The sequence below is a fragment of the Bacillus sp. F19 genome (genome assembly GCA_023823795.1).
Lineage (GTDB): Bacteria > Bacillota > Bacilli > Bacillales > Bacillaceae > Bacillus_P.
On record CP085710.1, the window covers coordinates 3517000 to 3632342 of the forward strand.

The 115343-nt window shown below is 36.6% G+C and carries 133 protein-coding genes, 1 tRNA gene, 3 pseudogenes and 2 riboswitches (2 of these 139 only partly in view); of the genes and pseudogenes, 31 read left to right on the top strand and 106 right to left on the bottom strand.

From position 1 onward, the window contains the following. The 23 genes from spo0A to LIT25_18140 all read right to left on the bottom strand — a co-directional run. A protein-coding gene (gene spo0A / locus LIT25_18030; GenBank protein ID USK32486.1) for a sporulation transcription factor Spo0A crosses the window boundary here: on the bottom strand, nucleotides 1-67 show its 5' end (the start). 725 nt of this gene lie to the left of the window's left edge; the window shows 67 of its 792 coding nt (coding positions 1-67); it begins with the start codon at nucleotides 65-67; the stop codon falls past the left edge of the window. A 301-nt stretch (nucleotides 68-368) separates the two neighbouring features. Next, the gene (gene spoIVB, locus LIT25_18035) at nucleotides 369-1658 is read right to left on the bottom strand and encodes a SpoIVB peptidase (protein ID USK32487.1); all 1290 of its coding nucleotides are present in this window, start codon (nucleotides 1656-1658) and stop codon (nucleotides 369-371) included. A gap of 225 nt (nucleotides 1659-1883) precedes the next feature. Further along, nucleotides 1884-3608 (bottom strand): DNA repair protein RecN, encoded by a 1725-nt coding sequence (recN, locus tag LIT25_18040; protein ID USK32488.1) that lies wholly within the window; start codon nucleotides 3606-3608, stop codon nucleotides 1884-1886. Between the two features lie 31 nt (nucleotides 3609-3639). Next, nucleotides 3640-4089, bottom strand: coding sequence for a transcriptional regulator ArgR (gene argR / locus LIT25_18045; GenBank protein ID USK32489.1), 450 nt, complete (start codon nucleotides 4087-4089; stop codon nucleotides 3640-3642). A 127-nt stretch (nucleotides 4090-4216) separates the two neighbouring features. Further along, nucleotides 4217-5059, bottom strand: a complete 843-nt coding sequence (locus LIT25_18050) for a TlyA family RNA methyltransferase (protein ID USK32490.1) — start codon at nucleotides 5057-5059, stop codon at nucleotides 4217-4219. 3 nt (nucleotides 5060-5062) lie between these two features. Then, entirely contained in the window at nucleotides 5063-6955 is a 1893-nt protein-coding gene (gene dxs, locus LIT25_18055) for a 1-deoxy-D-xylulose-5-phosphate synthase (GenBank protein USK32491.1), read from the bottom strand. A gap of 306 nt (nucleotides 6956-7261) precedes the next feature. Further along, the gene (locus LIT25_18060; protein USK32492.1) at nucleotides 7262-8146 is read right to left on the bottom strand and encodes a polyprenyl synthetase family protein; all 885 of its coding nucleotides are present in this window, start codon (nucleotides 8144-8146) and stop codon (nucleotides 7262-7264) included. Continuing rightward, nucleotides 8146-8379 (bottom strand): exodeoxyribonuclease VII small subunit, encoded by a 234-nt coding sequence (locus LIT25_18065; GenBank protein ID USK32493.1) that lies wholly within the window; start codon nucleotides 8377-8379, stop codon nucleotides 8146-8148. Before LIT25_18065 ends, LIT25_18060 begins: the two co-directional genes overlap by 1 nt. Then, nucleotides 8372-9724, bottom strand: coding sequence for an exodeoxyribonuclease VII large subunit (gene xseA / locus LIT25_18070; GenBank protein USK32494.1), 1353 nt, complete (start codon nucleotides 9722-9724; stop codon nucleotides 8372-8374). The genes LIT25_18065 and xseA overlap by 8 nt, the downstream gene beginning before the upstream one ends. A 14-nt stretch (nucleotides 9725-9738) precedes the next feature. Further along, the gene (folD, locus tag LIT25_18075; protein ID USK32495.1) at nucleotides 9739-10614 is read right to left on the bottom strand and encodes a bifunctional methylenetetrahydrofolate dehydrogenase/methenyltetrahydrofolate cyclohydrolase FolD; all 876 of its coding nucleotides are present in this window, start codon (nucleotides 10612-10614) and stop codon (nucleotides 9739-9741) included. Nucleotides 10615-10642: 28 nt separating this feature from the next. After that, nucleotides 10643-11035, bottom strand: a complete 393-nt coding sequence (gene nusB, locus LIT25_18080; GenBank protein USK32496.1) for a transcription antitermination factor NusB — start codon at nucleotides 11033-11035, stop codon at nucleotides 10643-10645. A 201-nt stretch (nucleotides 11036-11236) separates the two neighbouring features. Continuing rightward, entirely contained in the window at nucleotides 11237-11644 is a 408-nt protein-coding gene (locus LIT25_18085) for an Asp23/Gls24 family envelope stress response protein (protein ID USK32497.1), read from the bottom strand. Between the two features lie 22 nt (nucleotides 11645-11666). Next, on the bottom strand, nucleotides 11667-13019 hold the full coding sequence (gene accC, locus LIT25_18090) for an acetyl-CoA carboxylase biotin carboxylase subunit (protein USK32498.1): 1353 nt from the start codon (nucleotides 13017-13019) through the stop codon (nucleotides 11667-11669). A gap of 11 nt (nucleotides 13020-13030) precedes the next feature. Next, nucleotides 13031-13528, bottom strand: a complete 498-nt coding sequence (accB, locus tag LIT25_18095; protein USK32499.1) for an acetyl-CoA carboxylase biotin carboxyl carrier protein — start codon at nucleotides 13526-13528, stop codon at nucleotides 13031-13033. 254 nt (nucleotides 13529-13782) lie between these two features. Then, on the bottom strand, nucleotides 13783-14367 hold the full coding sequence (locus tag LIT25_18100; GenBank protein ID USK36324.1) for a SpoIIIAH-like family protein: 585 nt from the start codon (nucleotides 14365-14367) through the stop codon (nucleotides 13783-13785). 17 nt (nucleotides 14368-14384) lie between these two features. Next, on the bottom strand, nucleotides 14385-15038 hold the full coding sequence (gene spoIIIAG / locus LIT25_18105; protein ID USK32500.1) for a stage III sporulation protein AG: 654 nt from the start codon (nucleotides 15036-15038) through the stop codon (nucleotides 14385-14387). After that, nucleotides 15031-15663, bottom strand: a complete 633-nt coding sequence (gene spoIIIAF / locus LIT25_18110; protein ID USK32501.1) for a stage III sporulation protein AF — start codon at nucleotides 15661-15663, stop codon at nucleotides 15031-15033. The genes spoIIIAG and spoIIIAF overlap by 8 nt, the downstream gene beginning before the upstream one ends. 12 nt (nucleotides 15664-15675) lie before the next feature. Next, entirely contained in the window at nucleotides 15676-16845 is a 1170-nt protein-coding gene (gene spoIIIAE / locus LIT25_18115) for a stage III sporulation protein AE (protein ID USK32502.1), read from the bottom strand. Between the two features lie 26 nt (nucleotides 16846-16871). Beyond that, nucleotides 16872-17261: a stage III sporulation protein AD gene (gene spoIIIAD, locus LIT25_18120; GenBank protein ID USK36325.1), complete on the bottom strand. Its 390-nt coding sequence runs from the start codon at nucleotides 17259-17261 to the stop codon at nucleotides 16872-16874. 12 nt (nucleotides 17262-17273) lie between these two features. Beyond that, nucleotides 17274-17480, bottom strand: coding sequence for a stage III sporulation protein AC (spoIIIAC, locus tag LIT25_18125; GenBank protein ID USK32503.1), 207 nt, complete (start codon nucleotides 17478-17480; stop codon nucleotides 17274-17276). 21 nt (nucleotides 17481-17501) lie between these two features. Then, nucleotides 17502-18017 (bottom strand): stage III sporulation protein SpoAB, encoded by a 516-nt coding sequence (locus LIT25_18130; protein USK32504.1) that lies wholly within the window; start codon nucleotides 18015-18017, stop codon nucleotides 17502-17504. Then, the gene (gene spoIIIAA, locus LIT25_18135; protein USK32505.1) at nucleotides 18010-18933 is read right to left on the bottom strand and encodes a stage III sporulation protein AA; all 924 of its coding nucleotides are present in this window, start codon (nucleotides 18931-18933) and stop codon (nucleotides 18010-18012) included. Before spoIIIAA ends, LIT25_18130 begins: the two co-directional genes overlap by 8 nt. A 72-nt stretch (nucleotides 18934-19005) precedes the next feature. Then, nucleotides 19006-19287 carry a YqhV family protein gene (locus LIT25_18140; protein USK32506.1) on the bottom strand — a complete coding sequence of 94 codons (282 nt, stop codon included), beginning with the start codon at nucleotides 19285-19287 and terminating at the stop codon, nucleotides 19006-19008. A gap of 116 nt (nucleotides 19288-19403) precedes the next feature. On the opposite strand from LIT25_18140, the gene LIT25_18145 reads away from it, so the two are divergent. Further along, nucleotides 19404-19580: a hypothetical protein gene (locus tag LIT25_18145; GenBank protein USK32507.1), complete on the top strand. Its 177-nt coding sequence runs from the start codon at nucleotides 19404-19406 to the stop codon at nucleotides 19578-19580. Nucleotides 19581-19600: 20 nt separating this feature from the next. Here LIT25_18145 and efp read toward each other — a convergent pair whose 3' ends face one another. From efp to LIT25_18165, 4 genes are all read right to left on the bottom strand, one after another. Continuing rightward, nucleotides 19601-20158, bottom strand: coding sequence for an elongation factor P (efp, locus tag LIT25_18150; GenBank protein ID USK32508.1), 558 nt, complete (start codon nucleotides 20156-20158; stop codon nucleotides 19601-19603). Between the two features lie 50 nt (nucleotides 20159-20208). Further along, nucleotides 20209-21270 carry a Xaa-Pro peptidase family protein gene (locus LIT25_18155; protein ID USK32509.1) on the bottom strand — a complete coding sequence of 354 codons (1062 nt, stop codon included), beginning with the start codon at nucleotides 21268-21270 and terminating at the stop codon, nucleotides 20209-20211. A gap of 16 nt (nucleotides 21271-21286) precedes the next feature. Next, on the bottom strand, nucleotides 21287-21712 hold the full coding sequence (aroQ, locus tag LIT25_18160; protein USK32510.1) for a type II 3-dehydroquinate dehydratase: 426 nt from the start codon (nucleotides 21710-21712) through the stop codon (nucleotides 21287-21289). Nucleotides 21713-21796: 84 nt separating this feature from the next. Next, nucleotides 21797-22342 carry a YqhR family membrane protein gene (locus LIT25_18165; GenBank protein USK32511.1) on the bottom strand — a complete coding sequence of 182 codons (546 nt, stop codon included), beginning with the start codon at nucleotides 22340-22342 and terminating at the stop codon, nucleotides 21797-21799. A 298-nt stretch (nucleotides 22343-22640) separates the two neighbouring features. On the opposite strand from LIT25_18165, the gene LIT25_18170 reads away from it, so the two are divergent. Beyond that, nucleotides 22641-23588, top strand: coding sequence for a DUF1385 domain-containing protein (locus LIT25_18170; protein ID USK32512.1), 948 nt, complete (start codon nucleotides 22641-22643; stop codon nucleotides 23586-23588). Between the two features lie 42 nt (nucleotides 23589-23630). Continuing rightward, nucleotides 23631-24008, top strand: a complete 378-nt coding sequence (locus LIT25_18175) for a hypothetical protein (protein USK32513.1) — start codon at nucleotides 23631-23633, stop codon at nucleotides 24006-24008. 7 nt (nucleotides 24009-24015) lie between these two features. Here LIT25_18175 and LIT25_18180 read toward each other — a convergent pair whose 3' ends face one another. The 5 genes from LIT25_18180 to LIT25_18200 form a co-directional block, all read right to left on the bottom strand. Continuing rightward, a complete protein-coding gene (locus LIT25_18180; protein USK32514.1) occupies nucleotides 24016-24900 on the bottom strand; it encodes a patatin-like phospholipase family protein in 885 nt (294 codons plus the stop codon). Nucleotides 24901-25079: 179 nt separating this feature from the next. Continuing rightward, on the bottom strand, nucleotides 25080-25511 hold the full coding sequence (gene mntR / locus LIT25_18185) for a transcriptional regulator MntR (GenBank protein USK32515.1): 432 nt from the start codon (nucleotides 25509-25511) through the stop codon (nucleotides 25080-25082). 150 nt (nucleotides 25512-25661) lie between these two features. Then, a protein-coding gene (locus tag LIT25_18190; GenBank protein USK32516.1) for an IS3 family transposase occupies nucleotides 25662-27010 on the bottom strand; the annotation gives its coding sequence in 2 pieces (ribosomal slippage) (nucleotides 25662-26566 and nucleotides 26566-27010; 1350 coding nt in all). A 70-nt stretch (nucleotides 27011-27080) separates the two neighbouring features. After that, entirely contained in the window at nucleotides 27081-29639 is a 2559-nt protein-coding gene (locus LIT25_18195; protein USK32517.1) for a vitamin B12-dependent ribonucleotide reductase, read from the bottom strand. Between the two features lie 324 nt (nucleotides 29640-29963). After that, on the bottom strand, nucleotides 29964-30800 hold the full coding sequence (locus LIT25_18200) for a lipoate--protein ligase family protein (protein ID USK32518.1): 837 nt from the start codon (nucleotides 30798-30800) through the stop codon (nucleotides 29964-29966). A 219-nt stretch (nucleotides 30801-31019) separates the two neighbouring features. On the opposite strand from LIT25_18200, the gene LIT25_18205 reads away from it, so the two are divergent. Beyond that, the gene (locus LIT25_18205) at nucleotides 31020-31391 is read left to right on the top strand and encodes a rhodanese-like domain-containing protein (GenBank protein ID USK36326.1); all 372 of its coding nucleotides are present in this window, start codon (nucleotides 31020-31022) and stop codon (nucleotides 31389-31391) included. Between the two features lie 86 nt (nucleotides 31392-31477). On the opposite strand, the gene gcvPB is transcribed toward LIT25_18205, so the two are convergent. The 3 genes from gcvPB to gcvT are packed head-to-tail and all read right to left on the bottom strand — an operon-like array spanning nucleotide 31478 to nucleotide 35406. Beyond that, on the bottom strand, nucleotides 31478-32938 hold the full coding sequence (gene gcvPB / locus LIT25_18210) for an aminomethyl-transferring glycine dehydrogenase subunit GcvPB (GenBank protein USK32519.1): 1461 nt from the start codon (nucleotides 32936-32938) through the stop codon (nucleotides 31478-31480). Beyond that, complete coding sequence (gcvPA, locus tag LIT25_18215; GenBank protein ID USK32520.1) at nucleotides 32931-34277, bottom strand: aminomethyl-transferring glycine dehydrogenase subunit GcvPA; 1347 nt, start codon at nucleotides 34275-34277, stop codon at nucleotides 32931-32933. The genes gcvPB and gcvPA overlap by 8 nt, the downstream gene beginning before the upstream one ends. 25 nt (nucleotides 34278-34302) lie before the next feature. Continuing rightward, nucleotides 34303-35406 (bottom strand): glycine cleavage system aminomethyltransferase GcvT, encoded by a 1104-nt coding sequence (gene gcvT, locus LIT25_18220; protein USK32521.1) that lies wholly within the window; start codon nucleotides 35404-35406, stop codon nucleotides 34303-34305. Between the two features lie 161 nt (nucleotides 35407-35567). Continuing rightward, nucleotides 35568-35678: riboswitch (glycine riboswitch) on the bottom strand. Between the two features lie 305 nt (nucleotides 35679-35983). Between gcvT and LIT25_18225 the strand changes: the two genes are divergently transcribed. From LIT25_18225 to LIT25_18240, 4 genes are all read left to right on the top strand, one after another. After that, entirely contained in the window at nucleotides 35984-37666 is a 1683-nt protein-coding gene (locus tag LIT25_18225) for a DEAD/DEAH box helicase (protein ID USK32522.1), read from the top strand. Between the two features lie 25 nt (nucleotides 37667-37691). Beyond that, nucleotides 37692-38486 (top strand): YqhG family protein, encoded by a 795-nt coding sequence (locus LIT25_18230; protein USK32523.1) that lies wholly within the window; start codon nucleotides 37692-37694, stop codon nucleotides 38484-38486. Between the two features lie 296 nt (nucleotides 38487-38782). Continuing rightward, a riboswitch (cyclic di-GMP riboswitch) is annotated at nucleotides 38783-38869 on the top strand. 31 nt (nucleotides 38870-38900) lie between these two features. Beyond that, complete coding sequence (locus LIT25_18235) at nucleotides 38901-39032, top strand: anti-repressor SinI family protein (GenBank protein ID USK32524.1); 132 nt, start codon at nucleotides 38901-38903, stop codon at nucleotides 39030-39032. Between the two features lie 97 nt (nucleotides 39033-39129). Next, nucleotides 39130-39465: a helix-turn-helix domain-containing protein gene (locus tag LIT25_18240; protein USK32525.1), complete on the top strand. Its 336-nt coding sequence runs from the start codon at nucleotides 39130-39132 to the stop codon at nucleotides 39463-39465. 428 nt (nucleotides 39466-39893) lie between these two features. Here LIT25_18240 and LIT25_18245 read toward each other — a convergent pair whose 3' ends face one another. Beyond that, nucleotides 39894-40109 carry a DUF5658 family protein gene (locus tag LIT25_18245; protein ID USK32526.1) on the bottom strand — a complete coding sequence of 72 codons (216 nt, stop codon included), beginning with the start codon at nucleotides 40107-40109 and terminating at the stop codon, nucleotides 39894-39896. Nucleotides 40110-40612: 503 nt separating this feature from the next. Between LIT25_18245 and LIT25_18250 the strand changes: the two are divergent. Next, nucleotides 40613-40669 (top strand): annotated as a pseudogene (locus LIT25_18250) (hypothetical protein). 46 nt (nucleotides 40670-40715) lie between these two features. Here LIT25_18250 and LIT25_18255 read toward each other — a convergent pair. Next, on the bottom strand, nucleotides 40716-40940 hold the full coding sequence (locus LIT25_18255; protein ID USK36419.1) for a hypothetical protein: 225 nt from the start codon (nucleotides 40938-40940) through the stop codon (nucleotides 40716-40718). A 75-nt stretch (nucleotides 40941-41015) separates the two neighbouring features. Here LIT25_18255 and LIT25_18260 point away from each other — a divergent pair, with 75 nt between their 5' ends. Further along, entirely contained in the window at nucleotides 41016-41348 is a 333-nt protein-coding gene (locus LIT25_18260; protein USK32527.1) for a YqzG/YhdC family protein, read from the top strand. Between the two features lie 131 nt (nucleotides 41349-41479). Here LIT25_18260 and LIT25_18265 read toward each other — a convergent pair whose 3' ends face one another. The 13 genes from LIT25_18265 to LIT25_18325 all read right to left on the bottom strand — a co-directional run bounded on the left by LIT25_18265 (nucleotide 41480) and on the right by LIT25_18325 (nucleotide 50619). Beyond that, on the bottom strand, nucleotides 41480-41746 hold the full coding sequence (locus tag LIT25_18265) for a tyrosine-protein phosphatase (GenBank protein USK32528.1): 267 nt from the start codon (nucleotides 41744-41746) through the stop codon (nucleotides 41480-41482). Next, nucleotides 41692-41871, bottom strand: a complete 180-nt coding sequence (locus LIT25_18270; GenBank protein ID USK32529.1) for a YqzE family protein — start codon at nucleotides 41869-41871, stop codon at nucleotides 41692-41694. The genes LIT25_18265 and LIT25_18270 overlap by 55 nt, the downstream gene beginning before the upstream one ends. Nucleotides 41872-41895: 24 nt before the next feature. After that, on the bottom strand, nucleotides 41896-42414 hold the full coding sequence (locus LIT25_18275; GenBank protein ID USK32530.1) for a shikimate kinase: 519 nt from the start codon (nucleotides 42412-42414) through the stop codon (nucleotides 41896-41898). A gap of 75 nt (nucleotides 42415-42489) precedes the next feature. Next, nucleotides 42490-42864, bottom strand: coding sequence for a hypothetical protein (locus tag LIT25_18280; protein USK32531.1), 375 nt, complete (start codon nucleotides 42862-42864; stop codon nucleotides 42490-42492). Further along, a complete protein-coding gene (locus LIT25_18285) occupies nucleotides 42861-43358 on the bottom strand; it encodes a ComGF family competence protein (protein ID USK32532.1) in 498 nt (165 codons plus the stop codon). The genes LIT25_18280 and LIT25_18285 overlap by 4 nt, the downstream gene beginning before the upstream one ends. After that, on the bottom strand, nucleotides 43285-43614 hold the full coding sequence (locus LIT25_18290; protein USK32533.1) for a type II secretion system GspH family protein: 330 nt from the start codon (nucleotides 43612-43614) through the stop codon (nucleotides 43285-43287). Before LIT25_18290 ends, LIT25_18285 begins: the two co-directional genes overlap by 74 nt. Next, entirely contained in the window at nucleotides 43601-44053 is a 453-nt protein-coding gene (locus LIT25_18295; protein USK32534.1) for a type II secretion system GspH family protein, read from the bottom strand. The genes LIT25_18290 and LIT25_18295 overlap by 14 nt, the downstream gene beginning before the upstream one ends. Then, complete coding sequence (locus LIT25_18300) at nucleotides 44031-44339, bottom strand: prepilin-type N-terminal cleavage/methylation domain-containing protein (protein USK32535.1); 309 nt, start codon at nucleotides 44337-44339, stop codon at nucleotides 44031-44033. The genes LIT25_18295 and LIT25_18300 overlap by 23 nt, the downstream gene beginning before the upstream one ends. A 38-nt stretch (nucleotides 44340-44377) precedes the next feature. After that, the gene (locus tag LIT25_18305; protein ID USK32536.1) at nucleotides 44378-45412 is read right to left on the bottom strand and encodes a type II secretion system F family protein; all 1035 of its coding nucleotides are present in this window, start codon (nucleotides 45410-45412) and stop codon (nucleotides 44378-44380) included. After that, on the bottom strand, nucleotides 45402-45563 hold the full coding sequence (locus LIT25_18310) for a hypothetical protein (protein ID USK32537.1): 162 nt from the start codon (nucleotides 45561-45563) through the stop codon (nucleotides 45402-45404). The genes LIT25_18305 and LIT25_18310 overlap by 11 nt, the downstream gene beginning before the upstream one ends. A 276-nt stretch (nucleotides 45564-45839) precedes the next feature. Next, the gene (locus LIT25_18315) at nucleotides 45840-47642 is read right to left on the bottom strand and encodes a TniQ family protein (GenBank protein ID USK32538.1); all 1803 of its coding nucleotides are present in this window, start codon (nucleotides 47640-47642) and stop codon (nucleotides 45840-45842) included. A gap of 54 nt (nucleotides 47643-47696) precedes the next feature. Further along, nucleotides 47697-48635: an ATP-binding protein gene (locus LIT25_18320; protein USK32539.1), complete on the bottom strand. Its 939-nt coding sequence runs from the start codon at nucleotides 48633-48635 to the stop codon at nucleotides 47697-47699. Further along, complete coding sequence (locus LIT25_18325; GenBank protein USK32540.1) at nucleotides 48625-50619, bottom strand: Mu transposase C-terminal domain-containing protein; 1995 nt, start codon at nucleotides 50617-50619, stop codon at nucleotides 48625-48627. The genes LIT25_18320 and LIT25_18325 overlap by 11 nt, the downstream gene beginning before the upstream one ends. 492 nt (nucleotides 50620-51111) lie before the next feature. Here LIT25_18325 and LIT25_18330 point away from each other — a divergent pair, with 492 nt between their 5' ends. Then, nucleotides 51112-51465: a helix-turn-helix domain-containing protein gene (locus LIT25_18330; GenBank protein USK32541.1), complete on the top strand. Its 354-nt coding sequence runs from the start codon at nucleotides 51112-51114 to the stop codon at nucleotides 51463-51465. A gap of 48 nt (nucleotides 51466-51513) precedes the next feature. On the opposite strand, the gene LIT25_18335 is transcribed toward LIT25_18330, so the two are convergent. The 14 genes and pseudogenes from LIT25_18335 to LIT25_18400 form a co-directional block, all read right to left on the bottom strand. Next, entirely contained in the window at nucleotides 51514-52638 is a 1125-nt protein-coding gene (locus LIT25_18335) for a hypothetical protein (GenBank protein USK32542.1), read from the bottom strand. 237 nt (nucleotides 52639-52875) lie between these two features. Continuing rightward, nucleotides 52876-53238 (bottom strand): annotated as a pseudogene (locus LIT25_18340) (TniQ family protein). 172 nt (nucleotides 53239-53410) lie between these two features. Then, complete coding sequence (locus LIT25_18345) at nucleotides 53411-54241, bottom strand: abortive infection family protein (GenBank protein ID USK32543.1); 831 nt, start codon at nucleotides 54239-54241, stop codon at nucleotides 53411-53413. A gap of 5 nt (nucleotides 54242-54246) precedes the next feature. Further along, nucleotides 54247-54909: a hypothetical protein gene (locus tag LIT25_18350; protein USK32544.1), complete on the bottom strand. Its 663-nt coding sequence runs from the start codon at nucleotides 54907-54909 to the stop codon at nucleotides 54247-54249. 74 nt (nucleotides 54910-54983) lie between these two features. After that, nucleotides 54984-57566 carry a DEAD/DEAH box helicase gene (locus tag LIT25_18355; GenBank protein USK32545.1) on the bottom strand — a complete coding sequence of 861 codons (2583 nt, stop codon included), beginning with the start codon at nucleotides 57564-57566 and terminating at the stop codon, nucleotides 54984-54986. Continuing rightward, a complete protein-coding gene (locus LIT25_18360; GenBank protein ID USK32546.1) occupies nucleotides 57559-58452 on the bottom strand; it encodes a DUF1837 domain-containing protein in 894 nt (297 codons plus the stop codon). The genes LIT25_18355 and LIT25_18360 overlap by 8 nt, the downstream gene beginning before the upstream one ends. A gap of 300 nt (nucleotides 58453-58752) precedes the next feature. Then, entirely contained in the window at nucleotides 58753-59886 is a 1134-nt protein-coding gene (locus LIT25_18365; GenBank protein ID USK32547.1) for a hypothetical protein, read from the bottom strand. Then, a complete protein-coding gene (locus tag LIT25_18370; GenBank protein ID USK32548.1) occupies nucleotides 59883-61547 on the bottom strand; it encodes a helicase-associated domain-containing protein in 1665 nt (554 codons plus the stop codon). Before LIT25_18370 ends, LIT25_18365 begins: the two co-directional genes overlap by 4 nt. 27 nt (nucleotides 61548-61574) lie before the next feature. Beyond that, a complete protein-coding gene (locus LIT25_18375; GenBank protein USK32549.1) occupies nucleotides 61575-62126 on the bottom strand; it encodes a metal-dependent hydrolase in 552 nt (183 codons plus the stop codon). Nucleotides 62127-62425: 299 nt separating this feature from the next. Then, nucleotides 62426-62809, bottom strand: coding sequence for a hypothetical protein (locus LIT25_18380; protein ID USK32550.1), 384 nt, complete (start codon nucleotides 62807-62809; stop codon nucleotides 62426-62428). A 214-nt stretch (nucleotides 62810-63023) separates the two neighbouring features. Further along, the gene (locus LIT25_18385; GenBank protein ID USK32551.1) at nucleotides 63024-63704 is read right to left on the bottom strand and encodes a YdcF family protein; all 681 of its coding nucleotides are present in this window, start codon (nucleotides 63702-63704) and stop codon (nucleotides 63024-63026) included. A gap of 228 nt (nucleotides 63705-63932) precedes the next feature. Continuing rightward, nucleotides 63933-64961 carry a stage II sporulation protein D gene (gene spoIID, locus LIT25_18390; protein ID USK36327.1) on the bottom strand — a complete coding sequence of 343 codons (1029 nt, stop codon included), beginning with the start codon at nucleotides 64959-64961 and terminating at the stop codon, nucleotides 63933-63935. A 131-nt stretch (nucleotides 64962-65092) separates the two neighbouring features. Further along, nucleotides 65093-65263, bottom strand: coding sequence for a hypothetical protein (locus LIT25_18395; protein USK32552.1), 171 nt, complete (start codon nucleotides 65261-65263; stop codon nucleotides 65093-65095). Continuing rightward, entirely contained in the window at nucleotides 65253-66419 is a 1167-nt protein-coding gene (locus tag LIT25_18400) for a stage II sporulation protein P (GenBank protein ID USK32553.1), read from the bottom strand. Before LIT25_18400 ends, LIT25_18395 begins: the two co-directional genes overlap by 11 nt. A 146-nt stretch (nucleotides 66420-66565) precedes the next feature. On the opposite strand from LIT25_18400, the gene LIT25_18405 reads away from it, so the two are divergent. Both LIT25_18405 and LIT25_18410 read left to right on the top strand, forming a co-directional pair. Then, complete coding sequence (locus tag LIT25_18405) at nucleotides 66566-68029, top strand: DUF4041 domain-containing protein (protein USK32554.1); 1464 nt, start codon at nucleotides 66566-66568, stop codon at nucleotides 68027-68029. Between the two features lie 64 nt (nucleotides 68030-68093). After that, nucleotides 68094-69008, top strand: coding sequence for a hypothetical protein (locus tag LIT25_18410; GenBank protein USK32555.1), 915 nt, complete (start codon nucleotides 68094-68096; stop codon nucleotides 69006-69008). A 63-nt stretch (nucleotides 69009-69071) separates the two neighbouring features. Here LIT25_18410 and LIT25_18415 read toward each other — a convergent pair whose 3' ends face one another. From LIT25_18415 to LIT25_18440, 6 genes are all read right to left on the bottom strand, one after another. Further along, nucleotides 69072-69572 (bottom strand): hypothetical protein, encoded by a 501-nt coding sequence (locus LIT25_18415; protein USK32556.1) that lies wholly within the window; start codon nucleotides 69570-69572, stop codon nucleotides 69072-69074. 141 nt (nucleotides 69573-69713) lie between these two features. Beyond that, complete coding sequence (locus LIT25_18420; GenBank protein ID USK32557.1) at nucleotides 69714-70082, bottom strand: hypothetical protein; 369 nt, start codon at nucleotides 70080-70082, stop codon at nucleotides 69714-69716. A gap of 282 nt (nucleotides 70083-70364) precedes the next feature. Continuing rightward, complete coding sequence (locus tag LIT25_18425; protein USK32558.1) at nucleotides 70365-70811, bottom strand: hypothetical protein; 447 nt, start codon at nucleotides 70809-70811, stop codon at nucleotides 70365-70367. Continuing rightward, the gene (locus LIT25_18430) at nucleotides 70795-70995 is read right to left on the bottom strand and encodes a hypothetical protein (GenBank protein ID USK32559.1); all 201 of its coding nucleotides are present in this window, start codon (nucleotides 70993-70995) and stop codon (nucleotides 70795-70797) included. The genes LIT25_18425 and LIT25_18430 overlap by 17 nt, the downstream gene beginning before the upstream one ends. Nucleotides 70996-71359: 364 nt before the next feature. Beyond that, nucleotides 71360-71638, bottom strand: coding sequence for a hypothetical protein (locus LIT25_18435; protein ID USK32560.1), 279 nt, complete (start codon nucleotides 71636-71638; stop codon nucleotides 71360-71362). Between the two features lie 398 nt (nucleotides 71639-72036). Continuing rightward, a complete protein-coding gene (locus LIT25_18440) occupies nucleotides 72037-72324 on the bottom strand; it encodes a hypothetical protein (protein USK32561.1) in 288 nt (95 codons plus the stop codon). 388 nt (nucleotides 72325-72712) lie between these two features. Here LIT25_18440 and LIT25_18445 point away from each other — a divergent pair, with 388 nt between their 5' ends. The 3 genes from LIT25_18445 to LIT25_18455 all read left to right on the top strand — a co-directional run bounded on the left by LIT25_18445 (nucleotide 72713) and on the right by LIT25_18455 (nucleotide 74372). Then, nucleotides 72713-73501: an SMI1/KNR4 family protein gene (locus LIT25_18445; GenBank protein ID USK32562.1), complete on the top strand. Its 789-nt coding sequence runs from the start codon at nucleotides 72713-72715 to the stop codon at nucleotides 73499-73501. Nucleotides 73502-73517: 16 nt separating this feature from the next. Further along, nucleotides 73518-74036 (top strand): SMI1/KNR4 family protein, encoded by a 519-nt coding sequence (locus tag LIT25_18450; GenBank protein USK32563.1) that lies wholly within the window; start codon nucleotides 73518-73520, stop codon nucleotides 74034-74036. 132 nt (nucleotides 74037-74168) lie between these two features. Continuing rightward, the gene (locus LIT25_18455) at nucleotides 74169-74372 is read left to right on the top strand and encodes a hypothetical protein (GenBank protein ID USK32564.1); all 204 of its coding nucleotides are present in this window, start codon (nucleotides 74169-74171) and stop codon (nucleotides 74370-74372) included. Between the two features lie 95 nt (nucleotides 74373-74467). Here LIT25_18455 and LIT25_18460 read toward each other — a convergent pair whose 3' ends face one another. Further along, nucleotides 74468-74806 carry a hypothetical protein gene (locus tag LIT25_18460; protein USK32565.1) on the bottom strand — a complete coding sequence of 113 codons (339 nt, stop codon included), beginning with the start codon at nucleotides 74804-74806 and terminating at the stop codon, nucleotides 74468-74470. A gap of 682 nt (nucleotides 74807-75488) precedes the next feature. Between LIT25_18460 and LIT25_18465 the strand changes: the two genes are divergently transcribed. Next, nucleotides 75489-75857, top strand: a complete 369-nt coding sequence (locus LIT25_18465; GenBank protein ID USK32566.1) for an ABC transporter — start codon at nucleotides 75489-75491, stop codon at nucleotides 75855-75857. Nucleotides 75858-76145: 288 nt separating this feature from the next. Here the strand turns inward: LIT25_18465 and LIT25_18470 are convergent, their stop codons facing one another. The 8 genes from LIT25_18470 to LIT25_18505 form a co-directional block, all read right to left on the bottom strand. Then, nucleotides 76146-76559 (bottom strand): hypothetical protein, encoded by a 414-nt coding sequence (locus LIT25_18470; GenBank protein USK32567.1) that lies wholly within the window; start codon nucleotides 76557-76559, stop codon nucleotides 76146-76148. Nucleotides 76560-76627: 68 nt separating this feature from the next. Continuing rightward, nucleotides 76628-77089, bottom strand: a complete 462-nt coding sequence (locus tag LIT25_18475; protein ID USK32568.1) for a DUF5063 domain-containing protein — start codon at nucleotides 77087-77089, stop codon at nucleotides 76628-76630. Nucleotides 77090-77116: 27 nt separating this feature from the next. After that, nucleotides 77117-77509 carry an NUDIX domain-containing protein gene (locus LIT25_18480; protein ID USK32569.1) on the bottom strand — a complete coding sequence of 131 codons (393 nt, stop codon included), beginning with the start codon at nucleotides 77507-77509 and terminating at the stop codon, nucleotides 77117-77119. Then, nucleotides 77475-77648, bottom strand: coding sequence for a hypothetical protein (locus tag LIT25_18485; GenBank protein USK32570.1), 174 nt, complete (start codon nucleotides 77646-77648; stop codon nucleotides 77475-77477). The genes LIT25_18480 and LIT25_18485 overlap by 35 nt, the downstream gene beginning before the upstream one ends. A gap of 368 nt (nucleotides 77649-78016) precedes the next feature. Beyond that, nucleotides 78017-78673, bottom strand: coding sequence for a leucine-rich repeat domain-containing protein (locus LIT25_18490; GenBank protein USK32571.1), 657 nt, complete (start codon nucleotides 78671-78673; stop codon nucleotides 78017-78019). A gap of 16 nt (nucleotides 78674-78689) precedes the next feature. Then, nucleotides 78690-79325 carry a hypothetical protein gene (locus LIT25_18495; protein ID USK32572.1) on the bottom strand — a complete coding sequence of 212 codons (636 nt, stop codon included), beginning with the start codon at nucleotides 79323-79325 and terminating at the stop codon, nucleotides 78690-78692. A gap of 27 nt (nucleotides 79326-79352) precedes the next feature. Then, nucleotides 79353-79628 (bottom strand): hypothetical protein, encoded by a 276-nt coding sequence (locus tag LIT25_18500; protein ID USK36328.1) that lies wholly within the window; start codon nucleotides 79626-79628, stop codon nucleotides 79353-79355. Between the two features lie 324 nt (nucleotides 79629-79952). Further along, nucleotides 79953-80630, bottom strand: coding sequence for a YHYH domain-containing protein (locus tag LIT25_18505; GenBank protein ID USK32573.1), 678 nt, complete (start codon nucleotides 80628-80630; stop codon nucleotides 79953-79955). A gap of 212 nt (nucleotides 80631-80842) precedes the next feature. Here LIT25_18505 and LIT25_18510 point away from each other — a divergent pair, with 212 nt between their 5' ends. After that, a complete protein-coding gene (locus tag LIT25_18510) occupies nucleotides 80843-81193 on the top strand; it encodes a hypothetical protein (protein USK32574.1) in 351 nt (116 codons plus the stop codon). A gap of 251 nt (nucleotides 81194-81444) precedes the next feature. On the opposite strand, the gene LIT25_18515 is transcribed toward LIT25_18510, so the two are convergent. The 3 genes from LIT25_18515 to LIT25_18525 all read right to left on the bottom strand — a co-directional run bounded on the left by LIT25_18515 (nucleotide 81445) and on the right by LIT25_18525 (nucleotide 83875). Continuing rightward, nucleotides 81445-81852 carry a hypothetical protein gene (locus LIT25_18515; protein ID USK32575.1) on the bottom strand — a complete coding sequence of 136 codons (408 nt, stop codon included), beginning with the start codon at nucleotides 81850-81852 and terminating at the stop codon, nucleotides 81445-81447. 161 nt (nucleotides 81853-82013) lie between these two features. Further along, a complete protein-coding gene (locus LIT25_18520; protein ID USK32576.1) occupies nucleotides 82014-83231 on the bottom strand; it encodes a translocation protein TolB in 1218 nt (405 codons plus the stop codon). A gap of 182 nt (nucleotides 83232-83413) precedes the next feature. Next, nucleotides 83414-83875, bottom strand: coding sequence for a hypothetical protein (locus tag LIT25_18525; protein USK32577.1), 462 nt, complete (start codon nucleotides 83873-83875; stop codon nucleotides 83414-83416). Nucleotides 83876-84108: 233 nt separating this feature from the next. Between LIT25_18525 and LIT25_18530 the strand changes: the two genes are divergently transcribed. Further along, nucleotides 84109-84558 carry a hypothetical protein gene (locus tag LIT25_18530; protein USK32578.1) on the top strand — a complete coding sequence of 150 codons (450 nt, stop codon included), beginning with the start codon at nucleotides 84109-84111 and terminating at the stop codon, nucleotides 84556-84558. A 524-nt stretch (nucleotides 84559-85082) separates the two neighbouring features. Here the strand turns inward: LIT25_18530 and LIT25_18535 are convergent. The 6 genes from LIT25_18535 to LIT25_18560 all read right to left on the bottom strand — a co-directional run bounded on the left by LIT25_18535 (nucleotide 85083) and on the right by LIT25_18560 (nucleotide 89729). After that, nucleotides 85083-85283, bottom strand: a complete 201-nt coding sequence (locus tag LIT25_18535; GenBank protein USK32579.1) for a hypothetical protein — start codon at nucleotides 85281-85283, stop codon at nucleotides 85083-85085. Between the two features lie 157 nt (nucleotides 85284-85440). Further along, nucleotides 85441-85596: a hypothetical protein gene (locus LIT25_18540; GenBank protein ID USK32580.1), complete on the bottom strand. Its 156-nt coding sequence runs from the start codon at nucleotides 85594-85596 to the stop codon at nucleotides 85441-85443. A 617-nt stretch (nucleotides 85597-86213) separates the two neighbouring features. Further along, nucleotides 86214-86738 carry a hypothetical protein gene (locus LIT25_18545; GenBank protein USK32581.1) on the bottom strand — a complete coding sequence of 175 codons (525 nt, stop codon included), beginning with the start codon at nucleotides 86736-86738 and terminating at the stop codon, nucleotides 86214-86216. Nucleotides 86739-86941: 203 nt separating this feature from the next. Continuing rightward, nucleotides 86942-87802, bottom strand: a complete 861-nt coding sequence (locus LIT25_18550) for a hypothetical protein (GenBank protein USK32582.1) — start codon at nucleotides 87800-87802, stop codon at nucleotides 86942-86944. A gap of 238 nt (nucleotides 87803-88040) precedes the next feature. Then, on the bottom strand, nucleotides 88041-88658 hold the full coding sequence (locus tag LIT25_18555; GenBank protein ID USK32583.1) for a hypothetical protein: 618 nt from the start codon (nucleotides 88656-88658) through the stop codon (nucleotides 88041-88043). Nucleotides 88659-89348: 690 nt separating this feature from the next. Beyond that, nucleotides 89349-89729 (bottom strand): hypothetical protein, encoded by a 381-nt coding sequence (locus tag LIT25_18560; protein USK32584.1) that lies wholly within the window; start codon nucleotides 89727-89729, stop codon nucleotides 89349-89351. A gap of 168 nt (nucleotides 89730-89897) precedes the next feature. On the opposite strand from LIT25_18560, the gene LIT25_18565 reads away from it, so the two are divergent. Further along, complete coding sequence (locus LIT25_18565; protein USK32585.1) at nucleotides 89898-90392, top strand: hypothetical protein; 495 nt, start codon at nucleotides 89898-89900, stop codon at nucleotides 90390-90392. A 75-nt stretch (nucleotides 90393-90467) separates the two neighbouring features. Here LIT25_18565 and LIT25_18570 read toward each other — a convergent pair whose 3' ends face one another. Both LIT25_18570 and LIT25_18575 read right to left on the bottom strand, forming a co-directional pair. Then, entirely contained in the window at nucleotides 90468-90692 is a 225-nt protein-coding gene (locus LIT25_18570; protein ID USK32586.1) for a hypothetical protein, read from the bottom strand. A 23-nt stretch (nucleotides 90693-90715) separates the two neighbouring features. Continuing rightward, a complete protein-coding gene (locus tag LIT25_18575; GenBank protein ID USK32587.1) occupies nucleotides 90716-91978 on the bottom strand; it encodes a beta-lactamase family protein in 1263 nt (420 codons plus the stop codon). Nucleotides 91979-92242: 264 nt separating this feature from the next. On the opposite strand from LIT25_18575, the gene LIT25_18580 reads away from it, so the two are divergent. Next, nucleotides 92243-92428 carry a hypothetical protein gene (locus LIT25_18580; protein USK32588.1) on the top strand — a complete coding sequence of 62 codons (186 nt, stop codon included), beginning with the start codon at nucleotides 92243-92245 and terminating at the stop codon, nucleotides 92426-92428. Between the two features lie 164 nt (nucleotides 92429-92592). On the opposite strand, the gene LIT25_18585 is transcribed toward LIT25_18580, so the two are convergent. Then, on the bottom strand, nucleotides 92593-93048 hold the full coding sequence (locus LIT25_18585; protein ID USK32589.1) for a hypothetical protein: 456 nt from the start codon (nucleotides 93046-93048) through the stop codon (nucleotides 92593-92595). Between the two features lie 232 nt (nucleotides 93049-93280). Then, nucleotides 93281-93733, bottom strand: coding sequence for a DUF4279 domain-containing protein (locus LIT25_18590; protein ID USK32590.1), 453 nt, complete (start codon nucleotides 93731-93733; stop codon nucleotides 93281-93283). Between the two features lie 439 nt (nucleotides 93734-94172). Between LIT25_18590 and LIT25_18595 the strand changes: the two genes are divergently transcribed. Together LIT25_18595 and LIT25_18600 are read left to right on the top strand one after the other, a co-directional pair. After that, nucleotides 94173-95003 (top strand): hypothetical protein, encoded by an 831-nt coding sequence (locus tag LIT25_18595; protein ID USK32591.1) that lies wholly within the window; start codon nucleotides 94173-94175, stop codon nucleotides 95001-95003. A gap of 193 nt (nucleotides 95004-95196) precedes the next feature. Further along, nucleotides 95197-95385 (top strand): hypothetical protein, encoded by a 189-nt coding sequence (locus LIT25_18600; protein USK32592.1) that lies wholly within the window; start codon nucleotides 95197-95199, stop codon nucleotides 95383-95385. Nucleotides 95386-96189: 804 nt separating this feature from the next. Here the strand turns inward: LIT25_18600 and LIT25_18605 are convergent. Further along, entirely contained in the window at nucleotides 96190-96759 is a 570-nt protein-coding gene (locus LIT25_18605; GenBank protein ID USK32593.1) for a hypothetical protein, read from the bottom strand. Nucleotides 96760-97200: 441 nt separating this feature from the next. Here LIT25_18605 and LIT25_18610 point away from each other — a divergent pair, with 441 nt between their 5' ends. Then, on the top strand, nucleotides 97201-98622 hold the full coding sequence (locus tag LIT25_18610) for a restriction endonuclease (GenBank protein USK32594.1): 1422 nt from the start codon (nucleotides 97201-97203) through the stop codon (nucleotides 98620-98622). Nucleotides 98623-98719: 97 nt separating this feature from the next. Here LIT25_18610 and LIT25_18615 read toward each other — a convergent pair whose 3' ends face one another. Both LIT25_18615 and LIT25_18620 read right to left on the bottom strand, forming a co-directional pair. Continuing rightward, the gene (locus LIT25_18615) at nucleotides 98720-100558 is read right to left on the bottom strand and encodes an ATP-dependent helicase (protein ID USK32595.1); all 1839 of its coding nucleotides are present in this window, start codon (nucleotides 100556-100558) and stop codon (nucleotides 98720-98722) included. A 5-nt stretch (nucleotides 100559-100563) separates the two neighbouring features. Then, on the bottom strand, nucleotides 100564-102618 hold the full coding sequence (locus tag LIT25_18620) for an AAA family ATPase (GenBank protein ID USK32596.1): 2055 nt from the start codon (nucleotides 102616-102618) through the stop codon (nucleotides 100564-100566). A 662-nt stretch (nucleotides 102619-103280) separates the two neighbouring features. On the opposite strand from LIT25_18620, the gene LIT25_18625 reads away from it, so the two are divergent. Continuing rightward, the gene (locus LIT25_18625) at nucleotides 103281-103457 is read left to right on the top strand and encodes a hypothetical protein (GenBank protein USK32597.1); all 177 of its coding nucleotides are present in this window, start codon (nucleotides 103281-103283) and stop codon (nucleotides 103455-103457) included. Here LIT25_18625 and LIT25_18630 read toward each other — a convergent pair. The 3 genes from LIT25_18630 to LIT25_18640 form a co-directional block, all read right to left on the bottom strand. Then, on the bottom strand, nucleotides 103407-103559 hold the full coding sequence (locus LIT25_18630) for a hypothetical protein (protein USK36329.1): 153 nt from the start codon (nucleotides 103557-103559) through the stop codon (nucleotides 103407-103409). The genes LIT25_18625 and LIT25_18630 overlap by 51 nt on opposite strands. A gap of 158 nt (nucleotides 103560-103717) precedes the next feature. Next, entirely contained in the window at nucleotides 103718-104461 is a 744-nt protein-coding gene (locus LIT25_18635) for a PIN domain-containing protein (GenBank protein USK32598.1), read from the bottom strand. After that, entirely contained in the window at nucleotides 104458-104607 is a 150-nt protein-coding gene (locus LIT25_18640) for a hypothetical protein (protein ID USK32599.1), read from the bottom strand. The genes LIT25_18635 and LIT25_18640 overlap by 4 nt, the downstream gene beginning before the upstream one ends. A gap of 262 nt (nucleotides 104608-104869) precedes the next feature. On the opposite strand from LIT25_18640, the gene LIT25_18645 reads away from it, so the two are divergent. Further along, nucleotides 104870-105295 (top strand): hypothetical protein, encoded by a 426-nt coding sequence (locus LIT25_18645; protein ID USK32600.1) that lies wholly within the window; start codon nucleotides 104870-104872, stop codon nucleotides 105293-105295. A 70-nt stretch (nucleotides 105296-105365) separates the two neighbouring features. Continuing rightward, the gene (locus LIT25_18650; protein USK32601.1) at nucleotides 105366-105653 is read left to right on the top strand and encodes a hypothetical protein; all 288 of its coding nucleotides are present in this window, start codon (nucleotides 105366-105368) and stop codon (nucleotides 105651-105653) included. 500 nt (nucleotides 105654-106153) lie between these two features. Here LIT25_18650 and LIT25_18655 read toward each other — a convergent pair. After that, nucleotides 106154-106957, bottom strand: a pseudogene (locus LIT25_18655) (GspE/PulE family protein). A 196-nt stretch (nucleotides 106958-107153) separates the two neighbouring features. On the opposite strand from LIT25_18655, the gene LIT25_18660 reads away from it, so the two are divergent. Beyond that, nucleotides 107154-107225 (top strand) — tRNA-Gln (locus LIT25_18660). Between the two features lie 470 nt (nucleotides 107226-107695). On the opposite strand, the gene LIT25_18665 is transcribed toward LIT25_18660, so the two are convergent. Beyond that, entirely contained in the window at nucleotides 107696-108070 is a 375-nt protein-coding gene (locus LIT25_18665) for a Spx/MgsR family RNA polymerase-binding regulatory protein (GenBank protein USK32602.1), read from the bottom strand. A gap of 270 nt (nucleotides 108071-108340) precedes the next feature. Here LIT25_18665 and LIT25_18670 point away from each other — a divergent pair, with 270 nt between their 5' ends. Further along, nucleotides 108341-108586 (top strand): DUF2626 domain-containing protein, encoded by a 246-nt coding sequence (locus LIT25_18670; protein USK32603.1) that lies wholly within the window; start codon nucleotides 108341-108343, stop codon nucleotides 108584-108586. 42 nt (nucleotides 108587-108628) lie between these two features. Here LIT25_18670 and LIT25_18675 read toward each other — a convergent pair whose 3' ends face one another. Further along, entirely contained in the window at nucleotides 108629-109720 is a 1092-nt protein-coding gene (locus LIT25_18675; protein ID USK32604.1) for an SAM-dependent methyltransferase, read from the bottom strand. Next, complete coding sequence (locus LIT25_18680; protein ID USK32605.1) at nucleotides 109710-110342, bottom strand: MBL fold metallo-hydrolase; 633 nt, start codon at nucleotides 110340-110342, stop codon at nucleotides 109710-109712. The genes LIT25_18675 and LIT25_18680 overlap by 11 nt, the downstream gene beginning before the upstream one ends. A gap of 83 nt (nucleotides 110343-110425) precedes the next feature. Between LIT25_18680 and LIT25_18685 the strand changes: the two genes are divergently transcribed. Further along, nucleotides 110426-110890: a hypothetical protein gene (locus LIT25_18685; protein ID USK32606.1), complete on the top strand. Its 465-nt coding sequence runs from the start codon at nucleotides 110426-110428 to the stop codon at nucleotides 110888-110890. An 84-nt stretch (nucleotides 110891-110974) separates the two neighbouring features. Further along, nucleotides 110975-111148, top strand: coding sequence for a DUF2759 domain-containing protein (locus LIT25_18690; protein USK32607.1), 174 nt, complete (start codon nucleotides 110975-110977; stop codon nucleotides 111146-111148). A 226-nt stretch (nucleotides 111149-111374) separates the two neighbouring features. On the opposite strand, the gene LIT25_18695 is transcribed toward LIT25_18690, so the two are convergent. The 4 genes from LIT25_18695 to LIT25_18710 all read right to left on the bottom strand — a co-directional run. After that, nucleotides 111375-111689, bottom strand: coding sequence for an MTH1187 family thiamine-binding protein (locus LIT25_18695; protein ID USK32608.1), 315 nt, complete (start codon nucleotides 111687-111689; stop codon nucleotides 111375-111377). Nucleotides 111690-111716: 27 nt separating this feature from the next. Then, nucleotides 111717-112826 (bottom strand): hypothetical protein, encoded by a 1110-nt coding sequence (locus tag LIT25_18700; protein USK32609.1) that lies wholly within the window; start codon nucleotides 112824-112826, stop codon nucleotides 111717-111719. Nucleotides 112827-112887: 61 nt separating this feature from the next. After that, nucleotides 112888-114027, bottom strand: a complete 1140-nt coding sequence (locus LIT25_18705) for a M14 family metallocarboxypeptidase (GenBank protein USK32610.1) — start codon at nucleotides 114025-114027, stop codon at nucleotides 112888-112890. A gap of 130 nt (nucleotides 114028-114157) precedes the next feature. Further along, on the bottom strand, nucleotides 114158-115343 hold the 3' portion of the coding sequence (locus LIT25_18710) for an LTA synthase family protein (protein ID USK32611.1). Its footprint extends 707 nt past the window's final position; the window shows 1186 of its 1893 coding nt (coding positions 708-1893); its start codon lies beyond the right edge, outside the window — the gene reads right to left on this strand; the stop codon is at nucleotides 114158-114160.

Below are 115343 nucleotides of genomic sequence, written 5' to 3' on the forward strand. Positions count from 1 at the left end.
TAAATTCATCCAAAAGCCCCACTAACTCCCGATTATCATCAACGATACACACTTTTATTTTTTTCAATTAAGCTTCCTCCTCAGTCTTCATTTCCCGCCTAAATCGATAGTATCTCTATACATCATTCTAAATGAGAATTTCGACAATGCAACAAAAATTCCTCTTATTATTTTAAAAAATACCAAAAAAATGAAATAACTAAATTTTCCTTCAATTTCCTCACGATTTCGACGTTTTGCGCTATTAAACGTTTACAAGGTTAAACAGTTTTGTCGAAAAATCTTCTTTCACTTATTTTATCTAATTATGAACGATAAATAAAGCCAAAAAAATAGCTGTTAAGAAACTTGTCTCAACAGCTAATTCATCAGCTCGATTTTTTTGTATCTTTATGATAAATATCAATTCCCGCTTCGCTCAGCATCCACTCGATATGAACGCCATAACCTGAAGTTGGGTCATTTACAAATACATGTGTGACAGCTCCTATCACTTTTCCATTTTGAATAATCGGGCTGCCGCTCATCCCTTGAACAATTCCGCCTGATTTCGCTAAAAGCACCGGGTCGGTAATCTTTATAACCATCCCTTTTATAGCAGGAAACTTTTGAGGAGTTGAATTGACAATTTCCACATCAAATTCTTCTACTTTGTCCTGATCGACAACCGTCAAAATGTGAGCCGGACCTTCCTTTACTTCGTTGGATAACGCGATTGGCATTGGCTTATCATAAAGACCATTTGACATGTCCTCATTCAGCTTGCCAAATATTCCGAATGGGCTGTTGCGGGTAATATTGCCGATCACTTGACGGTCGCTTGAAAACCTTGCCAGTTTTTCACCTGGATTTCCGTTGCTTCCTTTTTCAATCGATGTCACTGTAGATCTTACAACTTGGCCATCCTGAACGACTATCGGCTTTTTCGTATCCATATCGGAAATCACATGGCCTAGAGCCCCATATTTTTTTGAATTAGGATCATAAAAAGTCATGGTCCCTATTCCGGCTGCAGAGTCACGTATATATAAACCAATTCGATACGCACGTTCATTTTCATCTTTAAGAGGAACTAATTTCGTTTCAATTTCTTTATTTTCTCTAGAGATGACTAAATCCAAAGGCTTGCCTGTTTTTCCAGCATCCTGAATAAAAGGTGTTACATCACTCATGTTTTCAACTGTAGAGCCATTTATCTTTTTAATTATATCTCCGACTTGGACACCTGCAATTTCGCCAGGTGATTTTTTACCTTCGGCAGTTTTTATTTGATGATGACCTACAACCAGAACACCAAGCGTATTCAGTTTTACACCAATTGATTGGCCGCCTGGTATGATTTTAAAATCTTCAAGCACTTTTACATTCACTTTTTTAATCGGAATTCCGGCTAGATCAAATACTATTTCACCAACTCCGCTTTGCTTGCCTTCAATCTGAAGGGATTCAGCGCCAGTTTTAATAGAAAAAACATGTTCTGAATCGCCGGTATTTGCACCAGCCTGCAGAGATGTTTCCATTGATAATTGCTGATTTTCAAATACAGTTAAAGAATTTGGCAATTGAATGTATTCTTTAACAGGTTTTACAAATCCTAAACTCATTAAAGAAACAAGGAGAATACAACCAATTATTTTTCTAATTTTATCAAAGCTCAAATATACACACTCTCCTCGCTCCTGACACCACACCAATACATTGGCTACATTCATTAATTTTGCCTTCTGAAGGCGCATTTATAACTGATATAAAAAGAAAATGTTGCTGATTTAATGTATAACGTGCTTTATGCACAGAAAAGCGGAAGGGATTGAATACATTATCCGGATAATCCGGTCTGTATAACCGACATACAAAAAAAATACTGCCGATGATGGCAGTATTTACAGGCTCTTGACCGTATCAGCAAGAGCGAGCAGTTCTTTTGCATGCTGTTTTGTTAAATCCGTTACTTCAACGCCGGCAATCATCCTGCCGACTTCCTTTATTTTTTCCTCTTCCAAAAGAGGTTTTACGCTTGTTTTGGTTCTTCCTTTAACCGTTTCTTTTGAAATGAAAAGGTGTGTATCGGCCATTGCAGCAACTTGCGGAAGATGTGTAATACAAAGCACTTGCGAACCGACAGAAACTTTATAGATTTTTTCTGCAATTGCCTGGGCGACACGTCCGCTGACACCTGTGTCCACTTCATCAAAAATAATCGAGGTGACACCCTGATGCTTTGAAAAGATGCTTTTCATTGCAAGCATGATTCTTGAAAGCTCTCCGCCCGAAGCAATTTTAGAAAGCGGCTTTAATGGTTCTCCAGGATTTGTCGATAAGTAAAACTCCGTTTCATCTACACCATTTTCTCCAAATTTAGCAGGGACACTATCGATTTGAGGGGCATCCTTGCTACCTTCCCTAACGCCAAAAACAACTTCAAATTTTGTTTTTTCCATATATAATTCTTTCAGCTCCCGCTGAATTTGCTTCGTCAGCTCGGCGGCACTTTTTTTCCGGACAGCTGTCACGTTCTTTGCTTCAACGATAAGATCTTTCACAAGGCTGTCTAACTCGTTTTTCAGCTTGAACAAATGACTGTCACGGTTTTGGATCGTATCGATTTCCTCTTCAATTGCTGCTGCATATTCAAGGATTTCTTCAACATCCTGTCCGTATTTTCTTTTGAGATGCGTAATTTCGCCAAGTCTTGTTTCAATTTCATTCAAACGCTCCGGATCAAATTCCAATTGATCGAGCTCATTTCGAATCTGAAAGGATAAATCCTCAAGCATGTAATAGCAGTTCGAAATGGTTTCGGACATTTCTTTCAGCGAGTCATTAATAGCTGATACCTCTTCTAATTGACTCATGGAATGTCCAATATAATCGAGCCCTCTTTGCTCGCCGTGCAAAGCATTATAGCTGTTTTGAAGTGATTCAAATATTTTTTCAAAGTTGGATATTTGGCTTTTTTCCTCCATAAGCCGCTCATCTTCTTTGATTTTCAAATCTGCCTTTTCTATTTCTTCAAGCTGAAATTGAATTAAGTCAAGCCTGTGAGCCATTTCCTGTTCATTTTCAGACAGCTGTTTTATTTTTTTTACGAGCTTAGCATATGTATTGTAAATTTCTCTGTATGAAGCAAGAGCATGATTAATTTTTCCGGAGCCGAACTGATCGAGAAGCTTCCAGTGATTTTCTTCGTTCATAAGCTCCTGATTGTCATGCTGTCCATGAATATCAATAATCATTTGTCCGATTTCCCTAAGAATTCCAATGGTTACAAGCTTCCCGTTAATACGGCAGATGCTTTTTCCCGAGGATGAAATGTCGCGTCTTAAAACAATCATGCCGTCGCTGATGTCGATTCCAAAATCATTGCATTTGTCTATACATGGATGTTTTTCATCATCAAGTAAAAAAAGACCCTCCAATTCAGCACGTTTCTCCCCGTAACGAACAAATTCAGATGAGCCTCTTCCGCCGACAAGTAAATGGACGGCATCAATGATAATTGATTTCCCTGCTCCGGTTTCTCCAGTCAGTACTGTCAGCCCTTTCTCAAAGGAGACAGTCAATGATTCAATGATTGCAAAGTTTTTTATTGAAAGTTCCGCTAACACAGCGCCGGATCCCCCCTCAAATGTTTCATTATTACAGCATATCTAGAAAACGCTTGGAAATAGTCGCAGTATCCTCTGGCGTACGGCAAATGATGAGAATCGTATCATCTCCGCATATGGTGCCCAAGATCTCATTCCAATCAAGATTATCAATTAATGCCCCAATGGCGTTTGCGTTGCCCGGCAATGTTTTCATGACAATGTTATGCCCTGCTGAATCAATTTTTACGAAGGCATCCATTAAAGACCGCTTCAGTTTTTGCAGCGGATTAAAACGCTGATCTGCCGGAAGGCTGTATTTGTATCTTCCGTCTAGCATAGGCACTTTAACTAGATGAAGCTCTTTTATATCCCTTGAAACAGTGGCCTGTGTCACGTTGAAGGCAGCTTCCTTAAGCATGTCCACTAACTCATCCTGAGTTTCAACTTCATTATGAGTAATCAGCTCGCGGATTTTTATGTGTCTTTGACCTTTATTCATTAGGCACCCCTTGTTAACTGTATGTTTATACTGAATATGTTATATGATATCTGCAAAAAAGTACACGTTTTTGTCAAAGTGTGTGTTCTTATTTTAATCAAAACAAACAGGAATAATAGCTGCTCTATTATTCCTGTTCCGATTTTTTGCTCTTTAGTTCATCATGGGCTTTTTCAACTACACTGTCGATTGTATTTGGCAGCCTCATTGTCCCAGACTCGTCTGTCCCATTCCATCGCATATGCAGCAGGAATTCAATGTTGCCGTCTCCTCCTGTTATGGGAGAAAAAGACAGGTTACAGCAGTCATATCCTTCTTTTAACGCGAAATCAGTAATATATTCCAAAACCATTCTATGCGTTTTTGGTTCTCTGACAATCCCTTTCTTGCCCACCAGTTCCCTTCCTGCTTCAAACTGAGGTTTAACAAGAGCGATACAGTCACCGCCGGCAATAAGAATTTTTTTAAGTGCAGGCAAAATTAATTTCAGAGAGATAAACGAAACATCTATGGAAGCTATTTCAGGCAGTCCTTCCGTAAAATCAGCAGGAGTGGAATATCTGAAATTTGTCCGTTCCATCACAACAACCCGTTCATCCTGACGGAGTTTCCACGCAAGCTGATTATAGCCAACATCAAGGGCATATGACAGCTTGGCCCCATTTTGCAGGGCACAATCTGTAAATCCGCCAGTTGAAGAACCAATATCAAGGAGTATTTTATTTTCTACGGTAAGATCAAATTCCTTTAATGCTTTTTCAAGCTTCAATCCGCCCCGGCTTACATACGGCAGCATATTGCCTTTAATGGTAAGATTCAGGGCCGGATCCACTTTCTCGCCCGGCTTTTCAACTCTTTCTTCATTTGCATAAACAAGCCCTGCCATAATGGCGCGCTTAGCTTTCTCTCTCGTTTCAATCAGCCCTCTTTCAACGAGGAGAATATCAATTCTTTCTTTTTTCGAACTCATTCATTAAACCCTTTTCTCTTTCGCTATTGATATGCTTAATATCCGTTCCTCTGCGTGAGAAGCTGTTAAACCTATTTCATCCAACAGTTTACTTACGCTGCCATGTTCAATGAAACGGTCAGGAATACCCATTCGGTCTATAACGGCATCAGAATGGTTTTGCTCTTGAGCAAACTCAAGCACTGCACTTCCAAATCCACCTTGCAGAACAGCCTCTTCGATTGTCAGCACCGGCAATTTTTCAGAAAAGATTTGTGAAAGCATGGCATCATCAAGAGGTTTGATAAACCTTGCATTGACAACACGGACTGAAATATCTTTTTCAGCCAGGCTTTCTGCAGCCTGCATAGCCATTTCAATCGTTGTGCCAAATGTCAGAATAACAGCATCTGTACCCTCTCTGATTACTTCCCAAGTTCCAATAGGAATTTCTTTTAACTGATCATCCATTTTCACGCCAATTCCATTTCCTCTTGGATAACGAAGCGCTATTGGCCCATCATTGTATTTCAGCGCGGTATAGACTAAATGCTGTCCTTCATTTTCATCTTTAGGCATCATGACTACCATGTTCGGCAAATGTCTCAAGAACGCGATGTCAAAGACACCCTGATGCGTCTCTCCATCAGCTCCAACTAATCCCGATCGGTCAATTCCTATGAATACATTCAGATTTTGACGGCAAATATCATGAACAACCTGATCATAAGCACGCTGAAGGAAGGTTGAATAAATGGCCAAAAACGGTTTCATATCTTGTGTTGCAAGACCTGCTGCTACAGTTGTTGCATGCTGTTCAGCTATTCCTACGTCAAACATTCGGTCAGGAAACTCGCTTGCAAAGCCCTCAAGCTTTGAACCGACAGGCATAGCCGGTGTAATAGCAACGATACGATCGTCTTCCCGCGCCATTCTTCTAACTGTCTCACTGACAAGACTGCTCCATGCAGGACCTGCTGTTTCACCCTTTACAAAATCGCCCGTTTCAATTTTATATGGGCCAGTTCCATGCCATGTTCCAATTTTATCTGTTTCTGCAGGCTGATAACCCTTGCCTTTTTTTGTAATGATATGCAAAAGTACAGGTCCTTTTGTTTTCTTAGCATACTGCAGATTCTCAAAAAGATCATCATAATTATGTCCATCCACAGGACCAAGATATGTAATTCCAAGCTCCTCGAAAAAGATGCCTGATACAAGCATATATTTTAAGCTGTCTTTTACTCGCTCGGCAGTAGCTGCAAGCTTTCCGCCAACTGCAGGGATTTTCTTGAGAATATATTCAAGCTCATCTTTCACCCATTGATATTTGCCGGCAGTTCTTAACTTTCCAAGCACATTATGAAGAGCACCGACATTTGGTGCGATAGACATCTCATTATCATTTAAAATAATGATCATATCTTTTTGTTCATGTCCGATATGATTAAGCGCTTCGAGAGCCATTCCGCCGGTCAGGGCGCCGTCCCCGATAATCGGCACGATATGATCTTTCGTTCCCTTTAAATCTCTTGCAATGGCCATTCCCATTGCTGCAGATAAAGAAGTGGAGCTGTGTCCTGTTTCCCAAACATCGTGTTCACTTTCGTTGCGTTTAGGAAATCCGCACAGACCCTGATATTGTCTGATTGTCTCAAATTCGCATGCCCGTCCAGTCAATATTTTGTGAACATACGATTGATGCCCGACATCCCACAGGAATTTATCATTTGGACTGTCAAATATTTTATGCAAAGCAATTGTCAGTTCAACAACTCCTAGGTTAGGACCGATATGTCCGCCGCTGACAGAGAGCTTCTCAATTAAAAATTTACGGATTTCAGCACTCAATTGTTCGAGTTCATTATTTGATAGCTTTTTAAGGAATGAAGGGTCTTTAATGGATAACAGATCCAAATGGATCACTCACTTTCAGTTCATTTTCTACTTGGTTCTTTTAGTTTAAAATAGCCGTTCACACAGCTGTGATAACGGCGACATTTGCAGCATTTCATGAAATTCTTTATTCATCCTGATATCCCGCGCTGTTTGGAAGAGATGTGTATAAAATATGGTGTAAGTATAACATACCGTTATAAAAACCTCAATTTGACGGTGTACTACAACAGATTGAAGAGATATTCATGCAGTTGGAGAAGCGGAATGGAGGAAAAAAAACCGTTTAAAACCAAAAACGTGACAATCAGCTGTCACGTTTTTGAATTAATGATCTCTTGAAGCAATTAGATCGCATAATTCTTCAAGTAAGCCCGATTGGATATTTATATTTGCCAAAATGGCTTTAGCATGGTTGATGTGATCTTCGAGCTTCTGTTTTGCACCCTGTAAAGTCAGCAGTGATGGATAGGTTGTTTTTTTATTTGTTTCATCCGATCCGACAGGTTTTCCTATTTTAGACTGCTGGCCTTCAATGTCTAAAATATCATCCTGAATTTGAAAAGCAATTCCAATGTGATAGGCAAACTCACGCAGCTTTGCGATTTCATCATTGGATGCTTCAGCTAAGATTGCTCCTGCGATAATGCTAAAAGCCAATAGTTTTGCCGTTTTGTGTTCATGAATAAACTCTAATTCTGAAAGCGGCAGGTTTTTTGCTTCTCCCTGCATGTCTGCCACCTGACCGCCGACCATTCCTTCAATGCCTGAAGCTTTTACTAATTCACTGATCAATGCAAGGCGTTTCTCTGCAGAGATTTCCTGCTGATCGGCAATAAGGCCAAAACTGTGGGTCAGCAGCCCGTCTCCTGAAAGAATAGCAAGCGCTTCTCCGTATACTTTATGATTTGTTGGTTTTCCCCTTCTCAAATCATCATCATCCATTGAGGGAAGATCATCATGAATGAGAGAATATGTATGAATCATCTCCACTGCACAAGCAGCAGGAATACCAATCTCTTCACGCTTTCCAAAAGCATTCAGTACAGCTAATACCAGAGCTGGACGAATCCTTTTGCCTCCGGCGCTCAGTGAATAAATCATCGCTTCCTTTATAGAAGAAGGAGCTATTAGGCCGCTGACGTATAAAGGCAGTTTTCCCTCAATTAATTCTTTTCTGGAAGTAAGAAAATCTTCTAGAGACAGCGTCATTACTCTTCCTCCTGCAGATCAAAAGGAGCAAGCTCTCCGTCCTCGCGGAGAATCTGATCCATTTGCTTTTCAACCGTCTGCAGCTTATCATGGCAAAGTTTTGAAAGCTTCATCCCGTCTTGAAAATAAGCAATTGCTTTCTCTAAAGGCACATCGCCCTCTTCAAGCTTTTCAACTATTTGTTCGAGCTCTTCCATAGCTTGTTCAAAAGTAGCTTCTTTTTTCTCACTCATAAGCTTTTCTTTCCTCCACTCCTGTAACTTGGCAATTAACCTGCCCGTCCTGCATTTGAATGTGAAGTTTATCACCGGTTTTGACTTGTAAGATGCTTTTCACGAGATTTTTGTCCTGATAAGCAATGCTGTATCCGCGCTCCATTATTTTCAGCGGGCTCAATGCGTTCAGACTTGCGGCCATTGACTGAAATTCAGCCTGTTTTTGACGCAGCAGAACGGACATGTCTCTAGTCATTTTCTTAATTAATTGCTGATGCTTCTCTTTTTCGCGATGAATTTGTTCACGGGGATGCAGACGGTATAACCGGTTTTTTAATTGATCATATTTGTCCTTTTTCAGCTGAATGGACCTGAGGCTTTCTTTTTGCAGTGACTCTACTAAATCATCGAGCTGCTGTTCCTTTTGCTGATACAGCTGCTTCGGATATTTAAAGGCATACGACTTTTGGTAGTAGGCCAATTGCTCTTTTTTCGCAGAAATCTTTTCCTGCATTGCACGCAGCAAACGTGTTTGCCTATTGGTTGTCCTCTCCAGCAGCTCTGCAAAATGCGGCACTGCAAGTTCTGCTGCCCCCGTTGGAGTAGGCGCCCTTAAATCTGCAACAAAATCTGCAATTGTATAATCCGTTTCATGCCCGACGGCTGAGATGACCGGAATACTGGAATTAAATATCTCTCTTGCAACCATTTCTTCATTAAAAGCCCATAATTCTTCTATGGAACCACCGCCGCGGCCGACAATCAGCACATCCAGATAGCCTAATGCATTTGCCTGTTTAATTGCTTTGACAACAGATGGGCCTGCATGAATTCCCTGCACAAGCGCAGGCAGAATGATGACTTTTGCAGAAGGATAACGGCGCTTGATTGTAATTAAAATGTCCCGGATTGCTGCTCCAGTAGGCGAAGTAATAACACCAACTGAGGAAGGATATTTAGGAATCGGCTGTTTGTGCTTTTGATCGAAAAGCCCTTCTTGCTCAAGTTTTTTTTTCAGTTCCTCATATGCCAGATACAGGCTTCCAATTCCGTCAGGCTGCATTTCTTTCACATACATCTGATAGTTGCCGCTTGGTTCATAAACAGAAATTTCGCAGCGCAGCAGCACTTTCATGCCATTTTCAGGCTTGAATTTAAGCGATGAATTTTGACCGGCAAACATAACGGCTGCAATTCGCGCCCCTTCATCCTTTAATGTGAAATACATATGGCCCCGGCTGTGCATTTTAAAATTCGAAAGTTCACCCTTCACCCAGATATCCTTCAGGTGGGGATCGACATCAAACTTCCGTTTAATATACTTTGTTAATGCCGTAACTGTCACATGCTTGATTTCACTCATTGGGCAGGACTCCTTTAAAGCTTTTTACTTCCCTGCAGTTTAACAGCTGAAATTCTTGCTGATTTTACTACATTGTGAGCAAGCATTGTAATTGTCATCGGACCTACTCCGCCCGGAACTGGCGTAATGTGACTCGCTATTTGCTTCGCATCTTCAAACACGACATCTCCGCACAGCTTCCCTGTCTCAAGTCTGTTCACACCAACATCGATAACTACAGCATTCTTTTTGATGTGCTCGCCTGTTATGAAATTAGCTCTGCCCACAGCTACAACCAGAATATCGGCTTGCTTAGTTACTTCCTTTAAATTTGGCGTTCTTGAATGACAGTAGGTAACTGTTGCATGCTCATTCAAAAGAAGAATGCCTACTGGTTTTCCGACGATATTACTGCGTCCTACTACTACAACATGTTTACCGGCAATTTCAATGTCTGAAGATTTTATCATTTCTACGATTCCTGCAGGTGTACACGGCAAAAATGTATCTTCACCGATCATCATTTGTCCGATATTCAGAGGATGAAATCCATCTACATCTTTTGCAGGAGAAATTTTTTCAATGACTGCTTTTTCATGAATATGATCCGGCAATGGAAGCTGTACAAGAATTCCGTGGCAGCTTTCATCAAGGTTATATTTCTCAATCACATCCAGAAGTTCATTTTCTTTCATTGTTTCAGGAAAATGTTCAAGCGTGAATGCCACGCCAATTTCTTCTGACGCTTTCTGTTTTCCTTTAATATAAGAAATAGAGGCTGGATGATCGCCTACTAAAATTACGACAAGTCCCGGCACGACACCTTGCTCTTTTAATTCTTTTACTTCTTGTGCAAGCTGTTTGCGTTTTTCCTGTGCTAATTCTTTTCCGCTGATAATTGATGCTGTCATTGTTTTGTTCCTCCTCTAATGCAATTGGTTATTTTTCAATCGTTTGTTTAATGTTCGAGAGGACACCATTAATAAACTTCGGTGATTGATCATCTCCAAAAGTTTTTGCGAGTTCAATTGCTTCATCAAGAGTTACATTGACTGGAATTTCTTCAATGTACATCATTTCGTATACCGCCAGTCGCAATACAGATCGATCTACATTTGCAAGTCTCTCTAGCTTCCATTTCACTAAATGAGGTTTAATTTGTTCATCAATCTCTGACATATGCTCAATTGTTCCAAGAACAAGAGCTGTCATGAACTCATCCAGTTCTTCCCCGTCAAGCGCATGAGACATCGCTTCTTTTGGTTCAATATCACTTACATCTATTTGAAAGAGTGCCTGCAGCGCTTTTTCCCTTGCTAATCTTCGTTTCATTTGTTCTTGCTCCTTTATGTACAAAAATGTCGAAATGTCATAAAAAGATAATACCATATTTCACAGACAGAAGCACATCGTTAATAACGTTTTCTGGTGAAATACCGAATAAAAAACTTCACATACATTTTATTATTCGTAGTTAATCAAATGTTCAATCTATTTAAGCAAAAAAAAACCAAAGGAAGATCTCCTCTGGCTTTACATTTCCTGGTCAATTTCAATTTCCTGAGACTTTGTTTCAAACTGAATTCCAACTACATGGATGTTGATTTCATTGACTTCAAGTGCTGTCATATTGTATAAAGCTTGTCGCGTATTATCCTGAATGCGCTGAGCAACTGAAGGAATTGAAACTCCGAACATCATGACACAATATACATCAATCGTAATTCCTTCTTCTGAAAGATCAACTTTTACACCTTTACCGTGATTCTTTTTCCCTAAACGCTCAACTACGCCAGATGCGAAGTTGCCGCGCATTTGGGCAACGCCTTCTACTTCGGAAGCTGCAATCCCGGCAATAACCTCAATGACCTCAGGAGCAATTTCAACTTTGCCAAGACCATTTTCTTCATGAGTCATTTCAAGTAATTTGTTTTCTTTCAAGAATCAGCACCTCCAATAATTTTCAAGATTCCATTACTTTATGGATTTCTAAAAATTTCGTATTAAACTCTCCTGAAACAAACGTTTCATGCTCAAGCAGCTTTTGATGAAAAGGAATCGTTGTTGAAATTCCTTCAATCACAAATTCACCCAGGGCGCGTTTCATTCTCGCGATTGCTTCCTCACGCGTTGCACCATACGTAATCAGTTTCGCAATCATCGAATCATAGTATGGCGGAATTGAATAGCCAGGGTACACTGCTGAATCTACTCTAACACCCAGTCCACCGGGCGGCAAGTACATTTCTATCTTACCAGGTGACGGCATAAAATTCTTCTCCGGATTCTCTGCGTTGATCCGGCATTCGATGGACCAGCCATTGAAGACCACATCTTCCTGTTTAACTGACAGGGCAGATCCTGATGCTACTTTAATCTGTTCTTTGATCAAATCAATGCCGGTTACCATTTCAGTCACGGGATGCTCTACTTGAATACGTGTATTCATTTCCATGAAATAAAACTTATTTTCAAGATAATCAAAAATAAATTCTACCGTTCCCGCTCCTGTGTAGTTTACAGCCTCTGCTGCTTTAACAGCGGCTCTCCCCATGATCTCGCGCATTTCCACCGACAAAGCAGGAGAAGGTGTTTCTTCCAGCAATTTTTGCAGCCGGCGCTGAATTGTGCAATCTCTTTCACCTAAATGAATGACATTGCCAAGCGAATCTGCCATAACCTGAATTTCCACATGTCTGAAGTCCTCAATGTATTTTTCAATATAGACTCCAGGATTTCCAAAAGCAGTTGCTGCTTCCTGCTGAGTAATTTGAATGCCTTTAATCAGCTCTTGTTCCGTTTTTGCAACGCGGATTCCTTTTCCGCCGCCGCCTGCTGTTGCTTTGATTATAACAGGATACCCGATATCATTCGCAAGCGAAACAGCGTCGCCTGAATCTTTAATAATTCCCTGTGAACCTGGAACAATAGGCACTCCCGCTTTTCTCATCGTTTCCCTTGCAACATCCTTGGTTCCCATTTTTGAAATCGCGTCTGCGCTTGGTCCTACAAAGATTATGTTGCATTCCTGACATAGCTCTGCAAAGTCAGCATTTTCAGCTAAAAACCCGTAGCCCGGATGGATTGCATCACTGCCTGTCAGTGTTGCAACACTAATAATGTTCGTGAAATTCAAATAGCTGTCTTTTGACGCTGTCGGTCCGACACAAAATGCTTCATCAGCCAGCTGAACATGCAAAGAGTCTCTGTCTGCTTCTGAAAAGACTGCAACCGTCTCTATTCCAAGTTCTTTGCATGCCCGAATAATCCGAACCGCAATTTCTCCTCTGTTTGCTATAAGCAATTTCTTAATCATAGTTTCTCTCCTTACTCTGGTCTGACAAGGAATAATGGCTGACCGTATTCAACAAGCTGACCATTTCCAGCTAAAATCTCAACAATTTCCCCTTTTACTTCTGCTTCAATTTCATTAAATAATTTCATTGCTTCTACGATACAGACAACTGAATCAGAAGTAATTTTAGATCCTACTTTTACATAGTCGTCTGTTTCAGGTGAAGATGCAGCATAAAACGTTCCTACCATTGGAGACGTGATTTTATGTAATGATTCTTCCTTAACAGGGGCCTCGGCTTCTTTCTTAGGCTCTTCTTTTATTTCCTGCAGTGCTGCCACAGCTTGCGGAGCAGGGTTTGGGATCTGTTCAACTGCTGCAACTGATGTAATCCGATTTGCAGGTTTCTCTAATTCATCTAAACGTTTTTTTAATTTGATTTTTGACCCTTCATGTTCATACGCAAATTCATCAATAGTAGACTGGTCAATGAGTTTGATCAGTTCTCTGATTTCTTGTATCTTCAACATCTGCTGGCACCCCTATTCAAATTCTTGATGATTTAGACCATCTTTTTCATTATATAATCTAGTACTAAAACTTAGTCCTATTATATATCTTACGACAGGTGAGTCATGGAATTCAATATTAATTCTTTCCTAAGGAAAAGGACCTTAAAATGTAAGACTACTTTAAATTATAAGTTAAATTTCAAAAAAATGAAACGGTTACACCAATTAAATAGAAAATCCCCGTGTGGCAGACACACGGGGAAGTCGCTATTTTATTGATTGGAAGGCTCCAATGTAACCGCTACATCTTCCATGCCTTTCATTTCACTGCTTACTAGCTGAATAATTTTATTGGCTTCAGATGCTGAGCTCTCTTTCGCTTTCACGGTTACTTTCACTTTCTCTCCTTCAATGCGGACTAGAGCATCGTCATAGCCATTTGATTTGATGAACGTTTCAAGAATTTCCTCATTTGCAACCGCTTCATCAATTGCATTCATTTCATCTCTTGCTGCACTTTTTTCAGCGGCTGTTACATCTTTGCTTGCCACGATATCCTCTAAGCTTTCTTTTCTTGCACTTCTCGTATCTTCAAGCTGCATGCGCATTGTAGCAAACAGCTCATCATTTGAGACCGATACAACAGTTCCATCTTCTGCTTCTTCGATTGTTACTTCCCCTTTATCGCTTTCTTTTTCTGTTGCTTTATCAGCGTCAGCTTTTTCATCTTTTTCAGCCTCTGCCCCAGTCAATGCTACATCGTTTTTCACTTCATCAGGAGTTGTAATATAGTAAACAGACAAAACTACAACCAAACTTAACATTGTTAATAACCAAACCGTTTGTTTTTTAAGCATCATTCGTGAATCCTCCTTTATTTCCCTTTTTTAGCTGCAACTGCAACGCGGTGGCTCGGTACCCCAAGCACTCTTGTTACAGCTTCAACAATTGATTTTTTTATTTGAATGTTATCAGCACCCGCAGCAACAACAAGCACTCCCCTGATTTCCGGTTTTTTAGTCTGAAGGATGATTGGGGTTTCCTGCTCTCCCTTTCGGATAATGACAACGGATTCTTCAGTTGATCCATCTTCGACCGTCCTCTTTCCTCCTTGAGGATCCGTCTCTTCTGTCGTCTGGCTTTGCGACACGCTGTTTTTTTCAAGAATTTGCTCTGATGTGGCATCTACATTTACGACTACAAGTGCATTCTCAATTCCGATCATTGAATCGAGCGCTTCTTTTAATTGATTCTCATATTCCTGTTCGTATTTATCGATAGACCCTGATCCCCCGCTTTCATCAGAGGGTTTAAAGACATCGGCATCTTTTTCTGTTGATGATGTTAGTCCTGATACTTGCGACACCTTCGGCAAACTTGCCTCGTTAGTAAACAGATTACTGACAAGCATAAAACCTATGCCAAGTGCCAAAACGATTAAAACATAGTGATATTTAGTCGGTTTTTTGCCGTTTTCTGCGTTTAGCATGCTTTTTAGCTTCTCTAATAAATTCTTTGGATTACTCATCGGTGCTGCCCTCCCCTCCTTCCATTTTCAAGGAAATCTTCTCAGGGTCAACTTCCCAGATACTTGCAAGATATGCTTTAATCTCTGATGCCCGCCTGATTTGATTTTCTTTTTCAGTCTCTGCTGTTTCTGCTGCACCTAGAACGACTTGCTGAATGGTTTCAACTGCTTCGGATCCTGCTTCCTCTGTTTCGAGTGTTACCTCTATGCCCTGCAAACTATTTTGAATTTCTTCAAATGGTTCATCTACAGAAAGAGAGATTTGTTTAATCGTTACATCATAGCTTTGCACCAGCTCCTCTTTTGCCTGTGATTTTAATTGGACAGCCATGTTTTCTAAAATATATGCATCATTAGAAGCTTGTATTTCTTTTTTCTGCAAATCGATCATTTTTTTTATTTCTTCTTCTTTTGCAGGGGATTCCATTTGTATATCTGATACAAGCGTATTGATGTCTGCTGACAATAATTTGAAGACCGGCGAGAGAATGATGACGATAAGCAGAAGACTGATGACCATCTTAGCGTACTTTTGCATAGCTGAATTGGGCAGCAGCAAATCAAGGATGACAGCAAGCATAATAAATAGAATGATATTCGCTATCCATTCTGTTAAAAAAGACATGCCCCCATCCTCCTATCGCACCATCATGGTAATGTTTCCAGCTGCAATAATGACCGTAATACTTAAGAAAAACATTAATGAAACAATGGCAAGTGCTGCAAAAATATAAATCACGCTTTTGCTGATGATATCGAGGCATTTAATAATCGGGCCTCCGCCAAGCGGCTGCAGCAGAGCAGCCGTAAATTTATAGATAAAGGCAAGTGTCAGTACCTTTATTGCAGGAAATGCAGCGATAAAAAGCAGGATCGCAACACCGATAATTCCAACCGTATTTTTAAGAAGGACTGAAGCACTTATGACTGTATCCGTTGCATCGGTAAACATTCTGCCAAGCACCGGAATAAAGTTGCCTGTGACAAACTTAGCTGTTCGAATTGCCATTCCGTCAGATACGGCTGCAGATGCCCCCTGAACAGAGATGACACCGAGAAAGACTGTTAAAAAAGTCCCAAGAAGCCCAATACTGATATTGCGCAGCAGCTGTGCAAGCTGGGTCACTTTATATTGATCTGTCAATGTGCTTACGATGCTTAACAGAGCTGATAGGAATAACAGCGGCAGAACGAGCTTTTCAATCAAAACCCCGCTTGTGTTCATAAGGAAGAGGATGACTGGATGGAAAAACGCTGCTGAGATAAGTCCTCCAGAAGCCGCCATGAGCGCGAGAAGCAGCGGAATCAGCGCCAGGATAAAGTTTGTCATCGTTTGGATGGCTTCCACTGTGTATTCGATCGCTATATGAAAACTATTAAGAGCGATGATCATCAGCACCATATATACAAGCGCATATGCTACTTTGCTTACAGTGCTTTGGCTGAATGCTTCCTGAAGCAGCTGAAGAAGCATGCTGAAAATCGTCAGCAGAATAAGAGTCCCGAGCAGTTTGCCGTTTGCAATAATTTCATGAAAAATGTATTTCAAAAACGCTTTTGACCATTCCTGGAAGGACAATTCCTTTTCTCCATTTAGAAATTGAAGCAAGCTTCCCTTTTGACTCTCTGGAAGATACCCTCCATACTCTGTCATAATGTCATCCCAGAATTTTTTGATTTCCTGAATTCCGAGCTTGTCTATTTGCTGATCTATTAAATCCTGCTGCGGTGGAGGGGGTGAAGCTTGTACAATGACAGGAAAAGAAAAAAAGAATAAAAAGAAGATGGCGATCATTCCTTTTTTCATTTTACTCACCCCTTATAGCCTCGCTATTATGCCGGTATTAATCCGATAATTGTTTCAATAATGACAGTTAAAATAGGAACAGCCATGGACAGAATCAAGATTTTTCCGCCAAGCTCAATTTTTGAGGCAATGGCGCCTTGTCCGGCATCTTTTGTCATTTGGGCTCCAAACTCTGCTATATATGCAATTCCGATTATTTTTAAAATGGTTTCTACATACATCATGTTTATATTTGCATTCAGCGCAATTTTTTCAATCATCGTAATAATTTGGGAAACCTGATCAACCAGAAATAAAAAGATGACACAGCCGACAAATACGACAAGCATAAAAGCATATGTCGGCTTTTGTTCTTTTACGATTAACGCGAGAAAGGTTGCAACTAAACCAAGTCCGACAATCTGGATAATTTCAATCGCAGAGCCCCCCTAACCCTGAAAGAGGAAGACTGATTTTATTTTTTGGAACAGATCCTCAACAATGGAAGCTACCATAAACAGAATGTAGATAAACCCAAGCAATGTGACCCATTGTGCATACTCTTTCTTTCCCATTTGATCAAGTATCGTATGAAGAAATGCTACAACAATTCCAATTCCCGCTATCTGAAAAATGATATTCACATCTACTCCCATTGCATATAATCCTCCTGACTGCTACATCAATAAAATAACGAGCAATAATCCAGATAAAAAACCTAAGCTTTTCAGCATTGTTTCATAGCGGCTTTGTTTATCAAGAGCGTCGGCTTCCTCTCTTTCAAGATGGGTTAAGGTCAGACGAATATGTTTTTGCTGCGATATAATGTCGTGCTGTCCCAGCGTCTCGCCAAATTGCTTTAAAATTTCATATTCCCCCTGCTTTAAAGCCGTCATCCGCCAAACTTCCTGCAGGCTATTCTCCCAAGCTGCTTTGACGCTCGTATGCCCGGCGGACAGCCGTTTGGAGAAGTCCTCAAAAAACCATGAGAGAGGCTTAGGCATCTGCTTTGATAAAGTAGCTGCCGCTTCCCTGAGGGGGGTGTGGGCATACATAATTTCTGCCTCGAGGGCCTGCAGAGCAACCTTAAGCTGCCTCAGCTGCCGCGGCCGCTCACTGATATGCTTCGCTACTTCAAACCCTGTCCAGGTTGTAGCAAGCAAAATAAATACAGCTCCAAGTATTTTAATCATGAGAGGATACCCGATCATTTCGAATCAGCTGTCTATCAGCATCCAGTATTCTTTGAACCGTACCAGGACCTCTTGTTCTTGAGAGCTCTATATATCTTCTAAAAATGCCATGCTCAACCAAAGGCCTGATCGACGGGCGTGAAATGACGTCATCAAGCGAATAGCCGTGAACAGAAATGAAAAGCCCGACCCCTGCATGAACGGCCTCTAATATAGCTTCAGTATCTTCCGTTCTGCCTGCCTCATCCACAACCAGCACATCAGGGCTCATTGACCTGATCATCATCATCATTCCCTCTGCTTTCGGACATGCATCAAGCACGTCCACTCTTTCGCCGAATTCATGCTGGGGAATTCCATTGATGCAGCCTGCAATTTCTGATCGCTCATCCACAATCCCTACTTTTACGGAAGGAATATTGCCTATTCCCGTACTCATAACCCTTGCAAAATCACGGAGCAGAGTTGTTTTCCCTGTTTGAGGAGGACCGATAATCATTGTATTCATCCAGGCTTTATGATAGATGCTGGATATAAAGGGTTCAGCGATGCCCTTTTTCTGTTTTGCCACACGAATATTAAAGGATGTTACGTTACGAATCGCTTTAACAGCACCATTTTCAGTAATCACACGTCCGGACAGCCCCACGCGGTGTCCGCCCTGAATGGTAATAAAGCCTCGCTTCAGCTCCTCTTCAAGTGTATAGATGGAGTATTGGCTCAGCTCATTTAATAGAGTTATTCCGTCTTGATAAGTAGCCTCGCAAGGCAAGAACAAAGGGTCGCCTGCTACTACAATTTCAACTCTTTTCAAAATCCTTATGCGGATCTCTTCCATTTTTTCAAGCGCTTCCCGGGGCAGGTTCAGCACGTGTTTTCTTATTGTTTCAGGAAGCATCTCTGTAATCTCGTTCAATTGGCTTCCTCCTTGCATAGTCACTTGATACTCTAATGTTTATGCAGGCTTGGACACAATATGACTTCTATGTTACTTATAGACTCCAATTAATATAAAAGACACTCCGATTGCGATAAAAATCAGTTTTGCGTAAGAAAGCTGCTCTGCAATCTGAAAGATTCCTATTGTCATGGTTAAAATAAAAATGATCGGACCGACTATGGCCAGTAAGGAATTAATTAATACAGCTTTGCGCACATCGTTGAAAACGAGCATCAATATAGCTGCCGTCATTTCAATACTTGCAGATAAAAATCTTAAGAGAGCCATTGATCTTACTGCCGGATCTAAATTAGCGAGGTAGTGTTTCATCTTGTCCTCCTCCATGGTTATTATTAAAACCTATGAGAAATGAAGGATGTTTAGACAAAAGAATTCTTGACAGAATTTTCAGATTTAATAATAATAAGTAAAAAGGGGGATGTGTCATGGGATTCGAAGTGGAAGCTTATGAATTATATAACTATTTACAATGGTTCATTGGAATGATGATTTATATTTTCATACCGGCAGCACTTCTTTTCAGAGCGGGTAAAAAGAAAGAGGATAAGGTAAAAGTCTTTCAGACGCAGCCAATATTAGAGGATACAAAAAACTCCATCTGAAAAGATGGAGTTTTTGATGGCTACGCTCTTGATACGTAAGAGCTGTCAGTAGTATTAATAATAAGAACGTCTCCTTCATTTACGAAGAAAGGAACGTTGACAATCAGGCCAGTCTGTACTTTTGCAGGTTTCGTTCCGCCTGAAGCAGTATCGCCTTTGATGCCTGGCTCCGTTTCAATAACTTCAAGCTCAACTGTGTTTGGAAGTTCAACTCCAAGTGTTTCGCTTCCGAACATCATGATAGAAACTTCCATGTTTTCTTTTAAGAATTTCAATTCATATTCTATAGTTGCTTCTGGAAGTTCTACTTGATCGTATGATTCATTATCCATGAATACATGCTGATCACCATTAGCATACAAATATTGCATTTTGCGGTTTTCGATTTGAGCTTTCGCAACCTTTTCACCAGCGCGGAATGTTTTTTCCTGTACGGCTCCTGTACGCAGATTGCGAAGTTTAGAGCGGACAAATGCTGCTCCTTTACCTGGCTTTACGTGCTGGAAATCCATTACGCGCCATATGCCATTATCTACTTCAATCGTTAAGCCTGTACGAAAATCATTAACTGAAATCATGTGTGTTCCTCCTATGTAAATGTTGCTTTTTTAACGTTTGGAAGCTTTTATTATAAAATAATAAGCTCTTTTGGGGAATGGGTAAGCGACTCATTACCGCCCTCTTTAACAACTGTGTCATCCTCGATGCGCACTCCGCCAAGCTTTGGTATATAGATGCCAGGCTCGACAGTTACGATCATGCCTGGTTCAAGAACTGTTTCAGATTTGACAGATAGTGACGGCCCCTCATGAACTTCCATACCTAGACCATGACCTGTTGAATGGCCAAAATATTGACCATAGCCATTTTCGGAAATGTAGTCTCTTGTTAGAGCATCTGCTTCTTTTCCCGTCATGCCGGCTTTTATCCCATTCATTCCCCGCATCTGTGCTTCGAGTACAATGGAATAAATCTTCTTCAGCTCATCACTTGGATCTCCCACTGCTATCGTTCTTGTAATATCTGAACAATATCCTTTGTAGTATGCGCCAAAATCAAGTGTTACAAAATCGCCTTTTTCAATTTCTTTTTCACTCGCTACACCGTGAGGCAGTGCAGAGCGATATCCTGATGCAGCAATAATATCGAATGAAGAAGAAACAGCGCCTTGTTTTCGCATGAAAAATTCAAGTTCATTTGCGACTTCAATTTCCTTCATTCCTGGACGAATGAATGTCAAAATGTGCTTAAATGCAGCATCTGCAATCTCCGCAGCTTCCTTTAATATCTTAATCTCTGCTGCAGACTTAATCAAGCGTAACTTTTCTACCGCTTCCGAGACAGGAACAAACTCAATCTCTTTTAATTCAGCCTTATAAGCTGAGTAAGCTGCGAAGGATATATCATCCTGTTCAAAACCTAGACGTTTAATCGATAGCTTAGCGGCTTGGGCTGCTACCTCTTCAAGAATCGGTCCTTTATGCTGGACGATCTCAAAGCCTTCAATTTGTTTTGCTGCCTGTTCTGTGTATCTGAAATCTGTAATAAATACAGCATGCGAATCAGAAATGACCGCAACACCCGACGTGCCAGTAAAGCCAGTCATATAACGGCGGTTGTAGCTGCTCGTAATAAGAATTGCATCAACATCCAGTTCTTTTAATCTGTTTCTCATTTTCTCAAGCTTCATCTTATTTCTCCCCCATCTATTTATGTAATGCGAGTAACGCATATTGGTACCCCTCGAAACCAAGGCCGATAATTTGCCCTGCTGTAACTGGCGCCGTTACAGACTGGTGTCTGAATGGTTCGCGACTATGTACATTAGATATATGAACCTCGATGACTGGAAGGGAAACGCTTGCAATCGCATCTCTTATTGCGTAGCTGTAATGAGTAAATGCACCGGGATTAAGCACAATTCCATCATACTGCTCGTCTGCCTCATGAATCGCATCAATCAAGTCTCCTTCATGATTTGATTGAAAGCAGGTTATCTGGAATCCCTGTTTCTCTGCAAAAAGCATTAATTCACGTTCCAGGTCTGTAAGTGTTTTGCTGCCATACACATCAGGCTCCCGCAAACCAAGACGGTTGAGATTTGGACCATTAATGATCAAGAAATGTCTCATCATAAAAACTCCTTGCTTAAATAAGCTAAAAAAAATAGAATGTTCAATTTATGAACATTCTACCATAATCGCCGATTAGTTTCCTTAATGTTGAGGGGATGCCTGTGCATTTTTTTTGCTTTTTTTGCTTAAGAGTTCATTATGTTCAAACGAAATGGTATAGCCGACAAATACTCCATATAAAATATAGAGACATATAGTCGTAACGGTAGTCAGCCTTTCAAGTTCAAATACTGATTTTAAATTAGGAAAAATTGGATTTAAAAGGAAGAACACGAGCGCCCATAAGGCCAGGCCAAAAGCAAGGCCGACAAACATGGATGAGAATCTCTTCAGGACAAGATAATATAGAAGAGCCGTTCCAATGGAAAGAAAACCAATGCAGAATACAGCAACAAAGTTGCCCAATACACCATTTTTCCATTCCCCTAAAATAAAGGGCTGAAGCAATAAATTCGGACTTATTTCTGTTAAGTTCAGAACATATGCTAAATAACCAAGTAAACTCCAAATCACTCCGCCTGTAAAACCTGTAATCATAACTCTTCCTATAAAAGGAATTGATTCACCCGGCTTATCAGGATCATTTCTCTGTTCATCAGCAGAATTTGATTGAAAATCATCTGTCATATGTACACCTCCTGTTTCTTAGTATGTGCAAAATTTCTGCTGCATCATGCAAAAAGGATGCAAACAGATGTCTAGCAAAGGGATGTGAGGTTATACTACTAAGAAAGTTGAATCGCTTGTTCAGCACTGACAGGAAGAAGCATCCTGATCTTTTTCTAAAAATATGACAGATTAAAAAGAATTAAATACAACTGCCTAGAGGTTTATCCTGTTTTTATGTAGAATATAAACATAACATTCTCTGCAGCTTTGTTTAAAATCAGTCCAAAAAGAGAATAGATAGGTAGGTTGGTGAAAAATGTCAAAGCAGAATAAGCCTGCATATGGCGGGCAAGCAGTGGTAGAGGGCGTCATGTTCGGCGGAAAGCATCATTATGTGACAGCCATCAGGCGCAAAAACAAAGAAATCGACTATTTTCGGTTACCGCGAAAATCAAGCAGTTTGATGACTGGCCTTAAAAAGATTCCATTTATTCGCGGCATCGCAGCTATTATAGAAGCAAGCGCAAATGGAACGAAGCACCTGAACTTTTCAACGGACAGGTACGATCTGGATCCTGAGGAAGATGAAATACTCAATCAGCATAAAAAAGAATCAAAATTGACCATGATTCTCGGAGTTGCAGCAATAGGTGTCCTTTCCTTTCTCTTCGGGAAATTCATTTTCACTTTAGTGCCTCTATTTTTGGCTGAGCTGACAAGGCCCATTTTCCCGTCAGATCTTGCACAAATTTTAATTGAAGGGCTCTTCAAGTTAATTCTTCTTTTAGTCTATATTTATGCGATATCATTCACTCCGCTGATCAAGCGTGTCTTTCAATATCACGGTGCAGAGCATAAAGTGATTAATTGCTATGAAAATGCTCTGCCGCTGACGATAGAAAATGTTCAGAAGCAAAGCCGTCTTCACTATCGCTGCGGAAGCAGTTTTCTGTTATTTACTGTACTTGTCGGGGTATTTGTCTATATGCTCGTTCCAACAGAACCGCTTTATGTGCGCGTCCTGAACAGACTGGCGTTAATTCCTGTGGTGATTGGCATTTCTTTTGAGGTCCTTCAGTTTACAAATAAACTTAGAGACGTACCTGTTTTAAAATGGCTAGGATATCCCGGCTTAAGTCTTCAGCTGCTGACAACGAAAGAACCTGACAATGAACAGGTGGAAGTTGCCATCGCAAGCTTTAATGAATTGCTGCGGATGGAAAAGGAAACTGTAGAAGGTATAAAAACAGAACAAATTGTATAAGCTGAACTTCATTAATTCATTTTCATCTTGGGAGGTGGACTCATGAAAAATCGTGTGAATCCATTTGTGATGATTGTGTTAGCTCTTGGAGGCATCGGATTCCTGGTTACTCTATTAACCAGACCAGGATTCCTCTTTAGAGAAATGCTGATCTTCGTTATTGTTCTAGCCATCATCTATTTTGTTGTCCGTTACTTTACTAAACAAAAAATGGGAAAAGACTCTTCCTCTTACTCTAAAGCTGTTAAACAATCTAAAAAACGTTTCAGTGACCGCAATCAGAGCAGCTCCCATTTGAAAAGCGTTTCAACGCAAAAAAAGAGCAGCAAAACATCTACTGCCCTTAAAAAGAAGCAAGCCTCTCATTTAACAGTGATTGAAGGCAAAAAAGGCAAAAAGAAAAGCAGGGCATTTTTTTAACCTGCTGTTAATACGTCCATTTTTTCAAAAATAGTTCAGTGCGGTTTCTTCCTAGCTCAATTAGAGCTAGTTTTTTTTGTTCTGTTAAGTCAAATTCAGTCGTTAAAATACTTTCAACGGGCAGAAAAATAATATTCTTTTCATGCCTGCTGGATATATGTCTGGCATCATGAGCATCTTTCATTGTTTCAAAAAGAGCACCATACATTTCTATCGCATTACGAATATTGTTCCTCGGCCTCTCCTCATCACTAGGACTCAATTTTATACCAAGAACCGGCCGAGCTTGTATTGTTTTCTTTTCTTTAAATAGCCAAATTGGAAAGTTGCTTAAAACTCCCCCGTCTACAACAATATTGGTTCCTTCGGCAGATGTCAGTTTGACCGGTTCAAAAAAATACGGAAGGCTGCAGCTCATAAGAACAGCTCTCGCAACAGAAAAACGTTCTGGTACAAGTCCATACCTTGGGAGGTCATCCGGCAGCACGAGAATTCTGCCATTGGTCAGGTCAGATGCAACGATTTTAAGGGAGCCGTGCCTTAAATCACCAAAGGTTGATACCCCTCTTTCCTTCAGTTTGCCTGCTATCCATTCTTCAAGCTTGCCGCCTTTATAAAGACCAAGCCGCCAATAAATATTCAGCCATTTCATAAATTTAAATGGCAGGATGGATGGATTTCGTTCCAAAAATTTCCTAAGATCCATGTCATCCATCATGGTAATAATTTCACCACTCCGATATCCCGCAGCAATAAAAGCGGCAATAATGGAACCTGCACTGGTTCCTGCTACCCTTACAAATTGCAGGCCTCTCTGCTCGATAGCCTGATAAGATCCAATTAGAGCAAACCCTTTAATTCCCCCTCCAGAGAAGACGCCATCAATATACATAGAAGTTCCTCCCCTCTCATCCCATCCTTACATTGTAGGTTGCAGTGGCGGGAAATAGACCTTTTCTGCATGTTAATGGCAGCACCCTTTCAATGTTCCTTTACGTATCAGCTTATGCTTCAGCAGCCGTATATCAAATTTACGCAGAAAAAAAGACGGAAGCATTCGCTTCTGTCTTTTTATGAGTCGCTGTCCTGTTCGTTCTGTTTTTGTATAGCACGCAGCGTTTCTACGCGAGTTTCATCACCTTCAAAGAATTGAACAAGATCGCCGATGCGGTCAATTGCGTTCCAGCTGAGATGATGCTCGATGCCTTCAACATCATTGTAAATTTTTTCTTCATCCACGCCGATCAGCCTCATGAACTGCTCCAAAAGTTCATGACGGTAAACAAGACGCTTTCCAATTTTTTTGCCTTTTGGCGTTAGTATGAGTCCACGGTATTTTTCATATATGAGATATTCATCTTTGTCTAGTTTTTGGACCATTTTTGTTACTGAGGAGGGATGAACGGATAGTGCTTCCGCAATATCTGAAACGCGGGCATATCCCTTTTCTTCTATTAATATATAAATTTGTTCGATATAATCTTCCATACTCGGTGTTGGCATGTGGTCCCCTCCAAAAAAACGTTCAAAACATAGGAAATCATTACAAGTGTACACTAGTTTAAGGGTGATGACAAGGAAGCATTGATTCTTATCGCGAAAAGAAAAGAGCTGGAAATGAAGTGAACCCAAAAAGTTAGACACTTTATTTACTTAGGCAGCCTTGAGGGCATGAATCCGGTAATCAACCGGGCTCATGCCTTTTAATTTTATCTTGATTCGTTGATGATTGTAGTAATGGATATATTCTTCTAGTTCTTGTTTGAAATGCTCCATGCTTTTAAATTCTTGAAGATAGAGTAATTCGGATTTTAATAAGCCAAAGAAGTTTTCAATGACCGCATTATCGAGACAATTTCCTTTGCGTGACATGCTTTGTGTAATGTTATGTTTTTTCAAATCATGCGAGTATTGTTTCATCTGATAATGCCAGCCCTGATCTGAATGGAGAATGGGTGAATCTTTCGATTCCAAGCGATCAAAGGCTTTATCCAGCATTTTGGAAACGAGCGGATAAACAGGCCGAGATTCGATATTATAGGCGATGATTTCTTCATTAAACAGGTCAAGAATGGCCGATAAGTATAGTTTCTCCCCAGCTATATGGAATTCTGTGACGTCTGTCACCCATTTTTCATTGGACTTTGCCGCCTTGAAATCACGTGCTAGAATGTTGGGCGCAATCTTGCCGATTTTCCCTTTGTACGAACGGTATTTCTTCATGCAAACCAATGACTTCAATCCTAATTCATTCATCAATCTGAGAACTGTTTTATGATTGATGCGAGCACCTCGATTACGTAATTCTAGGGTGATACGCCGATACCCATAACGCCCTTTATGCGTATGGAAAATCTCTTTGATAAGGGATTTAATTTCTGTGTATTTATCCTCACGCCCGAAGGCGTTTACCCAATAATAGTACGCACTCCGTGCCATTTTAGAAATGGATAGAAGCAGATTTAAATCAAATTGTTTCCTTAGTTCATGGACTACTTTCGCTTTTTCTTTTTTTGTAAGGCATCCTTTTCTTGAACTAAGGCATTCAACTTTTTTAGATAGGCATTCTCTGCACGTAAGTATTCTAATTCGGCAAGAAGTGCTTCTTGAGAGCCATTAGCTGGCGATTTTTTCTTAGTTTCTTTTTTCATGGATAGACGCCCCTTTTTCTTTGGTTTAAGGGCGTCTATACCTCCTTCCTTAAACTGATTTGCCCAATTCAAAAGTGTAGAATCGGAAGGAAGGTTATAGTGTACAGCGGTCTCGTTGATCGATGCCCCATATTCGTTCATATATTTAAGTACCTCTAGTTTAAAGGGCAGAGTGTAATTTGTATAGGATGAAACAAGTCCTTCCATCCCATGTTTTAGATAGCGAGCGACCCATCTTTTCAGAGGGGATAAACCTACATTTCTTTCTTGAGCAATGGATTTATAGGATTTTTCCCCTTCTAAGTACTCTAAAACTGCATGTGATTTTTCGTCTATCGTATATTTAGTCAAAAAAACTGCACCTCCAATTGTTAGATGTTGTCTAACAATTGGGGTGCAGTTCAAAATCCAGCTCTTTATCTTATAAACCACACTTTAATTGTGCTCCGCAGCTAGTGCATGTATTACAGCCGCCTATGTCCTCAACGGTACCCTCGCGGCATACCGGGCATGTATTTCCTACTTCATTGCCGATCGTGACATTTGTAGATCTTAAAGCCTGTATTGTATCAACAAGCACAACTTTTCCTTTTTCTTTAGCTGGTGCATCTTCACTCTCAGAGAATGTGTTTTCTTCTGCTTTTAACGTCAGAACCTGCGTGTCACGGCTGCCGTCAACGTAAACCGTGCCGCCTTTAGCTCCGCCTTTATATAAGCGTTCATATACTTTTTGAACTTGATCAACCGTATATCCTCTAGGTGCATTGACTGTTTTGCTGATTGAACTGTCAATCCAGCGCTGAATCACACACTGTGCATCCGCGTGAGCTTCTGCGCTGAGCTCCATTGCTGAAATAAACCATTTAGGCAGATTGTCAGGATCTGCTTCTGGATGCTGGTCCAGATATTCCTGCACGATATCCGCTTTAACTTCAATAAACTTTCCTAATCTTCCGCTTCTGTAGTAAGAGAAAGAGAAGTAAGGCTCTAAACCAGTGGAGACGCCAACCATTGTCCCTGTGCTGCCTGTAGGAGCAACAGTCAATAAATGTGAGTTTCGAATCCCGTATTCTTTAATGTCGTCTAAAAGGTCAGCCGGCATTTTGCTCATAAAACCCGTCTTTGTGAATGCTTCACGCAAACAGTTTGTTTCTTTTTCTGTTTCACCAGTCAAGAATGGGAAACTTCCTTTTTCTTTTGCAAGCTCAACAGAAGCTTTATAAGCAGTTGTTGCGATGGTTTCAAAAACTTGGTCAATTAACTGATTGCCTTCTTCTGAACCATACTCTGTTTCACAGTAGATCAGCAGATCATGCAAGCCCATTACGCCAAGGCCTACACGGCGTTCGCCTAATGCCTGCTTCTTATTATCTTCTAAGAAGTAAGGTGTTGCATCGATGACGTTATCCTGCATGCGGACACCGACTTCAACCGTTGTTTTCAGCTTTTCAAAGTTCACTGTTTTGCTTTCTTTGTCTGCCATTTCAGCAAGATTGACTGCTGCAAGATTGCAGACAGAATAAGGTGCGAGAGGCTGCTCGCCGCATGGATTTGTTGCTACAACCTTTTGTCCATAAGCTTTAGCATTCGTCATATCGTTTGCATTATCAATAAAGAAGATGCCAGGCTCTGCTGAATATGTCGCACAAATATTGATTAAGTTCCATAGTTCTTTAGCTTTAATTGTGCGGTATGTGCGGACTTTGTAGCCAAGCTTTTCCCATTCGCGGACATCACCATGATTGTGCCACTCTTCGTTATAGGCTTTCATTTGATCTGCATTATAGCTTTCCACATCAGGGAAGCGAAGCTCGTAATCTGCATCGCTCTCAACAGCATCCATGAAATCCTTCGTTAACGTAACTGAAATGTTCGCGCCTGTAAGGAATTCAGAATTATGAACGCTGTATGTTCCTTCTGTAACCAGCTTCAGTTCTGCATCTTTAATGATTTTTTCGTTAAATCCGCCGAAGCCAGGAATTTGCTTATAGTTCACAATGCTCTGATACATCGCTTTTTCATCCTCTGTTAGAGGCTTGAACTTTAGTTTTTCCTGCGCATATTTCTTAATTGACTCGTCATTCGTATTTTCAATTAAGTAGCGTAAAATACGAGGGTTTTGCATTTTTGAAATGATAAATTCGATAATGTCAGGATGCCAGTCGGCAAGCATGATCATTTGAGCTCCCCTGCGCGATCCACCTTGCTCAACTAAGTGCGTCAGCTTCGCAATATCATCAAGCCATGATACAGAACCTGACGATTTGCCGTTCACACCGCGTGCGAGTGTATTTCTTGGGCGCAGTGTTGAACCGTTTGTTCCAACTCCGCCGCCTCTGCTCATGATCTCCATTACCTGCTTCCGGTGCTCGGATATGCCTTCGCGGGAATCCTGTACAAATGGCATGACGTAGCAATTGAAGTAAGTAACGTCCGTACCTGCTCCAGCTCCGTACAATACACGTCCTGCCGGTACAAAGTTCAATCCGACTAATTCCTTGTAGAACTTCTGGAACCACTCATTTCGCTTCTCTTCTGTCTTTTCAACAGAGGCAAGTCCTGTTGCATTTCGTTTTGCGATTTGCTCATAAAATACTTCAAGCGGCTTTTCAATGACATCAAGCGAGCGATAAATCACACCCGTTTCAACCTCTTCAGGCTTTTCAAGAGAATGGCGGTACTCTTCTTCGACCTGTACACTTGCCATTTTCGTCTGCCAGTCTATTTCTAATATATAGCCTAGTCCTCTTGCAGGGAATTTAGGATCCTCTTTAATCGTCAGAACAACGAAGTCCCCGTTAGACAGCGTCAGCTTTTCGGTGTCTTTAAATGTGTATCGGTCAAGCATGACTAAACGGGATACACCTTTGTGAGTCAATTTCATATCATCAGTTATTGGGTGAACTTGGGGAAACAAAGAAATATCGTGATTCAGCTTGTCCACATCAAGTTTTAAATTTTCATTAAGTGCAACGGTCATTAAAACAACTCCCCTATCATCTTGTACTTGATTTAATTTATCACAAAGCCACCTTTTAATCAATATATAGTATTATATTTTCGTTCGACAATACTATATATGGATAAACAGGCAAATCTATTTTATTTTGTCAAATTAAAAACTGCATAAACGAAGCAGAAATAATGAGAAAAAAGAAGATAGGAACTTCATAATCACTTTTTTTGAAGAATTTTGTCGCTTGCAAATTCCGAAGAGAACACGAAGTTAGTAAAAAAAGGAATGATTTGAAATAATTAGAAATTTCCAGAAAAAATAAACAAAAGCGACTAAGGTTCAAGTCGCTTATCGTTTATAATTCCAATCATCGGTATTATACTTTCCCATTGCAATTTTCTCTACAAAAGCATGTTCTTCAGCTGTCAAAGTATAAGGTTCGAGTGAGATATTCAGACCTATCTCAAAGCCCTTTTTAAACGCATTCTTTGCTTCCTCTACTGTAACAGGATTCTTGCGCAAAGCATTGACAGCAACTGCCTTATTTTTGAAATTTTTCTGCATTCGTTCTTTTACCCGCTCGCTTGGGTACTTAAACAGATTAAAAAGCATTTCTTCATCTATATCGAGCAAAATGGAACCGTGCTGAAGAATGACTCCTTTTTGGCGCGTTTGTGCGCTCCCGGCCACCTTGCGTCCTTCTACAACAAGTTCATACCATGATGGTGCGTCAAAACAAACGGCAGACCGCGGATTCTTAAGCCCCTGTTTCTCTTCCTCCGTTCTCGGTACGGCGAAATATGCACCTAGCCCCAGTTCTCTGAAACCCTGAAGAATACCTTCTGAAATGACTCTATATGCTTCGGTTACTGTCTTCGGCATTTCAGGATGATCTTCTGACACTATGACGCTGTATGTCAGCTCCTTATCATGCAGAACACCTCTGCCTCCTGTCGGTCTGCGCACAAAGCCCAGCCCATACTTTTTAACAGCCTCAAGATCAATTTCTTTTTCGACCTTCTGAAAGTATCCTACTGAAAGAGTGGCCGGGTCCCATCCATAAAAGCGGATTACCGGCGGGAAGATCCCCTGACTGTTCCACTCAAGCAGGGCTTCATCTAACGCCATATTATAGGACGGGGAACAATTCCCTGAATCAATAAATCTCCAAGTTTCCTTTGCCATCTTCATACCCCATTTTCCATGATAAGTATGTATTTCATTTTCTGTGCCTTACCTAGTCTATCAAAAAGAAGGCCAGGTTGAAAATAATTATGTCTTATTCATAGATGACAATTTGATCCTGCTCTTATATAATAGTATTTGTCCAATATTAATAAAGTTCATTTGAACTTGTCTTAGAAAAGTTGCTTATAAAGGAGTCGGGTCAGCTTGACAACATGGATTTTTTTATTGATTCTATTAGGTGCACTAGCAGCCTACACGATTTACTCTTATTTTTATCAGCGTAAAATCATGAAAACATTAACGGAAGAAGAATTCCGTGCAGGATACAGAAAAGCTCAGTTAATTGATGTCCGTGAGCCAAATGAATTTGACGGCGGACATATACTTGGTGCAAGAAATATTCCTTTATCCCAAATGAGACAAAGACATAAGGAAATCCGCAAAGATCAGCCTGTCTACATTTACTGTCAAAACACTGTCAGAAGCGGACGCACAGCTCAAATGCTGAAAAGAAAAGGCTATAATGATCTTTACACGCTAAAAGGCGGCTTTAAGGGCTGGGGCGGTAAAATAAAAGCAAAGAAATAAGAGGAAGTCTGCAGTCTGTTCTGCAGACTTTTTTATGCATAAATAAAAAGGATCCGCATGAAATGCGAATCCTTTTTGTGTGCCTTTTATTGCTTTTGATAACGCAAGATCGGTTTTCTTGCTGCTGTAGTCTCATCTAAGCGGCTGACAACTGTCGTATGCGGTGCTTCCTGTACAATTTCAGGATTTTCTTCTGCTTCTTTTGCGATCTGAAGCATTGCGTCAATAAATGAATCCAGCGTTTCTTTTGATTCTGTTTCAGTCGGTTCAATCATGATGCATTCTTCCACGTTTAATGGGAAGTAGATGGTAGGCGGATGATAGCCGAAATCAAGCAGCCTTTTTGCGATGTCCAGCGTACGCACCCCTAATTTTTTCTGACGCTTGCCCGAAAGAACAAATTCATGCTTGCAGTGCCTGTCAAATGGAAGATCATAGGCATCTGAAAGTCTTCTCATCATGTAGTTTGCATTTAAAACGGCATACTCTGTCACCGCTTTTAACCCATCAGGTCCCATTGTCCGAATATACGTATAAGCACGGACGTTAATTCCGAAGTTTCCATAGAATGGCTTCACTCGGCCGATGGACTGCGGACGATCATAATCAAACGTATATTTATTATCTCTTTTAACTAATACAGGTTTTGGAAGGTACGGAATCAGATCAGCTTTAACTCCAACTGGGCCTGATCCAGGGCCTCCGCCTCCGTGAGGACCGGTAAATGTTTTATGAAGATTTAAATGAACGACATCAAATCCCATATCGCCTGGACGGGCCTTGCTTAATACGGCATTTAAATTTGCACCGTCGTAATAAAGCTTGCCTCCTGCGTCATGTACGATTTTCGCCATTTCTAAAATATTTTCTTCAAAAAGTCCAAGGGTATTAGGATTCGTCAGCATAAGAGCAGCTGTATCTTCCCCTACCACACGTTTTAAATCTTCAAGATCTACAAGGCCCTGTTCGTTTGATTTAACCGTAACTGTTTCAAATCCCGCTACAGTAGCTGAAGCTGGATTTGTGCCATGAGCTGAGTCAGGAACAATCACTTTTGTCCGGTTAAAATCGTTGTTGGCTTCGTGATAAGCACGGATCATCATTAGTCCGGTCCATTCGCCATGAGCACCTGCTGCAGGCTGCAGCGTAACCTCATCCATTCCGGTAATTTCAATGAGATGCTCCTGGAGATCATACATTAGCTCCAGGGCACCCTGAACAGTGCTTTCATCCTGCAGCGGATGGATATGGGCTAAACCTGCCATACGCGCTACATTTTCATTGATTTTAGGATTGTATTTCATCGTACAGGATCCAAGTGGATAAAACCCGGAATCTACTCCATGGTTCCTCTTGGAAAGAGCTGTATAATGTCTCATGATATCAAGTTCAGAGACTTCCGGCAGTTCAGCTTCATCAGCACGCAAATATTCACTTTGAATTAATTCATCTGCAGCGATTTCAGGGATATCCAATGAAGGCAAACTGTAGCCTGTTCGTCCTGGTTTTGTCAGTTCAAATATTAATGGCTGATCCTGCTTATTCATGTCCATCCCCCAATTCCTTTACAAATAGGTCAATTTCTTCTTTTGTGCGCAATTCAGTTACAGCTACAAGCATGTGGTTTTCAAGCTCCGGGTATACACTGCCTAAATCGAAACCGCCAATGATGCCCTGTTGAATAAGCTTTGCATTTACCTCTTTAATCGATTTGTTTAGTTTAATGACAAATTCGTTAAAAATAGCCCCTTCAAATGGAACCTCAATCCCGTTTGCAGCAAATGCTTTTTTAGCGTAGTTTGCTTTTTGGATATTTTGAAATGCCATCTCTTTTACGCCTTTTTTCCCGAGTGCCGTCATGGCAACTGAGGCTGCCAAGGCATTTAACGCCTGATTTGAACATATATTAGAAGTCGCTTTGTCACGTCTAATATGCTGTTCACGCGCCTGCAGTGTTAATACAAACCCGCGTCGTCCTTGCTCGTCTGTTGTTTGCCCGACTAATCTGCCGGGTACTTTGCGCAGCAATTTTTGTGTTACTGCAAAATAACCGCAGTGAGGTCCGCCAAAAGCTGTTGGAATACCAAATGGCTGAGCATCGCCTGCAACTATGTCTGCACCAAATTTCCCAGGAGGTGTTAAAGCTCCAAGTGCAAGGGGATTGGAAGATACGATAAACATGCTTTTTCCTGTATGGGCAATTGGTTCAATCTCTTTCAGCGGCTCGATTTGCCCGAAAAAGTTTGGATATTGCACAACGACAGCCGCAACATCGTCTGACATTTCCGCCTTTAAAGCTTCAAGATCTGTGACGCCATTTTTCACAGGCACTTCTACTACTTCAATGTACTGTCCTTTAGCATATGTTTTCAGAACATCTCTGCTTTCCGGATGAACTGCTTTTGAAACAATGACTTTTTTCTTTTTTGTTTGACCTGCTGCAAGCATCGCGGCCTCAGCTAATGAAGTGCCGCCGTCATACATTGAAGAGTTTGCTGCATCCATGCCCGTAAGCTCAGCAATCATTGTTTGAAATTCAAAGATGGCCTGAAGCTCGCCCTGAGAAATTTCCGGCTGATACGGAGTGTAAGCTGTATAAAATTCTGAGCGCGAAATGACATGATCTACTAAGATCGGCATGTAATGATCGTATACACCTGCACCAAGGAAAGAAGCATTGCTTCTTAAATCCTTGTTTTTAGAAGCAAGCTCACTCAGCTCCTTCACAAGTTCCGTTTCAGATTTTGCTTTCTTGATCTTATATTCCCCTTGAAAACGCACGCTCTCGGGAATGTCTGAGAAAAGCTCATCTATATGAGATACTCCGACAGCATCAAGCATTTCCTGCTGATCTTGTTCTGTCATCGGCAAATAACGATGTTTCATGGATGTGTTCCCCTTTCAAACTAGTTCATTTTTTTGGTCGTTTATAAAAAGGTGTTGAAACTGCAATTGCTTTTAAGCGTTTCTTGCGCACTTGCACAATCACTTCAGTGCCCGGTTCTGCAAATTCCTTTTTCAGCAGAGCCCAGCCTATATTTTTCTTTAATGTAGGAGATTGTGTGCCAGTCGTTACTTCGCCGATTTGTTCGTCTCCATGGTATACTTCATAACCATGTCGGGGTATTCCCTTGTCAATCATCTCAAGACCGACAAGCTTTCTTGCTGTTCCATTTTCTTTTTGTTCTTTTAAAATATCTTTTCCGATGAAGTCTGCCTCTTTATTCGGTTTTACAGCAAAGCCGATTCCCGCTTCAATCGGAGTAATTTCTTTTGTAAGTTCCTGACCATATAAAGGCAGATTTGCTTCAAAGCGCAAGGTGTCGCGTGCGCCTAAACCGCACGGAAGAATTCCTTCATTTTTGCCTGCTTCTAAAATCGCTTTCCAAAGGGAAGGCGCTTCTGAAGATGGGCAATAGATTTCAAAGCCGTCTTCGCCTGTATAGCCTGTTCTGGAGACAAGAGCCTTTACATCATCGATTACAACGTCATCTTTAAATTTAAAAAACTTGATTCCACTTAAATCTGTTTCAGTTAATTTTTGAAGGATCGATTCAGCTTGTGGCCCCTGAATGGCCAGTTGTGCAACATCTGATGAAATATTATGCAGCTCTGTGTTTCCGAATTTGTGCGAGATGAGCCAATCATAATCTTTTTCAATATTTGAAGCATTCACGACTAATAAATAGTGAATATCTGATTTTTTATAAATTAATAAATCGTCTACTGTTCCGCCATCTTCATAGCACATCGCCGTGTACTGGGCTCCGCCGTCTTTCAAAAGGGAAACATCATTCGTCATCGTCTTTTGAAGAAATGCAAGACTGTCTGTACCTGTCACTTCAATTTCACCCATATGCGAAACATCGAATAAGCCAGCTCTTTCCCGAACTGCCTCGTGTTCCTCTTTAATAGATGAAAATTGAACGGGAAGATCCCAACCGCCAAAATCAATTGTCTTTGCACCATGCTCTTTATAAACATCAAATAATGATGTTCGCTTTAAATCCGCCATAATCAAATCGCCTCCCCAAAAAAGTATAAAAAAAGGACAGAGACCCCCCTTTATGTAAAAAGGAAGTCTCTGTCCCTGCACCTGAAAGTTTACCTTGCCAAAAATAAGCAAAGCTTTCCCCTTTGGTGGTTTGCTGCTTTCACAAACTCTCTCCAGAGTTGCGTCAAACAAGAGTTCTTTTGCCTGAGAGATTCACAGATGTTTGCTCCTTCGGCGCTGCTTTTGCGGTTTCATTTATTAGAACCGCCGGCAGTCTCTCCCCTTGCTCTCATTCGCTCATATTTTCTGTAAAACTGGTCATACTAAGAGATAACATTCTTTGACATTTTGACATTTTTGACAAAAGAAGCATGCTAACCGAAAAGTAAGTATGTTAGCAACTTTCTTACTTATTAACATCCTACCATTATGAACAGCATTCATCAATCTATTTTTACACAAATATTAAACATATATTTTAATTTAATGTTCGTGTTTAACTTGATTTATTTGTATTTCATCATAATTAACTACCAATTCACGCCTTAAAGTGAACGATTCACCATAACTATACCTTTGCTTGAAAGGGCTGTCATTTATGAATGTAAAAATCAACTTTGATTCATCCTGGCAAGATACTTTTTTTAAAAAACTGGAAAATGATGGACCTTGGGCGAATTGGGAAAATTACAAACTCGCCTGTGAAGTACAAAAACATTTAATTGTTCCTTCGTTTGAAGGCTTGCAGGCTCCAAATCATCTGACAGACTTTACCCCCCTGCCGCACCAATTAGAGGTTGCAAGACAGGTAGTTGAGCATATGAACGGCAAAGCGATACTAGCAGATGAAGTGGGCCTTGGAAAAACGATTGAAGCCGGACTGATTGTAAAAGAATACATGATCCGCTGCCTTGCCAAAAAGATCTTAATTCTCGTACCGGCCTCTCTAGTTTCACAATGGGCAAGAGAACTGCATGAAAAATTTTATATACCTGCTGTTGAGCAGAAGAAAAGCTACGTTTGGGAAGCATGTGATGTGGTAGTTTCTTCAATAGACACCGCAAAACGAAGCCCTCACAGAGAAATAGTCCTTGCCCAGCAATATGATTTAGTCATTATCGATGAAGCTCATAAACTCAAAAATAATAAAACAAAAAACTATGAATTTGTTCAGAGCCTGAAAAAAAAATACTGCCTTCTTCTGACAGCAACTCCGATCCAAAATCGTGTTGAAGAGATTTTCAATCTTGTCTCTCTTCTAAAACCCGGTCATCTTGGAAACGAAGCTTATTTTTCAGAAGTTTTCTCAGCAAAAAATCGATCTCTTGAACATCATGAGCATCTGCAGGAGCTTGTCAACAAAGTAATGATCCGAAACCGCCGCGGCGATACTGGTATTGACTGGCCAAAACGCCATGTTGAAACGGTCCCGATAGAACTCTCTCCAACAGAACGAAATCTGTACACAGCTATATCAAGACTTAAATCATTCGGAACGGCCGCTGCAAGCATGTTTTCCATTATGACGCTTCAAAGAGAAGCATGCTCAAGCAGGGAAGCCGTTTATATGACACTAAAAAAAATGATCGATCGGCCTGCAGGTGAAGCCTCCCCTCTGCCTGAGCCAATCATCAGGGAATTGATGCAGTGCATTGATGAGGTTGACGGAAACACGAAAGCTCAAAAAGCAGTGGAACTTATTAAAAGAATTGATGATAAAGTGATTATCTTTACTGAATATCGCGCCACTCAATTTTATCTGCAATGGTTTTTGCAGCAGCACGGTATTTCTTCTGTCCCTTTCCGGGGAGGATTTAAACGGGGAAAAAAAGATTGGATGAAAGATTTATTTAAAAACCGTGTTCAAGTGCTGATTGCAACAGAAGCTGGGGGCGAAGGCATAAACCTGCAATTTTGCAATCACATCATCAATTATGACCTGCCCTGGAATCCGATGCGGCTTGAACAAAGAATCGGCCGGATTCATCGCCTCGGCCAGGAAAAAGACGTTTATATTTACAATATGGCTACAAAAAATACTGTTGAAGAGCATATTTTAAAATTGCTTTATGAAAAAATTAATCTATTCGAAAAAGTAATCGGTGAGCTTGATGAAATTTTAACCAGATTGGATATTTCAAATTTTGAAGATCATTTGCAGGATATTCTCTTTCAATCAAAAAGTGAAGGCGAAATGAAAATCAAAATGGAAAACTTAACATCCATCCTTCATTTTGCCGAGCAGGAACACTCTGAAAAAAAAGCAGCGAATGGAAAATAAGGATTGATAAGGAGGCTAGAGAGAGATGCTGCAGCAAGAGATCAGTCAATTCTTAGAAAGTTTTTTCACAGCAAATTCGTGTCAAATCATTGATAAACACCCAGGATATATGACTGTGCAGTTAACAATCGAAATGGATAAAGAGCTGATGAACCGCCCTTTTTACTGGACCTATCTTGAAAAAACCGGCGGTGTTCCAAATCCCATGCAGGTGACATTTCTTACAGATGCCAAACAGGCTCCTGAAGATTTAAAAGGAGAGATTATGCATTTCGGGGCACCAAGACTTCATCAGATTTACCAGGCGAGCAAAAAGCTTGGAAGTCACATCCGCCTTTATGAAAACTCTCCGAATAATGGAAGCTCGCAATCACTTCACCCATGGCTCGGAGTAAATGTCATGGTATCTTATCAGAGCGACAAAAAGAAGGACCATTTATATTCAATCGGTCTTCATTTGATCAGTGGAGCAATCATCGAAAATTTCCAGGATCATTTAGAAAAAATGACCTTAACTCCGCGAATTCCTGATCTTTGCTTTACAACATCCCCAATGATTAAGGAACAAAGCGGGTTAAATCGCATTCAGAACTATATTCAATCTATTATTGAGAAGGATGACCACTCATGGGCAGACAATGCAAGACAGCGCTGGAACTCTGATATGATGCTGCTCAGTCATTTTTATGAAGACCTTGATGAGAAACCGGAAGCCTACCAATTAGAAAAAGCAGCATTGAAAGAATTATATGATCCGCAAATAAATGTTTCGATTGTAAATGGCGGAATTTTTTATTTGTCGCAAAATGCGTTCTATTAATGTCGAAAACTGCAAAATCTTATTTTCAAACGAGAAAATAAGATTTTGCAGTTTGTTTTTATTCGTAAAATTTTCTGTCGTTTCATAAAATTAAAGCCCATCAAAATGCCTATAATAAAGGAAGTTAAACCCAATTAATTCTATTATTTTCAAAAAAATGAAAAAATATTTTGCAATCGACACATTTCAGCACAAAAAGTAAAAACCATTTTTTATAATAGTAGTAAATAAGATATATATACCTTAAGGACTAAAGAAACAATTTTTGATTTTTGCAGACTGTACTATTGCACATAATCAGACAAAGGCAAACTTGCTGAAAAGCAAGGACGCAAAGTCACAGATCTAAGGTTCTTAATAACTATGATGGCTGGACTGCCTGAAATACAGAGACGTATTTTAGGAGGAGAAAAAATGGAGATGTTAATGAAGGAAGTAGAAAAGATGGATCAGGAATGGAAAGATTTAATACTGACAGCTTTGAAAATGGGAATCAGCAAAGAAGAAATAAGAGAATTTTTGAAAACGCAAACACTTAAAAATTGACAAACAGAAATTGTACATATTTTTTTTTGCAAAAATCGTTCTATATATATAACACCACCTTCGTTATATGCTATAATGGCTCTGGGAAGGTGATCATATGATTGGTGAACGCATCCGTAAATACCGCAAAGAACGAGGACTTTCTCTATCAGAGCTTGCCGATCGCGCTGGTGTTGCTAAATCATATTTAAGTTCAATTGAACGGAATCTGCAGTCTAATCCTTCTGTTCAATTTCTTGAAAAAGTCTCATCCGTACTGGGAGTATCCATGAATACCCTAATTTTAGACGAACCAATTTATGAGACAAAAAAAGATAATCTTGATAATGAATGGGCAAACCTCGTGAGAGAAGCGATGGATTCTGGTGTAACGAAGGATCAATTTCGTGAATTTCTTGAATTTAACCGGTGGAAAATGAACCAAGATAAATAATGAAAGCTTGTACCTTGTGTAATGCTATTAATAAGGTGCTTTTTTCATGCTGCAATTCTTATTTGATTGTTAAGATAACTAATCAATCTATTAGACAGGCGTTCTGGCACATTCCCAGAGCGTTTTTATTATGCGTATTTATTAAAATGGTTGGTTAATTTTATTTCATTCTTTGAAAAATACTTTTCCTGATTAAAAATAGGCAAATGCACGGCTCGAATTGCTCTTATTTTTGTTAGATCATTTGTGCAGATTGGACATATCCATCGATCTGCCGGGCAGCTGCTGAATGATGGCTGATAACAGCGATTACAAAGTTTTTTATACATAAGACTGTCCCCCGCTTTATATGAAAATTAAGTAAATCCAATAAACATGCATCGCTAAAACAATCCCATAAGCAAAAAATGCCGTAAAAGCAATGAATTTTACTGCCGATGACGACGGCGAGCACCTGAAATAAATAAATAAATACAAGAAAATGGAAAAAATAGTTTAAAACCTGAAAATAGCAGGGGATGTATCTCATAAAGCGACTCCATAAATGGATTAGCTTCAGCTATTAAATTGTAGTGAAGACCAATAACAGTAAGCCCTGCAACTAATGCATTGACAACAGCCAAGAATATGAAAGCCTGTCTCAAGGGAGCCATCCTCTTTATGGTTTACCGAAGGGTATTCTTTATTAAGAACATTTCAGCAGTAATTAAGAAAAATCTATTACATAATTAGCTTTCGAGAAGTATTTAATAAATGGATCTATTAAATTATATGCCGTTAAAGGCAATTAATATATCATCAAAAACCGTCATTCTTTTCGTTTTAAAGAACATTTTTCAAGGATTATCTGTTATTTACTCTCTTTCTCTTACTTTTTATCACTTTATAAAGAACAATTTGTTCTATATAATGAAATCAGACTGATAATTAAGGAGCCTTTTGGATGATTGGGGAAAGGATTAAATATTTACGTCAACAGAAAGGAAATTCCCATCTTATTTCAGAGGCCATTGACCAGGGATTGACCAGGGATGATTTTCGTACGTTTCAGGATTTAATAAAATTTAAACGATATTAAGAAAAGGAATGAACAAGAGGTCGGTGACTGAAATGAAAGCTTAATCTTGACTCAGAATGGCTTTCACTTATAGAGGAAGCGAGAGTGTCAGGTTTAACAATAGAACAGATCTCTTCCTTTCTCCGTAAAAATAAAAAAAGAATAAAGCCGCTCTTTAACGGCTTTACTCCAGTTAATCTCCTCCGCCCCCTCCACCGCCGTCACCGCCGCATGAATCTCCTCCGCCTCCCCAGTCAAAGAAGCCAGAGTCCGAGTGATGACGGTCATCTGAATCTGATCCGGCAAAAGGATATAAAGCTGAGGAATCAGTGCCTTTGTTTCTTTTTTTACTTCTATACCCGTCTGTAACAATTGCAGCAATAAATAAAATAAAAAAGAAAATAATCACGAATACCATTTTATTGCCCCCTTCAGATAATAAACCCTTTTTGAATAACGACTCCTTTTTTGGTAAAAATAACTAAAAAGGAAGGTGATACGTTTGAAAAAATCGATTGTTTTATTGCTTCTTCTCTTTATATACGGTTTTACTCCCTCAATGGTTTCAATTTCCAGTACAGTTTCAGCCGCACAGCACACAGATTGGAAAGACTTTGCTGTCAAAGAGACGAAAAAGCGTTATCCATTGTCACAGGTTCTATTTGCACAGAAGATTTGGGATAATACCAAAAAGAATCAAACAGTAAAACAATATAAGGTTACTGTACGTGAAGGAATGAAGGACATTGGTGTTTTTGTAACGATCTCTTACGATGCCAAAACAGAAAAAGTGAAAAAAATTCAAGTGTTAGAAGAGGCAGATTAGAGCATACAGGAATAATTTGACCGAACAGTAACAAACGGCTCGAACGTCCTAATAAAAATCAGAAAAGGTACCCATTGGGTACCTTTTCTGATTAATCAAGCAGATTTTATTTTAGCCTTTTCTATATGATCCTAATTAATCCCGCAAACCATTTCAGCATAATTTTCAATCGTTCCGTACTTTTTCAAGATTTCCTCAAACACTTCAAGCAAATATTCCCGTCTCACTTCTAATACAGGCTTTAATTGTTCAGCCGACACACGGAACAAGGTAAAGTATCTAATAAAACGCTCAATCTTTTTCATGCGCGCCCCAATAAACTCGTTTGATATAATAAAGCACTTTACCTTTTCTTCTTCATGAAAAACATGACAGCAAATGGCAAAATTCCGAACCATTTGTTTGCAAAAGGAGTCCGTTCCGTTTTGCGGATTGACTTTTTTGCTTTTCGTACTTCCTTTGGTGTATCCATGTAACGAACTAATTGCTGGGTTATATATTTTACATAATCATTTGTAGACAAAACAAACACCTCATGCACACTTTTTTATTCAGTATTGCCAGTGTCTTGTCTTTCTAGTCTCCCAATAATTTCTTCAGTAACTTCATTAATTGACTTTCCTGTCGTATTGATCATAAATGAACAATCTTCATAAGCTTTTTTGCGGGATAAATACAATTCAGTAAGATCATCTTTTGAAGCATGTAATGCAAGCGGCCGATTTTCATCCTGCTTTAGCCGTTCAAAAATGACATCCAGATCAGTATGCAAAAAAACAACTGTTCCATTCTCCTTCATATACTTTCGGTTTTCTGTGCGGACAGGAAGCCCGCCTCCAGTTGTAATGACAACATCCTCCACAGGGAGCATCTGAATGGATTTTGTTTCCAGATCTCTGAATACTCCCTCTCCCTGTTCTTTAAAGATCGTCTTCACTTGTTTTCCAGTCTTTTCTTCAATGAATTCATCAATATCATAAACCGTAAATTTCAGCTTATCAGCCAATGCTTTTCCGATTGTGGTTTTTCCAGCTCCCATAAATCCTGTTAAAAAAATAGCCTTCACAAACACTCACTCCGTATTTTTTTCATAACTTTAACACAGATTCGCTCATAATGGGAGATGATTTTCATCTATCCTTTAATACGCAGACCAATAAACAATTTCCTTTTGGATTAAACTGTATTTATAATTAGCTGAAGTGAAGTTCTTGTTTTCTGTTTCGCAGGATAGTTCTACAAGAATATGTTCTGGATCATTTTTCGAGACAGTATATACAATTGTCCCGTTTTTTAATTTTATGAGCTGCTGTGCTGTATGTTCTTCTTCAGTAATCTGATTTAAGGAGTGCTTAACCCCATACAGCATAAGATTTTCTAATAAAACGGTCTGGCTCCTTTCATGGTAGAACTTTTTTTCTGTTAAATATAAAGCGGTATGATGAAAGATAACCATAAGGAAAAATAGAGCCAATATCGATACGGAAGGCAGAATATACCCATTTTCGTTTTTCATTTCATGACCTTCAGTTCATGAAAACTTCTGAGGCTGCTGCGGTATTCATTATCCGTCATGCTGGTAACCGTAAGGGAGGCACCGCCTGCAATTGGCTCAAATCTTATATTTTTGACATTTCTGAGACAGATGATATGGCCAGTTCCATTCACTTGTCTGCGAATAAGATAGCCGTATTTTTCATATTCAATGATTCTTCCTGATTTTGATGTGAAAGAAATTCTTTGAGGCTCAACACTCAAATTCGTTCCTTCCCGCATTTCAATAACTGTCTGCTGCAGAAAAACCTCCCATTCAAGAAGATTCAAATCATTTTTCCTGTCAGATATTTCATAAATGTAAGGGATAAGGAAGGCCGAAGAAGAAACAATAATGATGACTACGCTTAAAGAGAACAGCATATTAAGAAATGTAAATCCTTTATTCTCTAAAAGAATACATGCATTCCTCCTTTGCAGCATCATGGCTTTCCCAATTGATGCAAGCTTGATCAATGTCTTCCTCCTTGCTCCATGTTATCTTAAACTCTTGATCTTTAATGAAAAGATTAACGTTCTCTTTTTCAAGATTTTCAAAATTCAGGGATTCAATGTGTTCTTTAAGCAGAACCAAGGCTTCATGGTGAATCTTGATTTCTTCCCGCTCTTTTTTTAAGTATACCGATGCCGGAAGCAATATAAGAGAAATCATCGACCAAATACTAAAGGCCATAAGTGTTTCAGCCATAGTAAAACCTTTACTGTCCTTCAACATTCATTCTCCCCATTCCCATATAAAAGATCATCCTGTACTTCTTATTGCGAAAGGTAACACTCATCGATCCGCTTGATAATATTCCGCCTTCACTATTAAATTGGACGCGGGCATCCATTGTTAAAGGAGTCATTTGAATCCCCGAATCATATTTAACAGTAAATAACCTTTTCGCTGGTATACCTCCTTCTACGCCGAAGTACTGATTTTTTGTTGTGTCAAAGAGAATCATCACACTTATTTTATTTGAGATTGCATGCTGCTGAGCATATAGGACATCTCTTTCGAGCGCTTCAAAAAACAAGTCAGCTGTTTTTTGACTTTGAAAAGGCTGAACAATAAGCATCGTTATCACCATCAGAACAGACACAATGCTCATCACCATAATTGTTTCTAACAGTGTATAGCCTGATTCATTCTTCTGTCTTTTCAGCAACCTTTCCATCGCCATCAATAATCAGCTCAGTTCCATTCGGGCAAACAGGGGATTCCTCAATATACTTCTCAGTCTTAAGATCCTCCATTGTGGGTACTGCTTTGAGTTCAATTTGATAGGCAGTTGACTGGGCCTGTACAGTATTTTTCAGCCCTTCGCATCCTTTTGCCTGAATATTCGAATGATGCTTCGTAATGTTCGGAATGGTAATCAAAAGCAGGACAGAAATCACAAGCAATACGATCAGCATTTCTATTAAAGTAAAACCTTTCTCATTTTTAACCATGGTGTTCCCCCTCTTTATTAAATTTATTTTGACTGATTTTATAAAGCTTCCATCATATGATACATTGGCAAAATCATTGATAAATACATCATTAAGACCGTCATGCCGACTGCAAAATAAGCTGCGGGCTGTATCAGCATAATCCACTTCATTAATTTGTTCTCAAGCCGTTCTAGAACAAATTGACTGTAAGTATAGAGCTCCCTCGCTAAATGCCCATTTGCTTGTCCATGCCCGATTACCTGAGTCAGTTCCTTCTCATAAAATAAGTTTCGTGCAACTAAACCTTCAAAACGCTCTCCTTTCTTTAGATGATCAATAAACCAGGAAGCTTCATCCCTGTAGAATGGGAGCAAGTTTTGATTTTCAAAGACTGTCAGGCTTTCATATATAGATAATCCGCCTTGCAATAAATTGCTTAACTGCAACGAAAAGTAATAACTGTTAATGAGGATCACAAATTTCTTCCAGAGCGGAATTTTTATTGCAATTCTCATTTTTTCCTGCGGCAGAAGCTTTTTAAAATAGCTAATGTAAAAAATGCTGCCGAGAACAAAAAGCATGAGGATAAAAATGAGGAATAACTTAGTGCCTTGAAAGATTATAAAAAGAATTTCAGTTAGTATACTTGGCTTAATATTCATTGAATGATAGATTTGCTGAAACTGCGGAGCAATAACTGACTGAGAGATATACAGAAGAATACCAATCGTAAAAAAGAGGAAAAGAGGATATTGCAGAACTTTTTTCATTTTTTCGTGCTGCACAAGCTTGCGGTTCAGCATTTCCCCCCCTTCTCTAAGAGCAATTTCAAGATCTCCATGCCTTTCTGCAAAGTACAAATAACTTAGCACTTCATTATGGAAGCGCAGCTTTTCAAATGCTGTGCGGACAGGTACTCCTTTAGATAATTCCCGCAAGCAAAAGAAAACCGCTTGTTTCTTTTCCTCATTTAAATCAATTGAGGTGAACTTCATTGCTTCATTCAGCGTATATCCTTTTTCCAATAGATCGCTGAGTCTTTTTAAGAACATTGCCTGATCTTTGATTAACCACTTTTTCTTAATCTTCATATTGAAAAATCCATTTATGCATTGACTGATTGGATAAATAGCCTAAAGCAATTCCTTTTTTAATAACATCTTTTAAGGTTATATAGTCACAATCCACTTCCTCTCCCCGGGCTTCTTTTAAGGCAAGAGTCAGATTTTTTCCATAAAGCATCTCGAAAATTCCAAGTCGTCTGGACTTTCTCATTTTTTTGCAGTGAGGAGAGCATTCATTTGCGCAAAAAGGGCATTTCACTGCTACGAGCCTTTGTGCCACAACAGCTATTGTAATCCTTCAAACAACTTGAGACACAACCATCTATAAACCCTGTTATCATAACTATGGTTGTCAAATATCTTGAGAAACCTTTTCACAAAGATTGCGATAGAAGAAACTTCTTCCACAGACCGTGAGAATGGAATCATCCGTTTGAAACCAAGAAAAAACCACTTAAAGAGAAGTGGTTTTATTATCTAAGTATTCTATACATTCTTGTTTGCTCCATCTTTTAATCCTCATTAAATGACCTATAATTTGATCCTTACTCACATAACCTGCTTTATCATATGAAACGTCTCTGTATTCTAATTTTAAAATTGTTTCTACCCATTTGTTGACTGTGCGTTGTCCAACACCAAAGATTTTTTGTATCTCTTTTTTTGTATATCCAAACCTTTCAATGCGTTTCAACTTCTCTTGAAAAACAATTTCATCCAGATCTTTTCGACTTATAAATAATCCTTTAAAATTCATCTGATCTTTTAATATAGACGAATTTAACTTACGCTGACTAATCAGTAGAATAAGATCGACTGGTTCAATTGATATCAGTCTCGTCATAAGAGTCGCCTTGTTAAAAACAACTTCGTCGTCATTTGGACTTTCAATTACTCTGCAGTTTTTAATAATAGTCTGCAAAAAATGTATTAAGTTATCCTTATTAATGAGCCAAATGGGATAACCATCTAAGGCAGGACCGTGTTTAGCATCTATCATTCCCTGATTAACCAAATCTTCCGTTCTATCTAAATTGAGCCCAAGAAATTTTGATGCCCTTAATAAACTCCAGGATTGCTTTTTCAATTGCATGTACGTGGCAACGCTTTCCTTTTCTATCAAGCGAATGAGACGTCCCTGCTTAAACTCAGTAGAACAAGATAATAATCCGTATTCACACAAACGGAGAACTACTTTATACTCAGAGTTTATCATCCTTATTGTTTCATTTATAGAAAGGAACTTTTTTTCTATTTTAAGCGGTCTAATAGCTTTCCGCTCATTTATATACTCAGATGTTAACGTATTCAGGTGATTCGTATAAACTTGATGATAGAAGGAACCTCTAGGATGTGAAACTACCTTTTTAAGCAATCTGTATCTATTTGCCCTAGTGTCTTTCGAAATTAAATCCCCATCCATATATTCTATTATCTTCGGAAGGAATTTATCAGGTTTAGTTAGTAAATAAAAGATGTGATTCACAATAAAATTCATCATACTAATATCTCTTCTAATATTGCTATTTCTTAAAAATATAACCCTATCAGACTCACATTTCATTTTAAGATGGTTGATCCGCTCAATTTTGAAATTGTCGATCATCTGGCTGCAAAGGTAAAACAATTGAAAAAATTCGGTCCTTTCTAATGTAATCTGGTTCGAACGATTGCTAAGCTGAGCATTTTCGTTTAAAAGTAAACCCTGGACTTTCTTTTGAATATATAAACTTAATTTGTCTGGAAGTTCACCTTTAATATCAGCGGATGAGTAAGAAGATCCACACTTACACTTATCCCTCATAAATCGTGAAAGAATGATTGGATCGCCACAATGGTTACACTTCTCTAACAGCCATTGATTATGTTTTGTGCAAATCGTTACTACAGAAACATCCCAGTGTAATCGATAATAAAAATCTTCTCTGATGCAACTCGGACAATACTTGGCATAATATTTTTCGTACATACACTGATTCTCTAACTGATTAGGTGAATGGCCAAAGATAACCCCATTATACTTATTTAAGAACATTGGGGCAGGGTCCATCCCCATCAGATTTACGTAATCTCTTAAAAAGACAGACCATTTTTTTTTTGGATCAAAATAATTACAATTCGTTCTATAGATAGTACCTTTGATCTCTATTAATGCAGTGCCCAAATGATCAAAGAAATTGGCAATAAATGTTCGGTGAAGATAAGAATAGAGACTTTCGTTTTCCTTAACCTCTACCCTGAATTGTGGTGGCCTCATTTGAGTTCTCCTTTGAATGTAATAAAAATAAGCGGGTTACCCCGCTTATAAAAATTAGACAGAAACCTTTGTCGTTCGATGTATCGAGAATTCTTTTTGAGCAAAAGGATTCATTTTGCCTTCCTCAAGCAAATGAGCTTGAAGCTGGAACCCCTTTGCAAGATCTTTTAAATCGATCTTGTCTTTTTGATCTTTGATGGCATTTTCAGCTGCTTCTCTCACGATTTTAATGATCGAGTCCATCAAGCCATTTGTTGCATAATAGAATCGTTCCGCCATATCGCCTAATCCCGCCATTTCAACAAACGGCAACTGGCTATCAATCAGATGCAAGAGCGTACGGAATTCTTTGACACTGTCCTCCGTATCATAAGCAAACGTTGTTAAATCATACCTGATAGAAAATCTTCGATTTAGTTGGGAACTGGCTTTCAAAACTTGTTTTGATTCCGCCATTCCAAACAGTACACACGGTACGTTTGTCCGATTAACGAGGGATTTGAAACAATCCGACACTTTGTTTATCCTTAAATGATCATCCGTTTGAACAAAATGCTGCACCTCGTCCAATATAATGATCTCAATTCCGCACTTTTGAATCAGGTTTTCCAACCGATGATTTTTATTGCCGATTGTCCCTTTAACAGGGAAAGGGTCCCCTAATTTTTCAAGCAGTGTTTCCATGAACGTATTAATGGTTGCTGGGCTTACAACCTCTGCATGAAGAATGGTTTTTTTGGTTTGTGTTTCTCCACTCACAACCTGACCGTATTTTTGTAAATACGTCTTAATAACGGTTGTTTTACCTGACCCTGACAAACCTGTAATCAATCCGCTCAATGGGGTTTCTGATGTGTGAATCGAATCATGACACTTTCGAATTAATCCGAGGGCATGGTTGAAACGCGGATGGAGAATTTTGATGTTTTTCAGTGCTTTCTTTTTCTCCTCCAACGTGTAATGGCTGAATGTTGCTTTTTTCTCAATTTGCATTAAATACACTCCAGTCGCTATAATCGATTTCTTCACTAATACTTACTACTTTTGGTTCCTTTTTCTTAGGCTTTTTTGGTTTTTCAATCCGAACTTCGTAATCTTGTACGGTCACTTCTTTTTGCTCTGTAGATATGTTCTGATTCGATCCAACACCCTCGAATCTCTTCTCTTTTCGTCTTACCGTAAGGGTTTTTTTTGTTTCTGCTTTGCACATTGCCATTAACTCCGCTTTCGCTGCTGCAAGAGCAGACCTGTCTACTGATTTTTTTGTTTCTCTCACTTTTGAAAGAATGGCTTTATGAGCATACTCATTTAAATTTAAAGAGTACTTTTGATCTGTACAAGGTACTTCGAGGTACACTTTGCTGCATTCATCATAAACGTAAATCTTAGAAATGTTTGTAGGATCATACTTGAACTTGACCTCATTTTTCCCCTTTGACTTGGTTATTTCATGCCGCAACTGAAATAATTGATCAGAGTTATAGTAGAGATAATTGGTGCGTATCCCATGACGCTGAATACTACCCTCCCCGAGTTTCATCAGCATGATCTTCCAGTCTAAAGGTTTTTCTGGGATAGGCGGTGCGGGTGTTGCTTTTAAGGCATCTGCCCAAATCTCTGACGGCACCCCTTTAATACCGTTGTGAAAATCTTGTGCATAGTAATCAAGAAGCCACTTATGGAACATTTCGACAAGCATATCGAAACTGATTACAGCATTTTTTACGGGATTGTACTCTCCCTTTTGAACGGTATTGGAAAACGTTGTTCCCTTTGTCTGATGAAGGAGTTCAGTGTTGATTGTTCTGAAATGGCGTTCTACCGATCCTTTATACCAGGGAGCTTTCACTTTACAATAGTATCGATTAATCTGAAGCTGAATACACGCTTCAATAAAATGCTTACTATGAAATTCCTTTCCGTTATCTAAAACGAGAAGTTCAGGAATTCCATAAGCGAGCCACTTATTTTTTATGTTCGGATACTTACTAGAGATGTACGTTTTTGGCGAAATGGCGTGAGATAAAGCATGCATAACAGATGTGTAAGACGGCGGCTCGAATCCGATGTAGTATCCTAGAGGATAACCACTGAATACATCTAAACATACAGTAATCCAAGGCCTCCCAATCGGCAGCCTGCTTTTTTCATCTACTACAAATAAATCTAACCTGGTATGATCTACCTCGACCCTTTGCAGAATATACTCTGGTCTCTGATTTGCATTTACCTGGCCGAACTTTGCTTTAGCAAAGGCTTGTCCTTTACGAGCTTTAGCAACGTCATATTTTGAATACTCTTTCATCCTCCTTCTAACGGTTGACTCGGAAGGATGATGAAGAAGCGTCTTGTCTTTTTCCTTTTTTCCTTTTTGCTCCTTGTTGTATAAATCGATTCTATGAACCACTTCCTCACAAACGGATGTTGCTGTAAAATTCACTGGAGCGAAAATCATTTCTTCAATGACTTGATCAATGATCGAATCTACTTTATTGAAAAGTCTATTGCCCCTCGCTCTGTTATCGCTGGGAACTAAGGAAAAGATATCTCCCTCGCTATCCTTATAAGCTTTCATCCATCTGTACAACGACTTGTCAGAGACAATATGCCCCTCCGATTTCAGTGTATCAACTCTGGATTTGATGTAAGGTCTAAGCGATTTGACGTTGAGACTTAATAGCGGCTCGATTGCACGTAGGCGGAACATCGCCTTTTCTTTATCCTTTTCTGGAACCATTGTAAAATCTGAATATCGGTCCACTTTCGTATTGAGCCCTGCACCTGTTTTCTCGTAATAAGCAAACTCAAGATTTCCTTTTTCATAATTGGCCAGGATATCCTCTCTAGAGAACTGCTCTGTCACACCTTTGAACTCCAAATCACTCCCTTCAAATAAATCCTTTTCCAGTTGTTTTGTAATTTCAAAGGAACGCCCGTTTAATAAAAAGCGGGTACCCAGACCAATAAAAACGGCCATAACCATTCACATCCTTTCTTTTTTTTATCGTCGACTCTTTAAAACTCTGTGTCTCGAAGCACAAGTTGAATTCTAGCCGCTACCAAGACACCGAGTATACAGGAAATTTATGGTAACTGTTGAAAGTGCAAATGAGGTTTTGTATAATAAAAGATTAAAAAATATTTTTCTATAATTTAAAAGAAAAACAAGAAATAAAATAAGAAACCAACTCATATCAACGGTTTAAGCGGCTTTTTTATTGCTTAAATCTTAAAAGCATGACAAACAGAAATTTTTTTTGTTTTTCTGCATATTCCCCTCTCTTAGGTTTCAAGATTTATCAGATTAAGATTAATATACGCCACAGATAGGAAAATATTCATGATTGTAAACATTATTTATTATCGTAAATAAGTACCTTTTTATCTCTTTTTCTGATTAGAGGATTTTTCTATGAGAATGTGGAAAGAAATGATAATAAATAAAACCGACATGAACGTGGAGGTCATAATGTTTAGAGATATCGGAGAGCAGATCAGACATGCTAGAAATATAAAGGGTATCGGTCTTAATGATTTTGCTCAAAAAATTGGTGTGTCACCCGCGTACTTAAGTAACTTGGAAACAGGCAAAACAGATACAATTAGTATTTTCTCATTGGATAACCTGAACAAAGAACTGAATCTCTTTCCAATTAATCAAATGAAATTTGAGGAGTTGACGTTAGAATCTGATGAGCGGACCAACGAAGTCTTTCTTTCTCTCTTTCAATTACAAAATGAAGACCGTGAAACATTTGATCACGTATTACTTCTCATTGAGCAAGCTCTTAAAATCGTTTCGGTGAATAAAAAAGCAAATTAATCAAAAAAATAGACATCCAGCAGATGTCTATTTTTTGTCCAACCTTATTTATTGAGGTTCGCCCAGAATGTTGCACAGTTCACTTCTTTTCACTACAACCCTGTTGATTGTGCCCTGAAAATAATCCTTTATTTCATTCCTTTTCAACAAGCACCTGATGATTGATTCCTCTATCTTCAGTTCATCAGCCGCTCTTCTTACCGACATGTATTCAGATTTAAAATGAATAATATCTTTATAACGAAAGACCATTACTTGTTTCCCGCTTTTAAAGCTTACTATCTTAATTGGGCGAAGGAGGTGTCTGCTCACTAATTTGCCAACTGTATCATACTCCATTTTAAGGATCTTTTTGACTTCATTTGCCCCAATAAACAAGAAGTCCATTTCAATTGAACGATGATCAAAATAAAGATCTGTTAACTTAGGAGCAAGAACACAGGAATATACTTTCCCTTCATTGTTAAAAAGGGCTTTCATTGCAAGTCCGATTCCGTATCTTGACTTATACATCTCCAATAGATAGCTAAATGGCAACTTCTCTTTTACATCTTGAATAACCTCGAACGTAAGGTTGCCCATCAACCAGTCCGCTTCCGCTTTTTTGATAAATGTGCTTTTATAGTTTGGAAGATGGTGTTCAGATAATATCCCCTCTTCCAAACACTTTTTGAGCAGCATGTGATTCATTCCTAATAAAAGCGATGCTTGCTTTTTATTTATGTACTTTTTGCTGGCGTTTTTCATTTTAATAAGGGATTTGTGTTCAATCCTCGTAAGAGAATATTCCTTTTTATTTCCCTTTGGTTTATAAACGCCCTTATTAAGCAAAAGGCCTAATTGATAGTTAGTAACCCCCTCCTGTTCCATGATGTATTTTTTATTTATTCTCTTTTTACAATGTAAATAATGAGTATATAGAGAGATCAGTTCCTTTTTTGATACGAGTTGTTCAAATGCTTTTACTCTTCTTTGCCTCTTCTTATCATTAGGAACTTTTGCGAGAAACGCATCAAATACCGTATAAAAATTCTTGGGAAAATCATCAAACATCCAATAGACGTTAGCCAATGTCAATGTTTGTTCATATAAAGGAGTATCCGTGTTTAATCCATGCGGATTGGTTGGATAGTCAAGAAAACGAGGCAATTCATCTAAAATTTTTACTGTCACTAAAACCAGCTCGAAAAAATTAGATAGAGACAGCCGATTTAACCATTCATTTCCTTGTATATCCTTACTGATCAACCTATCCTGGAAATAGGATTGGGACTTATAAATGAGTGAATTTACTTTTATGAAGAATGGTTTTCCCTGGCTTATCGGCATTTCGCACTTTCTGCATGAATTGCTCATCACACAATTCAACGTGACTGGTGAATGACAATTCAAACAACCATCACTCATTAATACAGAATGCTCTAAACAAATAGTCATAAAATTGAAGCACCATGGCCATTTATGATACAGATTCTTTTCTATGCACAGCGGACAGAATTTGATATTACTCTTGTTTATTAGTTGTTTAGAGGTTTTTGCACCGCCCTCATTACAATGATAATGAGAAGAACGTCGATAGAGGTCTTCAGGTGATTTTTGGGAGAGGCTCGCTATTTTCTCAACACTTTTCATTGAGATATCATTGTTCATTAATTCATGATACGTTAAATCCAAATAATCTCGAAAATTAGCGGGAGATTTATGAAAGTTTTCCATCGATAAACGCAGGAGATAGCTTGATAAACTTTCATAAGGGTATACATTCGGTCTTATTAGAAATGGTTTTAGCTGCAGGATTCATTTCACCTCCTCTATTTGATTTTCCTAGTATTTTAAGCATGGGGAAATTTATACATAAAATCGTTCAAATAAATATGAAAAGAAAATACCGCGTCTGCAGCAAAGTTGATTTGCTGCAGACGCGGTATCCTCCATTCAAAAGCTCCTAAAAATGATGATGGTTTATTTCGCTGGTCTGTTTCTTCGAATGAACATGACTCAACTTCCCTTCAACAGATTCAATGAACTCAATCATACTGGATATATTTTTAAAAATTAACATGCTTTCTTGATAATTCAGAATCGGGTTATCATGGGCAAAACTTTTGTCATTTCTCACTGAGTTAAAAGCATCCAGTAACGAAATGGATGACTTAAGAATTCGCAGAGTCATAACAGATTCAATCAACTTGTTTTTCTCAAGCACCTTTACATATTCCCCGTATAAACTATGTAACGCTTTATCTTTATCATAAGAAATTTGATGTTTTCTACACAGACTCCTAAAGTATTTCACAGTATACGTATGAAGCCTGTCAAGAGCTGCTTCTGGTTCATTTCTTTCAATGCTTTCTTTAATATTTTGGGCTAAAACGGAAAAATCTTTATCTTCTATCTGTGGTTTTAAAATTCCATTCACAAATTCTGTTACACCTTTTTGATTTAGATTCTCTGCAATGGAATAACAAGCATCGAATAAAACTTGCTCTGATTCTTCAATTTCCTGATCGTACAATTCTTTTCTCTCTTTCCAATGATCAAGCATTGAAAAAATAAGTTTTGATACGTTTTCATCCGCCTCTAATTCCCAAAAGGCACGTAATCGATTTGCTTTCGATTCACCTTTTATAGAATACTGTTCATCATAAATATCAATACCTGTAGTTTCGATTACAAAATCTCGTAGCGTTCCATTATTAAAATGTAAAACATACCCACTGCCCATATTTAAAAATCTTTCTAATTTAATTCTGTCAATATGTTTTAGATTTGACATCGTCATTATCCTTTCAGAGCTTCTATATGAGGAATTATTTTCATCCAGCTTTTTTTATGCCCTTCCATTCCACCGAAATTGGCCATGCCCAACCTCCCTGGATGAACGACGCTAAATAGCTTCATTTCTCCAACGATAAATGGCTCCGTAGAATCTCTGGCTTTTGGATAAGAACATCTGAGTTTTGGGTATTCATTGCGATATACCCGCTTTATTGAATCGAATGCATCCTCGCCCAAGGCAATGATAATCTTCGGTTTGATTATTTCAATCACTGGCCTTAAAAAGGAATGACTGCAGTTACTTTTCCATGCAGATTTTAGTTTTTGGTTTTTTTCTCCATCTTTCATACATAACACGCTATTGGTAAAAAACAGTCCAACGTTCTCATCAACTCCAATCCATTTGAGGAGTTGGAGCAGATTGCGGTTCGTATCATCCAAAACATTTACTTTACCATTTTGACTAATAAACCCCGAGCTATTATACCAATCCTTCCCAATAACGAGAACATCCGCATCTAGATCCCCATACCATTCACTCCAAGGACCTATTGCCGAGGAATCAAATTTCCCTTCTAGTATTATTGATGGATTGTGCATGTTTGGACCACACAGGAAACAGCTTTTTCTTTTCTTTATCAAATTCTCATATTCTACTATTTTCATCTATGCCCCCTCCTGGTCATATTGTTTATTTTCCATACAGACTTACTCGAATACGTATCAAATGTCAAAATTCATTAATTCAATTCAACCTCGGAAATGTACAATCGAAGTATTTGTATCACTTCTCGCCTTACAATCGGCGATAAGGGAACCTTTTCCCAATTTATTTGTTTCAATAATTTTATGCATTCTTCTCCGTCTAAATTTTGATCTTTTAATATTTCTGCAATACTAATAGCCGTTGTACGTGTAAACCCTATTCCCATTAATGAAATAGGTGTTTTTTCTGAAGCACCTAATTCTAGCCAAATAGTTAAATCTGATAGATCTTCTTCAATTACGTCATTGTTCAATTCCATGAAGTAATTTAGAATATCGCGGTAACACGCAAAATATTTTACAAATTTAAAGCGGGCAAACTCTTCGATATCCTTCATTGTTTCTCTAATAATGCTTTGTTTATTTTTACTCCTATCTCGTTTCTGCCAATATTTAATATTACGAGCAATGATACGAGACAATGAATAACCTCTCATCCATTCAATTATCAGTAATGAGTAAGGGAAGTTTTTACCAGGATGTTCCCCTGATAAAATTTCTTGTATTTTTTCTACGATTTTAATATATCTATCTAAAGCAGCTTTATTATTTGGGTGAACTGGAGTGTAAAGTTCAATTGAGTGATAAGCCTCTTTAAAGAAATCGAGTAGCTGCTGCTGTGCTAATGGGCTAACACCTGGATGTTTAAGAAGGATCCCTTCTGGAACTTCGATATCTTTTAAGGCGTTTGATATGCTTGATTCTAATTCTTTGATGGAATCCTCATCATATTTTTGCAAAAAAGGAGATTCACTTAATCTATCACTTCTTATATATTCTCCCAGTAAATATGAAAATCCGTATTCAAGTTCAGGCTTTTGAAGACTCTTACTTCTAGGTGTTCCTTCATCAATAAATTCGATCAATTTTTCTACGTCATTATTTAATAGATTGTCCATCGTTTTTTCTATTTGATATTTTTTTCTAATCGTTGGAGGTGAGTTGTTCCAAATATCCTCTTTATTTGTATCAATGCAAATCACATTTCCTTGAAACTCTTTTCCTTGCCTGCCTGCTCTTCCAGCAAGATTCCAAAAATCCATTTCTCCCATAGGTATTCCTCTGCCCTTTTGTGGACCTCTGACAAAAATGCTTCTTGCGGGAAGATTCATCCCTTCGATTAAAGTAGAGGTACATATTAAAAATTGAATAATACCTTCAGAAAAGAGTCGTTCTATTTCATTTTTTATGATCAGGGGCATGTTGCCGTAATGATACCCCACTTTTCGTGACAGGATATGTGCAAGGGTGTAATCAGGATTTACTGTGTCTTTGATTAACTTAATCAGTTCGATTATTTCAGGATGATTTGAATCATTTTCGGCACCTTGTAATTCCCATAGAATGTGTCCGCAATTTTCCGCACTCGAAGGGAGATTTGCATAAACGAGATTTCCTCCTGCGGGATCAGCTAATGCATGGGTAACAAATGCCAATCTCTCCGTGACGTTAGTCGACCTTTTTGAAAGTGAAAAATCACCTAGTTTAACAACCTCTCCGTTTGCACATAAAGACATTGTCCATTCTTTTGGCTTCCTAAAAACTTGATTTGCCCAAAGTAAGTTTTGATTTACAGTAACTAGTTCTTTTTCCACGGCTTTTCCCTTTGAAGTTTCAGCTCTTTGTTCTAGTAAAACTTCTGGATTAGAAGTCATCGGACTTGAGAAAATGACCTTCCCATTCGCAGACCTTCTAGAAACTTCTTCTATTATTTGTTGAAGCAATATCCCTCTTGTCCCATCCCCTATTTTTTGTGCTTCATCTACTATCAACAACTCAGGAGCCATTTCATGATGATCTGCTAATAACCATTGAAATCTTTCTTGTGTTAAAACAAACACTTTTTTACTAAACCTATTTGATAAATCATCCATAAGCGGAACAGTAGAAACAAATATGTTTTTCAACTGATGTTCAATGAGCATTTTCCTGATATCCAACTCAACCTGTTGAATTAAAGCCCTGGTCGGTACGATGTATACAATCACTCCATTCGAATGATTTTGGAGAAACATTCGAATAATATGCAGCAAAATAAAGGATTTCCCTACCGAAGTCGGAGCAGAAATACTAACCCAGTCATTTTTTCTTGTTTCATCTAATACCTCATACTGAAATTTATTGATGGGAATGATTAATTCTCTTTTAGAGTCAAAAATAGAATACTTCATTAACCGATTCATAGAATCTAAATTGAATTCCATTGGTATATGATCTTTGTAATCGGATAAAAGTTGGTTCCGATTTATACTTAGATTGATAGCTGTGTGATTTGTCATTTTATCCAGAATGTAAGCGGCAGAATTCTTTTGATTTTCTGACGTACCAACTGATTGCAAGACATATTGAGCAATTCTAAAAGCAGTATCCAAGTGCTTTGCGTCATCTGATTCTGAAAAGATACTGGCACACATAAGCAAGTATCTTAAATCGATTTCAGGTGATTCATCATAAGATAATGGAAATTGTTGTCGGATGGATTTATAAAGAAGAGGTTTATATTTTTCTTGATATCCCTGTAATTGAAATAAATTATGAGGCAATCTCGATTTATACATCCTGAATTGCCTCCAAAAATTTATTTCTGAAAACTTGTACAGAAGGAAAAGGGATAAGAAACACATCTAAAGTGAAATTTTCTAGATATTGATGTCTTTTAATTCCAGTATTTATTTTTCCTGACCAGTTTGTAAGGGCTTGATTAATTTCACCTAATACAATTTCTTGTGTCTTTTCAAATGGAACTGAACAATACGAATCAATATCAAATCCTATTAAACACGCACCTCTATACTCGAGTGAATTGAATGATGGATGGTTTGGATCAAGATAGTTAAGCATCGCTGCTTCCAGTTCGACATTTGCAAAATCGAGATTAGTCAAAAGCAATTGAAGATCTCTTTCTCTAGGATTTTCAGCCCCTCCTGGTCCTATTAAGTAAGGAGCAAGACTTTCAAAACACTCCCGAATCGCACTATCAATTGATTGGTAAAGTTTAGACTCCCCCCAATAAAGCAATAATTTTTCGGTTGCTGTGTCATAGCCTATATGAATAGCATCTGCCCCTTGGTAATGAAGTTGTCCACTTGTTTTAAGTGACATCTTGGAGATTGCCTGCGGGAACCTTAATACACTTTGAATGAGTAAATAGAGCAGCATCTCCCCGCCTTCTCCCGTCTTCTTTAATTGGGTAAACAGTTTTCTTGCTTTCTTTTTTAACATTACCGTATTTATTGTAGTATTCTCTTCATCATCCATCTTTTTCGCCTTTGAAATTTCTGAGCGAGGAATCGCATAATCTAATAGAAAACATGCTATTCTGATTGCAAAATCTTCTACTCTCGGTAAATGCTGACCATCAGACGAAAGCATAAAGCATCTTGTCGTAGCTTTTGTTCCAATAATTTGTTGATGAGTATTTACTTGTGTTAGATAAGCGTTCAATTCCTCTCCATTGCCTCGGAGCAAGGACTGAATATATTGATCCAGAAAATCCTCTTTTCTGGTAGCACGTAATGGCGATGACATGATAAAATACCCTCCACTCCCCTAAAATCGTTCCAATATTTATCTGAAATGTAAAATAGTATTAGGTCAATTATATCAAAATACTTAAGCACCTATAAGGGAACTGACATTCGAAATGAAAGAAAATGCAAAGAAGGCCTACTCCATAAAGAGCGGCCATTTAGAGAATTTAACTTCAACTCGAATTCTTCAAACTTTACCAAGCTAATATATTCATTAACTAAGAACCCTTTCAAATTCATAACTCACAATTTCAGGTATATACCTACTATTTCTTTTAAGAACATTGTATAAATATCTATAGTTGTTCTTTTTACTGTCTGACAATTTTTCATCATTATCAAATACTGTTAATTCAAAAATGATAAAATAATCATTTTCAATTAATGTTGCAAACGGAAATATATCAAGTAGGATAAATGGATTATAGGTATGCGGAATATACAACTCAAAGTCAGAACTAATGATTAGATTTTTTTCACTCCAAACTTCGTGTCTTTCTCCTTTTGCTAAAAACCATCCTTCAGGAGTTAATTGTACATAAGTTACATTTTCTTGTTCTGTTATATTCAATAAGCCGCATTCCACCCCTTTCTCAAGCCCTAAAGTAACAGGGGGTAAATATGATATATTGACCCATTCGTTTTTGTTTACCTGTAGTCTGGAAATACTATTTAACAAATAAAATGTCTGTCTTGAGACGAATTTTTTTTTGTAAAAATCATTTATGAAGTCTTCAGAATCTCTCATTTTCCATTCGATAAATTCCACTTCATTAAAATAGACTTTATTTTTCTGCTTTTGTAAAAGATTCATTTCTAGACTATATTGAATCAAGTCTTTTAAAAGATTTCTTTCACTTTCATCAAACTGTAACGTTTCGATCATTTTATTAATTTGTTTATCATATCTTTTTCCTGAATGAAAAATAGACCCCTGCTCTCTTAAATACAAAAGAACTAAAACAAATTTTAACATGAGGCTTTGATTTGTTTTGGTCTTTATTTCATCTAAATCTTTTACTACTAAGCCACGTCCATCCACCCAAAGCAATTCTTTTAGATCTTTTGGTAAAATACTGTTCACTAGTAAGCCATATTGCTCTAACTCTTTTATCTGTTTTTCAGAAAGTGATCTGCCGCTATAGACATGCATAAACAGGCTGTTCACAGTTTCATTGCTGATATAAGGGAATATCCGATTACTTATTTTCTCCATATTTTTTAAAAAGTCTACTATTTTTGATATATACCAATGCTTTTTAACACCTTCTACAAAAAGACTTAACTTCTTAGCAATTCCTACTATTGTTTCATCATCAAGTCCTTGTAATGCTTCCTCTAAGTTCATGAATTATTCCCCTCAGCTAATATACTTTCGTAATGTTCTATTTTGTAACGAAAGCCGTAATTTGAAAGCTTTCTTTTTCTCCTGAAATAATCACGCTCTTCAATAGAATTTCTTGTAACAAGGGAAATAAGATAACTTTCTGTTTTACTATGCTGCGGCATGAGTTTACCAACCCTCAAGTACTCTTCTCTTTCAGAACCTTTTTGATAGGTTAGTGCAATTATCGTGTCTAGTTCAATAAATTGTTTTCTTTCTACCTTTAATGATGATGCTATCATCTTAGTAATCCTCTTATTATTAAACGCTACTAGCAACGCATCAATTTCCTCATTTTCTAACGAATCTTCTCCAGTAATAACCTCTAAATCAAACCAATCTCCATACTTTTTTGCAATCTCTACAAAAAATGAAATAATTAGTGTTTGATTTGTTGGCTTTGTTTTTAGAAAATAATCAGTCACTACCCTTTTTAATGAATTGTTTGCCGCAATATTTCTTTGATGCTCAGGGTTATTACTAGCCCGCTCGTATTCTTCAAGTTCGTGTTGAGGTAAAGGAATCTTTATTTCTACACAATTCACAGGTACATGAAAACCCAATTCGACCAGCTTATTAGGCAAAATTTCATACCATTTGGGTCCAATTAATCCAATTACATTCATTCCTTGCCCATCTGATCTCGCTAAAGTGGAAGCAAGTGCAAGTTTGTACGTTGACTGGAGCAAAACAGTTTTTTCATTATTTTCAGTAGGTAGCTTATGTGCATCATCATAAATAATAAATCCAAATTCATTTAAATGATTTAAATTATTGAAAACATCTCTATACGTTGAAACTGTAATTGGTTTCATATCTATATGTGACGAACAAATACTTCCGACTAAATCTTTAGGATAATCGGTTTTATCGGATATTTCAGACATCCATCTTTTAAGACTTGATTCGTTTTCTGTGATTATTAATGTTGTCGTCTCAATTGATTCCATTATTTTTAAGGCTACTAATGTTTTTCCTGAACTTGGCGGCATTATAATTGTGCCGCCCCCTCCAGCATGTCGATTGTATTTTAGGAAAGATTCTGCAGCTTGAGACTGAAAATCCTGTAACACGATGGGTTCTCCATACGAATCCTTTTTTAACAATCGGAAATTGAGTGTATTACCTCTATAATTGGTTGAATCTTTAATAAACAGAGATTGATTAAACAATATTTTTTTTATTTCCAAACGATCTCTATGATTAAAAATAAGCGACGTTTCATTAGGTTCAGCTACGATCTTTGAATAAATGGTATTAATACGTTTAATTTCTGAAATTATGTAATGATTTTTAGCCTTTAATACGAGATAGCCGTCTTCTGTAACAAAAGAAAGACTTCCAAATTCACGAATATTTTTTTTCACCGTATTGATAAAGCCTTCTGATAATTCATTTTGAGATTTCTCCTCCAGAAATTCAATTATCTCCTCAGCACTTATACCTTTTGCAGCAGCCGTCCACAATGAGTAGGGGGACATCAGGAATGTACTCACTTCTTCTGGTGTCTTAATAAGATCTGCAAATTTAATCATGTGATCTTTGATTTTCCCCTTTGGATCTTGCCACTCACATACATACAGCAATCTGCTTTTTTCGTGAGTAATAATAGGATATTTGTACATTTTGCCACCTCCTTGAAAAATCGTCACTTAATTAATCAATGATGTTACTTTAAGGAGGGCCAATAAGATATTACTTATAAGCTCACCAGTCGAATAGAATAACGGACTAAGCATTTTTTTATTTAAAATCAATGCCGCTGCTGTGAGTATTGAAATAAAAAGGATGACCGTTTCTGTAAAACTAGAGGTTTTATAGGTGAGAGGCGATTTTTTTCGACTAATATCAAACGGATAAAACAGGGGGACGCCTGTTTTAGAAAAGAAATCACCAATAATATGAAATAGGTAACCGAGACAGAGCCCCATAGTAAAATAAGTTGGAAAGAAGACGACTAGATATAAGAAAAAACAAAATGCCAATAATGAATGGGTCATCCCTCTGTGACCATATTTCTTCTTTACTAAATAGGAAAGACCAAATGACCTCCTTCCAATATACGAATTTGGCTCATCTATATCTGGCAGCAAACTGCCTAAAGAAAGGCCGCCTAAAAATCCAATAGTAAAAGGGATGGATAAAATTTGTGCTATTCCCGCTCCTGCTGCAATAGATGATGCAAGGTGTGTTTTGTACATCATGATTAAACACCGACTTTCTATAGCTGAAAAGACTCATGCTTGTTTAATCAATATTTATGTTACTGATTTCAATTCATTCCTAGACATTACATATTGCTACACTTAAAAAAGTGCTTCCATTTAGGAAGTTTTAACAAACTAAAAAAACTCGTCGATTTTGACGAGTTTTTTTCACTTAATTGATAACTATTGGATTAGTTGCTACAGGTTAGCCGTTAAATACACCTTGTTAATGTAATGGAATAAGACGTTATTTAAGCATCTATCTTTTCTAAGATTAATAATTTTTCATCCGAAATTTATTTTATCAATGTTTCGGCAGGAGTAAATGCTTCCCATTGATTGTAATCAGTTGATATTTCAGTTATTAACCAATTAGTTCTATATGGTTCTGGATTTCTTTCTATGGTAATAACCTTTTGTCCTTTACTAAAGTTTGCATATGAAGTAAGTAAATCATATGAAATAGTATATTGCATTTTTGCATCATTAATCTTTTTCGCCTTAACGATCCTGAAGTTATCGACCCACGGACTTGATTGTCCTGTACCCCAACTTCTTTGTTCAAATTGTTTCCTTGTCTTTTGTCGAAGTGAAGGCGATAGCATTGCATATTGAACTGCACCACTTCTGTTTTTCACACCCAATATCCATAATTGCAGGGCTTGTTTAGGTGTATCCACTTACATCCCTGACATAAATGATACTATTTGCCTTTCTAACAAATTAACTTTTTCTTCTGCAAAAGCAGGACTAGTTACTGATAGAATTAACGAAAATAAAAGGGAAAGGAACATTAACCTCATATAATCACCTCAGAAGGTATTTTCCCCTGAGTAGAGATGAAAATATTCTCCGCTTATCCAATTATAAGGGGCGATTTCAGCACAAGCTTTTTTAATCTAATAAATGGTAGTAATATGAAACAATATCATCAAGTCCCACTACCACATTATCTGGAGCTGTAATTCCACCTTTTTTGCCGTATGTCATATTCCTTAAAAATTCACCAAAAACTAATGATCGACTTTTTTCATTATTCATCCAATTATCTCTAGTTATTGTGAATTCCCCATCAAAACTTGTATCAAATGGAAAAGGAATAAAGGTAATGTTGGTTGGAAGGTGCTTTTTTAAGGTTCGGTATTGTCTTCCTGCTGCCAAACTTTTGCAAACAAATAATAAAGTGTTTATTGAGCTAAAATCGAATACCTTTTTCGCTTGTATTACGTTATCAATTGAATGTTTAGATGAGGTTTCATAGAATATCTTATCTCTTGAAACACCATTTTCTATTAGCTTATTAACGATAACTTCTGCTTCCGAGATATCTTCATATATCCAATCAGAGTGTCTCATACCCGATGAGCTACTGCCACCTGTAATTATAATCTGATTACTAAATCCTTTATTATATGCTTCTAACGGAGCCTGCCAGTTCCCAGGATGAGAACCGCCGAATACAAAGATAACATCGCATTTAGTTGGTAGTATTTCTTTGTAAAACGTAATCTCGGTTATTTGTCTTATTTGTTTAACTGTCAATTCAGGAACATCTGGATATTTGGGTATTCCCACTTTGCACTCCCCCATTTCGACACTAATCTTAATCCACAATGCCGCTGTTAGAAATACAATTCAATGAGAAGAAGCGTTAATCCTTCTTGGATTATCGCCCCGTTTAATGGAATAACTACAATATGGTCTATTGGCTGAGTGAATAGCGATAAAATTTGCCAAACTCTTATTGAAACCATTTATAAAAGAAAAACGAATCCTCTACCCCTTTTAGGAATCCGCACTTTTTTAATTCTTCGCCACAGTTTTATCAATAAAGGATTCTATCGAAGCCATTTCGACCCCTTTGTAATAGTACTCAATAATATCCTTATATTTTTGCCCGTCCAACGCCATTCCATTTGCTCCGTATTGACTCATTCCAACACCATGACCATTTCCTTTTGTTGATATCAGTACCTTGTTGCCATCCCTTTCTAAAACGAAGTCGGATGAATTGAGTTTCAATTTATCTCTGATCTCTTTCCCGCTCAATTTCTTACCATTTATATCGATTGATTTAACGCGGTTTCCTGTTGTCTTGGAAATACTTGAGCCAATTTCTTTTCCTTCATCTAATTTTACCCCTAATACACGTTCAAAATTTTGAACACTCATGGTTATTTGGTTTTCAAATTTAGGAGAAAATTGCTTGTCCCAGGGACTTTCAACACTTTTCAAATATGGTATGGAGCTCCTGAAATAATCTTCTGAGTTCTCAGTGAACCCGTTGCTTGTCGAAAAGAATAAAGCTTCAATTGGTTTCCCGTCATAAACCAAAATCTGTCCTTCTGTTGCAGCTATTGCACTTTTCAATTTTGCAAGATTTGTATTGGTCTTCATTCCCCAGGATTTTTCTATTTCTTCTAAATTTTTGTATACCTGATGAAATTCGTGATTATCCGAAATATCTGCTCCGCTTGGTACCCCAATTTTTTTAGGCGAAAGCATGTGCTTAACAAGAAATGTTCTGGCAGCGATGGCTTGAGCCTTTAATGCTTCTGTTTCAAAGTTAATCGGCATTTCTGAGGCTACCACGCCTAATACGTAATCCTCAATTGGAACCTTTTCTATTTTCTCACTTTTGGTACGGTATACGGCCACTTCGAATGCTGCATTTGAATTCACATTTTGGGCAGGTTCCACTTTTGAAGAATGATCTCCTTTCTGCACATGCGTTGTCTGATTTGAAAATGGTAAAACCAATAAGGTTGGCAGAATCAACACCGTGCATATCAGGCCACCAAAGAATACGGCAAGCGGATGGATTCTTCTAATCGTAATACCTCCAATCCTGTTTAAGTACTATATATAGAATTTTATGATGACTCATGGAAATTAATTACTATTTCAAAAGTCTCTACTGTCTTGAATATACATTCTTATTCACTGAAAACAGGAAGAAAAACTCACGTTTGTTTTATTAATTCTTCTTTATATAAGTAACCGATCGCAAAGATGAGGCCTGTCGCAAAAAAGGCAATGGTAAAAAACGAAAGACCCAATAACATTGCACTTAAAAAGGTTGAAATAAGGGTAAACAACAGCCACTTTAAAGATTGTCTCATTTTAATCCGCATCGCCGTTTACCTCTTGAGCTTTCCGCTCTTTCCAATAGACGTCTGAGAATACCTCGGCAAAAGCATCGACACTTCTTTCTAACTCATCAAGGTTGTTATCTACTCCGCCAACTTCCAAAAGAATAGCCCTGTCTGAGACTTCTTGATTGTAAATACCGTTCGTTAGCTCGGTTTTCTTTTTAAGATAAACCCCTTTGCTAATCCCAGGAAATTGTTTCTCAAGTTCATAATGGAGTTTTTTCGCGAATGCCTCATTTTTTTCATAATCTGCATGCCCTTTACCTATGACAAAGTACAGCCTTGCATAATCCTTCCCATTGATTGTTTTAGTCGTGGATTTTTTCCTTGTTGAATCTCTATGAATATCAATGTAGTATTCAAGATCTCCCTCTGTCTTAGCCGTTGCTTGAACAATTTCTCCAGATAGATTATAGGATTTAGTATCTTTCCACTTTCTTTTATGCAATTCTTGGGTCATATTTGTTTGATCGTGTTTAACTCCTATTCCTTTTTTAAGGAGATTGTTGCTTAAACGGGTTCCAAGGGCAATCACATTGACCCTGTTATCATTGCTCGTTGCATCATTAGGCACCTTTGCATTCTTTAATAGTGGAAGAAAAGACTCCCAGCTGTGTGTTTGGTAAACAAAAACTGCAGGAACTTTTGTATTAGGTGTTTGAGGTACAACTTCCTGCTCCCTGCCCTTCAGCTGATCTTCAGCAATTTCCCTTTCTTTTAGCAAGACATCTAGAGGCGGAGAAGACTCCATCGGAAGCGTGGCAAGATTTACCCCCTCGCCCGCCACAGAAATTTCAGTATCGTAATAAGAAAGACCAGGCAATTCCCTTCCCAAGAATGTTCTGGCATCCTCAGGAATGATGTTTGTACTCAGCAGCAAAGATAACCTTGTGAGATTCCCAATTGAAAACAGGTCTTCTTCCGCCTCATTTGGTTGGTGAAAATAATGATTTTCTGATCTTAAGAAGTATGAGAATAATTGCTCTGGTCCAATGTCGTCTACAATTTTCTGAACATATTCAGTTTGATAGCGGATATTCAAATTGATTAATACCCCTACCATGAGGAATGTCATAAGGACGATAGCGATGACGATTCCTGGCAGAAAGAGTACAGTTGAACTTGTGGATTTTTTCATAGGACAAACCCCCCTTCCTATATACGTATTCCTCAAATTCAAAAATATGAAAGTACGATTGAAGTCCTTCCGCCTTTTTTAGCAGTTCTTATTAACAGACAGATGAGTTAAACTAGGAATATACTGCCAATTTTAGGAGATTAATTATGAATAAAAATAGCTGGTATTTTTCTATGTGGTTTATTGCAAGCATGTTTGCACTTTGGTTTTTAATTATCCCTCTAATAATGGGGATTGTTTTATTGATTAAATCTAATAAAGAACAAATTAAAAATCAAAAAAAGGTGAAAGACTTAGAGGTAGCATTGCTTCTTCGGACAAATGAACTATTGAGGAAAGATCAAGAAATGGAAGCAAGAAGGTTAGAACTGAAAATGAAAGAAAAGGAAACTTCAAAGATGTTGTTAAATATGCAAAAAAAGATTAGCAGATTACAGTTTACTCATCAAATAAGAATGGTCCATATCACAAGGGCAAAAGAAGAAGAGTTGCTAAAAAACGATAGTGAAATCAATCATCAGAAAAGAAAACTAGAGGAAATTAAGCGGCAGATTCACTATCTTGAAAAGAAGAAAATCGATTTTGAAGATGAGGTTTTACTTCAATCCTTTGGCCTTTACGATAATAAATTTTTCCTTGTAAATTCCCAAGAGTATCTAAGATCATTAGAGATGGTAAGAGATAAACAAAAACTGATGATAAGAGAAAGAAGAGCCGTTGATTACAACATTCTCTCTATAGAAGAAGGCAGAATAACACCTGGAAGGGTAGAAAGCAAACAGCAAATGACATTAGCTATTCGTTCCTTTATCAATGAATGTGACAATGTTATTAGTAGAGTCACATTTAATACAGTGGAATTAGCCGAAAAGAAAATCCGCACTTCGTTTTATGATATAAACAAATTGAATTCCTATAATTCTATTTACATTACAGAAGAATTTTTGCATCTTAAATTAGAGGAATTATTCTTAGTCCATGAATATGCAGAGAAAAAGCACGAAGAAAAAGAAGAACAGCGAAGATTCAATGATTTAATTAGAGAAGAAAAACGAGTACAAAAAGAGCTTGAAGAAGAATTAACGAAAATAAAAAAAGAAGAACAACATCTACTCAACGTCATTTCTAACATTTCAAGTCAAATAAGCAAAGATGAAATGCTTCAATATAAAAAGAGATTAGAGGAAATCAACATCCAAAAAGCTCATGTGGATTATAGAGTTAAAAATACCCGAGCGGGTTATGTATACATCATTTCAAATCTTGGCTGCTTTGGTGAAGATGTTTATAAAATAGGGATGACGAGACGATTAGAACCCATGGATCGCATTAAAGAATTAGGAGCTGCCTCTGTACCTTTTCACTTTGATGTACATGCAATGATTTTTTCCGATGACGCTCCATCCCTGGAAGCAGCTCTGCATCGAACATTTGCTTATAAGCGGGTAAATAAAATGAATGAACGGAAAGAGTTTTTTAGAGTAACACTTGAAGAAATTAGAGAAATCGTTCATCAAAATCATAATGCTCATATCGAATTTACAATGCTCGCCCAAGCAAAGGAGTATCGAGAAACTCAAATGTTGGAAAAGCAACAAACATACATTTAGAGCTCGGTTAATGATGGATGGTATAACTAAATAACAAGATTATTATGATGGGAAGTAGAATAAATTGAATATCAATCAAAGAGCGATTAAATTATTTGAGGAAAATCAGCATGATGAATCTTTAAACCTGTTTCAAGAAGCGGTGAAACGATCAAGAGACATCCAATCTCTAACCAACCTGGCATGGTTCTATTCCAACGAAGAAGATAATGACGCAAAAGCCCTCTCTTTGCTGGAAGAAGCGGTAAGCATGAATCCCACTTCCTATTTTCCATATAACTTACTGGGAGAGGTTTATCTCAGGCAAGAAAAGTGGCTGCCAGCAAAAGATATCTTACTCACGGCCATTTCTATCTATCCTACACAAACCGCTTATCATAATCTTGGGGTTGCTTATTATCATCTACGATACTTCGAAGAATCGGCAAAGTATTTTCTGCTAGCTTCAGAAAAGTCCGATTTTGCAAGGTACAGCCATGTATTGTGCCTGATTGAATTAGGAAAGGTTAATGAGGCGAAAAGGATAGTCGATTCATTTTCCGAATCTGATGCTGACTTTGTAGGTGAAGTTGATTTAGCGGATTTATACGTAGAGTTGGGCTGTCACCAAGAGGCGATCGAATGGTTCGCAAAGGGATGGAACAGTTACTCGAAAGAACCTAATTGGGTTAGTCGATATGTTTATTCCCTTATAAAATTGAATCAAGCAACTCGTGCTAATGAGATCATACAAGAATTGATGAATCGAATAGCGGAAGTACTAAAAAAAGCTTCAAAAGAAATGTGTGATGAAGGCTGGACAGAAAAGGATAAACAGGAACATATTAATGAATTGCACGAAGAAATGAACGAGTATAGACAAATGATTGAACGGATCTCTTCTGGTTACGTTCCTGTCTTGGATTTTGATCCACCTATCCATACAGTGTGCTACCTATTTGGTTGCAGCCGTCATAACCATCCCGAATATCAAGGATAGTATTGTTGATCAAAAAGCTTTCACAGAGTATTTATGCTCTGTGAAAGTTTTAATGTGTGTATATTAATTACCTTTAACACAGCTTTTATCAATTTGAGCACGCGTTATATACTTTCCTTTAACTTTTTCTACTTTAACAACTTCCCAATTTTTAGAACCTTTTTTTAATTGAGCTAGTACATTTGTTCCATCTATTTCTTTATAAAGGAGATACCCAGTAAAAGAATCCCCCGACTTTTGAGTATATTCGCCATTTATTATTATTAATTCTTTATCACCCATTGAAGTTCCATAAAACATTGAAATAAGTGAATTTAAATGAGTATCTTCTTTCCCAATTAAAATACGAATATTAATTAGATCGTCATGTTTAAATCTCCACAAATTTTTGTAATCTTTTAAAATATCCAATGCAGGGAAACTGGATATAACATCTTGTTGGATTTTAGTGTTAAGACGGTATGTACAATCCTCATTTGTTATTGGATGTGCAGAGACCGTGGGGTAAAAAGGTTGAATTAACAAATAAAGAAAGAAAGTGGAAGCAGCTATTAACCTAAACAAAAATGTATAAGCCTCCTATCACTGTATAGTAAAGTTATTATGCCGACTTTCTCAGCTGGATACTCATAGTAATTATTCATTCTTTCGAACATTTCCATACAAAAAATCGCTTCCTCTAGACGAACCAATTAGCTCAACGATTTATAAATGTTCTTTAAAAATCAGTTTAAACCGCGGCTTAAAGTCAATTTCAATCATTTGTTGAGAGTCTTCGTTTAGAACCGTCAACAGTATACTCGACTGTTGCTTTTTATCTGATGTAATTTCTAGTTTGCTAACTCGTTTTAAATCCAAAAGTGTTAATAATTTATTTGACTCTTGATGGGTTACCTGAATCTTCACTTCACCGTAGGCGGGTGAAAGTGTAACATTGAAGTCTTCTTCTCCGTTAGAAAATTTATATGATGCTGTATTATAATAGAAGGGCAAATCCTTCGAAGTGGTATCAAATAATATAGGCTCACATTCAAATAACGAGAGAAAGTCGATTTCTTCTGGGAATTTATACATTTAACGTTACTCCCTTCCTTTTTTAACTGCTTCTCGATCAGCTAAGCTGGTTGCTTTATTAGAGCTGACGATTACAAATTGCCACGTTTGTTTCCTAGGATTCTTTGAGTACCCAAGGTATTTCCATTTCAAAATCAATCTGAAGTATGACTGTATTGTGCTTTAGTTGCTTCAACATCAACATCAATCACCCAATTATGGGCTTCAACTTTTTGGAACAATTCTCCCCACCTAGAACTGATAAGACCATAGCAGAAACCCGCCTTTATTCATTATTCGAAGTTAATGAATATGACAGCTTTTTAATAAATGTGATAGTACTTCTTGTCTGTTGCTCCTTATATAAATATCCTCTATCGGAAGAACCGAATACCATGAAGCTGCGGTCTCTCCGCCTAATAACGGTCTGTCATATACTAGATTAATTTTTAACCGTCTATTAATAGTTACATCTTTTGATGCTTGTATGGACTTTGCCATGTCCGTATAAATCTTGTTCATTCTTTCATCATCAAACACACTTTCAATTGCTGTCTTCCCGTAAACTCCATCCCACCAGGATAAAAACGATTTAACGCTTTCGTTAAATCCAAAATTACGATTCTTGTTAGTTTGAAATAACCTTTGGAATAGAGCTTTTTCGTATTCTAAAATACCATTATGGTCATATAGCCCACTGGCTGCGTTACTTCTAACTACTTTGTTCCATATCTCACTTAAACGTTGCAATAAAATCTTCCTCTTGCAGAAGCCCCCATTGGGAGCTATCAAGATAAGGGAATGACGGTTTTTGATTATTCTCCTTATTGTTGTTCCGAAAAATATTTTGAACAAAGATCAGATAATTTAATGAGTATGGAGCATTTGTTTCCATTTCAAACGGATTTGTTTCTACGTCTTGAAAAGGTTTCATTTCTCACACTTCCCTATACATATCGAGTATACAGCATATGATAAATTTCCAATTATGGTGGATTTTCAAAGGTTTTTTAGAAGTTAGACGGATTCGAACCACCTAAGAATAAAATAGTATTTGACTCTTCCTGTACAATGCAAAATAACTTTGAATAGACATTAGCCAAAACTCTCACGGCAAAGTTCTCAAGCAAAGCGGGTTCAAATAGTAATTTATATGGCTTTATCATATAACTGTCAGAAAAGGCATGCTTGAAAAAATTTATTATCTCTTCAGCTTCGTCACATTCTTTTTTGCTTAAAGGCTTTATTCCCTCAGGATTCAGTTCATAAAAATCTCTGCTCGCTTCATAATTCGATATTTAATATAATTCCTTAATTTCAGCCTGTAATTTCTTTATTGCCTCAACCGTATCTTTAAACGTGCTGTTTGGGTAATCAAAATTATCCGCAATTTCAGGAAGAACAAATGACCCAAAGCTAGAATGCCTTATCGCCTCATACTCCTCCGTATCAGGGACCTTAATTATTGGTTTTCTGTTAAATAATACTCTGTAGTTATGATTATCTAAATCATTAGAAAGGATAGATAGAACGACTTTTGGCAATCCAAACTCAATTTTTTCTTCTGGTAAATTCATTTCTTTATAACTGCCTTCGAACAATGCACACATCGCTGTATACTTACCAACTTTTTCGATTACTTGAACGATTGCGTAGTAAGAATTTTTTATAGGGATAAGAAACACGTCCCCTTCAGACTACTTTTCTCTTTTGGGTTTCTTATAATTTAACATCTGAATTTCTATTTCATTCTCCTCATTCTTAGTAACATTTACACATGCAAGCTGGTTAATAATTTGAGCCACCTTGAACATCAAATCTGGCTTATGAATAGTTATAACGTCTGCATCGCTTTCTACATCCATATCTATTCGCTTAATATATTTCATTTCTAATTTTTCTTTTAAGGTTTTTTTTATTGGCTATGTTAAATATTCATGTTGATTTTTATATAACAGTAGGGTCTCTTTGGACCCTAATAATATAAAGTCTTTTTAGTTTTTCTTTTAGGGTTTTCGACTACCTTTGCTTTAGCAATTCCCTTTTTAAATTTCACATTATTTAGCCAAATGACAATTGCATTTACATCGTAATTTGGGCAATATTTTTCTCCATTTTCATACGCCCAGTATTCTTTATTCTTTTCTTCATCGAAAATCCAATTGAAAAAATCTCTTTGAATTTTGTTAATTTTTCTTCCTACTTTAGTAGAACAGGAGATGTATTGAATATAGTCATCGCCAAAATCAAATTTAATAATCATATGAAGTGCCTCCTTCTTTTAACCTATATATATTATTTCGGTTGATTAGTTGTTTCTTAACTAAATATTTATGTACAAATATAGTGCTAGTAGGTATAGACAAACATGAATGGCGGAATAAATTTTTCCTATAATCGCTAAACAACCTTTATCTTTTCTGAGGAATATCAAGTGAAGGACAGATAAAATGAATACCATGATAAAAAGTGGTGAAACAGCAAGTTGTGATATAAGTAAGGACATGTGAGTCTCCTGAAAAAGGTCTAGTATTACTAATTATATCATTCAAAAGTCTGGCAACATATCAAATTAGTACACCACAAAAATTTACAAATATTATACCTAGACTGTATTATGAAAAAAGGTATATATGTTAGGGGTGTTTCTATTGGAGAACAGGTTATGGCGAGTGAGCGATAATACTTATAAGTTGGAACCATTGACCGATCAGCTGGTAAAAACGGTAGAAGATAAATTTGAAGTGAAATTTCCCAAGTCTTATTTAAGGATTCTTTTTGAACAAAACGGCGGATCCATAATATATGATTCCTTCCCTACTGCTATTCCAACATCTTGGGCGGATGACCATATACACATAGATCATATAAAAGGTATTGGGGAAGAAAATGGTGTATCAGAAAGCAGTTATTTCATTAAAGAATGGGGATTGCCTGAAGGTATCATCTTGTTTTCTGGTGACGGCCATTCCTGGATTGCATTAGATTACCGCGTTACAAAAGAAGAACCTCCTATCATTTACATTGATACAGATTCCAATTTAATCATGACACTAGCTCCAAACTTTGAAGCCTTCCTTACTTGTTTATACAAGAACAATGAGGTTGATGAGGAAGAATATGCTTCTGTGCCTGAAAGGAAATGGACGCTGGAGGAAATCAAATCTGCTTTTGCTTCAGAGGATGAATTTGAAATCTGCTATGCATTAGATAATCTGTCCTTATTTCCTGACTATCGTCAACACATCCTAGAAAAGGCCTTACCTGCTCTTCTCCAAAATGAAAAACTAGCTATTAAAGAAAATGCAGCAAACTATGCTCATCACTTCAATGAAAATGGGCAGCTGTCTCCTAAATGTGTAAAGAATATCGTAATGATTATTCTAAAAGACACTGAAATCGCGTATTATGCAGACATGTTTTTTGGTGGCGACGTTTAAAGAAAGGAGAAACAATATGAGCAAAGATTTTTATAATGGTCGGGATTTTTGGATAGTTGATGATGAAGTCAATCTGAGCTATCCAATCAATGAGGAAATAATCAAAAAAGCGGAGGAACGTTTGCATGTAAAATTGCCTAAAGCTTTTATTGAGTTAATGAAAATTCAAAATGGAGGCGATCTAACCTATCCACAGATTATGCTCCCAGCTTGTGATGAAGAAAGTTTCTTTTATGACGAAGATGTAAGTATTCCATACATCTATCCGATCCATTTCAAAAATGATGATATTAGCATCGTATTTTCATTAAATCTTTTGGAAGACATGAATCTTCCTGACAAACTGGTTGTTTTGTGGACAGATTTCCATTATTGGCTTGTACTTGATTACAGAGATAAAGATGCTGACCCACCTGTTTTGTATATAGCAGAAAATTTCATGCCGTCCGCTTCAAATACTACAACATGGGAGTTTATAAAGGTTGCAGATACCTTTGATGAATTTTTAGGACGATTGTATCGTTCTGCAGAATAGCCGTATAAATAAATCTATAAATCTGCATATCAATAAGAGGTACCAAACAGGATGTCATTCTATTTAACAATCCACTAAGCAAACTACATGGGGTGCTTTTTGCTTTAATTATTCAAGGGCGGAGCAATTACTATGAAGAAGTTTTTATTAGATTTTTTTATACTTTTTATGGGGATTATTGTAGTGGGATTAATATTTGATCCCTCAGATTTTGACTCAAATGAGTTTATACGGAGCAAAGCTTTTGACTTAGACCTTAATGGGGTTTTCCTAGCAATAATAATGTCTGTTTCATATGCCTCTATAGGGGCAATTATTCGAAGGAAATTTGAATAAGGTGGATTAAGCAACTTATATTTGTTATTCCATTAAAGGGAGCGATTACTGCAAAAAGTAAACGCCCTTCACTTATCCAAGTGATATGCTGGATTCTAATCTGTTATGGGTTTACTTATGTTTCTTATAACTTTAACAATAATAAATAACCACCATACAATTATTAAAGAATAACTTGCCAGGGAAAAAAGAGTCCATACCTCACCACTTTGTAATCCATCAATAAAATGTTCATACTCATTGATTCCTTCTTGTCTTCCAATCGAATTTATTAAGGATATAAATGGAGTAAATATTGTTAAAAAAGCAACTATCACCGAAAAAATCAATTTCTTTTTCTTTACAGCACTAAACACCGATAAACATAATGTTAATAATAAAAACAAGTAATACATATTCCAAAACCAAATAGGAAGAGTTTCCCAGTTCAACATTTCACCCCCGAAATTATTAAATAGTATTTTGCTTTCTAACCTAAATTTTCCATAGTGTAATTTTACACTTTTTAGAATTATTTGTAAACTGTTTTAGCGTTTTTTATTATTAAATTGGCAGGATAAATTAAATCAGCAAAGAAACATAAGCTAATTTTAGGAAAAACTCAAGTAGTCTTGTTCAACAATCGGGGGCAATTACGGAGTAGTCATAAACAGGCTGTAAATGAAAAAAATGAAAAAGCCTCTTCAGTTGACGAGGCTTTTTCATTTACAGGAATGAGTTTTGTGTTTTTTAACCTAGTAAGCATACGAACAAAACCTTTGTTATACTACTTTTCAAGATATTATGTAGAAAAGAAAGTAGCAACTCCAATAAATCCTAAAACAAGAAAAATTACTGAAGCAGCAATAATGAGTAATTTTTTTGACTGTTTATTCAATTAAATTACATCCTTCCTACTTGAAAGAGTTAATCTTTTAAATGTAAATTATTGTATGATGATCTCTGCATTTTTAACTCAATTTCCTTTTTGAATTTTAAAAATAGTCATATAGTATTACTTGTAATACTACTTAGGAATCAAACGGGGGCGAATGCTAATCAGTGTAAACTCGTGTTCTCATGAATCAAGAGCAGTTTAGTTAAGCAAGAAGTGCTAAGAATGTAGATGATTATATAGTGGTTAAGGGTGGGATTATTACGGACAAGAAGCTACTTGAGATATTCGTTAGATGGGAAGATAAATTAGCAGATGATGAATGGTATTTTAGTAATTCTTTTGAGACCATTACTCGGGATATGTCCTCAGACGTAGCATTTAACTATATTCCAAATGTTGTTGATGTGCTTATAAAGTTAGAAGATGACTATTTAATTTGGGAGACCCTTTATTTTTTAATTGAATTATATATAATTGCAGATACCACACAGATACATCCAATGCTTGAAGAAAAATGGTCTGTGCTAAAAAGTCATATTAAGTACTATTCTGATTCCAATTCTACTCCTCTTCAAGAACTAATAAGACATCTTAGAATAACAGAATAATTCCTTCCTCCTTCAATTAAAGGGGGGGTTATTATTGAAGAACAAAGGGAGTTCCAGTTAAAATGGAGGTCCCTACTTTTTTATTGCTAGAACCTATCCTCATAGGAACAACTGTGCAAGATTGAGAAAAGTTTTTACTCTGCCTGCCATAGGTAGCTAACAAATCAGTACAGTATTTTCGGTTGAAGCTGGGAGAATCTTCGTACAGCAGCACACTCAATTCTTCCGCCATATACCGACGCCAGCAAAAGGTGCAGTGCTCCCCTTCGATCTACCTCTTAGCTTGTTTTAGTCCCTATTCAAAATGTATCGAGGAGTAGCTCCAAGCTCGTGTTCAGCTTCAAAATAGGCAAGCTTTCCAAGAATGCATGATATGATGGATGGAAACCCAAACCCAACAGCCTGTTCAAGAGCATCAAGCAATGGTACCTCTTTTCCATCAATCTCTTCATTAAAAGAAATCACATAACACGTTTCTCCCGCTCCGTGCGATTTTAACAAGCTATAAAGTTCCTGAGGATTTGAATTCGGTTTTTTAACTTCTACCATATACCTCTTGCAAATTATGTTTTCGTAGCCATGACAAAGCCTATCTATCGCGTTCACTCGCTTTTTCGGGGAAAGTAATTCAAACATCATTCTGTCATGGATCCTTTTTTCGAAAAAGGATTTTATTATTATCTTTTCTTGCTCTTTATCCAAGTCAGCAACTCCTGTCGCAGAATGATTCATCTATTATAGGTTTTATTGAGGGATATCTTAATCGCCATTCATTCAAACGATCTTTCTTTTTCTACAAAATGGAGGGCACGTATTGAATCTACCGCGTGTCTGCCCCAGTGAATTTCAAAACTAATTGTCCATTCCCAGATTGCTTGGTTATACTGTTTCTCATCATATACCATCAACCCATGTTTTACGTCCATATATATATCTAAAATATCATCTTTTAAACTCGAACCCACAGGTTCCTCTAAGTGATACGGATCAAACACTTTCCAATAATGGTCATACTTTTCGAATGTTATAGGTGGTGCAGATATTTTAAAGCTCGGGTTTCGATCATCTTCTCCTTCAACTGTCGGTAGATGAAGAGCTTTGGAATACAGATCTAATAATGCAAGCAGCAGACTTTTTAACTTATTGGTGTCCTTGCTGGAATCGAAACCTTCAATCATGCTGCAATAGTGCACTGCCGATTGAAAGAAGTCCTCCACCTCTTTATTTTTCATGTATATTCCTCTTTCTATGGAAAAAATTTAATCTTTTATTAAAACTTCACTCTGTTGTTCCCAATCTTCCAAGATAGCCCAAATAATCTGGGGTTCTCCTTCAAAATCTTTCATTGAACCAACATATACTTGATCGGCGGATTTTCCATAAGTGGAATAATGGTTGATGATTTCTTTTGTTGTAGCAGTTACTTGAAGATGGATTATCTTTTTACCATTTATCCAGGATAACTGCCCTTCTTCACTTTCAACTAGGGTATGTTCCTTCGCAACATCTCCAAAATAAACATATTGAATTCGAATCTCTTTGTTGTCCTTAACCCTTAATACAATGTATCGGAGTGCTAAATTGTTTATGGAAGACTCTAATAACCCTGTTTCTTCTTCAATTTCTCGTAAACAGGCTTTCCATAGGATCATTTATTTCATGGCCTTCAATATGTCCTCCGATCGGCACCAAATGCCCAGGTAAAAATGGACTGTTCGATTCTTTTTGAAGGAATAAGAAATCTTGATTATCGTTATAAAGAAAAGTTACTGCCATTTGTCTTAGTTTCAAAAATCCTCACCCTCTATTCTGTGGATAGCTAAATGTATTCTTTATGGAGTCCCTCTTTCCTTCTTGGACTCCTCATTCATATTTGCTGTACTATAAAAGCGTTCCTTCTAATTGAAGAAACGCCATTCGTTTGTGTAATTAATGTATTTGTTTATACCAATGATCGATGTCCTTCCACTTATGCGAATAGTGTTTATTGCTATCAAAATAGCAATAGTTGATATGCAGACAAGGTGAGATGTTTCCATCAAGAACGTTTGTTTTTGGAAATACAAAATGTTTTAGGTAGTGCAATCCTTTTACAAATTCAAGGGATTCTACTTCTCCACAGCTATCAAGCATTAACCATTCTAAAGAATGTAAATGTTTTAGTTCCGCGAAATCTGTTCATTCTTACAAGAATGGATTTCGAGTCTTTTTATTGAACTGCCCAAATCTGTTAAAGGCTTTATAACCTCCAGTGTTCTTAAATAACTCAATTCTAATTCTTGCAGCTCTTGAAGTTGTTCAATACCTTCCAGAGAATGTATTTTAGATGTTCTAATCTCCAACACTTCAAGGTTTTTTAAATGCTTTAACTCATCAAGATTCTTGCTAGAAGGAGAGTATTTATGAAGGCACAGTTCTTTTAAATTTTCTAGGGAATGAAGTCCCCTAATCTTTTTTGTCCAAGTCAGATCAAGGATTCTCAGACTGGTGAATGCGGTCAGATCAATTTCATTTTTCCCATCTATAGTAGTAGACTCACCTAGTGCTAGCCTTTTAAGATTCTTTAAATAATACAAACCACTAATATCTTTCAAAAAAATACTGTCTACTCCAATGTCCTCTACCGTAGGACATTCCTTCAAAAAATCGAGATCCTCACCTTTATATAAGAAGTCAAGGATATCAATCTTTTTGACTCTGTTCATTTTAATGTAGTCTATACACTCGTTTAGATATTTTTTTGAAATTTCTACACCTTCACCATTGGAATCTTCCCATATTCTTACGTTATTTATTCTTTTGTATTTAACGCTCATTTGAATAACTCTCCGCTCATTCAGAGAAATCTATTATTGAGAAATCGACACCTTTTGGAAATGTGCTTGTAACAGAAGATAAATTCGAGAATTTCTCATCATTAGAAATAACGATTATATAATCCCCGTCATGACCAATCCAGAAAACGGTTGTCTTTTCAGTGATCGATACAATCGGTGTTTCCAGCTTTTTCTTCCTGAATAACGTCTTGATTTCCCTTTTACCCACGCGAAAGACATCCTTTTCTAATGACCAGGCTGCAAAGTTATTCATGTTTCCATTACTATATAAATGGTGCGAAACCACTTCAAATTGCTCTTTATTTGTGATTCTAGCTTTGCCGTAGAAATCATGTTTTTTCCGTGGGAGAACTTCAAATTCGATTTTGTGTTTTGCACAGTCATGTTCAAAATCCTCTAAATGAAAGTCAAACGCTTCGAAGAAAACATAGATTGGGTACTGATCTAAAATATCCATCCAATTCGACATGAATGCATCCGATTCTTCCGATTCTTCTTCATTATAGGATATATCCAGAACATAAGGAGCGTCGCCTTCCATGCAAAAGGGAAAATAATCTCCTGCATCTGGTTGAGGAGTTATTAATTTTTGCGGCACAATGCCGATTCCAACATTCATTACTTTCCTCATTAGTAAACCCACCTTGGAGGTGTTATTTTATTTATTAGGTTTAAATACGATTCTATAATCTGAACCTAATTCTTTTTTCACTTTTTCAGTAAGATTTAGCCCGATTGTATTATGTTCATTAATTGGTATTTTCTTATATTGTTTAGTCCATTGATATAAGTCATCTTTAAGATTATCTGTTAACGAAAAGTCATCAATATCTAGATTCCAGCCACATACGTTGCACCAAATTGGGTCAGCCACAAAATCTGCTTCTAGTTTAAATGAATTGGTAAATTTGCAGTTACAAACATCTTTAAACATCAAAATTTCATCTCCAATATAAAATATTCTCCCAAAAAGTTCTTCAACGAACCTGTTCAATTAGTAGAAGGAGAAAAAGGCAACATTATAACTTAAAGGTCGAAAGTTGGTCTGCCGTATTGAGTTTTTGAATCTCCTTTATAATGTCCGTTAATGCCATTTGAAATCACTCACTTTTGTCCTTATTCATGTAACCATTATAGAACAAGAGTTCGCTTTATTCAAATATCAACATAAACGTTTAACATAGCCTGTATTATATAAATAAAAATCGCAGCATGTATGTTATTAGCGTTCGATTTGGATCTGCTTCATTTATACTGCTTATCCTGCATTTCTTCTTTGCTTTTTACGGTATAAGGCATATCCTCCAATACCTGTCCCAAACAATAGAGAAGTTCCAATGATTGAAGTTGTTGCATCGTCTTCCATTTCATTCATTTGTACAACTTTCTCGTCCAAGTCCTTGTTTAGTTCATCTATCTCAGTGATGTATTCTTTCTCTTTTTTCACCAGATCGGTTTCAAGTGATTTTAATTCTGCTTCTCTTTCAGCCAACTTATTTTCTTTTTGAGTTAAATCAGCTTCTTTTTTTTCACTTTGTTCAATGTCCTCTAAAAGGTCATTATTCTGATTTTTCAATGCCACTAGCTCCTGATTTTTCTCGTCCAGAGTTGCATCTAAAGAAGAGTTTTCACTAGTCAGATCATCGATTTGTTTGCTCAAATCTGCATTATCAGCTTCAAGTCTCTCGATTTCAGCACTCGACGGAGCGGCGGTTGTTGACGAGGACGGATTGACTGATGTTGTATCCTCACTTCCGCTGCTTTCTGAGCTACCACCGTTATGATAATGGTATCCCGTGCATAAGCCTTTAGAAATTGATTTGTCTGAACAATTATGCCCCCCATTTCCATCAGTGCGACCTGAATGAGCACTCGCTACAGAGAATTGAATAAATAAGAGCAAGAAAACCGTTAATAAAAAACATAATTTCTTCATAGTGACCCCCGTCGTATGTAATATAGACTAATTCTAGATGAATTGATAAATATTGTAAACAATGAAAATATTAGGGTATTTTCTCTTTTGAAATGTGAAGAATTCATTTTCAGTTATTTAACAATGAATTTATAGCTTATTTTTCACTCAATGAAGGTTATTTGGGAGGAACGAAGAATTTTATATCTATCAAGGGAATGGGGGGCATTCAATTGAGTACACTAGACAACATTTATCAAAACAAACCGAAAGACGGGACAGTTTTAGGTCCATTAACAAAAGAAGAGCTTAAAACCGCACGCGAAATCAAGATTAAAGCGGAAACATTAGGTGCTATCGATATAAATCCTAAGTCATTCGAAGATTTCGAGAAATATTTTGCCTTTGTCCAAGAATTTGAAACACAACGTCATGATTTCTGGAATCCAATTATGAAACGTCTTGGAGCTTCGTGGGATTGGGAAGTACAAGCGGACCTCGTTCATGGGGTGGCATATGTTGTGAATTATGATGATCCTTTTTACGTTCAAGAGGATGAAAACGATGATGATGACGACATTTAATTTCTTTTAAAACAACGTTTTAAATGATTTATAGCTCTTATATTCATGAAATGGGTTCCGATTTGGGAAGGGATATTGTTAATCAGACTCCTATTAACAGTGAAAATCAAAGTAAGATTAACCACACCGCCTTTAGCGGTGTTTTTTGTATTGAAAAACCCAGTCCCTTTAGGAACTGAGTTTATTAACCTTTATTAATAAGTCTTATTCCATGAAACCACCCATCAGTTGAATAACAGTAATCATAATTTTCATTGGGATAAATGACTGTAATCTAATAGCTCTACTTTAAAATCGTGTCTGCATTTCAGCTTATTGCTGTTACAGGATGGAAAAATTCTTAATTTAACCAAATCATCAGCATATCTTTCTTTACCATTAAGTTGGGAATTGACTTCAATCTTTGCAGCAATATCATAAGAATGATTGTTGTTGTAATTGATGCCAACAATTCTTACCCATTGCCATCCTATCAAATCTTTACTATATTCTTTTTGAACTTTTTTATCTACAGTTGGAAAAATAATATCTGATATAATGTCCTCAGTTGTGACATAAATTCCTTGTTCTACTTTTGAATTCGATTCTGCTTTAACAGCTTGCAATGGAGTAAAGGCTGATAATAAACAGCCTAATAAGATGATGTATCGCTTAATCATAAGATTCACCTCATTTGAATGCTTACTCCTTATTCTTGACCTAAACTTTATTGATATCCTTAAAAGATTTAACCTGCCCGTTAATGCTAAAAAAGCTCTACTTCTTCCTAAAGTAAAGCCTCATTGTTGAATAATATTTGATTGCCATTTTCTCAAGACCTTCAATTCAGCGGAAAAAATATAGGAGCTGAATCAACATTCTTAAGCCATAAATGCTCTTGACCACTTAAACCATCTTTTACCCATACATCGCCTTGATGGTCGTTTTCCTTTTTTCTAAACCAAGTAAGATTAGAACCAACAACTTGAGGATCGTCATCAAGTTCATTCTGCTTCGGAAAAGTGATTTGTTTTTGTTCTTTTGTTCGTATGTTGATAGCATAAAGGGCTGTGAACATGGTTGGAACAGGTCCTTCCTTCCACTCCTTATTCTCTTTTGAACGGGCCACAATGACAATGTTTGGTGAGAACCATTCCAAATCAAGGTCTACATACCCTTTAGGTGTATATTCCTTTTGCTGATTGGCAGCTGGCATATCTGCAATTGTGGTTTTCTTGTTTTCAACAAAAAATCTTCCTTCACCTGATATATAGGCTAATTGGTTAGCCGCTGGAGCCCACTTCACCCAATCTTGGTACCCAAGCATTTTTCCTATCGGTTGAAACTGCTCTCCCTGTGATGACAACACACATAATGTATTACTATCATTTGACCAAGAAGCTGTTGGAGTGGCTAGAAAACTCATCCACTTTCCATCGAAGCTCCATTTAAAATAATCTGCTGAGATTGCAAACAATTCTGGCTCTTTTGTTTGAATGGTATAAAAAAGCTTCATCTTATCAGCAGAAAGATTTGCATCGACTGGTATTTTATAAAGCTTGATTGGTCCCCATCCAGTAGGGCGTAAACTGGATGGAGAGGAAACAATAAATTCTTTCCCGTTCGGAAACCATTCAAAATCGCCAACCCCTAATGAAACATTTTCAAATCCTTGTGGGCGGCCATTTTTTATTTTTGTAACATTTAATAACCCTTGATCATTGTAGGCCAATTGATTTTTGACAGGCGACCATTTAAAGTTCGAAGTTTCAACCCTTACGTAAGGCTGGTAGCTTTCTTTTTCCTTGGTATCATAAATGAATAAATCCGATTTTTCTGCTTGCTTATCACCATCAATATAAGCAATAAAACGACCATCATAGGACCATTTCTGTGAATACACATATCGATCCTTTGTGATTTGAATTTCTTTCGATCCCTTTTTGATCCATAGCTGATGGTCACGGATAAAGGCAGCTTGTAGCGGGGCTTTTGCATGGGCCATTGTTGATAAATGAAAACTAATGAATATCAGTAATAATAAAACCCGAAATACCAAAATCATCCCTCCTGCTTATAGGATGACCAGATATTTAATGAAGATTCTCACTTACTTCTACCTATATCTTCTATAAACAAAGTGCGATTACCTTATGTAGCAATCACCCCCGATTGTTGAATAAGACTCTCTATTTGGATGAGGTTACATTCTAAACGCTGTGTAACTAATGCAGCAGCTCTTTAGTTGGTTGACTGATTTTCACACGAAATGTTCTTTTCAAGGATAACTGGACCAGGAAGATTCGTTTTTGAGTTAAAAACTCGAACTTTTAATCGAGTGGGTCTCTTCGTTGCAGAAATTTCGTCCCATGTACCTGCCCAATTTTGTTTTTCATATTGAATGAGTGGGAAAGTCCAACTTATTTCATTAGGAATATAGGCTAATACCTCATAACTTTCATAATCTCCAAACCATGATGGATCAGGCATATGAACAGCGTGTATGCTAATACTTGTTCTTTGGTCGTTGAACTCTCTCTCAATATTATAGATCAAAGCTACTCCTCTTGTATTTTCAGATACACCTTTCACAGGACTAATAATCTCTGTGCAAGGTGGTAATTGTTTAAGATCAGTCTCAGAATAAGTTAAGGTAGGAACAATAGTTAAATTAAAAAATATAATTAAGATAATTATTTTCATTTCAGAACCTCTAATATTTGTCTAAATTTTAGGTTTCCTTTTAATCAAAGATTTTATTTCAATCAAAATCGAATTGTATGTTTACTGCTAATTCATAACTAAAAGGGACGATCGCTATGTGCAGCAATCGCCCCCTTTAATGGAATAATACTGAATCTGAAGTAAATACTTAAATTAAAACCATATCATATAGAAAGGATTGAACTATCATTAGAAAATTAACATTAATTATAATGCTTTTTACACTGATTCCACTTACTGGGTTTGATAGGGCAAGTCAAATAGAAATTTCAAGTATTCAAACCACAATTATTAAAGCAGAAAAAATACTTCGTTATGATTTTAAATTAAAAAATAACGGTTCAACACCATTTGAAAGTGAATTTGATTATCCAGGTCAGAACCCTTATGGACTCGAAGTAGTTATAAGACCAAACAAAAGTTTAGCTTCCAAAATGGTATTAGTAAGAGGAAGTAAGTTTATTAAAATGACTCCAATGGGTAGTGGAAGCCCTGGAATAATAGACCCAGGAGCTGAGGGTTCTTTTCACGTTGAATACAAAATTAAAGATGATATTGATCTAAGAGGTATTAAAAAATTGGCTTTTGACTCTACCTTGTTAATTATAGATGGAGTGGACATCTTAAAAGAATTTCCATTAGAAAAAGTAAAAGAAGATTAATTGTACTAGGTCCCTTAAGCCCTTTGAGGAATTAAGGGTTATTTATGCGTATAACCTAACTTAACTTACAATATCCTTTACAAATTAGCTTTCTGTTCTGGAATAAGGGCAATAGTATTCTGCTGCAATCGCCCCCGATTGTTGAATAAGGATTACAGTTCTAATACATTTTTACTCTTAGATAATTTCATAAATAGAAAACTAATCAAGTAAGTAATGCAAGTAGTTCCGAACAAAGCAAAAATTCCTGGTGTATAAACTAAGTATAGACTATATGGCAATGACCACATAAAAGCGATTAACATTAACGATTGTTTAGAAATTATAGAAGAAAAGATTGCTAAACAAGCAGGGAGAAACAACATAAAAAATGTGTTTACCATCGGTTCAGTTCCATTTAGGTTTAAGTATGGATTATAAAAATTAAGTATAATCCATAAAATTATGCTGGAGAACCCCCCTATAATCCCTAAAAGTTTAGATGTTACTCTAATTGCAATCGCCCCCTTTAGCGAAAAAAAGAATTACTTTTTTTTAGCAACCAAATCAATTAAATAGTAAATCTGTGAAATCAAAAATGAAAGAAGAATTACAATGATGGTTCCAAATGTGTAAACTGCGATTTCTTCAGGACTGCGATTGCCCACATATGCAGAACTAAATATAAAAAAGAAAACCACACTTACTATTATGGTTAAGAAGAAAATTCTAATGTACTTTCCCATTACATCTCCCCTTACATAGAAACAACTAATTTGCCTTTCGTTTAATATATTGTACGCCTTTTTATATAATTCCTGCTTATTCAACAATCCTGCCATTTACCTTAATAAGAAGAGGCGACACTTTGTTAAGCAATCGCCCCCGATTATTGAATATGATTCAACTGTTTTGTTTGATGAGTTTACACAGATAACCAACAATGTATTCTCTTCTTGTTAATTCTTGGAGGTCCTGATTCTCAGACAAATCATCTATTCCTTTTGAAATCAAATTCCATAATTCTGTGTTTTCATATTCTTTATACGGATGTTCCATTGTATCTCCTTTAAATAAAATTAATTTGTCATTAATCCATTGTACCGTTCTTCAAAAAAATAATGTGATCACACTGTGTAGCAAATGCCCCCGTTAATTAAATTACTACAATATGGCCTCAGTCCTAAAACTGCTCATCTCACAATTCACCTTTCCTAAGAGAACACCCTAAATTAAACCTTTACTCATAAATAAAGTAACTCAAACATAGAATGCATAACCCCCAAAAAACTAGCATCAAAGATAGTTTCTTTAAATACCACGGTAGTAAATTAATAATATAAATCAATATTTCCCCTAAAACACTTCCAGGGTCGGCATTTATAGTTTCACTTTGATAAAACTCTTTATCTTTAACTGAAAAAAAAATCAAACTTAAAAAGGAAAAAACGGCAAATATAATCATTAAAATAGTCATATTGACTCCTCTGTAATCCCCTCTATTTTACATTACTATATCATTTCTTATTCAATTAAACTGCCCTTTACCTTAATAAGAAGAGGCGACACTTTGTTAAGCAATCGCCCCCTTTAATGGAATAACTTTCTCAGCTCTAAATTTGCTCAACTCACAATTCTTCTTTCACTAACACACACCTGTTAGTTAAAAAATGATATTATTTAAAAGAATTTGCAATGTCAACTAACACCTCTACAGGTACTCGTTCTGATACTCTCTTATCAACTGATAACATATACTGCCAATCATCTCTTTCAAAGACCAATATATTAACACCATTGGGATTGTTTAATAAAAGTGCACTGCCTTTATCCATTTTTATTTTTCTTGCAATATTTCTTTGCTTAAATTTAATTCTGTGTTCTCTTGGTCTCACTGTAACTTGATAGTGATTCTCTGACAAATTTTCATTAAGATATTCAATTTCAAAATTATTATTAATTCCAAAATCTTTACTACACCTTCCAAAATAATGTGTAAATTCAATTGGAGGCATTTTATATGGTAATTCAATATTCTTGTTAAAATGATTTTCACATTCATCTAATGCTTTCTCGACTGTCTTGTATCCTATCTCAAAAAATCCTTTTTCCAATGGAGGATGTTCATCTTTACCGTTTGCATTTACTAATCCAAAACTTATGAAACATAAACTTAAAGTTAAAATAAATATCTTCCTCATAGAAACCACCTTTTTTATTATTTAAAGGTAGGATTCCTTATTAAGAAAAAGTTATTAGTAGTGAAGTATTCTGTCCTTTACTTTAATAAGAAGAGGCGACGCTTTGTTAAGCAAATGGAATAAGGAAAATGTAAAGTATCTTCAGAATAATTCCGAGCTTCTTGAACTAACGCACCCATTAGTTCAAGAAGCTCGGAATTGTTTTATTTGATTAGTAATCTTAAATCTATTCGATATATATCTTTTTCATCAATTAAATACATAATAGACTTTCGACCAACTACTTCGAAGTCTTTAAGAATTTTACCATTTTCATTTACTGGTTTATAAGTAATTGTACATTTGTCTCGCAAGGAGTATAAGTATACCTTATCATTATTATAGGTCGGACCAAATAAGATATGGTCTCGCCATACTGCAAATGCTTTGCTGCCTTGAATTATAAGTTCATTAAAAACTCTATAATCCCTCATATTTTTTAAATTTAATAATGGGAAATCAGAGTAGTAATAACAATAAATATCATCGTTAGAAACCACATTTAAAGCATAACAATCATCTATTATAGGAATGTCTTTCTTTCCCAAAGAAAAATCAGAAAAGTCAAAGACTTGTTCTCCATTCGAATTAAAACAGCTTAAGCCACTTCCACCAACGGTATCTCCATAAACCCCTTCATCGAAATAACCTACCCAAATGTCTCCATTTTCTGACACCTGTAAATTTTCTATACCATCTCCCAAATGGAAAGAAATAATACTAGTACCGTAATCGTCAAAGATAGTAGCATTTTGAACTTTTTCATCCTCAGCCCTGGCATCAGCTAAAAGCCAACTATCGTATAACCGTTGAATATGATGGAATGATTTAATTGTTGAAATTGTATACTTTTGAATTTCTTCATTATTAAAGTGATAAATATCGTACCTAAAGGTTTTTTTGGAGATTTTTTTGACACCCATAATAATCAGTTGACCGTTAAAATCTGCTGAGAAACAAGTATATTCGTATCTACTTGGTAATTCTCTAATACTATAAATATGTTCTAAAGATAAAATATTCAATTATGTACTCCTTTTCTCTTTACTGTATTTAAAATATTAACTTAAATATAAGTTTTCTTTTTTCCTCCATTTGCGATTTCCTTTTTGTTAATTTTACCATTTCTTATTGAACTAAACTGCCACTTTACTTCAATAAGAAGAGGCGACGCTTTGTTAAGCAATCGCCCCCTTATGGAATAACACACTAGGGCATAATTTAGATAACTGACCGATAGTTTAAGTATGTTTCTTCACAAGTTTAATTCTCTTTTCCTTTAAGGTTTATTTCTTCTATCCTCCATCTTTCTACGTTATCATAGGATTCTTTTGTCTTGATCATTACAAATTGATAATCATTTTTAATTTTTTCAACGGTATTATAGGTGAGGAATATTCTTTCTTTATCAATTCTAAATTCCCTTAGCTCAAGCACTGAATTAGGCATCCATTCAATTTCTCCAACGCTACAAGGGCAATTACCTGCACTGTCTTTTGGAGAGAAACCTATATTCTTTGAGGATGAAAAAAAATTATAAAACTCTGACGTTTTATTAAATGATTCTACGTCTTTATAAGATTCAACGGTACTAATCGCATTTAAAAAATCTTGATAAGTAACTGGCGATTTCAAACCCTCAATGTCTTTTTCGAGGTTGGAAATATCTTCAGTTAATAGTTCGTTTTCCTGCTTTAATTCTTCTAAATTATTTGAACTATTTCCTAGGTCTTGTTTAAAGGTGGCGACTTGCTTTACTAAATTCTCCTTATCCTTTTTTAATTCCTCTGCAACATTTGAAATTCTTAGGTTATCTATGATAGCAATCGTAGTGAATATTAATACTATTAACAACGCATACGTTTTAAAGTTTTTCTTCAAATCATAACCTCCTTCCAAAACTAAAACTCAACAATCAAGGGAGATTGCTCCATTAAAATGCCTTTACCTTAATAAGTAGAGGCAACACTTTGTTTAGCAATCGCTGCATTATTGTATCCCTTAGTAAATAAAATAATAAATTATAAAATAGCTGATGAAAAACAAAATCGAACCAACTAAAAATGGACTGATAATTAAATAAGTTTCTTCACGCTTGAGGTGATAACTTCCTGCTAACGAATTAAAAACTGAGTATTCAGAATTATTGGATAAAAAATTCCCTGAAGAACTTAGTAAAAAAGCAATGAAAATGAAGAAACAGGAGCCGAAGAACATTGTTTCTAAAAAATCTGTATCCCAAAAAACTATTGTCCCAGTAATTAATAAAGACTCAATTACCAATGTCAATAAGACCAATAAAATGTATCTCTTCATACTACACCCCCATTTTTATTGAATTATTTAAAATACGAAATTCATCATTATTAAGTTTCATTTTTCTAACAATTATAAAAATGTTTATTCAGCAATCCTGCCCTTTAATGGAATAACACTTATATACATTTTAACATAAAAAGCCAAATCGCTTGGCGGAATTCATCACTAAAATACTTGTTGTCTTTTTCAAAACGTAGATATAACAATACAAAGAAACAGTTCCATTCTAATTTGACTGTTTCTTTGCTAATCTTAAATTGAATCCATGATGTTTAATGGTCGTTTATTTTTATCGGGCAAAAGCAAGAACACATCATCGTTTATGTCAAATCCTTCAGGCTCCCAATCTTCTTCAGGAATTCCGCTTTCCTCGAAAACATTCCTCAGATAACTTATTGCTTCTTCCCAATCTGGAAACTCAACATATTCAAACGGTGGTTGCCCCTTGTCATTCCATGCTGCCCATTTTTTGTTCGGCAATTTAGTGATGAACCATTCTGCATCAGGAGGAATCGTAAATATGTGAAATGAGTGTTCATCTAACTCTTTCCAAGTAGAGAAACCCAGACTTTGGCCATACCGATCTAGTTCGTTAAGAAACATTTTCTGGAACAACTTACTTAAGATTCCCATCGTTTATCGCCTCCTGGCTATATAATGATATCTGCTCTTTGGCTTAAGAACTTGAGTTAAAAGTCTCTTCCAGTCATCACCCCCCCCCCCCCTTTCCATATGAACATTATTTTCATAATCAATTACTTATTGGAGAAAATAAAAAGAATAATATTAGGAGGGTTCTACATGAAGAAAATCTCATATGTTTGCTGCTCATTAGTCATCCTGTTCTTTTACTTTTTACCAACTGGAGCAAACGCTTTAACCTTTGATACCTTACCAATCAAACAAACAAGTAAACAGTGGTCAGTTCAAGTTGGGGAAGCTATAGATGAAAAAGAAAATGTAAAACCAGTTAAGGGAAAATTTCACACTTACTCCTTAGAAGTTGATAACATTGGTAAGGATGCATTTTCTGTGGAAATTAATATGTTTAGAAATGAACCTAATTCTAAAACCAAATTCTCACTTTTTAGTTGTCCTGATGAATGGGATTGCAATAAAGATCGTTTGAAAATGGCGAAATCTACTGCAAAACAGTTAAATGATGGGATGCCTTATAAATTTCAAAATTTTCTTCTGGCTGAAAAAGCAACGGAATTGGAAGTGGAAATCATTTGGACTCAAGATAAAAATGGCAGACCTTTAAAAGAAACGTTTACATTTACCCCTGAAAACTAAAACCGATACAAACAAAGTAATTGGTTAAAATATGCCAAGTGAATAGAAATGATCAAGCCTCTTCTTGAGGCTTGATCATTTTATTAATTTCTTGCAAACATCACAAAGACCAACCTCATTTATATGAAGGCATTTAAAAAACGTCCGTAGATTATCCGCCGCTGCAGATATATCATCGTCATAAGTTGACAGTCCCAGTGGCAATTCTGGCTTGTACCCAATATCCTGACAAGCATTGCATTGATTGATCCATTTTCTAAGCTTTGGATACATCATCAAATACTCTTCACCTTCTGTCATAGGTGTATCCCTCCCTAGTTCTGTTATCTCAATTTTTCATACTCCCAAATCTTAATCCTATTCCCCTCCTTCCTAAATGTGTGGACTTCGTCTACATCATCACATAAACGTCTGAAGCTCACGTCCGAAATAGGATAAATTTCAAATTTTGAATCATCGCCCCATTTAAAGTAGATCTTTTTTTGTTCTTCGGTGACAGTCAGTCTTCTTCCATCCGTACTCTCATAAACTCCTAAATAAGAGTCAAGCAGTTTTGAAGAAATCGGATAAGGTTCCTTTAATGGTGAAGGGTGCGGATGTCCAAAAATGATTGCAGCGATGCCATATGAAATAGTGTACCAATTAATGAAATCATAATTGCCCAGCATGAAAATGCTTACCTTATCGTCAAGATATCGATCGATAAGACTGACAAAGCCGCTTATCTTCCCCGCATGCAGGACTCTTCTACGTTCAAATTGGGTTTCCACAAACCACCCATAGCCATAATTATTACGATTAGGTGAAAAGATTTTGTCTAGGGTCTCATTAGAAAGAACGCTCTCACTGTAAAGTGCCTGATCCCATTTAAGCAAATCTCGGACAGTAGAATACATTCCTCCATCAGAAAAATACTTTGACATTTCCACATATGGTGCATTCTCCATTACTTGTTCAGGTCTAATGTAACCCGCCGCCCTATTTGCCAGAATGGAATTTTGATGATCACAACCTGTGCTATGCATATCTAATGGTGTCAAGATGTAATCATTCAATGCTTCTTCGAATTTTTTAGAGGTTACTCGCTCGATAATCAAGCCTAGTAATAAATATCCTGAGTTGCTGTACTTCCAATCAGATCCTGGTTCAAAATCCAACGTTTCGTTTTTAAACAAAGAGATAAATTGGTCAGGCGTTAAATAAAGCTTGTCTTCCCGATCAAAGAAAGTGGAAACACAGTCGTAATAGTCAGGTATACCAGATGTATGGGTTAGCAGATGGTGGATAGTAATTTCGTTGCTGAATTCAGGATATTCTGGAAAGAAAGCTGCCAATTTATCTTCTACTTTGAGGAGTCCTTTTTCATTTAGGATCATGATGAGTGCTGCTGTAAATTGTTTTGTAATAGAGGCGATGCGGAATTTGGTGGTTGGGGCATTTAATACTTGATGTTCCAAATTAGAAAAGCCATAGCATTCTTCAAATATAATTCTACCTTCTATGGCGACTAATACATTGCCACTGATTGGGAATGATTTTGCGTAATGATTCATGTAATCGGATATCCGCTTTTTCAAGTTCTTCAATTTAATCCTCCTTCATTCTTTTGAATATCTCACTCCATGCTGGGAGATAACTTCTAAAGTAAATCAGTCTGATTATTAAGGGATGCGATTTGTTAACCACCCGCAAAAAAGCAAAGGTAAAATCATTATAATTTAACTTAAATAAGATGGCTGTTTTCGTAAGGTATTCCTTGATTTTATAGAATAGAATATATAATATAGTTGAATTCGCAATTTTCTGTGCTGGGGATTCGAATAGCTAGGGAATGGGTGGCTGGATATTTAATGAAGAGTTGGTTGAAAAACATAGTTGTATTTTTATGGATGGTACTTTTTATTTATCTTGCTAATTTTTTTGGCATACCAAAAAACAATTACTACTTATTTTTAGGTACTCCATTATTAATTGGAAGTATATTTTTAATTCTTTCCTTTTTTGAAAAATGGGATAAAGATAAAAATAATAAATAATTTGAACTTGATGATAATAGTAATCAGGCCCATGTTCCGTCCGAGAACTGGGCTATTTATTTTGCTTTCAGTATTACTCGATTTATTCTTCACGCTGCACGAAATCATTCATTTCCCCTTTTACTGAAGAAAAGCCCTTTTTCGGTCGAAAAACTCAGCAAATGCTAATCTTCAAACAGCTCTTTTTTCTGTTCCTTGGTTAATCCCGTGAAGAATTTTTTATGTACCCGTAATTCTTTTTCTTTTTTAGGAAACACCCTTTCAAACCACGTTACAGCAATAGGAGTATGTTCAGGTTGAGCACTAACTTTTTCTAAAAACCATTCATACTCTTTGACGATTTCATCCGTCAAAAGGGAAAGATCTTTTTTTCGGCTTGTATAATCTCGTTCTGCTAGTTCTCTTGCTGAAATAGGAACCTTTATCTTTTTAACCACCCCTAATTCGGAAGGTAAGCGTTCATCATCCAAAGAAACAAAATAATAGATGTAGTGAGGCAGTCTAAAAAGCCCCTTTTTAGTATCTTTTTTATCTGCTATATAGAGCCAGCTACCTTTTGAGGCATAGCAATTCCGCTCTTCATTATGAATCGCAGTCAGCATCTTATCAAATGTTTTCATAGAACATCTCCTATTCATACGCTCCACTCACTTATTTAGCTGAAAAAACTCACTTTTACACGTTCCCTTCAGTATAGGACAAAACCTCCTGACAAAAACAAGAATAATCCAATACCGTAACAAACTTAGCTGCACATAAAAATCCCTCGCCAACGATATAAAGCGAAATTATCTTTCTAGGGGTATCGTGTCACTGGAAAGTATAAGAAAAGATGTCTTCTCTTCCGAATCTTTAGTCGTCAAAGTTCCCTTTATATGGATTTGCATAAAGATCAATGTCAAATTCCGCACCGACTTGATTCGCAAATTCGATCTGATCACTTTCTAAATGGAGTCCTGGCGTCACTCCGTCTTCCATCACGATCACAATGGTAATTTGAGTTGTTAGACCGTATTTCAATTTTAAACGATTGATGATCTCCGTCTTGTTTTTAAGCGGTTTAAGAACCTGGTCCAATTGATCCTTCACATCAAAACTTTCTTCATATGTTGTGCCGAACGACCATGATGTTTCTTTTCGATAGATTCGTCCTTTTGTCACCACATTTGGATTGGGCGGTCTGACTATGAGATCTCCCTTATTGTATACTTCATTTGGTTCAATCCCTAGCATTTCTGTTACCTCATCCGTCGGAAATGTTTCTCCAAATAATGAGAAGTATGCCATTACCTGTGTTTGATCCAAGCGATCCTCTCCAATTCGTATTCATCTATGTCTGTTTATACCATTCAGTAATTATTTCTAGAAAGGCATTGATTTATTATACTCAACTTTTTCAACCGTTTGTGCCAACAATGACCCTACCTAAAAAATACTATTACTTCTATACTACAAGAAAATTTGTAATAAAAATACTAGAGAACAACTTATATCAGCTGATGCCCCGACTGATCTCCTTTCCACCTAGGAGGGTGGAAAAAATCCATGATTAAAATAGGAGCAAACTCTTATCTCCGCTTTTTAAAACTGTTTTGTTTCTTTCACAATAGGAAACTGGGTATTTGTTAAAGTATAAATAAGTGTTATTCCGTTAAATGGCAGGATTGCGGAAGAAGGGATTGATCCTTTTTTAGCGAAATTAAAATTTCATAAGTCTTTCAATAAGGGAGTTGGATTGTTATGTGTGGGATTTGAAACAAGATGGAAAAAAAGAGATTTAGAAATTCCAAAACATCGTCATATTTTATTAAATGCAATTGAAAATGATTTACTAAGTGATGAAAATGTATTAGCTATTTTTTATGGAGGTTCACTAGGAAATCAAAATACAGACTTATATTCTGATATTGACCTCCGAATAGTTGTCAAAAATGAAGTGTTTGAAGAATATAGGTTGAACAAAAAACAGAGAGCTAAAAACTGGGGTAAAGTTCTATTTTTTGAAGACTTCCCTTGGGCAACTCATAGCATTGCACATTATGATTCTTTTATTAAGGTGGATACTTTTTATTACAAAACAAAGGATATTGTGCCATCAGTTTGGCTTCAAAATATTAAAATTGTTCACGATACTACTGGCTTGATGAAAGATGTATTAGAAAAATCAATGGTTTTATCCTATATACCAACAATTCAAGAAGTAGAGATATGGAGAACGAAATTTTTTGCATATGTTCACGAAACCTATCGAAGAGTAATGAGAAAAGAAATATATTATGCTTTACATTGTTTAGATAACTTACGCTTATCAATGACAACAGCTTGGTATATGGAAGTAGGCATACATCCTAACACTTTCGGAGATTGGGCAAAATTAGAAGGTGGAAGAAGTAAATTATACGATTGGCAGCTATCACTTCTAGAACATTGGTGTAGTAGCAGAGAACCTGTTGAAATAATTAATGTGATACAAAGTATGGTTCCAGAATTTAAAAAAGTTCATAAGAGTCTATGTGATGAGCTGGGCTTAGAAGAAAACCCTGAATTGGTTGATGAAATTCTTAGTATGGTTTAATAAAAAATATTAAAAAGGTAGCGAAGTTGCTGCCTTTTTGTCATCTGAATAGTCCTTATTCAATTAAAGGGGGCTTATCCTGAACAAGATAAGTCTTCTATTTTTATGCAAATAGTTATTGTTATTATGTTTCCAATTTGAAATACTTGGTATTATGTGATAGGAAATTCTATGGTCTGAAAAGGAGCTTTCGATGGAAAAGTTAAAAATGAAATTAAATGTCCCTCAAATAATACTTATGTCCGTTTTTGTTGCCACAGTAGTTACTATTTCAAACTCTCTCATAGACTGGGATAAAAGGATATATGCTGGAATTTTTGCTGGATTGACAACCATTGTCGGTGCACTAATAGCCAAGGTTATTATAAAGGATAAAGATTAAATGTAATAAACTTAATACCCCATATTAAACAATCGTGGGCGATTGTTTAACAAAGTACCGCCTCAATGATAAGAAGTTAGTTCTATTTTAAAATTGAAATTAGAAATAAGGGGGGACACATTGCACAAATTGACTGTTTATTCATTAGTGTGTTTTGCACTTGGGTCTTTAGCGTGGATCTTATCATTTATTTTTCCTTCATTGTCTCCTTCTTTAGATATGGGTTTCCCAATATGGGCTATATCCGTCATAATTAGTCCAATAGGGATAATTTTTTCTGCTAAATCTTTAAATATGAATCTTAAGTATTCAATATTACTTCTTCTTGGAAACCTAATTATATTTCCAGCAAGTATGATTTTTCTATTAACAGTTATGGAAGCTATAGGATTACTTAAGTAGAAGGCTTCAAAGAGATCTCTTGTGATAAGGGTGATTTAGTATCATTTGTAAGATTTGATTAAACAATGCTTATTCAACAATCGGGGGCGATTACTGCAAAAAGTAAACGTCCTTCACTTAATCCAAGTGATACGCTGGATTTTAATCTGTTATGGATTTACTCATGTTTCTTATAACTTTAACAATAATAAAAAACCACCATACAATTATTAACGAATAACTTCAAATTGGCAGGATTAATAGAAGCGGCTTAAATAGAATATTTGATTGTAATGTAATAAAAATAGATCATCTACTAGCAATTAACGGGTTCTCTTTTGGTAGTCATTTTTATAAAACACATACAAAAACGCATTTGTTCAATGCCAAATGCGTTTGTTTTTAGCAACGTGGGAATGAACCTTACTTACTTAAATCGAATCGAGCTACTTCCTTTTTACCCTCATAGACTACGACTGTTGCGTGTGAGGAGACTTTCAATAATTCTTCCATCGCTTCCTTTGAAGGAGCTACCTTAAATTCAGATTGGTTAGCATCCTCTACTCCCAATTCGTAATACATATCATACTGTCCCTTTTTTCCTTTTGGGATGACCCCATCGATTGACTCTCCGAAACCGACACCAGAATCCACATATTCATCAGTATTGAAAATATTGAACCCTACAATGTTCCTCGAAGCGTTAATCAACTCTTCATTTGGAACAATTTTAATCGACACCTGATTCTCGGGATCTTCTTTCCCAAGTTTCTTCCAGCTGGTATTTTTAAGGGTAATGGAATAATAAAGGGCTGTTGGAACAACTTCTTCTCCTTCTCTTTCTCCAGTCATGATAGTCATTGAGCCAAGGTGATGCTTATCATTTTTCAAATCAATCGTTGAACGAATTAGCTCAACAGGCTGTTTAGACGAGCAGGCTGTAAGTAAAATAAAAATGCTTATAAAACTAAATAATACGAACCTTTTTTTCAAATAAACTCCCCCCTTTTCTTTGCTTTACCTCATTCTTGCACGGTAGCTTTCTTGACCGCCAAATAATCGGAGTAATTCATTTTCTTTTCGCTTCGCACTTCATATTGCCCGCATCCACAACTCTTCCTGTCTCCTGAAACCAAGCGTTCTGTTCGGACCCTTTCTCTTTTCCGCACAAATGATTTCACCTCGCTATACAGTTTGTGTCTAATGTTCATTATCTTTATACCATAATTTGTATTTTTAAACCGTGTGCTTTAGAATGTAATCAAACTAGATAAGAAGATGGAGGGTATGTAATTGGCAACAAAGAATCCTTACGAAAAAACAATTTTCCACTCTCGTTTAGGGATAAGCAAAAAACTTACGGCAAAAACCTGGACAGAACTCGAAAAGAAAATTAATGATCAAAAAGCGAGATGGGATTCTCAGGTACAGAAAATGAAAAATAAATCCATCGAAGAGCGAGAATTAATGCGAGCTGAGGGTTTATCGAGAGAAGCACAACAAACACTTAATGAATATAAAAATATGCTCCTCCATTCGGCGAAAAAAACTCATGCAATCAATTGGAATCACCTTATTAAAAAAGAAGAAATGCCTTCTTTTACATACAAAGAACCGCCGCCCCGACTTGATGATTATTTCATAAAACACAATGTACCCTCCCCTTCTTTTTGGGAAGAAATACTTCCCTTTATGAAGAAATCGAGGTTGAAGATTGAGGAAGCAGCCAAAACAGAATATGAATCGGATTATCATTTTCACAAATCTGAGAAGGATAAATCTTACCAAGAGTATCTCCATGAAAAGCGGTTATTTGAAGCAAGTAAAAACAGTCACAATCAATATATACAAGAGATAAGGGATGGTTTGAAAAATGAAGATCCTAAGGCTATTTGTGATTATTTTTCAATCGTATTGAGGAATTCTCCCGCACCTATCGGTTTTGAACGCAATTATGAAATCAATTATGTGAAAGACACCAGAATTATGGTTGTTGATTACATTCTTCCTAAACAAAGCAAGATGCCTAAAGCAATAGACGTGAAATATGTTAAAACTCGGAAAGAAATAGTTGAAAAGCACATGAATCAAAAAGAGTTGGACCTTTTTTATGATTCAGTTATCTACCAACTTACGTTGAAAACCCTGCATGAGATCTTTAGTTCTGATACGAATCAATGTCTTCATGCGATTGTTTTTAATGGTTGGATACATGGGACAAGCCTCTCCACTGGTCAAGAATACACTTCATGTATTCTTACATTAAATGTATCAAAAGAGGAGTACCAAAGTCTTAATCTAGAAAGAGTTGATCCAAAAGAGTGCTTTAGAAAACTAAACGGTCTATCAATTGGTGCTTTAAAAAATGTGGCACCTGTCAAACCTTACATGCAGTTCACGATGAACGAGAAAAGATTTATTGAATCCAGAGACATTTTAGTGGAGGTCGAAAACATTCCTAATATTGCTAAAATGCCGTGGGAGGACTTTGAACACCTTGTACGCGGATTGTTTGAACGAATGTTTTCCAATAATGGCAGTGAAGTGAGGGCTACAAAGGCCAGCCGAGATGGAGGCGTGGATGTTGTGGTCTATGATCCTGATCCTATTCGTGGAGGTACATTTGTCATCCAAGCTAAACGTTATAACAAAGTTGTGCCTGTATCTGCAGTGCGTGACCTATATGGAACAATGATTAATGAAGGAGCGGTAAAAGGCTTCTTGGTAACAACAAGCTATTATGGAAATGACAGTCACAAATTCGTTAAGGATAAGCCCATTACCTTAATTGATGGTTCATATTTAGTTCATTTGTTTCAAGAACATGGTTACGCAGTTAAAATTGCGACAGAATAATCATTAAAAACGAATAATAAAAAGCAAGGGTTCTAGTATTCCTTGCTTTCTTGCTTTGTTCTCTATGATTTATCATTCGTATTTAATTCAGCTTTATCTAGAAATATAATTCTTTTACTACCTTAGATTCGCTTAACATCTGATATAAAACAGAGATATTGTCTTTGGTGCAATAGGTCCATTCACGTTGTTCTGAAAACGTAAAATATAAATATCTTTTAGCTCTGGATAATCCTACAAAAAAAGTACAAGTATCTTCTTGTTCTTGTTTTGTAAAATTCCAAAAAGCTTTATCATCAAATCCCACAAAAAATATTGCCTCGAATTCTAAACCTTTGCTTTTGTGAATAGTCATAATTGGAATTGAATCTTTTCCCTCAAAAACATCGATGGCCAATAACCAATCCTTGGTTTCTTGAAAATATTGGTATAGATACTTTTCCATGTCCTCTCTCAATTTGTTAATATATGTACCTTGAGAATATTGAGGATAATATTTTCTTATTTTATTTAAATCATAAAAATTAAAAATTTCTATAAATAACATTCTTAATTCATCGACACCTGTTATTGAAATCAAATTTCTTTTTATTATCGCTAAAAATTGTTTTACTTCTTTCCTCAATTTATCAAAAGTATATTCGTTTTTTGTTCCATGCATTCCTTCGAAAATAATTTTAGAATCCCATATTGATAGCCACGAATCACTATTACTAGTATCTAAAGCAGATTTTAATGTATTTATAATAAGTCTTACTACGTCTTCTTTTAATAAGTCTTGAAAAATAGTTTCATCTCTAGCATTAATATTTATTGTTTTTAATTCTTCAACAATTGATTTTGCATACTTATCAACAGTTTGTTTTACTATTATACAAATCTCATTAGTAACAACGTTATAATTTTGAATCAGTTCAGCAATTTTTGAAGTTATCATTTTAGATTCCTTTGTAGAATCTGAAAAATACCATATTTCTGCTACGCCATCATTTTCTGACCATTTCGGATTAGGAATTGGAGTAAAGGGTTTCTCCTGTAAATAATTATTTACGATCTTTTGTATTTCTAACAATCTAGGTGCCGACCTGTGATTCATTTCCAAAGAATATATTTTGGCTTTAAAATCTTGTTGATAACACTCAAAAACATCCTTTTTCGCACCAGCCCAAACCATTATTCTTTGTCTATTGTCCCCTACTGCTGTAATAGAAGTATTAGTATTAAAAAAACAAGCCTTTACTAACTCATATTGTAAATCTGTAGTATCTTGAAACTCATCTAAAAATACATGACTATAAGTTTCTTTTAATGACATTAAAAGAAATGGATTAGTTTCTAAAATATAGATTGCTAAAAGAGTAATCATTGGAAAACTCAAAGTAGCTTTATCATTTTCATCACCTTTTAATAAAAGCTGCCATACATTTTCAATTAAAGGATCTTTTTCAATTGGTAATTTTGCACTTATTAAACGATTAAAATAGTCTTTTTTTAAATCTTTCTCATAAAGATAAACATTAAATTTAGCAAATGCTTTTACAATCATATTTTGTTGCTTATCAACTATTTCATAATCAGGATTAGGCCTATATTTCTCTGGCAGTACATTTAAAAATCTATCTAGTATACTTTTAGCAAATGAATCAAATGTTTGAGATGTAAATCTATTTTCCAGTTTATTTGATATCCTTAAATTAACGCGTTTTTTCAAATTAGATGCTGCATCTTTTTTAAAGCTAATTGCCAAAATTTTCTTAGGATTAGTACAGCTGTTTGTTTCTAATAAACAACATGCTTTTTGGGCAAGCAATTCTGTTTTTCCTGCACCTGGCCCTGCAACTATCAATGAGTTTTTTAAATCCTTTACTGCATTTATAGCCTCATCTTCTAAAATAAGCCCATCATTTGGCTGCCATTCCTTTAGAGAAATCGCCATTCCCTTCATTCCTTTGTATTGATAATTTTTTGTGCTTTCTCTGATAATCTTTGGATTACTGCTGGCATATCTCTCTTTAATGTTTCATCTTCAATATAATTCAATGCTTGTAAATGAGTTATAGGTTTCCCTCTCGTTAAGAAGAAATAATTATACCAAATCATTAATTCTTTCTGTGTATCACTAAATGTTTCCCCACTACCTCCATGCTCTTTAAGTGTCTTTTTAACACTGTCCTCAATACGGTCGGTATAAACTTTTAGTTTCTTTTCTTCATCAGTAAGTCTATGAATTCGCTTCTGCTTTTCTTTCTCTCTTACTTTGATTAGCGGTCCTTCTCCATCACTCAGTGTCATCAAATAGTTTTCTAAGAATTGTTCGATCATAACAAAATCAATATCAAGAGGATTAGAAAAATATATATTATAACCTTCAAGATCACTTATCCATCCTTCTAAAAGTTTAATATCCCCTTTTGAATTCAATTCCCAAGTATGCATTTGTTCAAGTAAGCTATTCTGTAGAATACTTCCATCTTCTAATTTTAGAAGTTCTTCTTTATCTACTCCATTTTCAATTAACTGTAGTAGAGTATATTTTATCCTTCCCCAACCACCTCCATCACGTTCTCTGTCTAAATCTAATAGCGTGATAAAAGGAATATCTAATTGGTTTAAAAGCTTCCAAAAGTGATTTACATGTCTTCCACCTAAAGGAACAACTGAAATGCCTGCAAAATCTAATTCGTCTGTATATAATCGCAAAAATTTTGGTAGAAGAATTTCTTCACTATCACCTTCACCTAAAATTACAAGTGAGGAAAAATATAGTTCTGGATAAGCTTTCACCGCTTCCTTAACATATTTATATGCTACATCTTTTTTGTTCGGTAAAGTGATTTCTTTAACAAGTGTAGTACTAGTTTCTCTATCAATTCTCAAATGTCTAATTTCAGTTGGCTCTATTCTTTTAATTATAGAGGGATTATGAGAAGTAATTAATATTTGAGCATTGTTATGATTTTTTATACTTTTAAGGTTTTTAATTACTTTACCTAACAAATGCGGACTAACGTGATTTTCTGGTTCTTCTACTAAAACTAATGTTAAAGCGGGAGGGTCAACGTTTAAAATTCTCTTTTCTTCTACGACTTCACTTTTTATTTCAATTATTGCTTCATTTTCTAGTTCCAAGAGCGAGTCAATTAAGGTTAAATAAAATAGGGACTTTAAGCCATCTCCTAATTCATTTACTTTAAATGCTTTTTCAGTATGAGATGGAGTAAACTCTACATCTAATTTTTTTAGAATCATATCTAAATCATTACTACCAAATTTAATATTTGCTTCTTTATATCTAGAATCATTGTGATAATTTTTCCATTGAGATGAGATAATCCTTTTTATCATCATAATTCCTGGTTGTTTTGCAACTTCATCATCTAACTCTTCAATTTTTTCTTTAATAGTTTCTTCTTCTGTTTCTTTCCAATTGATTTGTTTTAAAATTCTCCATAAAATTGTACCAGTTGCATTTTTCAATTGTTCTATAGGATTTCTTACTGCAGGTATGTAGATAACTTTTATTTTTGACCTGTCTTGAGCAGACAATGGTTTAAGATTGTTGCTTCCATCTCCATTGTCCTTTGTTACATAGTAGAATTTATAATCTATAATTCCTTCGGGATCATTTCCTTTTTCCCAACTTGCTTCTAAACGCATAGCAATAAAAGGTTTGCCACCTTCTTCATTCACTACAAAATTTTCAAAGTACATCGGAATTGCATAACTATCTGCACTCTCATCTTTCTTAAAAAATTCAAATTGTACTTCGATAGATAAATTATTTTTTTCTATCTCTTCAGGTGACTGATTAAAAGGAACATGAAAATCAGTTTTATTTATTTTACTGCCCGCAAACAGTTTTTGAAGTGCACTAAGAATTACTGTTTTACCAGCACTATTATGGCCTATAAAGGCTGTTAAGTCTGTTATATTGATAGTTGTAGATTTTGGACCAAAACTACGATAATTTTTCAATATCAATTTTGTTAATTTCATAAAATCACCTTTTGTAATTATTTTATTAAACAAGCACGACGTCCACATCAAGTTCTTCATCCTTCTTAGGTCGTACCACTGTATTCGTGCTAAACAATCCTTGCGTGTTGTGATCTACAAATTTATCTTCTAATTTTTACATCTTCCTTGTTCCCTAGCTGCTTACTGCACTATTAATGGTATTGATTCTGGTAGCTTTCAATGAGATATTCGCAACAAAAGTTATAAAATGATAATTTAATTTCAAATTTATCCCCCAGTTAATAGAAGAATTTCCATATATGTCTATTATACTATTATTTTAAAAAAATAAATATATAGACTTGTTTTATACATATATTTATTAAATATAGTGTTGTTTTGCAATGTGCTGCATCCTGCTTGCATCTCATTAAAAACTGCAAAAAAAGATTTCCTTAGCGACTAAACAAAGTATTCATTTGGATAATCAAACTATCCCGAGCAGTACTAACTTTCGTGCCGCTGAACAGATTGATTGCAATCAACCAATTTATCCTCTTTCATTTATTGAATGTAAATGTCTTTTCCCGTGAACCTTATACCTATTTAAATACTTTTAGTTATTGTCAGCTAACTACAATGTATATATCGGCAAGAGCAAGGGAGTAGGCTGGAAAGTGGAAGCTACCTTAAAAAGGAGGATGAGACAACGCAAACATGCTGCACTAACAATGAAATCCCATTTATACTTTGCAAAAGCCATTCGAAAATACGGATGGGAAAAGTTTGTTTGGGAGGTTATTGATATAGGAACTTCAAATGAGGATCTAATCGAAAAAGAAAAACATTGGGTTCGTTGTTTCAATCCTACCCATTAAACTTTTACTGAGGCTTCTTCGGTGTTCCTCGGACAACTTAACTCCCTTATGTGCGTCACTTAATTTCTTTTTAAGTTCATCTGAAAAGGTATAGCCACCTATTCCTTCCCCGCCCTCTGTGAGGTTAAAGTCGATTTTTTTGTTGTTGGATTGTATGCGAGTTGAACCGTGATTCTTGCTAGTTGGAGAAGGGTTTTTGCAAATTGAATTATTCGATTTAATCTAACAAAAAAAAGATCCTCTTCTAGCGATGAGGATCTTTAAATATAACGTTTGGATATGTGAAGAATTGTGGTCTCTTCTAAATGTTCTTCGTTGTAAAAGTTATGTATGAAATCCCCATCTAAAGTAGCAAAATAATCCGCTTTATATTGTTTGGCTAAAGCTAAATGAAGCGAATCTTTAATTTCTAATTGCAGCTCGTTCATAAACTCTTGTGCAAAATAAAACGTCTGTTCATCCGAAGCAACATGTTTAAATTGAATGTTGAACAATTCTCCTAAGTTCGAACATAGTAAATTGAATCGTTCAACCGCCATTTCATAATAATAACTTAAAGAATCCCTGTCAGCATATCTTTCCTTGTATGCTTTGATGATTTCTTTAACAGGTATAAATACATCTTGAGCGGTTCTCATCCTATTTAATTGAGGAGGACTTACGAGTTCCATGAGTTTTTTTGCAACAAAGGGGTTGTTTCCGAGCAGTTCTTCCTCATTTTCATTTAGATGACGATTTAGTTTAAATTTACGAAAAGCAGTGTAAATCACATTATATATATTTCCTAGGTACAAATGATGAATGACTTCGGATACAACATGGTTACTGATCACTAAGCTATCAATGTCTTCCTTTTCCAATTTTTGCAGGACTCTTTCTACCAATTCCCCTTCTTCACTGGATTGGTCTAGAAAAGCCAATAAAAAACAAGCATCAATATAAAAAGATGCCTGCGGGAAAGACCCACTTTCAAATTCCGCAATTTGTATGACATTCGGTCTCATTGCTGTCCTCTTTTATATAGACTAAGTAAAGAATGACCAGGTGCCGTTTGAATGGCGAGCATCTTTCTAAGTTCAGAAATGGATTGAGGTTTTTTATTGGTTAATTCCGCTTTTTTTGCTGGAGTAGAAATTTGTAGCGTTGACATATCAATCACTCCAAATGAGATATTTTCCTTATTATACCTGCAACTGGGATTCTTGTCCATATTATTCACCTCAATAATAATGATTTTATACATTATATGGTTAAAATTTAATAAGATAACTCCTTTTTACTATCTTCCCTCCGATTCGACTTCTACAAACATATAAAACCTCTAGCAGCTGATCGTGTTTGATCTTAAAAATACGTTTAAAAGGTTATTTTTAAATTTCCTTTAAAACAATGAAAGTTAAAGGAGGATGAATATGGATTTTTCTAAGATCGAATATGTACCAACTGAATTCCAGTTAACGATAATAAAATGCTTAAAAAGGATTGAAATAAACAAATTGAAATTTGAAAATTTGATTTTAATCAATGAAGAATTGTTTGCGAATGTTTTTGATGTAGTAATCAAAAAATTTGATTTCTCTTATACGTACAAAAAGATGGAATTTACAATCTCAATATATGTATATGTATACCCTAATGAGGCGGAATTGAACTATATGATTACTTTGAATGATGGCCGCTTTTCTTCTAAATTTTTTGATTTAATTACCGACGCTCTATCGAAGCAATTAATTTCTATAAGTAAATACCTCCTAGAGGTTTTGGTGAAATGTTCGGGTGTTGATAAAAACAAATTCAAACTTGGGAAAAAAATTAGTGATTTGGAATCAACAGATTAAAAACCTCTATTTGAATTAAACCTCATTTGATAAACTTATCTTGTAGTAAATACAAGATAAGGAGTACAAAATGATCATACTTCAGGAAATCGGTGCAATTACAGATAAAGATGATACCCCCATTGGTAGAATAGTTTCAGTTCATGTCTTAATAAATAACACTAAGTATCTGGTTGAAATTAAGAAAGATAGTAGTGGAAAGTGGATTCTAAATTGCATAAGTCATTTTCAAGAACAAAGTTTGAAATGTCCTTGTAGCAGTAATGATTATATATGTGATTTATTCGATGATAAAGAAGAAGAGTATATATTTTCACAAGTTTATGATATGAATAAAGTAAGGCTCCAAGGTTATTAATTTGCATTATTGTTTATTACTTATTTAAAGTAGCATTTTAGGCAACTTTTTAAGGGCGAGAGAACTTATCGGCCTTCATTTTGTCTCCTTCTTATATTGGAGACTTAAAATTCCGCCTTCTTTATCTCAAATAGATTTATCTAATTGATAATATTGATTGTATTTCACTAATGGATTAAATAACGATAAAAGAAATAATACATTTCAATAATATCTTTAAATGTTCCCGAGTCTTTGGGATTTTCATAAGAACAGTCAGCGTGAAGAACAACATTTTCCTTGGTTAAATGTACTAAGTCTTGATACTCAAAATGCTTTCTGCATTCTGGACATCTTATTTCCAATGTGAGTACCTCCAAATCAATAATTTTACAACCTAACTCTGTCTCAAGGTTTATGAAAGCTGGTATTACTATATCAAGGTTTCTAGCGTGTGCCTATCTCATCCTGTGTGAAACTTTCTCAAGGTATCTGACTGAATCTCAAGATGTGTGACGGATTACAGCTATAAACGTCTGTTCAATTTCTGAAAGACTGACATCAAATTCAAGCATTCTGTAAATTGCTCCCTTTGCATCTCTAGTATGCATAGTTGATAACACCAAGTGTCCTGTCAGCGCTGCTCTTATGGCAATTTGAGCAGTTTCCCTATCCCTGATTTCACCCACCATTATGATGTCCGGATCATGCCTTAGAATGGCTTTTAAACCAACAGCATAAGTAATTCCAGCCTTTTCATTTACCTGTACTTGCAGGACTTCAGAGCTTTTCGTTTCTACAGGATCTTCAAGGGTAATAATGCTGCGGTTAAAATGTTTTTTCGCATAATGAATCAATGAATATAAGGTGGTCGTTTTTCCTGAGCCGGTCGGACCGGTAAATACCATCAGACCATGAGAGTGGTTAATAAAGGAGAGAAGTTTATTTGCTGATTGAGGAAACAGAGAGAGATGCGCAAGTGACGGAATGACTTCGTTTGGAAGTATGCGGATAACAAGACTTTCTTCGAAGATTGTTGGCAGGGAAGACAAGCGAAGCTGAACATCAATTGTTTCATTTGAAAGGGCTAAAGCTCCATTTTGCGGCCTTCTTCTTTCTCCGATATCCATTGATGCCAAAAATTTAAAGTGCGCGATAATCCGTTCACATACTTCTTTTCTTATGGTGCGCTTTTCAATGAGGTCATCATCTATACGATATTGAATGACCGCATCCCGTTCTCTCGGGACAAAATGAATATCTGATGCATTTAATGAACACGCTTCTTCCACAATTCTTTCACTTAGTAGTTCGATTGAGTTCATGACATCCTCCTTTCGATCAGTTATAAACAGCGTACTTGATTTTCTTTCAAAACGCACATCCTTAAAATGAAGTTTTATCATCCATTTTAACTGCTTTTCCGCCTGAAAATTTCATTATCTTTTATAGAAAATATAAAATTACAGACCGAACTGCATAATTTTTCATGTTCTGTCAATAATGTATAGAGATTTTCATTGGGCTATAGCCAAGCGGTAAGGCAACGGACTTTGACTCCGTCATGCGCTGGTTCGAATCCAGCTAGCCCAGTTCATAAATACAAAAGACCTGCGAAAATTCGCAGGTTTTTCTATGCTTCTCTTTTTGCATAATAAATGTATGGTTTGCGCTTGGATTTGAGTAAGGAAGGTTTCATATAATATACCCGGTAACCGCTGTTTAAGATCTCATGATCAATGTATTTAAGTTTGTTTTTTTAGCGAATTCCTTTGATGCTTTCTCAATGCTATCTCACCTGAAATATTGGACTTGAATAATCAGTTGTTACGTTTCGATTGCCAATGCCCTCTAAAAAGAATTGAATTTCTGTCATTTTTGCTTCACCTTTTCGTTCTTTATAATGAACCATTTCTATTCACTATACAAAGAAAATGGCGGAAAGAAAATTTCTAAAAATGGGTGATTTTCTCATATATATCACATTTACTTAGTATTTCTGAAGATTACTCTATTTTTCTTAGAATTATGTTCCCTTTTAAAAATAAATTGTTCTTAATAAATTATGAAACGGATTTATGAATTTCCTTTTTCTTTGCAAGTTTTGTAAGTGACTGGGGATTATAACCTACAACAAGCTTTTTTCCGTCTGTTATAATCGGTCTTCTTAAAAGCTTCGTTTCTTCAATGATTATTACATCTGATAACGGTAGATCATCTATCTTTAAATTTAAGTCTTTATACGTTTGGCTGCGGGTTGCTAAGATCTCATCCATACCATCTGTTGTCAGCTCAAGAATTTTCTGAAGTTCTGTACAAGAAGGAGTTTCACGAAACAAATGCTTTTCACTGAAATTAATGTTATGAGCTTTTAGCCAAAGCTTCGTTTTTCTGCATGATGTACAGCTTGGATAACTATAAAAAATTAACTCATTCATTGTTCTTCATCTCCCATTCTTGTAAAAGGTTTGTTTAAAAATAACTTACAGATCCCAGCAATTCTTAATATCAAATTTCATTGTACAGTATTTGTTTAACTTTTGTACAGAAATAACCTCTCTATAAACAATCATTTTATTTTAAAAAGTTTACACTTTGTTACATAAATGGCACTTCTAGAATGTAAACGCTATTTACAATGGTATTGGACGTACATTATAATTAAAAAAGTGATGGACTTAGGGACTAAACAAAGGAGGGATTGACATATGGATCGCATGTTCCGAGTATTAGGCTTTTGGACTGGCATCTTTGCTGTCATGTTTTATTTGGGAGATATGAAAACGACTTCATTATTATTCTTCGGACAGACTGGATTTTTCGTGCTTTTATCTTATTTAAAATTATCTGAACGCATGTATATTTACATTTTTGGAGCATATTTAACTGTTTTCTTCGTTGGCTTTACATATTGGACGACGTTTATGATGGTGCCTGGACAGGGCGGGCATTAATTAATAAAAAAGGGTGAGCTGCCACTGGCAGCTCACCCTTTTTTAATAGATATCTTTTCCTTGAAGGTTTGTTCCCTTTTCATGTATAAATACTCGAAAAGAAGAACTCATCCCCTCAGGCATAATTAAACTTCGAATCGCTCTATTTTGTTTCGCCGCTTCCCCAAAGGGATTGAGTTCTCCATTTTCTTTAAGATAAGAAAGGATTCCTGCATTCACTAAAAAAAGATCCTGTCTCTCTCTTTTCAGCAAACTCCAGCCAAACTCCTCTGCTCTTTTTTCCAGTGCATCGAAGTGGATGTGCGCAGTCAGGTCCATTTCAAATGGGCGTTCCAGCGGAGTCATCATTTTATGCCGGAAGTATCCCCGCATGCTCCCTTCAAATCTTGCAGGATGCTGCCATTCTTTATTGGAATATCCATAGTCAATTGTAACAATGACTGCCTGCTCAGCTAAGGCATTTATCTCATCTAAATATTCGAGCATCGCTAGTGGAATCTCAAAGCGCTGTCCTTCGCTGAGCTGGATATTCTGCCAATCTAAGTAATTTCTTATTTTATCATTTTTTAAGGGTTCAAGCTTTTCAACAAGTCCACTTTCTTGATTAACAGAAATATACACTTCAAACAATTGGTTATGTCTTTTTTCAATGACTTCCACAGGAAAGGCATCAAACAATTCATTTGAAAATAGAATGCCTCTGTATGGCTTTGGAAGCTCGTATATGGACGAAACAGATGTATAGCGATGCAGCTTAATGCCGCTTAATTGAAGTTCTCTGTGATATCCGCTTTTTTCAGCGGAATAGACATTCAGTATTTTAAATGTTTCAGGAGATAACTCCTGCCATTCATGGAGCATGGCTGATAGAAATCTTCCAGTTCCTCCACCCAATTCACAAAAGGCAGGCTCAGCAGCTCCGCTTTTAACCAGCCGTGAAAACAGTTTGGCAAATACTTTTGCAAAGACATCAGAAACATTGCTTGAAGTATAGAAGTCCCCATCTTTGCCGATTTTCTGTTCACGCTTTGAATAATACCCGATTTCCGGATGATAAAGGACAAGATTCATATATTCTGAGTAGGTAATGGCTCCGCCTTGTTTATGTATATAATCAATAACATTAGAAACCATTTAAATATGGATTGCTTTCCATTTCAGTTTCTATTGTCGTCTCTTGTCCATGTCCAGGCAGAACAATTGTCTCCTCCGGCAAAGTAAGCAGCTTTTGATGAATGCTTTTTATTAACTGCCCATGGTCACCCTGCGGCAAATCTGTTCTGCCGATGCTGCCTGCGAATAAAGCATCCCCTGAGACAACAAAGCCGCTTTCCTTAAAATAATAAGAAATGCTGCCTGGTGAATGTCCAGGTGTTTCGTATATCTGACACGAAAAAGAGCCAACTGAGAGCATATCTTCCTGGTCAATTAAGTGATCTGCATCACGCGCAGAAATGGACTGTGACATAAAAGCTATCGAACCGTTCATCGCCGGATTTGCAAGCCATTTCTTTTCTTGACGGTGAATGTATACAGGTATTTTAAATTGATCGCGTACATCATCGACTGCGCCGATATGATCAAAGTGTGCATGTGTCAGCAGAATAGCGATTGGTTTTAAACCTCTTTTTTTAATATGATGAATTAACTTTCCGCCTTCACTGCCAGGATCAATGACAAGACATTCTTTCATAGAATTCGCAATTAGATAACAATTTGTTTGGAGAGGTCCTAAAGGCATCTGCTCCCATTTCATATGAACACCCCGATTGCATGTTTTTTCTTTCTATTCTACACTAAACTTATCATGAACTAAATGATATGGGAGTGAAATGTGGGTTGAAAGTGTATTATGGAATCGAATGGTACTCAGACGCAGATGTTAAAGACATCATGACCGATTATGAATACTGTGATAAAGATAACAGTATACTGATAACAGATTGTTTCAAGCAGGCAAGCCTTTTAAAAAAGATCTTTATCACCAAAAAGATCTTTAAGGACATGCACCGATTAATCCTTTTGCAACCAACAGAGCTATATGGCTCTTATACCGACTACGGAATCATTGCAGATTCAGGGAATCACTACCTATTCAAGGAGATAGTTTGTCATTTTCAGCTCAAGTCAACTGATTCCACGCAGATGAAGATGTGTATGCTGCAGCTCGAGGAACATTTACTCGCTGTCAGTGATAAAACATTTTATGCGGACAGGAACGACTCCGAGCTTGTTCGAAAAATTGCTGAATCATATGATGTTACTGTTGAAATCGACCTCGACAAAAAGAATGAAAACGTTTAAAATATTAAAAGGAATATTTTGTTTTTCATTCTCAGTTTACATTACGACTTAAAAAAAGACTTACATACGTCAGGGGGCTTCAAAATGGGATTAGTTATTATATTCACTCTAGTTACATTACTGTCTGTATACGGACTTTACCGCTCGTTTAAAGGCAAAAACGTACTTGGCATTGTCTTTGCCGGAGGTACTCTTGCAGTATTTGGATGGTTCACTGTTATGACAATCATCCATCATGGATTTCCTACTGCGCATTAATAAGAAAAGCGCAAGCGCCTTCTTCCAGCTCCGTAAGGCAGATAAGCAGCCAGAAAGGTTCGGATTTGACTTTTTTGGCTGATCCGTTCTGTCTGGAGTGTGTCGCTTCCGCTTGCCATGAATGCTCCAAACCTTATACTCCTATAACCTGAAATAGCAAAAAGCGGCGAGGGTCTGTCTGCGTAAGCAGAAATAGACCAGCCGCTTTTTCTTTTGTTGGAACTAACTATGATCTTGAGTGAAGATTTACACTGTTCAATTTGCTTTCCATCGTTGAAGCTTTATCTCTGCGGTCATCGATGCGGATATTTGTGGCCACACGTTTAATCCCCTTCTCAAACGGTGATTCATGAATGGTTTTAATCACGTCAAGCAAGGTTGATAATTCACCCTCAATAATTGTATTCATTGGAGTCAGCTGAAATTTAATTTTCCCCTCGCGTTCATATTCTTTTAGAATGGATTGAATTGCCGCTACATATTCACTTACACTTGCTGTTTCGGTCCCTATCGGAATAATGGTTACGTCTGCAATTGCCATATATTTTTACCGCCTTTTAAGATGTTTTCACTTTACAATACCTTTAATTTCGGAGTCTTTCAAGTTAATCACATTTTCTAAATAGGATCCATATAAGGCAAGTTCCCCATTTGGAGACAGTTTAATTTCGCTGTTTTCAATATTTGCTAAAACGACTTCCGTTTTTTTGCTTTTAGGATCGAAAGCTGTTAAATCGAATTTATTTTCCACGGTTCCAGGAACAAAGGTATAGAATAGACCGCTTCTGCTGGAATAATCAAATTCAGGTACAAGCCATTCCGAGTATAGAGGCAGCAGTTCCACATCAAAAGAACAAATGATATCCTCATAATTTCCATTATAAAAAGTATAAGAACCTATTGATTCTTCTTCATTCTCAATCTGAACAGCAAATGAATAATCTTTAAAAGTCGCGTAAGAAATGATATGTTCTTCAATCAAAACATCTTTCTTACTTACTAATGAATGCTTATATAAAGGAGCTGTTAATTGCGGTTCGGCTTCATCCCATTTTAGATACGTTACTTCCTCATCAGACAGCCACTGTATAAATGGAATTTCCACAGGATTTTTATCTAATGAAAAATCACTCATATTCAATATGAAGGTTTGAAACGTCCAGTTTTCATCAAAAGAGGTCAAAAACAATCGTTCCCCTGCCGGACTCCATGAAAAAGTAAGCTCGGAAGAAGGAATTGTCCGTTTCGTTTTCACATTTCCCATTGGATCAATAATCGTAATTTCTGCTTCAAAGCTTGATGGACTGGCGTGAACAAGAATTAAATTTTTTTCAGGATTCAATTCGAGCTGCACGATAGAAGCTGACGATTCAAAGAGTTTTTCTTTTTCTCCTGTAAAGAGATTGTATTTATAAGCCGTAGATTTTTCCGCATTTTCGCTTAAGTAAAGAATATGCTGGTTATCAAGCCAGCCTTCAATTGAAAAGAAATTCTCATCCGATAATGGAATAAGGTTTTTTGCCTCAAGAAAATCAACAGATATATATCGTTCTTCTGTTCCTGGCTTTCTTATCTCTGCAAGTTCAGAAACACCATGATGTTGATGAGATTGCTGCGAACAGCCAGTGAATAATATTGCCGTTATGATTGCTATTAGTGTTACTCTGAATCTCATCAACGAATGCTCCCCTCTACTGTCTCACATCTTGTATTACGTTTTATTCAATTAAATTGTTTCATCATTTTAAAGAATATAATGAAGCCCAGAAAATCCCTCTGCTCTTCTCATATATCTCATCAAATTGATTTAGCGGCAGCGGATTGACACCAATGCCAAGTTCTATGGTGAAACCGCATTTTTTCTTTTCATAAATAAACCAATCCCGGAAACCCCCATGACTGTCTAAATTCTTTATAGCTTTATACCCGCTGAGGCGGCTGTATTCAGTCACAATGGACAATGATTCCTCCGGTTCACAGTTCATGTATCCCCAATAGATCTCCTCTCCCTGGGTATGTACAGCCACTATAAGGTCAAATCCACGAGCATCAGCAAGCTTTGCCATTGCAATAGATTCCGGTTCAGTTAGAGGAGCATCTCCAGGGTAATCTCTCGAGGCAGGAAATTTAGGGATTTTTCTTTCCTTTTCTATTTCCCAGAATGCAGGATACTGATTATTCAGATCTACTCCATTAATATTGGCTTTCCATTGCTCAAAATCTAAACTGTTGTTATTAATAAACATAACGGACTGGTAATGGGAATGGTCAGGCGGCAGTCCATTTATCACCAGCTGGACCCCATCAGGATTAACCATTGGAACAAAAGATAAAGTCGTATTTTGATACAGATCCATCGCAGCATGCCCTTCAAATGTACCCCCATCTACTACTGCTTCCAAATACTCATGAAGCCAGCACATTAATACGGATGTTGTAATCCACTCATTAGCATGAAATGATCCATTCATATGAACCTTTTTTGTGCCGGTTCCAATCAGAAGTTCAAAAATAGGAAGACCGAGTACACTTTGTCCGATCGACCGCTTCTCTATAAACGGAAAGGATTCCGTTACTTTTTCCAGATCTTCAAGAAGGACATTGTAATCATATGCCCGTTTTTTTTGGATAAACTCGGATGATTTTGGCAGACAGTCATTACTCTCATAAAAGTCTATTATATTCCTAACTGGGGCCTTATTGGAAGTGGACGATATGTGACAATTCAATTTTTCAGTATAAGGGATATTGAATGTCTCACCAGACTTTATGAACGTTGATTTCAAATGAGGATTTGAATCATAAAGCAGCTGCTCATGAACGTTCAATATACTTGAGAGCTCCTTTAGATTTGTGTTTTTTCCTGCTCTGACTTTCATTCAGATTCCTCCCTGATGTTTGGTTATTATTAGCATATGATTCAACTTCCCTATTCTTGTTAAACGCTTTAAAACAGTCTGAAAGACTGACAAAAAAAGCTTTAGCCTAAAGGCCAAAGCTTTTGATCATTTATTTATTTGATTCATTCTCATCTTTTCCATTTTTCATTTCATCATAGAAGCGCAATAAATCTCCATAGATGATTTTATCTGAGTAATTTAATTCCTGCTTTGCTTTTTCCATATACGGCTCACAAGCTTTTTTATCTTCAGCCGGTTCACCGGTTGATTTATCGTAGCATGTTCCACTCGTATATACGAATTTGTCTGTAATGAAGCTTCCATCACGCAGAACGGTAAAAGGCAATTTGTCTTTTGAGAATAAATCTTTGCCAAATTCAATTTCATCTTTCGTCTCGATGCCTAATAAATGCATAAGAGTTGGACGAATGTCTATTTGACCTGAGACATCTGAAATTGTTTCAGGATTTTTATCTGTTACACCTGGAATATGAACGACAAACGGAACCCTCTGCAGCTGAATTTCATCAAAAGGCGTGACTTCTTTGCCTAAAAATTGACCCATTGCAGCATTATGGTTTTCTGAAATTCCGTAGTGATCACCGTATAAAACAATTATTGAGTTCTCATATAAGCCTTCATCTTTAAGCTTTTGAATGAAGTTTTTCAAAGCTTCGTCCTGATAACGGACAGTCGGGAAGTAGTTATTCAATGTTTTGCTATTTGAATTAAATTCATCTATCATTTTGTCTTCTTCATTCAGTTCGAATGGGAAGTGATTTGTGAGTGTAATATGCTTGCTGTAAAATGGCTGCGGCAATTCTTTCATATGATCAACAGATTGTTCAAAGAACTCCTTGTCTTTAAGTCCCCAGCCGACAGAATTTTCTTCGTTTACTTCGTAATCATTCACATCAAAGAATCTGTCATATCCTAAAGCCTGATACATGATATCACGATTCCAGAAGCTTTTATTGTTTGCATGAAATACAGTCGAGTAGTAGCCTTTATCTTTCAATAATTCCGGAGTAGCTACATATTCGTTATTGCTGTTTGTGAAAAATACAGCACCGCGTCCAAGAGGATAAAGCGAGTTATCAACGATAAACTCTGAATCCGATGTTTTCCCCTGGCCTGTCTGATGATAGAAATTATCAAAATTATAGCTTTCTCCAATAAAGTCATTAAGGAATGGTGTTATCTCTTTTCCATTAATTTTTTCATTGATGACAAAGCTCTGTGTAGATTCTAATGAAACCATAATCACATTTCGGCCTTCAGCAATGCCGAACATT

Coding starts and splice junctions, on each gene's coding strand:
- argR (USK32489.1), bottom strand. CDS start 4,089: ATGAATAAAGGTCAAAGACACATAAAAATCCGCGAGCTGATTACTCAT.
- LIT25_18050 (USK32490.1), bottom strand. CDS start 5,059: ATGAGTTCGAAAAAAGAAAGAATTGATATTCTCCTCGTTGAAAGAGGG.
- LIT25_18060 (USK32492.1), bottom strand. CDS start 8,146: ATGACGCTGTCTCTAGAAGATTTTCTTACTTCCAGAAAAGAATTAATT.
- LIT25_18065 (USK32493.1), bottom strand. CDS start 8,379: ATGAGTGAGAAAAAAGAAGCTACTTTTGAACAAGCTATGGAAGAGCTC.
- xseA (USK32494.1), bottom strand. CDS start 9,724: ATGAGTGAAATCAAGCATGTGACAGTTACGGCATTAACAAAGTATATT.
- folD (USK32495.1), bottom strand. CDS start 10,614: ATGACAGCATCAATTATCAGCGGAAAAGAATTAGCACAGGAAAAACGC.
- nusB (USK32496.1), bottom strand. CDS start 11,035: ATGAAACGAAGATTAGCAAGGGAAAAAGCGCTGCAGGCACTCTTTCAA.
- accC (USK32498.1), bottom strand. CDS start 13,019: ATGATTAAGAAATTGCTTATAGCAAACAGAGGAGAAATTGCGGTTCGG.
- accB (USK32499.1), bottom strand. CDS start 13,528: ATGTTGAAGATACAAGAAATCAGAGAACTGATCAAACTCATTGACCAG.
- LIT25_18100 (USK36324.1), bottom strand. CDS start 14,367: ATGCTTAAAAAACAAACGGTTTGGTTATTAACAATGTTAAGTTTGGTT.
- spoIIIAG (USK32500.1), bottom strand. CDS start 15,038: ATGAGTAATCCAAAGAATTTATTAGAGAAGCTAAAAAGCATGCTAAAC.
- spoIIIAF (USK32501.1), bottom strand. CDS start 15,663: ATGTCTTTTTTAACAGAATGGATAGCGAATATCATTCTATTTATTATG.
- spoIIIAE (USK32502.1), bottom strand. CDS start 16,845: ATGAAAAAAGGAATGATCGCCATCTTCTTTTTATTCTTTTTTTCTTTT.
- spoIIIAC (USK32503.1), bottom strand. CDS start 17,480: ATGGGAGTAGATGTGAATATCATTTTTCAGATAGCGGGAATTGGAATT.
- LIT25_18130 (USK32504.1), bottom strand. CDS start 18,017: ATGATTAAAATACTTGGAGCTGTATTTATTTTGCTTGCTACAACCTGG.
- LIT25_18140 (USK32506.1), bottom strand. CDS start 19,287: ATGAAACACTACCTCGCTAATTTAGATCCGGCAGTAAGATCAATGGCT.
- LIT25_18145 (USK32507.1), top strand. CDS start 19,404: ATGGGATTCGAAGTGGAAGCTTATGAATTATATAACTATTTACAATGG.
- efp (USK32508.1), bottom strand. CDS start 20,158: ATGATTTCAGTTAATGATTTTCGTACAGGCTTAACGATTGAAGTAGAT.
- LIT25_18155 (USK32509.1), bottom strand. CDS start 21,270: ATGAAGCTTGAGAAAATGAGAAACAGATTAAAAGAACTGGATGTTGAT.
- aroQ (USK32510.1), bottom strand. CDS start 21,712: ATGAGACATTTCTTGATCATTAATGGTCCAAATCTCAACCGTCTTGGT.
- LIT25_18165 (USK32511.1), bottom strand. CDS start 22,342: ATGACAGATGATTTTCAATCAAATTCTGCTGATGAACAGAGAAATGAT.
- LIT25_18170 (USK32512.1), top strand. CDS start 22,641: ATGTCAAAGCAGAATAAGCCTGCATATGGCGGGCAAGCAGTGGTAGAG.
- LIT25_18175 (USK32513.1), top strand. CDS start 23,631: ATGAAAAATCGTGTGAATCCATTTGTGATGATTGTGTTAGCTCTTGGA.
- LIT25_18180 (USK32514.1), bottom strand. CDS start 24,900: ATGTATATTGATGGCGTCTTCTCTGGAGGGGGAATTAAAGGGTTTGCT.
- mntR (USK32515.1), bottom strand. CDS start 25,511: ATGCCAACACCGAGTATGGAAGATTATATCGAACAAATTTATATATTA.
- LIT25_18195 (USK32517.1), bottom strand. CDS start 29,639: ATGACCGTTGCACTTAATGAAAATTTAAAACTTGATGTGGACAAGCTG.
- LIT25_18200 (USK32518.1), bottom strand. CDS start 30,800: ATGGCAAAGGAAACTTGGAGATTTATTGATTCAGGGAATTGTTCCCCG.
- gcvPB (USK32519.1), bottom strand. CDS start 32,938: ATGAATAAGCAGGATCAGCCATTAATATTTGAACTGACAAAACCAGGA.
- gcvPA (USK32520.1), bottom strand. CDS start 34,277: ATGAAACATCGTTATTTGCCGATGACAGAACAAGATCAGCAGGAAATG.
- gcvT (USK32521.1), bottom strand. CDS start 35,406: ATGGCGGATTTAAAGCGAACATCATTATTTGATGTTTATAAAGAGCAT.
- LIT25_18225 (USK32522.1), top strand. CDS start 35,984: ATGAATGTAAAAATCAACTTTGATTCATCCTGGCAAGATACTTTTTTT.
- LIT25_18230 (USK32523.1), top strand. CDS start 37,692: ATGCTGCAGCAAGAGATCAGTCAATTCTTAGAAAGTTTTTTCACAGCA.
- LIT25_18235 (USK32524.1), top strand. CDS start 38,901: ATGGAGATGTTAATGAAGGAAGTAGAAAAGATGGATCAGGAATGGAAA.
- LIT25_18240 (USK32525.1), top strand. CDS start 39,130: ATGATTGGTGAACGCATCCGTAAATACCGCAAAGAACGAGGACTTTCT.
- LIT25_18255 (USK36419.1), bottom strand. CDS start 40,940: ATGGTATTCGTGATTATTTTCTTTTTTATTTTATTTATTGCTGCAATT.
- LIT25_18265 (USK32528.1), bottom strand. CDS start 41,746: ATGGTTCGGAATTTTGCCATTTGCTGTCATGTTTTTCATGAAGAAGAA.
- LIT25_18280 (USK32531.1), bottom strand. CDS start 42,864: ATGAAAAACGAAAATGGGTATATTCTGCCTTCCGTATCGATATTGGCT.
- LIT25_18300 (USK32535.1), bottom strand. CDS start 44,339: ATGGTTAAAAATGAGAAAGGTTTTACTTTAATAGAAATGCTGATCGTA.
- LIT25_18305 (USK32536.1), bottom strand. CDS start 45,412: ATGAAGATTAAGAAAAAGTGGTTAATCAAAGATCAGGCAATGTTCTTA.
- LIT25_18310 (USK32537.1), bottom strand. CDS start 45,563: ATGCTTTATGGAAAAAATCTGACTCTTGCCTTAAAAGAAGCCCGGGGA.
- LIT25_18315 (USK32538.1), bottom strand. CDS start 47,642: ATGAGGCCACCACAATTCAGGGTAGAGGTTAAGGAAAACGAAAGTCTC.
- LIT25_18320 (USK32539.1), bottom strand. CDS start 48,635: ATGCAAATTGAGAAAAAAGCAACATTCAGCCATTACACGTTGGAGGAG.
- LIT25_18325 (USK32540.1), bottom strand. CDS start 50,619: ATGGCCGTTTTTATTGGTCTGGGTACCCGCTTTTTATTAAACGGGCGT.
- LIT25_18330 (USK32541.1), top strand. CDS start 51,112: ATGTTTAGAGATATCGGAGAGCAGATCAGACATGCTAGAAATATAAAG.
- LIT25_18345 (USK32543.1), bottom strand. CDS start 54,241: ATGTCAAATCTAAAACATATTGACAGAATTAAATTAGAAAGATTTTTA.
- LIT25_18350 (USK32544.1), bottom strand. CDS start 54,909: ATGAAAATAGTAGAATATGAGAATTTGATAAAGAAAAGAAAAAGCTGT.
- LIT25_18355 (USK32545.1), bottom strand. CDS start 57,566: ATGTATAAATCGAGATTGCCTCATAATTTATTTCAATTACAGGGATAT.
- LIT25_18365 (USK32547.1), bottom strand. CDS start 59,886: ATGAACTTAGAGGAAGCATTACAAGGACTTGATGATGAAACAATAGTA.
- LIT25_18370 (USK32548.1), bottom strand. CDS start 61,547: ATGTACAAATATCCTATTATTACTCACGAAAAAAGCAGATTGCTGTAT.
- LIT25_18375 (USK32549.1), bottom strand. CDS start 62,126: ATGATGTACAAAACACACCTTGCATCATCTATTGCAGCAGGAGCGGGA.
- LIT25_18395 (USK32552.1), bottom strand. CDS start 65,263: ATGCGGATTAAAATGAGACAATCTTTAAAGTGGCTGTTGTTTACCCTT.
- LIT25_18400 (USK32553.1), bottom strand. CDS start 66,419: ATGAAAAAATCCACAAGTTCAACTGTACTCTTTCTGCCAGGAATCGTC.
- LIT25_18405 (USK32554.1), top strand. CDS start 66,566: ATGAATAAAAATAGCTGGTATTTTTCTATGTGGTTTATTGCAAGCATG.
- LIT25_18420 (USK32557.1), bottom strand. CDS start 70,082: ATGTATAAATTCCCAGAAGAAATCGACTTTCTCTCGTTATTTGAATGT.
- LIT25_18430 (USK32559.1), bottom strand. CDS start 70,995: ATGAAACCTTTTCAAGACGTAGAAACAAATCCGTTTGAAATGGAAACA.
- LIT25_18435 (USK32560.1), bottom strand. CDS start 71,638: ATGAATTTACCAGAAGAAAAAATTGAGTTTGGATTGCCAAAAGTCGTT.
- LIT25_18440 (USK32561.1), bottom strand. CDS start 72,324: ATGATTATTAAATTTGATTTTGGCGATGACTATATTCAATACATCTCC.
- LIT25_18450 (USK32563.1), top strand. CDS start 73,518: ATGAGCAAAGATTTTTATAATGGTCGGGATTTTTGGATAGTTGATGAT.
- LIT25_18455 (USK32564.1), top strand. CDS start 74,169: ATGAAGAAGTTTTTATTAGATTTTTTTATACTTTTTATGGGGATTATT.
- LIT25_18460 (USK32565.1), bottom strand. CDS start 74,806: ATGTTGAACTGGGAAACTCTTCCTATTTGGTTTTGGAATATGTATTAC.
- LIT25_18475 (USK32568.1), bottom strand. CDS start 77,089: ATGAAAAATAAAGAGGTGGAGGACTTCTTTCAATCGGCAGTGCACTAT.
- LIT25_18480 (USK32569.1), bottom strand. CDS start 77,509: ATGATCCTATGGAAAGCCTGTTTACGAGAAATTGAAGAAGAAACAGGG.
- LIT25_18490 (USK32571.1), bottom strand. CDS start 78,673: ATGAGCGTTAAATACAAAAGAATAAATAACGTAAGAATATGGGAAGAT.
- LIT25_18495 (USK32572.1), bottom strand. CDS start 79,325: ATGAGGAAAGTAATGAATGTTGGAATCGGCATTGTGCCGCAAAAATTA.
- LIT25_18500 (USK36328.1), bottom strand. CDS start 79,628: ATGTTTAAAGATGTTTGTAACTGCAAATTTACCAATTCATTTAAACTA.
- LIT25_18505 (USK32573.1), bottom strand. CDS start 80,630: ATGAAGAAATTATGTTTTTTATTAACGGTTTTCTTGCTCTTATTTATT.
- LIT25_18515 (USK32575.1), bottom strand. CDS start 81,852: ATGATTAAGCGATACATCATCTTATTAGGCTGTTTATTATCAGCCTTT.
- LIT25_18525 (USK32577.1), bottom strand. CDS start 83,875: ATGAAAATAATTATCTTAATTATATTTTTTAATTTAACTATTGTTCCT.
- LIT25_18530 (USK32578.1), top strand. CDS start 84,109: ATGCTTTTTACACTGATTCCACTTACTGGGTTTGATAGGGCAAGTCAA.
- LIT25_18535 (USK32579.1), bottom strand. CDS start 85,283: ATGGGAAAGTACATTAGAATTTTCTTCTTAACCATAATAGTAAGTGTG.
- LIT25_18540 (USK32580.1), bottom strand. CDS start 85,596: ATGGAACATCCGTATAAAGAATATGAAAACACAGAATTATGGAATTTG.
- LIT25_18545 (USK32581.1), bottom strand. CDS start 86,738: ATGAGGAAGATATTTATTTTAACTTTAAGTTTATGTTTCATAAGTTTT.
- LIT25_18560 (USK32584.1), bottom strand. CDS start 89,729: ATGGGAATCTTAAGTAAGTTGTTCCAGAAAATGTTTCTTAACGAACTA.
- LIT25_18565 (USK32585.1), top strand. CDS start 89,898: ATGAAGAAAATCTCATATGTTTGCTGCTCATTAGTCATCCTGTTCTTT.
- LIT25_18570 (USK32586.1), bottom strand. CDS start 90,692: ATGACAGAAGGTGAAGAGTATTTGATGATGTATCCAAAGCTTAGAAAA.
- LIT25_18580 (USK32588.1), top strand. CDS start 92,243: ATGAAGAGTTGGTTGAAAAACATAGTTGTATTTTTATGGATGGTACTT.
- LIT25_18585 (USK32589.1), bottom strand. CDS start 93,048: ATGAAAACATTTGATAAGATGCTGACTGCGATTCATAATGAAGAGCGG.
- LIT25_18600 (USK32592.1), top strand. CDS start 95,197: ATGGAAAAGTTAAAAATGAAATTAAATGTCCCTCAAATAATACTTATG.
- LIT25_18610 (USK32594.1), top strand. CDS start 97,201: ATGAAAAATAAATCCATCGAAGAGCGAGAATTAATGCGAGCTGAGGGT.
- LIT25_18615 (USK32595.1), bottom strand. CDS start 100,558: ATGGCGATTTCTCTAAAGGAATGGCAGCCAAATGATGGGCTTATTTTA.
- LIT25_18620 (USK32596.1), bottom strand. CDS start 102,618: ATGAAATTAACAAAATTGATATTGAAAAATTATCGTAGTTTTGGTCCA.
- LIT25_18625 (USK32597.1), top strand. CDS start 103,281: ATGAGACAACGCAAACATGCTGCACTAACAATGAAATCCCATTTATAC.
- LIT25_18635 (USK32598.1), bottom strand. CDS start 104,461: ATGAGACCGAATGTCATACAAATTGCGGAATTTGAAAGTGGGTCTTTC.
- LIT25_18640 (USK32599.1), bottom strand. CDS start 104,607: ATGTCAACGCTACAAATTTCTACTCCAGCAAAAAAAGCGGAATTAACC.
- LIT25_18645 (USK32600.1), top strand. CDS start 104,870: ATGGATTTTTCTAAGATCGAATATGTACCAACTGAATTCCAGTTAACG.
- LIT25_18650 (USK32601.1), top strand. CDS start 105,366: ATGATCATACTTCAGGAAATCGGTGCAATTACAGATAAAGATGATACC.
- LIT25_18665 (USK32602.1), bottom strand. CDS start 108,070: ATGAATGAGTTAATTTTTTATAGTTATCCAAGCTGTACATCATGCAGA.
- LIT25_18670 (USK32603.1), top strand. CDS start 108,341: ATGGATCGCATGTTCCGAGTATTAGGCTTTTGGACTGGCATCTTTGCT.
- LIT25_18675 (USK32604.1), bottom strand. CDS start 109,720: ATGGTTTCTAATGTTATTGATTATATACATAAACAAGGCGGAGCCATT.
- LIT25_18680 (USK32605.1), bottom strand. CDS start 110,342: ATGAAATGGGAGCAGATGCCTTTAGGACCTCTCCAAACAAATTGTTAT.
- LIT25_18690 (USK32607.1), top strand. CDS start 110,975: ATGGGATTAGTTATTATATTCACTCTAGTTACATTACTGTCTGTATAC.
- LIT25_18695 (USK32608.1), bottom strand. CDS start 111,689: ATGGCAATTGCAGACGTAACCATTATTCCGATAGGGACCGAAACAGCA.
- LIT25_18705 (USK32610.1), bottom strand. CDS start 114,027: ATGAAAGTCAGAGCAGGAAAAAACACAAATCTAAAGGAGCTCTCAAGT.